Annotated in this window: 100 protein-coding genes and 1 pseudogene (2 of these 101 running past the window's edge); 52 read left to right on the forward strand and 49 right to left on the reverse strand. The window is 60.2% G+C overall.

The genetic code is table 11. The features are described 5' to 3' along the window. The 3 genes in view from H7698_RS26325 to H7698_RS26335 are tightly spaced (at most 6 nt apart) and all read right to left on the reverse strand, a layout consistent with a single transcriptional unit that may run on beyond the window. A protein-coding gene (locus H7698_RS26325) for a LysR substrate-binding domain-containing protein (RefSeq protein ID WP_194693287.1) crosses the window boundary here: on the reverse strand, positions 1-658 show its 5' portion. It extends 239 nt beyond the left edge of the window; the window shows 658 of its 897 coding nt (coding positions 1-658); the start codon lies at positions 656-658; its stop codon lies beyond the left edge, outside the window. 6 nt (positions 659-664) lie between these two features. Next, positions 665-2,869: a xanthine dehydrogenase family protein molybdopterin-binding subunit gene (locus H7698_RS26330; RefSeq protein ID WP_194693288.1), complete on the reverse strand. Its 2,205-nt coding sequence runs from the start codon at positions 2,867-2,869 to the stop codon at positions 665-667. Next, positions 2,869-3,333: a (2Fe-2S)-binding protein gene (locus H7698_RS26335; protein ID WP_162436820.1), complete on the reverse strand. Its 465-nt coding sequence runs from the start codon at positions 3,331-3,333 to the stop codon at positions 2,869-2,871. Before H7698_RS26335 ends, H7698_RS26330 begins: the two co-directional genes overlap by 1 nt. Before the next feature lie 118 nt (positions 3,334-3,451). On the opposite strand from H7698_RS26335, the gene H7698_RS26340 reads away from it, so the two are divergent. From H7698_RS26340 to H7698_RS26375, 8 genes are all read left to right on the forward strand, one after another. Then, positions 3,452-4,342 carry a LysR substrate-binding domain-containing protein gene (locus tag H7698_RS26340; protein WP_194693289.1) on the forward strand — a complete coding sequence of 297 codons (891 nt, stop codon included), beginning with the start codon at positions 3,452-3,454 and terminating at the stop codon, positions 4,340-4,342. 314 nt (positions 4,343-4,656) lie between these two features. Beyond that, positions 4,657-5,586, forward strand: a complete 930-nt coding sequence (locus H7698_RS26345; protein WP_162436822.1) for an amidohydrolase family protein — start codon at positions 4,657-4,659, stop codon at positions 5,584-5,586. A 4-nt stretch (positions 5,587-5,590) separates the two neighbouring features. Next, the gene (locus H7698_RS26350; protein ID WP_053158646.1) at positions 5,591-6,496 is read left to right on the forward strand and encodes an amidohydrolase family protein; all 906 of its coding nucleotides are present in this window, start codon (positions 5,591-5,593) and stop codon (positions 6,494-6,496) included. A 376-nt stretch (positions 6,497-6,872) separates the two neighbouring features. Beyond that, on the forward strand, positions 6,873-8,258 hold the full coding sequence (locus tag H7698_RS26355; protein WP_194693290.1) for a UbiD family decarboxylase: 1,386 nt from the start codon (positions 6,873-6,875) through the stop codon (positions 8,256-8,258). Beyond that, a complete protein-coding gene (locus tag H7698_RS26360) occupies positions 8,255-8,902 on the forward strand; it encodes a UbiX family flavin prenyltransferase (RefSeq protein ID WP_194693291.1) in 648 nt (215 codons plus the stop codon). Before H7698_RS26355 ends, H7698_RS26360 begins: the two co-directional genes overlap by 4 nt. 73 nt (positions 8,903-8,975) lie before the next feature. Then, a complete protein-coding gene (locus H7698_RS26365; protein ID WP_194693292.1) occupies positions 8,976-10,013 on the forward strand; it encodes a CobW family GTP-binding protein in 1,038 nt (345 codons plus the stop codon). Between the two features lie 252 nt (positions 10,014-10,265). Beyond that, positions 10,266-11,621 carry a nucleobase:cation symporter-2 family protein gene (locus H7698_RS26370; protein WP_194693293.1) on the forward strand — a complete coding sequence of 452 codons (1,356 nt, stop codon included), beginning with the start codon at positions 10,266-10,268 and terminating at the stop codon, positions 11,619-11,621. Positions 11,622-11,634: 13 nt separating this feature from the next. Continuing rightward, positions 11,635-13,023, forward strand: a complete 1,389-nt coding sequence (locus tag H7698_RS26375) for an amidohydrolase family protein (protein ID WP_194693294.1) — start codon at positions 11,635-11,637, stop codon at positions 13,021-13,023. Between the two features lie 226 nt (positions 13,024-13,249). On the opposite strand, the gene H7698_RS26380 is transcribed toward H7698_RS26375, so the two are convergent. The 3 genes from H7698_RS26380 to H7698_RS26390 form a co-directional block, all read right to left on the reverse strand. Beyond that, entirely contained in the window at positions 13,250-14,239 is a 990-nt protein-coding gene (locus H7698_RS26380; protein ID WP_194693295.1) for an RHS repeat-associated core domain-containing protein, read from the reverse strand. A 155-nt stretch (positions 14,240-14,394) separates the two neighbouring features. Further along, the gene (locus tag H7698_RS26385) at positions 14,395-15,678 is read right to left on the reverse strand and encodes a Zn-dependent hydrolase (protein WP_162440250.1); all 1,284 of its coding nucleotides are present in this window, start codon (positions 15,676-15,678) and stop codon (positions 14,395-14,397) included. Positions 15,679-15,836: 158 nt separating this feature from the next. Then, entirely contained in the window at positions 15,837-17,321 is a 1,485-nt protein-coding gene (locus H7698_RS26390) for an NCS1 family nucleobase:cation symporter-1 (protein WP_194693296.1), read from the reverse strand. Between the two features lie 551 nt (positions 17,322-17,872). Between H7698_RS26390 and hydA the strand changes: the two genes are divergently transcribed. The 4 genes from hydA to H7698_RS26410 all read left to right on the forward strand — a co-directional run bounded on the left by hydA (position 17,873) and on the right by H7698_RS26410 (position 23,283). Continuing rightward, on the forward strand, positions 17,873-19,312 hold the full coding sequence (gene hydA, locus H7698_RS26395; RefSeq protein ID WP_162440248.1) for a dihydropyrimidinase: 1,440 nt from the start codon (positions 17,873-17,875) through the stop codon (positions 19,310-19,312). 109 nt (positions 19,313-19,421) lie between these two features. Further along, a complete protein-coding gene (locus H7698_RS26400; RefSeq protein WP_194693297.1) occupies positions 19,422-20,789 on the forward strand; it encodes an NAD(P)-dependent oxidoreductase in 1,368 nt (455 codons plus the stop codon). Then, complete coding sequence (gene preA / locus H7698_RS26405) at positions 20,790-22,064, forward strand: NAD-dependent dihydropyrimidine dehydrogenase subunit PreA (RefSeq protein ID WP_194693298.1); 1,275 nt, start codon at positions 20,790-20,792, stop codon at positions 22,062-22,064. A 211-nt stretch (positions 22,065-22,275) separates the two neighbouring features. Then, entirely contained in the window at positions 22,276-23,283 is a 1,008-nt protein-coding gene (locus H7698_RS26410) for an RHS repeat-associated core domain-containing protein (RefSeq protein WP_194693299.1), read from the forward strand. Between the two features lie 43 nt (positions 23,284-23,326). On the opposite strand, the gene H7698_RS26415 is transcribed toward H7698_RS26410, so the two are convergent. Continuing rightward, the gene (locus H7698_RS26415) at positions 23,327-23,947 is read right to left on the reverse strand and encodes a TetR/AcrR family transcriptional regulator (RefSeq protein ID WP_194693300.1); all 621 of its coding nucleotides are present in this window, start codon (positions 23,945-23,947) and stop codon (positions 23,327-23,329) included. A 140-nt stretch (positions 23,948-24,087) separates the two neighbouring features. Between H7698_RS26415 and copC the strand changes: the two genes are divergently transcribed. Further along, positions 24,088-24,453, forward strand: a complete 366-nt coding sequence (copC, locus tag H7698_RS26420) for a copper homeostasis periplasmic binding protein CopC (RefSeq protein ID WP_162440244.1) — start codon at positions 24,088-24,090, stop codon at positions 24,451-24,453. A gap of 3 nt (positions 24,454-24,456) precedes the next feature. After that, entirely contained in the window at positions 24,457-25,317 is an 861-nt protein-coding gene (gene copD, locus H7698_RS26425; protein WP_194693301.1) for a copper homeostasis membrane protein CopD, read from the forward strand. 27 nt (positions 25,318-25,344) lie between these two features. Here copD and H7698_RS26430 read toward each other — a convergent pair whose 3' ends face one another. Further along, a complete protein-coding gene (locus H7698_RS26430) occupies positions 25,345-26,520 on the reverse strand; it encodes an HlyD family secretion protein (RefSeq protein WP_194693302.1) in 1,176 nt (391 codons plus the stop codon). Beyond that, positions 26,517-28,172, reverse strand: coding sequence for an MFS transporter (locus H7698_RS26435; protein ID WP_194693303.1), 1,656 nt, complete (start codon positions 28,170-28,172; stop codon positions 26,517-26,519). The genes H7698_RS26430 and H7698_RS26435 overlap by 4 nt, the downstream gene beginning before the upstream one ends. 231 nt (positions 28,173-28,403) lie before the next feature. On the opposite strand from H7698_RS26435, the gene H7698_RS26440 reads away from it, so the two are divergent. After that, entirely contained in the window at positions 28,404-29,273 is an 870-nt protein-coding gene (locus H7698_RS26440) for an aldose 1-epimerase (RefSeq protein WP_194693304.1), read from the forward strand. Here H7698_RS26440 and H7698_RS26445 read toward each other — a convergent pair whose 3' ends face one another. The 12 genes from H7698_RS26445 to pedF form a co-directional block, all read right to left on the reverse strand. Beyond that, complete coding sequence (locus H7698_RS26445) at positions 29,274-31,001, reverse strand: PAS domain-containing hybrid sensor histidine kinase/response regulator (RefSeq protein WP_162440239.1); 1,728 nt, start codon at positions 30,999-31,001, stop codon at positions 29,274-29,276. Then, the gene (gene ercA, locus H7698_RS26450) at positions 30,985-32,148 is read right to left on the reverse strand and encodes an alcohol dehydrogenase-like regulatory protein ErcA (protein WP_162440238.1); all 1,164 of its coding nucleotides are present in this window, start codon (positions 32,146-32,148) and stop codon (positions 30,985-30,987) included. Before ercA ends, H7698_RS26445 begins: the two co-directional genes overlap by 17 nt. Positions 32,149-32,463: 315 nt before the next feature. Further along, complete coding sequence (gene pqqE, locus H7698_RS26455) at positions 32,464-33,597, reverse strand: pyrroloquinoline quinone biosynthesis protein PqqE (protein WP_194693305.1); 1,134 nt, start codon at positions 33,595-33,597, stop codon at positions 32,464-32,466. Next, positions 33,594-34,346, reverse strand: a complete 753-nt coding sequence (pqqC, locus tag H7698_RS26460; RefSeq protein WP_194693306.1) for a pyrroloquinoline-quinone synthase PqqC — start codon at positions 34,344-34,346, stop codon at positions 33,594-33,596. Before pqqC ends, pqqE begins: the two co-directional genes overlap by 4 nt. 140 nt (positions 34,347-34,486) lie before the next feature. Beyond that, positions 34,487-35,401 carry a pyrroloquinoline quinone biosynthesis protein PqqB gene (gene pqqB, locus H7698_RS26465; protein WP_194693307.1) on the reverse strand — a complete coding sequence of 305 codons (915 nt, stop codon included), beginning with the start codon at positions 35,399-35,401 and terminating at the stop codon, positions 34,487-34,489. A gap of 55 nt (positions 35,402-35,456) precedes the next feature. Further along, positions 35,457-35,528 carry a pyrroloquinoline quinone precursor peptide PqqA gene (gene pqqA, locus H7698_RS26470; RefSeq protein ID WP_010455123.1) on the reverse strand — a complete coding sequence of 24 codons (72 nt, stop codon included), beginning with the start codon at positions 35,526-35,528 and terminating at the stop codon, positions 35,457-35,459. Between the two features lie 256 nt (positions 35,529-35,784). Beyond that, the gene (gene exaC / locus H7698_RS26475; protein ID WP_194693308.1) at positions 35,785-37,305 is read right to left on the reverse strand and encodes an acetaldehyde dehydrogenase ExaC; all 1,521 of its coding nucleotides are present in this window, start codon (positions 37,303-37,305) and stop codon (positions 35,785-35,787) included. Positions 37,306-37,654: 349 nt separating this feature from the next. Further along, a complete protein-coding gene (locus H7698_RS26480) occupies positions 37,655-39,433 on the reverse strand; it encodes a PQQ-dependent methanol/ethanol family dehydrogenase (RefSeq protein WP_194693309.1) in 1,779 nt (592 codons plus the stop codon). A 365-nt stretch (positions 39,434-39,798) separates the two neighbouring features. Then, the gene (locus H7698_RS26485; RefSeq protein WP_194693310.1) at positions 39,799-40,737 is read right to left on the reverse strand and encodes a quinoprotein relay system zinc metallohydrolase 1; all 939 of its coding nucleotides are present in this window, start codon (positions 40,735-40,737) and stop codon (positions 39,799-39,801) included. Positions 40,738-40,752: 15 nt separating this feature from the next. Then, complete coding sequence (locus H7698_RS26490; protein WP_162440231.1) at positions 40,753-41,514, reverse strand: quinoprotein dehydrogenase-associated SoxYZ-like carrier; 762 nt, start codon at positions 41,512-41,514, stop codon at positions 40,753-40,755. Further along, on the reverse strand, positions 41,511-42,389 hold the full coding sequence (locus tag H7698_RS26495) for a substrate-binding periplasmic protein (protein WP_194693311.1): 879 nt from the start codon (positions 42,387-42,389) through the stop codon (positions 41,511-41,513). The genes H7698_RS26490 and H7698_RS26495 overlap by 4 nt, the downstream gene beginning before the upstream one ends. A 3-nt stretch (positions 42,390-42,392) precedes the next feature. Continuing rightward, positions 42,393-42,854: a cytochrome c-550 PedF gene (gene pedF / locus H7698_RS26500; RefSeq protein ID WP_162440229.1), complete on the reverse strand. Its 462-nt coding sequence runs from the start codon at positions 42,852-42,854 to the stop codon at positions 42,393-42,395. Positions 42,855-43,108: 254 nt separating this feature from the next. Between pedF and exaA the strand changes: the two genes are divergently transcribed. Beyond that, positions 43,109-45,001 carry a quinoprotein ethanol dehydrogenase gene (exaA, locus tag H7698_RS26505; protein WP_194693312.1) on the forward strand — a complete coding sequence of 631 codons (1,893 nt, stop codon included), beginning with the start codon at positions 43,109-43,111 and terminating at the stop codon, positions 44,999-45,001. A gap of 92 nt (positions 45,002-45,093) precedes the next feature. Then, positions 45,094-45,741, forward strand: coding sequence for a pentapeptide repeat-containing protein (locus H7698_RS26510; protein ID WP_194693313.1), 648 nt, complete (start codon positions 45,094-45,096; stop codon positions 45,739-45,741). Between the two features lie 169 nt (positions 45,742-45,910). Here H7698_RS26510 and H7698_RS26515 read toward each other — a convergent pair whose 3' ends face one another. The 3 genes from H7698_RS26515 to H7698_RS31680 are packed head-to-tail and all read right to left on the reverse strand — an operon-like array spanning position 45,911 to position 47,933. Further along, a complete protein-coding gene (locus H7698_RS26515) occupies positions 45,911-46,549 on the reverse strand; it encodes a response regulator (protein ID WP_162440226.1) in 639 nt (212 codons plus the stop codon). Further along, positions 46,546-47,808: a HAMP domain-containing sensor histidine kinase gene (locus H7698_RS26520; RefSeq protein WP_194693314.1), complete on the reverse strand. Its 1,263-nt coding sequence runs from the start codon at positions 47,806-47,808 to the stop codon at positions 46,546-46,548. The genes H7698_RS26515 and H7698_RS26520 overlap by 4 nt, the downstream gene beginning before the upstream one ends. 2 nt (positions 47,809-47,810) lie before the next feature. Further along, positions 47,811-47,933 (reverse strand): hypothetical protein, encoded by a 123-nt coding sequence (locus H7698_RS31680; protein ID WP_268932922.1) that lies wholly within the window; start codon positions 47,931-47,933, stop codon positions 47,811-47,813. Between the two features lie 180 nt (positions 47,934-48,113). Between H7698_RS31680 and H7698_RS26525 the strand changes: the two genes are divergently transcribed. The 6 genes from H7698_RS26525 (at position 48,114) to H7698_RS26550 (ending at position 53,375) form a co-directional block, all read left to right on the forward strand. Further along, complete coding sequence (locus tag H7698_RS26525) at positions 48,114-49,298, forward strand: ABC transporter substrate-binding protein (protein ID WP_194693315.1); 1,185 nt, start codon at positions 48,114-48,116, stop codon at positions 49,296-49,298. A gap of 32 nt (positions 49,299-49,330) precedes the next feature. Continuing rightward, on the forward strand, positions 49,331-50,290 hold the full coding sequence (locus H7698_RS26530; RefSeq protein WP_194693316.1) for a YVTN family beta-propeller repeat protein: 960 nt from the start codon (positions 49,331-49,333) through the stop codon (positions 50,288-50,290). After that, positions 50,287-51,030, forward strand: a complete 744-nt coding sequence (locus tag H7698_RS26535) for an ABC transporter ATP-binding protein (RefSeq protein WP_194693317.1) — start codon at positions 50,287-50,289, stop codon at positions 51,028-51,030. Before H7698_RS26530 ends, H7698_RS26535 begins: the two co-directional genes overlap by 4 nt. Continuing rightward, complete coding sequence (locus tag H7698_RS26540; protein WP_194693318.1) at positions 51,027-51,818, forward strand: ABC transporter permease; 792 nt, start codon at positions 51,027-51,029, stop codon at positions 51,816-51,818. Before H7698_RS26535 ends, H7698_RS26540 begins: the two co-directional genes overlap by 4 nt. A 277-nt stretch (positions 51,819-52,095) precedes the next feature. Next, positions 52,096-52,653, forward strand: a complete 558-nt coding sequence (locus H7698_RS26545) for a PQQ-dependent catabolism-associated CXXCW motif protein (protein ID WP_162439986.1) — start codon at positions 52,096-52,098, stop codon at positions 52,651-52,653. Between the two features lie 56 nt (positions 52,654-52,709). Beyond that, positions 52,710-53,375, forward strand: coding sequence for a response regulator (locus H7698_RS26550; protein WP_162439985.1), 666 nt, complete (start codon positions 52,710-52,712; stop codon positions 53,373-53,375). A gap of 167 nt (positions 53,376-53,542) precedes the next feature. Here H7698_RS26550 and nahK read toward each other — a convergent pair whose 3' ends face one another. From nahK to H7698_RS26570, 4 genes are all read right to left on the reverse strand, one after another. Further along, on the reverse strand, positions 53,543-56,179 hold the full coding sequence (nahK, locus tag H7698_RS26555) for a hybrid sensor histidine kinase/response regulator NahK/ErcS' (protein WP_442966330.1): 2,637 nt from the start codon (positions 56,177-56,179) through the stop codon (positions 53,543-53,545). Continuing rightward, a complete protein-coding gene (gene nosP, locus H7698_RS26560) occupies positions 56,109-57,272 on the reverse strand; it encodes a nitric oxide-sensing protein NosP (RefSeq protein ID WP_194693319.1) in 1,164 nt (387 codons plus the stop codon). Before nosP ends, nahK begins: the two co-directional genes overlap by 71 nt. A gap of 181 nt (positions 57,273-57,453) precedes the next feature. Then, complete coding sequence (locus H7698_RS26565; protein ID WP_162439983.1) at positions 57,454-58,638, reverse strand: porin; 1,185 nt, start codon at positions 58,636-58,638, stop codon at positions 57,454-57,456. A gap of 173 nt (positions 58,639-58,811) precedes the next feature. Then, the gene (locus H7698_RS26570; protein WP_194693320.1) at positions 58,812-59,618 is read right to left on the reverse strand and encodes a sulfite exporter TauE/SafE family protein; all 807 of its coding nucleotides are present in this window, start codon (positions 59,616-59,618) and stop codon (positions 58,812-58,814) included. Between the two features lie 159 nt (positions 59,619-59,777). Here H7698_RS26570 and H7698_RS26575 point away from each other — a divergent pair, with 159 nt between their 5' ends. Next, the gene (locus H7698_RS26575; RefSeq protein WP_194693321.1) at positions 59,778-60,641 is read left to right on the forward strand and encodes an MBL fold metallo-hydrolase; all 864 of its coding nucleotides are present in this window, start codon (positions 59,778-59,780) and stop codon (positions 60,639-60,641) included. A 102-nt stretch (positions 60,642-60,743) separates the two neighbouring features. On the opposite strand, the gene bkdR is transcribed toward H7698_RS26575, so the two are convergent. Continuing rightward, the gene (bkdR, locus tag H7698_RS26580) at positions 60,744-61,232 is read right to left on the reverse strand and encodes a Bkd operon transcriptional regulator BkdR (RefSeq protein ID WP_162439980.1); all 489 of its coding nucleotides are present in this window, start codon (positions 61,230-61,232) and stop codon (positions 60,744-60,746) included. Between the two features lie 185 nt (positions 61,233-61,417). Here bkdR and H7698_RS26585 point away from each other — a divergent pair, with 185 nt between their 5' ends. The 5 genes from H7698_RS26585 to H7698_RS26605 all read left to right on the forward strand — a co-directional run bounded on the left by H7698_RS26585 (position 61,418) and on the right by H7698_RS26605 (position 67,646). Further along, positions 61,418-62,653, forward strand: coding sequence for a 3-methyl-2-oxobutanoate dehydrogenase (2-methylpropanoyl-transferring) subunit alpha (locus H7698_RS26585; RefSeq protein ID WP_162439979.1), 1,236 nt, complete (start codon positions 61,418-61,420; stop codon positions 62,651-62,653). 1 nt (position 62,654) lies between these two features. Beyond that, positions 62,655-63,713 carry an alpha-ketoacid dehydrogenase subunit beta gene (locus H7698_RS26590; protein ID WP_162439978.1) on the forward strand — a complete coding sequence of 353 codons (1,059 nt, stop codon included), beginning with the start codon at positions 62,655-62,657 and terminating at the stop codon, positions 63,711-63,713. Next, positions 63,714-64,991: a dihydrolipoamide acetyltransferase family protein gene (locus H7698_RS26595; protein ID WP_194693322.1), complete on the forward strand. Its 1,278-nt coding sequence runs from the start codon at positions 63,714-63,716 to the stop codon at positions 64,989-64,991. A 9-nt stretch (positions 64,992-65,000) separates the two neighbouring features. Continuing rightward, a complete protein-coding gene (gene lpdA, locus H7698_RS26600) occupies positions 65,001-66,383 on the forward strand; it encodes a dihydrolipoyl dehydrogenase (RefSeq protein WP_194693323.1) in 1,383 nt (460 codons plus the stop codon). A 243-nt stretch (positions 66,384-66,626) separates the two neighbouring features. Beyond that, positions 66,627-67,646, forward strand: coding sequence for a branched-chain amino acid aminotransferase (locus tag H7698_RS26605; RefSeq protein ID WP_194693324.1), 1,020 nt, complete (start codon positions 66,627-66,629; stop codon positions 67,644-67,646). Between the two features lie 53 nt (positions 67,647-67,699). Here the strand turns inward: H7698_RS26605 and H7698_RS26610 are convergent, their stop codons facing one another. From H7698_RS26610 to H7698_RS26625, 4 genes are all read right to left on the reverse strand, one after another. Beyond that, the gene (locus tag H7698_RS26610) at positions 67,700-68,542 is read right to left on the reverse strand and encodes a TIGR03915 family putative DNA repair protein (RefSeq protein ID WP_194693325.1); all 843 of its coding nucleotides are present in this window, start codon (positions 68,540-68,542) and stop codon (positions 67,700-67,702) included. Next, on the reverse strand, positions 68,539-69,759 hold the full coding sequence (locus H7698_RS26615; protein WP_162439973.1) for a putative DNA modification/repair radical SAM protein: 1,221 nt from the start codon (positions 69,757-69,759) through the stop codon (positions 68,539-68,541). Before H7698_RS26615 ends, H7698_RS26610 begins: the two co-directional genes overlap by 4 nt. Positions 69,760-69,870: 111 nt before the next feature. Beyond that, a complete protein-coding gene (locus H7698_RS26620; protein ID WP_194693326.1) occupies positions 69,871-72,456 on the reverse strand; it encodes a bifunctional diguanylate cyclase/phosphodiesterase in 2,586 nt (861 codons plus the stop codon). A 77-nt stretch (positions 72,457-72,533) separates the two neighbouring features. Further along, the gene (locus H7698_RS26625) at positions 72,534-73,295 is read right to left on the reverse strand and encodes an ArsR/SmtB family transcription factor (RefSeq protein WP_194693327.1); all 762 of its coding nucleotides are present in this window, start codon (positions 73,293-73,295) and stop codon (positions 72,534-72,536) included. Positions 73,296-73,377: 82 nt separating this feature from the next. Here H7698_RS26625 and H7698_RS26630 point away from each other — a divergent pair, with 82 nt between their 5' ends. Both H7698_RS26630 and H7698_RS26635 read left to right on the forward strand, forming a co-directional pair. Beyond that, on the forward strand, positions 73,378-74,505 hold the full coding sequence (locus H7698_RS26630) for a cytochrome P450 (RefSeq protein WP_194693328.1): 1,128 nt from the start codon (positions 73,378-73,380) through the stop codon (positions 74,503-74,505). Between the two features lie 52 nt (positions 74,506-74,557). After that, positions 74,558-74,893 carry a hypothetical protein gene (locus tag H7698_RS26635; protein WP_328803773.1) on the forward strand — a complete coding sequence of 112 codons (336 nt, stop codon included), beginning with the start codon at positions 74,558-74,560 and terminating at the stop codon, positions 74,891-74,893. A 794-nt stretch (positions 74,894-75,687) separates the two neighbouring features. Here H7698_RS26635 and H7698_RS26640 read toward each other — a convergent pair. Beyond that, the gene (locus H7698_RS26640; protein ID WP_162439991.1) at positions 75,688-76,026 is read right to left on the reverse strand and encodes an FKBP-type peptidyl-prolyl cis-trans isomerase; all 339 of its coding nucleotides are present in this window, start codon (positions 76,024-76,026) and stop codon (positions 75,688-75,690) included. Positions 76,027-76,178: 152 nt separating this feature from the next. On the opposite strand from H7698_RS26640, the gene H7698_RS26645 reads away from it, so the two are divergent. Together H7698_RS26645 and H7698_RS26650 are read left to right on the forward strand one after the other, a co-directional pair. Beyond that, on the forward strand, positions 76,179-77,237 hold the full coding sequence (locus H7698_RS26645; RefSeq protein ID WP_194693329.1) for a M4 family metallopeptidase: 1,059 nt from the start codon (positions 76,179-76,181) through the stop codon (positions 77,235-77,237). A gap of 2 nt (positions 77,238-77,239) precedes the next feature. Next, a complete protein-coding gene (locus H7698_RS26650) occupies positions 77,240-77,563 on the forward strand; it encodes a protealysin inhibitor emfourin (protein WP_162439968.1) in 324 nt (107 codons plus the stop codon). A 204-nt stretch (positions 77,564-77,767) separates the two neighbouring features. Here the strand turns inward: H7698_RS26650 and H7698_RS26655 are convergent, their stop codons facing one another. Further along, complete coding sequence (locus H7698_RS26655) at positions 77,768-78,076, reverse strand: RcnB family protein (RefSeq protein ID WP_194693330.1); 309 nt, start codon at positions 78,074-78,076, stop codon at positions 77,768-77,770. 190 nt (positions 78,077-78,266) lie between these two features. Between H7698_RS26655 and H7698_RS26660 the strand changes: the two genes are divergently transcribed. Both H7698_RS26660 and H7698_RS26665 read left to right on the forward strand, forming a co-directional pair. After that, positions 78,267-80,090, forward strand: coding sequence for a monovalent cation:proton antiporter-2 (CPA2) family protein (locus H7698_RS26660; RefSeq protein WP_194693331.1), 1,824 nt, complete (start codon positions 78,267-78,269; stop codon positions 80,088-80,090). Positions 80,091-80,281: 191 nt separating this feature from the next. Further along, entirely contained in the window at positions 80,282-81,379 is a 1,098-nt protein-coding gene (locus H7698_RS26665; RefSeq protein WP_194693332.1) for a DNA alkylation repair protein, read from the forward strand. Positions 81,380-81,586: 207 nt separating this feature from the next. Here H7698_RS26665 and H7698_RS26670 read toward each other — a convergent pair whose 3' ends face one another. After that, on the reverse strand, positions 81,587-82,501 hold the full coding sequence (locus tag H7698_RS26670) for a LysR family transcriptional regulator (protein WP_194693333.1): 915 nt from the start codon (positions 82,499-82,501) through the stop codon (positions 81,587-81,589). A gap of 121 nt (positions 82,502-82,622) precedes the next feature. Between H7698_RS26670 and H7698_RS26675 the strand changes: the two genes are divergently transcribed. The 3 genes from H7698_RS26675 to lldD all read left to right on the forward strand — a co-directional run bounded on the left by H7698_RS26675 (position 82,623) and on the right by lldD (position 87,514). Then, entirely contained in the window at positions 82,623-84,269 is a 1,647-nt protein-coding gene (locus tag H7698_RS26675; protein ID WP_194693334.1) for a GMC family oxidoreductase, read from the forward strand. Between the two features lie 193 nt (positions 84,270-84,462). After that, the gene (locus tag H7698_RS26680; protein ID WP_194693335.1) at positions 84,463-86,085 is read left to right on the forward strand and encodes an MFS transporter; all 1,623 of its coding nucleotides are present in this window, start codon (positions 84,463-84,465) and stop codon (positions 86,083-86,085) included. A gap of 286 nt (positions 86,086-86,371) precedes the next feature. Continuing rightward, positions 86,372-87,514 carry an FMN-dependent L-lactate dehydrogenase LldD gene (gene lldD / locus H7698_RS26685; RefSeq protein ID WP_194693336.1) on the forward strand — a complete coding sequence of 381 codons (1,143 nt, stop codon included), beginning with the start codon at positions 86,372-86,374 and terminating at the stop codon, positions 87,512-87,514. Between the two features lie 85 nt (positions 87,515-87,599). Here the strand turns inward: lldD and H7698_RS26690 are convergent, their stop codons facing one another. The 4 genes from H7698_RS26690 to H7698_RS26705 form a co-directional block, all read right to left on the reverse strand. Beyond that, positions 87,600-90,074 carry a TonB-dependent siderophore receptor gene (locus H7698_RS26690; protein ID WP_194693337.1) on the reverse strand — a complete coding sequence of 825 codons (2,475 nt, stop codon included), beginning with the start codon at positions 90,072-90,074 and terminating at the stop codon, positions 87,600-87,602. A gap of 132 nt (positions 90,075-90,206) precedes the next feature. Beyond that, positions 90,207-91,151, reverse strand: a complete 945-nt coding sequence (locus H7698_RS26695) for a FecR domain-containing protein (protein ID WP_194693338.1) — start codon at positions 91,149-91,151, stop codon at positions 90,207-90,209. Continuing rightward, positions 91,148-91,669 carry a sigma-70 family RNA polymerase sigma factor gene (locus H7698_RS26700; protein ID WP_194693339.1) on the reverse strand — a complete coding sequence of 174 codons (522 nt, stop codon included), beginning with the start codon at positions 91,667-91,669 and terminating at the stop codon, positions 91,148-91,150. Before H7698_RS26700 ends, H7698_RS26695 begins: the two co-directional genes overlap by 4 nt. A 114-nt stretch (positions 91,670-91,783) precedes the next feature. After that, positions 91,784-92,146, reverse strand: a complete 363-nt coding sequence (locus H7698_RS26705) for a DUF427 domain-containing protein (RefSeq protein WP_162441082.1) — start codon at positions 92,144-92,146, stop codon at positions 91,784-91,786. A gap of 352 nt (positions 92,147-92,498) precedes the next feature. On the opposite strand from H7698_RS26705, the gene H7698_RS26710 reads away from it, so the two are divergent. From H7698_RS26710 to H7698_RS26730, 5 genes are all read left to right on the forward strand, one after another. Then, positions 92,499-94,448: a DNA topoisomerase III gene (locus tag H7698_RS26710; protein ID WP_194693340.1), complete on the forward strand. Its 1,950-nt coding sequence runs from the start codon at positions 92,499-92,501 to the stop codon at positions 94,446-94,448. A gap of 77 nt (positions 94,449-94,525) precedes the next feature. After that, a complete protein-coding gene (locus tag H7698_RS26715; protein ID WP_162441080.1) occupies positions 94,526-95,155 on the forward strand; it encodes a glutathione S-transferase family protein in 630 nt (209 codons plus the stop codon). Positions 95,156-95,180: 25 nt separating this feature from the next. Next, positions 95,181-95,684 carry a GNAT family N-acetyltransferase gene (locus H7698_RS26720; protein WP_194693341.1) on the forward strand — a complete coding sequence of 168 codons (504 nt, stop codon included), beginning with the start codon at positions 95,181-95,183 and terminating at the stop codon, positions 95,682-95,684. Between the two features lie 144 nt (positions 95,685-95,828). Next, the gene (locus tag H7698_RS26725; RefSeq protein WP_007946257.1) at positions 95,829-95,981 is read left to right on the forward strand and encodes a hypothetical protein; all 153 of its coding nucleotides are present in this window, start codon (positions 95,829-95,831) and stop codon (positions 95,979-95,981) included. A 221-nt stretch (positions 95,982-96,202) separates the two neighbouring features. Next, on the forward strand, positions 96,203-96,532 hold the full coding sequence (locus H7698_RS26730) for a hypothetical protein (RefSeq protein ID WP_162441078.1): 330 nt from the start codon (positions 96,203-96,205) through the stop codon (positions 96,530-96,532). Between the two features lie 186 nt (positions 96,533-96,718). Here H7698_RS26730 and cynR read toward each other — a convergent pair whose 3' ends face one another. After that, complete coding sequence (gene cynR / locus H7698_RS26735; protein WP_194693342.1) at positions 96,719-97,600, reverse strand: transcriptional regulator CynR; 882 nt, start codon at positions 97,598-97,600, stop codon at positions 96,719-96,721. A gap of 122 nt (positions 97,601-97,722) precedes the next feature. Here cynR and cynS point away from each other — a divergent pair, with 122 nt between their 5' ends. Both cynS and H7698_RS26745 read left to right on the forward strand, forming a co-directional pair. Then, entirely contained in the window at positions 97,723-98,190 is a 468-nt protein-coding gene (gene cynS, locus H7698_RS26740; RefSeq protein WP_194693343.1) for a cyanase, read from the forward strand. 172 nt (positions 98,191-98,362) lie between these two features. Next, on the forward strand, positions 98,363-99,022 hold the full coding sequence (locus H7698_RS26745; protein WP_194693344.1) for a carbonic anhydrase: 660 nt from the start codon (positions 98,363-98,365) through the stop codon (positions 99,020-99,022). Positions 99,023-99,055: 33 nt separating this feature from the next. Here H7698_RS26745 and H7698_RS26750 read toward each other — a convergent pair whose 3' ends face one another. Further along, complete coding sequence (locus H7698_RS26750) at positions 99,056-100,558, reverse strand: aldehyde dehydrogenase family protein (protein WP_194693345.1); 1,503 nt, start codon at positions 100,556-100,558, stop codon at positions 99,056-99,058. Positions 100,559-100,988: 430 nt separating this feature from the next. Here H7698_RS26750 and H7698_RS26755 point away from each other — a divergent pair, with 430 nt between their 5' ends. The 3 genes from H7698_RS26755 to H7698_RS26765 are packed head-to-tail and all read left to right on the forward strand — an operon-like array spanning position 100,989 to position 102,517. Further along, positions 100,989-101,192 (forward strand): HvfA family oxazolone/thioamide-modified RiPP metallophore, encoded by a 204-nt coding sequence (locus H7698_RS26755; protein ID WP_162440303.1) that lies wholly within the window; start codon positions 100,989-100,991, stop codon positions 101,190-101,192. A gap of 57 nt (positions 101,193-101,249) precedes the next feature. Then, on the forward strand, positions 101,250-101,765 hold the full coding sequence (locus H7698_RS26760; protein ID WP_194693346.1) for an HvfX family Cu-binding RiPP maturation protein: 516 nt from the start codon (positions 101,250-101,252) through the stop codon (positions 101,763-101,765). A 53-nt stretch (positions 101,766-101,818) separates the two neighbouring features. Beyond that, the gene (locus H7698_RS26765) at positions 101,819-102,517 is read left to right on the forward strand and encodes a dienelactone hydrolase family protein (RefSeq protein ID WP_194693347.1); all 699 of its coding nucleotides are present in this window, start codon (positions 101,819-101,821) and stop codon (positions 102,515-102,517) included. Between the two features lie 198 nt (positions 102,518-102,715). On the opposite strand, the gene H7698_RS26770 is transcribed toward H7698_RS26765, so the two are convergent. Beyond that, entirely contained in the window at positions 102,716-103,330 is a 615-nt protein-coding gene (locus H7698_RS26770; RefSeq protein ID WP_194693348.1) for a cell wall hydrolase, read from the reverse strand. Between the two features lie 199 nt (positions 103,331-103,529). Here H7698_RS26770 and H7698_RS26775 point away from each other — a divergent pair, with 199 nt between their 5' ends. The 3 genes from H7698_RS26775 (at position 103,530) to H7698_RS26785 (ending at position 106,706) form a co-directional block, all read left to right on the forward strand. Next, positions 103,530-104,381, forward strand: a complete 852-nt coding sequence (locus H7698_RS26775) for a CAP domain-containing protein (RefSeq protein ID WP_194693349.1) — start codon at positions 103,530-103,532, stop codon at positions 104,379-104,381. Positions 104,382-104,716: 335 nt separating this feature from the next. After that, positions 104,717-105,595 (forward strand): serine hydrolase domain-containing protein, encoded by an 879-nt coding sequence (locus tag H7698_RS26780; protein WP_194693350.1) that lies wholly within the window; start codon positions 104,717-104,719, stop codon positions 105,593-105,595. A gap of 103 nt (positions 105,596-105,698) precedes the next feature. After that, positions 105,699-106,706, forward strand: a complete 1,008-nt coding sequence (locus H7698_RS26785; RefSeq protein ID WP_194693351.1) for a GlxA family transcriptional regulator — start codon at positions 105,699-105,701, stop codon at positions 106,704-106,706. Positions 106,707-106,873: 167 nt separating this feature from the next. Here H7698_RS26785 and H7698_RS26790 read toward each other — a convergent pair. Together H7698_RS26790 and H7698_RS26795 are read right to left on the reverse strand one after the other, a co-directional pair. Next, positions 106,874-107,044: pseudogene (locus tag H7698_RS26790) on the reverse strand (MFS transporter); the annotation flags it as partial. A 294-nt stretch (positions 107,045-107,338) separates the two neighbouring features. Continuing rightward, positions 107,339-108,550, reverse strand: coding sequence for a M24 family metallopeptidase (locus H7698_RS26795; RefSeq protein ID WP_194693352.1), 1,212 nt, complete (start codon positions 108,548-108,550; stop codon positions 107,339-107,341). 361 nt (positions 108,551-108,911) lie between these two features. Between H7698_RS26795 and speF the strand changes: the two genes are divergently transcribed. Further along, positions 108,912-111,095, forward strand: a complete 2,184-nt coding sequence (speF, locus tag H7698_RS26800; protein WP_194693353.1) for an ornithine decarboxylase SpeF — start codon at positions 108,912-108,914, stop codon at positions 111,093-111,095. Positions 111,096-111,121: 26 nt separating this feature from the next. On the opposite strand, the gene H7698_RS26805 is transcribed toward speF, so the two are convergent. The 4 genes from H7698_RS26805 to H7698_RS26820 form a co-directional block, all read right to left on the reverse strand. Then, the gene (locus H7698_RS26805) at positions 111,122-111,790 is read right to left on the reverse strand and encodes an ATPase (RefSeq protein ID WP_194693354.1); all 669 of its coding nucleotides are present in this window, start codon (positions 111,788-111,790) and stop codon (positions 111,122-111,124) included. A gap of 276 nt (positions 111,791-112,066) precedes the next feature. Further along, positions 112,067-112,570 carry a GNAT family N-acetyltransferase gene (locus tag H7698_RS26810; protein WP_194693355.1) on the reverse strand — a complete coding sequence of 168 codons (504 nt, stop codon included), beginning with the start codon at positions 112,568-112,570 and terminating at the stop codon, positions 112,067-112,069. Between the two features lie 196 nt (positions 112,571-112,766). Beyond that, positions 112,767-113,681 (reverse strand): hypothetical protein, encoded by a 915-nt coding sequence (locus tag H7698_RS26815; RefSeq protein WP_194693356.1) that lies wholly within the window; start codon positions 113,679-113,681, stop codon positions 112,767-112,769. A 213-nt stretch (positions 113,682-113,894) separates the two neighbouring features. Beyond that, positions 113,895-115,343: the 3' portion of an MFS transporter gene (locus H7698_RS26820; protein WP_194693357.1), read on the reverse strand. It continues 228 nt past the right edge of the window; only the last 1,449 of its 1,677 coding nucleotides appear in the window; its start codon lies off the right edge, out of view — the gene reads right to left on this strand; it ends in the stop codon at positions 113,895-113,897.

Consider the following 115,343-nt stretch of genomic DNA (forward strand, 5'->3'; position numbering starts at 1 on the left):
GGCGAATCTGCGGGGTGAACCCGGCCTTGATGCAGCACTGATACAGAAAATCCGCAAACCTCGACTGCTTGAGCTCCAATGCCACGAAGGGCTCGGTTGCCAGGTCCAGCGGCGCCAAAACCTCTCGCGCCGCCAAGGGATGTTCAGCGGGCATTACCACGCGAATCGGCTCATAGATCAGCAGTTCATTGCGCAGCAACGGATCGTCGTAACCCACACGAAACACGCAGGCATCAATGCGCTTTTCCTTCAGCGCCTTGACCTGCGCCGCTGGCGTCATCTCATGCAGGCGCCAGTTGACCTGCGGATAGCGCTCGCGAAACAGGTGCAACGCACGAGGCAATACGCCGACCATGACCGAACTGATCATGCCGATTTCCAGCTCACCCAATTGCCCGCGACCGGTCTGACGCGTCAGGTCGAGGGCGCGGTTCAGCTGCTCGAACACCAACGGCGCCTGTTCCTTGAGCATTTGCCCGGCCGCCGTCAACTCGACCCGGTGGTGACTGCGCTCGAATAACGGTGTGCCGAGTTCATCCTCCAACAAACGAATCTGCTGACTCAACGGCGGCTGGCAAATGTGCAACCGCGTGGCCGCCCGACCGAAATGCAGCTCTTCGGCCAGCGCCATGAAATAGCGCAACAGTCGCAGGTCCATGGCGTTTTATCCCAAGGTCAGAGGCGTCGAACGCTGGCGTACGCCGGTCAGGCTGAACAAGGCGTTGGCGATGGCCGGCGCCACCGATGGGCTGCCCAATTCACCGACGCCACCGGGCTTGCTCGGCTCACCGTCCAGCACCAGGATGTCCACCGCCGGCATGTCGGACATGCGCGTCACCCGGTAGTCATGGAAGTTGCTCTGCACCACCCTGCCCTGTTTGATGTCCATGCGGTCGAACAGCGCGTGGCCGAGCCCCCACATCAGACCACCGTAAATTTGCTCTTCGACGCCTCCCGGTGACACTGCCAGGCCGCAATCGACCACGCAGGTCAGCTTCTCCACGCGAGCCACGCCGTCCTTTTTCGACACCTGCGCAACCACGGCAATAAAACTGGTGTAACCCTGGTTGGTGGCGATACCGAGCGCCGTCCCCTCCGGCAACGACTGCCCCCACCCGGCACGTTCGGCGGCACTTTTCAGCACCGCGACATGCCGTGGCCGCTCTTGCATGTGGGCGAGCCTGAAGGTCAGCGGATCCTGCCCGGAACCATGGGCCAGCTCATCCATGAAGCTTTCGACCGCGAAAACATTCGGGATGAAACTCACCGAACGGTACCAGCCGCTGGGCACCTGGCTTTCATGCTTGACCCACACCAGATCGAGATTCGCCGGGCGGTACGCGAAGTCCCACGCGGTGATGGCCTCGGTGGTGCTGTAGTCCATGTGATCGGGACGCTCGAAATAGCCCGGTTCCCACTGTTCCGGCGACGCGGGCGACACCGCCTCAAGTCGCAACGCCGTCAAATGCCCCTGGGCATCCAGCGCGCCTTTGGCTCGATGCAAGGTGGCCGGGTGCATGAACAGCGAGCGCATTTCATCTTCGCGGCTGTTCATCAACTTCACCGGCACCTTGGCCTGTTGCGCCAGGTAAGCCACTTCGAACAACCAGTACTTGGCTTCTCGCGCACCGAAGCTGCCACCGGACACCCTCTCGTTGATCGTGACTTTGTCCTTGTGGATGTTGCACACGGTTTGCGCCGCTTCCAGTGCCGAGGAAGGCACCTGCACGCCACCCCAATAGGTGATCCCGTCGTTCTGAACCTGTGCGGTGATGCACACCGGCTCCAACGGGTTTTGCACTTTGTAGGGCATGCGGTAATCGGCTTCGAGCAGCTTCGTCGCCATAGGCCATTTACCATCGACATCGCCGGCCTTCATGGCAGACACCCGCTGAGCACGCGTGTCATCGAGGGCCAACGCTTGTGCGGCAGCCAGTTCATCACTGTCGAACCTGGCCAGCGGAGAATCGCTCCACTGCACCTTGAGCACCGCACGCCCCTGCTGCGCGGCCCAGTAGTTCTCGGCCAACACCGCAACGCCTTCCTGATTGCCGCCCAGCACGTCCGGCCGCCCTGGAATCGCGATCACTTTACGCACGCCCGGCACCTGCATCGCTGCCGCCGAATCCACCGACACCACCTTCGCGCCGACCACCGGCGTGCGCTCGATCACGGCCACCAGCATCTCGGGCAACACCACATCAATGCTGTACTTGAATCGCCCGCAAACCTTCGCCGCGGCATCACGTTTATGCCGCAGTTTGCCGATGTATTTGAACTGCGCCGGGTCCTTCAGGGTGACGTGGGTCGGGGCGGGCAAATGCGCGGCGACTCCGACCAGTTCGCCGTAACCGAGGCGGCGCTGGCTGGCGCTGTGAACCACGTAACCTTCTTGCGTGGTGCAACTGTCAGGTCTGACCTTCCACTGTTTGGCGGCAGCGCTGATCAGCAACGCCCGAGCCGTGGCGCCGGCCATGCGCAAGCGATCGTACTCCAGGGAAACGCTGGTGCTGCCGCCAGTGGAGAAGACTTTCCAGACCGGGTGAATGTAGGTGTCGAAGAACGGATTTTCCGGGGTGATCACTTGCACGGTCATCGGATTGACGTCCAGTTCCTCCGCCACGCAGGCCGCCAATGCCGTCTGGGTGCCGGTCCCGGAATCGTGCTTGTGCACCACCAGTTTCACCGTGCCATCGGGCAACACCCGAACCCAGGCATTCGGTTCGAATGTGGCGGCAGGCGTTGGCGCTTTCGGGTCGCTGGCGGCCCCACCCGAAGGCAGGTAAAACGCGATGGCCAGACCGGCAGCAACGGTCGCGGTTTGCTTGAGAAAAAGTCTGCGGGGCAACTCAACTTGAGTGAAGCTCATCACGCCTCCTTCGGCGCATTGGCGGCGCGCTTGATGGCTTTGTTGATCCGTCCATAGGTGCCGCAACGGCACAGGTTGCCGGACATCGCGTTGCGAATAGAGTCATCGGTGACCGCCGCCCCGGTGTTGAGCAATGCTGCCGCCGACATGATCTGACCGGATTGACAGTAACCGCATTGCGGGACATCTTCGGCAACCCAGGCCAGTTGCAGCGGATGCTGTTCGGTCGCTGACAAGCCTTCGATGGTGGTGATGCTGTGCCCCGCCACGGCGGCAACCGGCAGTTGGCACGAACGCACTGCGACACCGTCAAGGTGCACGGTGCAGGCGCCGCACAGGCCCATGCCGCAACCGAACTTGGTGCCCGTGAGTTTCAAGTGGTCACGCAATACCCATAACAAGGGCATGGAGGGCGACGTCTCTACCAGCTCGCGTCGTTCGCCGTTTACCGTGAATTCGATCATTGTCAGGCTCCAAGAGAGCGGCCCGTCTTTGTGCAGGCCTGGTGATCGATTATTGGAAGCCTGCGCAATATCGGGCCAGCGACGATTTCTGCCACGTTGTGTAAGTAGGACTAACAGCATGTACAAGCGATACCCGTCGGTGCAGTCCATGAGCGCATTCATTCAGGCCGCCCGCAGCGGCAGTTTCTCCAGCGCTGCGCGCAAGCTCGACCTGACCCACAGCGCCATCAGCCAGCAAATCCGCTCCCTGGAAGACTTCATCGGCCAGCCCCTGTTCGTCCGTGAAGGCGGCGGCAGCAACCTGACCGACGCCGGGCAGCTGTTCGCCAGCGTGTTGTCCGATGGGCTGGCACAAATCGACCGCGCACTGTCCTCGGTAAAAAACCGCAGCGTGGCGCAACGGCTGACCCTGGATGTCGACAGCGAACTGGCCCAGAGCTGGCTCAATCCGCGCCTGCCGCAGCTGCTGGAACTCTTGCCCGACCACGAGGTGGTGCTGCTGTCGATGCCACGCTCGGATCGTAGTTCGTTCGAACGAGTGGACCTGGCGTTGCGCTACGGGTATGGCGATTGGGAAGACTGCGAGATGACGCAGATTTGTGGCGACAGCGTCAGTGCCGTGGCCTCGCCGGCACTGCTTGAGCGGCATGGTTTGCAAGTGCCGATCACGCCAGCGCAGATACTGCAATTGCCATTGCTGGGGTACACGCGCAGGTCGTGGATTCCGTGGCTGGACGCCGCCGGAATGACCCCGACCGAACCGGCGGCGCGAGTGGTATTCGATAATGCGGCAAACCTGATTGCGGCGGCCGAGGCTGGCGTAGGTGCGGGCTTGGTTCGGGGATTATTGGCGGCGGATGCGCTGCGCAGCGGGCGACTGGTGGCGCTGAACGAGGCGCGGATTGCGGCGCATTACAACCTGTATGCAGTGTGGCCGACCGGGCATCGAGAGCGGGTGGCGCCGGTGGTTGAGGCGGTCAAGCAGTTGGCTTTGCGTACGCTGGTGTGACGCCATCGCGAGCAGGCTCGCTCCTACAGTTGGAATGCATTCCCCTGTAGGAGTGAGCCTGCTCGCGATAGGGCCGGCAAAAACACCACAAAACCCTGCCCCATATCGAACAAGTATCAACCCCTCGCCCAATTAATATTGTACGAACCCCTACCCCCCTTCCAATACTCCTCCCCAAGCAGCCAGCGTCCCGAGCCGGATGCGACCAGGCGAGGGAATGTGCAGCCAGCTGCGCATAGAAATGGCCGATTGCCCGGGATGCGACTGCTGTGAACCGCAAGGTTCCCTTCCCCGCTATCAGGAGATCGACTTCAATGATCATCGATATCAGTTGCTATCCCACCGACCTGGTGGACCTCGCCTGGAGGCATGACGGTGACCCGTTCACCGGCGAGCGTCTGCTGGAGATGATGGATGGCCCGTACATGGTCAACGGCAAACCTCGCCGCATCGACAAAGCCTTCATCCAGCCCCCCCAAGGCAACACCATTTACACCTGGACCGACGGTGACCTGACCGGTCGCGAGTCCATCGACGCGTACATGGCCTACACCCTGAAAATGGTCCAGACCTACCCGGACCGGTTCATCGGCTGCTTCGTCTACAACCCGCGTTGCGGTGTCGAGAACGGCGTCGAAGCGATCGAGCGCTACGTCAAGGAACACGGCTTCAAGATGGTCCAGATGCAGGCCAACATGCATGCCTACCGTCCTGACCGGGCGCTGGACTGGGTCCGTCCGTGCTTTGAGAAATGTGCCGAGCTTGGCATCCCGGTCAAGCTGCACACCGGTGACGGGCCCTACAGCATCCCGTCGGAATGGGTGCCGATGATCAAGGAGTTCCCCAACGTCGATTTCATCATGGCCCACTTCGGCGTGCAGACCGGTGGGGTCTATGTATTCGAACCGATGCAATGGGCGATGGAGCTGCCCAACGTCTACTGCGAATCGGGCTGGTGCCTGCAATCGCGGATCGTCGAGTTCGCCAAGGTCCTGCCTACCCACAAGATCCTCTTCGGCACCGACACCCCGCCGAACGAACCGGGCATGTGGCTGCGCCTGCTGGAAGTGCTCTGCCACGAGCCGCCACAGGGTTTGAACCTCGACGAGGACACCCTCGAAGACTACCTGGGCAACAACACCGCCCGGATGATCGGCCTCGAACCGACCCCGCCGCCACGTTCCGTTTCCGAAGCAGAGGCGCAGCTCAAGCGCCCCGTTACCACTCAACTGGCCAGGAGCTGAACCGATGATTATCGACACCCATCTGCACCCCACCAACCTGGTCGACGAGGCCTGGCGCCACACCGGCGAACCGTTCACCGGCGAGCGCATGCTCAAGCTAATGGACGGCCCGTACATGATCAACGGCAAACCCCGGCGCATCGACATGGGCTTCATCCAGCCGCCACCGGGCAACACCGGTTATCGCGACGGCAACCGCCGGGGCCGCGAGGGCGTGCGTGACTACATGTCCTACGTCGCCGAACTGTGCGTGAAGTACCCGGACCGCTTCATCGGCAACTTCAATTTCAACCCGCGCTGGGGACCGGAAAACGGTGCGGCGGAGCTGGAATTCCACATCAAGGAATACGGCTTCAAGATGCTCAAGCTGCACGCCAACATGCACGGTTATCGTCCGGATCGCGCCCTGGACTGGCTGCGCCCGGCGATGAAAGTCTGCGCCAAGTACAACATCGTGGTGTTGATTCACACCGGTGACGGTCCGTACACCATTCCGACGATGTTCTACCCGATCATCCGCGAATTCCCGATGGTCAACTTCATCATCGGTCACTTCGGCATCCAGACCGGTGGCAACTATTCGTTCGAAGCGTTCTGGATGGCCATGGACACGCCGAACGTGTACTGCGAATCCGGCTGGTGCTTCCAGTCACGCATCGTCGAATTCGCCAAGGACCTGCCACGCAACAAGATCGTCTTCGGCACCGACTCACCGCCGAACGAACCGGGAATGTGGCTGCGCGAACTGGAGGTGCTGTGCTCGCCAGCGCCGCAGGGTCTGGGCATCGATGAGGATCACCTCGAGGACTACCTGGGCAACAACATCGCGCGGTTGTGCGGCATCGAACCAACGCCGCCACCCAAGGACCTGATCGAGGCGGACATTCGCCTGACCACGACTTACCTGTAGTTAACTCATAACCTTGGTTAATGAGGGGATGAGGGATGAGGGATGAGGGATGAGGATATGAGCTCATTCTGTGGCGAGGGGATTTATCCCCGTTGGGTCGCAAAGCGACCCCAAAACCAGCAAACGCGTTGTATCAGGCTAACCGCGCTTACCGGTTTTACGACTGCTTCGCAGCCGAACGGGGATGAATCCCCTCGCCACAAAGGCCCTTAGATCCACAGGTCCACAGGTCCACAGGCCCCCAGGTAACAGTGCAACAACACAGCGACTTTACAGGCGCGAAGATGAATCGGCGTTCGATCGACCGGCGGGCCAACGGCTTGTCGATCGAACGTCGCCCTCAACCCTGCGCGCCTGCTTTTTACGAGGTGAAAGCATGACCCTCTCTACGCTCGGCGATACCCAGGACTTTCACGCATTCATCGATGCCTATCGCCGACAGTACCCCGACGATGTGCTGACCCTTTCTGAATCGCTTTCTGCCGATCAGGATGTCACCGCGCTGGTCGATGCCCTGGCTGCACAGGGCCGCGATCCCCTGCTGATCTGCGAAAACGTCGGCGCTCTCGGCGTGCCGGTTGCCACCAACCTGTTCGCCTCCCGCACCCGCATCGCGCGTATTTTCGGCGTGAATCCAGCGCAATTGCACGAGACCTTCCAGGCCCGCGCCAACCATCCGATCCCGCCGCGCTACGTTGAAACCGGCCCGGTGCTGGACGAAATCTTCGAGGGCGAAGCGGTAGACCTGGCGCTGTTGCCGATGCTCAAGCACTTCGACAGCGACCGCGGTCCGTACATCACCAACGCCATCATCATTGCCGAAGACCCGGTCAGCGGCATTGCCAACATGAGCTATCACCGCTCGATGCGCCACGCCCGCCAGGCCCTCGCCACCAGCCTGCATTCCCGTGGCCACCTGTGGCGCATGCTGCAAACCGCCCGGGAACGCGGCGAGGAATTACGCGTTGCCATGGTCGTCGGCGCCCATCCGCTGTTCATGCTGGCCGCTGCTGCGCGGTTGCCCTTTGGCAGCGATGAGCGAGCGGTCGCCGGGGGCCTGTTTGGCGCACCGCTGGAACTGGTCAAGACCCCGCGCTACGGCATTGGTGTGCCGGCCTACGCAGAGTTCGTACTGGAAGGCGCCATCGATCCTGCGGCCTATGCAGAGGAAGGTCCGTTCGGGGAATTCAGCGGCTATTCCTCAGACCGCTCGACCAACAACGTGCTGCGCGTCGACACCCTTATGCGGCGCAAGGATGCCTGGCTGGTGGACGTGGTGGGCGGCCGTTACGCCGAACACCTGACCCTTGCGCGGCTGCCCCGGGAAGCGGAGATGAGCGAAAAACTCAAGGCGCGCTTCCCCGCCGTCACCGCCGTGCACTACCCCAATTCCGGTACCCACTTCCATTGCTATGTCGCACTGGATCAGAGCCGTGACGGCGAGGCCCGGCAGATCATGCTGGCGTTGCTGGGGTGGGACCCTTACCTGAAAACCGTGATCGCGGTGGACAGCGACATCGACATTACCGACGACAGTCAGGTGCTGTGGGCGCTGGCCACACACTTCCAGCCCCACCAGGACATCTTCGTCATCGACGGTCTGCCGGGCAGCCCACTGGACCCTTCCTCTTCGGTCAACGGCACCACCTCGCGCATGGGCCTGGATGCCACGCGCGGTTCCGGGTTCGACGGAATAAAGGCACAACTGGATCAGGACGCGGTTGAACGCGCACGCAACCTGCTCGCGAGCTACCCATCATGAATCGCCAGCGCATCGTCGTCGGCATCAGTGGCGCGTCCGGGTTCATTTACGGCGTGCGCCTGCTGGAGTTGTTGGCGCAGTTGAATGTCGAGAGCCACTTGATCATCAGCCGCGCCGCACTGCTGACCATGGCCCATGAAACCGACTACAAACTGGCGGACGTCACCGCCCTGGCGAGTCATTACCACCGTGCTGACGATGTCGCCGCCGGGATTGCCAGCGGTTCGTTCCGCTGCCTGGGCATGGTCGTGGCGCCGTGTTCGATGCGCACCCTGGCGGAAATTGCCACCGGCACGTCATCGGGCCTGATCGGCCGCGCCGCCGACGTGACGCTGAAGGAACGTCGAACCCTGGTGCTGATGGCCCGGGAAACCCCGTTGACCCTCGCGCACCTGCGCAACATGACGGCCGTTACCGAGATGGGCGGGATCATCGCCCCACCCGTGCCGGCCTTCTACGCCCGCCCGCAAAACCTTGCACAAATGGTCGATCACAGCCTCGGCCGCGTCCTCGACCTGTTCGGCCTCGATGCCGGCACCGCAACGCGCTGGCGAGAACCCGATATCCCTGAAACCACACACAAAACCTGTGGGAGCGGGCTTGCCCGCGATAGCGGTGGGTCAGTCAGCATCAATGCCAGCTGACAGGCCCTCATCGCTAGCAAGCTAGCTCCCACAGTTGATTGCACTCCGACAACACACAGGTAAGGAGCTCTACATGAACACCCCCTTCAACGCCCCAACCCCCAACACCAAAATCCCCGTGACCATCCTCACCGGCTTCCTCGGCGCCGGTAAAACCACCCTGCTCAACTACATCCTCAAGGAAAACCACGGCCGCAAAATTGCCGTGATCGAAAACGAATTCGGCGAAGTCGGCATCGACGGCGACCTGGTGCTCAGCTCCGAAACCGAAGAAATCTACGAGATGGTCAACGGCTGCGTGTGCTGTACCGCCGAGGTGCGAGAGGACCTGGTGCGTATCGTCCGCGAGTTGGTGGCGCGGCCTGTGCGGCTGGACCATATCCTGATCGAAACCAGCGGCCTGGCCGATCCGTACCCGGTGGCGCAAAGCTTCTTCATCAACGACCCGATTGCCGATGAGGTGGAGCTGGATGCGATTGTGACCATGGTCGATGCCAAACACATCGCCCAGCATCTGGAAGACTTGAAGCTCGATGGCGTGGACAACCAGGCCGTGGACCAGATCGTTTGCGCCGACCGGATCGTCATCAACAAAGTCGACCTGGTCAGCGCTGCCGATGTCGCTGCCCTGAGTGAAAAAATCCGTGGTTTGAACGCGACGGCGGAGCTGGTGACCTCCAGCTACGCCGAGATCGACCTGACGAAAATCCTCGGCATTGGTGCCTTCGAATCCACGCAAAAACTCATGGAAATCGGCTCGGAGCATGACCACCACGCCGAAGAACATCATCACGATCTGGATCATGACCACGACCCGAGTGTTTCGTCGGTCGGGATCGCCGTCGACGGGGCCGTGAACCTCGGTGCGTTCCACCGCTGGATCAGCGAACTGCGCACCGAGCAGGCCGACAATCTGTACCGCATGAAAGGTGTGCTGGCGGTCAAGGATCAGGATCAGCGCTATGTGCTGCAAGGCGTGCACAGTCTGGTGGAGTTCCGCGCATCAACCTTGTGGGGCACCGAACCGCGCTCCAGCAAAATCGTATTCATCGGCCGCGACCTGGACCGCGCGGCGTTGAACCAGGGCTTTGCCGCCTGCCTGGCAGGCTGAACAAAGGCATCGGAGCCGGTGGATGGCGGGTCCGAGGCGCATCGAACGAGTGATTGATGCCAGTCAGAAGAACAATGCAAAACCTGTGGGAGCTGGCTTGCCAGCGATAGCTGATTGTCACTGAACAAATTCGGTGGCCGGCCAGCCCTCATCGCTGGCAAGCCAGCTCCCACAAGGATTGCGGCGTCCCTGAACCGGCATCAGAACGAATACCCCTCTCTACAGCATAAAAACAGCAAGAGGTGTTTCTCCATGTCGTCAGCCAACACAACAACCCCCCTCCATCCGGTAGACCAGGTTCTGCCGATCCGACAAATGCTCACCCTCGGCCTGCAGCACATGGCCGTCTCGTACATCGGCGCCATCGCCGTGCCGTTGATCGTCGCCAGCGCCTTGAAAATGTCCCAGGCGGACACCGTGGTCCTGATCAGCACCACGCTGTTTTGCTCGGGCATCGCCACCTTGTTGCAAACCGTGGGTTTCTGGAAATTCGGCGTGCGCCTGCCGATCCTTCAGGGCGTTGCATTCAGCAGCGTTGGCCCGGTCATCGCCATCGGCAGCAACCCGGAGGTGGGATTTGCCGGGGTCTGCGGAGCGGTGATCGGCGCGGGGGTTTTCACCATGCTGGTCGCGCCCTTCGTGGGGCGATTGCGGCGGTATTTTCCGCCGGTGGTCACCGGGTGCATCGTCACCGTAATCGGCTTGCAGCTGTTCCCGATTGCCTATGAGTGGGTCGGTGGCGGGCGACATGCCAGCGATTTCGGCGCGCCGGCGTACCTGGCCGTGGCCGCCGTGGTGCTGCTGACCATTCTGCTGGTCAACCGCTATGGCAGCCCGATGCTGCGCAACATGGCGGTGCTGGTGGGCATGCTGGTGGGGGCCGCGCTGGCCTATGGACTGGGCATGGGCAGTTTCAGCAGCGTGCAGGAATCGCCCTGGCTCACCGTGCCCTACCCCTTCTACTTTGGCCTGCCGACCTTCAGCCTGATCCCGATCGCCACCATGGTGGTGGTGATGATCGTGCAGATGGTCGAATCCATGGGGTTGTTCGTCGCGATCGGCGACATCGTCGACAAACCCGTGGAAGACAAACAGGTGATCAACGGCCTGCGCGCCAATGGCCTGGCGAGCACCATCGCCGGTATGTTCGCGGCGTTCCCGTTCATTGCCTTCATGGAAAACGTCGGCCTGGTGATTCTTACCGGCGTGCGCAGTCGCTGGGTGGTGGCGATCAGCGGGTTGCTGATGTGTTCCGTGGCGCTGGTGCCAAAGGCCGGGGCGATCATCGCTTCAATGCCGACCGCGGCCCTCGGTGGCGCCGGGATCGCGATGTTTGGTGTGGTCGCCGCAGCCGGTATCCAGACCCTGGCCAAGGTCGACTACGAGCGCAATCGCTACAACGTGCTGATTGTCGGTTTCACCATCGCCGCCGCCCTGGTGCCGGTGCTGGCCCCGGCCTTGTTCAAGCAACTGCCTGAGTGGAGCCAGCCGTTCCTGCACAGCAGTGTCGTGATCGCCTGCCTCGTATCGGTGCTGCTCAACGCCTCGCTCAACGGCGTCAGCGTTCCTGACAGCGCCGCCACCAAACCCGCCTCCCACAGCCTTTGACTGGAGAAGCCCCATGACTCAACTGCAAAATATCCTGATCAAAAATCCGCTGGCGGTGATGACCGGCCTGCGGGGCGCCCGTGCCCGGGCCGGCAGCGTCGACATCCGCGTGGTCAACGGGCGCATCGCCGAGATGGCCACCGGACTGGAGGCGCAACCCGGCGAGCGCATCATCGATGCTCGACACTGCCTGGTGTATCCGGGCTGGATCAACACGCACCATCACCTGTTCCAGAATCTGCTGAAAGCCGTGCCTGAAGGCTTGAACGAGGACCTGCAAGGCTGGCTGGCGAGCGTGCCCTACCCGCGTCTCAACCGTTTCACGCCACAGTTGTCACGCATTGCCGCGCGGTTGGGCATGGCCGAATTGTTGCTTTCGGGCGTGACGACCTGCGCCGATCACCATTACCTCTATCACGCCCACGGCACCACCGAGACCGGGGACCTGCTGTTCGACATGGCCGACGAATTCGGCCTGCGATTTGTCCTGTGCCGCGGCGGTGCACTGGAGTCCGCCAGCGCCCACCCGGGGTTCTCGAAAACCGCACTGCAACCGGAGACGCTGGACCAGATGGTCGGCGACATCGAGCGACTCAAGTCGACGTATCACCAGAACATCCCGGACGCAATGCGCCGGGTCGTGGTAGCCCCCACCACGCCGACTTTTTCGCTGCCACCGACCTTGCTGCGGGAACTGGCGCACACCGCACGCGGCCTCGGCCTACGGCTGCACACACACCTGTCAGAGACGCAGAACTACGTGAATTTCTGCCGGGAAAAATACAACTGCCTGCCCGTGGAATTCGTCGCCGAACACGAATGGCTCGGCCCCGACGTCTGGTTCGCCCATGCCGTACATCTGCAACCCGGCGAAATCCGCATGCTCGCGCAAACCGGCACCGGTGTTTCCCACTGCCCGGTGAGCAATGCGCGGTTGGGCAGCGGGATCGCGCCGATCCCCCAGATGGTCGAAGCCGGCGTGCCCGTTTCCCTCGGCGTGGACGGCGTGGCGTCGAACGAGTCCGGGAGCATGGTCGGCGAAGCCAACACCGCATGGCTGATTCATCGGGCGGAACAAGGGGCCTCGGCGACCACGGCAGAAGACGTCATCCACTGGGGCACGGCCGGCGGCGCGCAGGTGCTGGGACTCGGTGCGGTGGGCACGCTGGAGATAGGTCAAGCGGCGGATCTGGTGATCTATGGCCTGGACCACCCACGCTTCTTCGGCTTCCACGACATCGCCGTTGCACCCGTGGTCGCAGGCGAACCGATTGCCGTGCGCTACAGCCTGGTCGGTGGACGCGTCGTGGTGGATGACGGCGTGATCCCGGGCCTGGACCTCGAGCGCATGCGCGCCGAAGCCTGGGAAGGCGTGCAGCAACTTATGTACGTCGACGACTGATCACGGTGCCCCAAGTCTGCACCCTGTAGAAGCTGTCGAGTGAAACGAGGCTGCGATCTTTTGATCTTGCTTTTAAAAGCCAAGTCAAAAAATCGCAGCCTCGTTTCACTCGACAGCTCCTACAGGGAATTTGCGTTTAATCTCAGGAATACCTCCAAAATCACTACCGTTTCGAAAATACTTACAATCCTGTCGGAGGAACAGTCAACGGCCATTGTACTCACCCTCACCGTCGACTTGGATTGCGGACTGAAAGCATTTTATTTTGAAACTCGGCAGCGTCTAGGCGTTCGATCGCGCCCAATAATTCGCTCATTGTCCTGCCCTTGGCATTACGATATTGATACTTGAAGCTCCCCTGAACATCGGGAGTCCAGTTTTGCTGCTTAATTAAACGAGAGTTTTCGCTTTCCAGCATCGCCGTATGTCTTTCTATTTTTAGTTTCACCTTATTCAGCTTTTTATAATCACTGCGATAAAGCAAAATCCCCGGCTTGTAATTTTTACTACCGCTAGGAACATCAGGTATATGTGAAGGTAATTTCATAGCCTGACCGTCCAGACGCACAATATCTGCTTTTCGCATCTGCCTGGCAACAGAACTCGACGACTGCCGACTAGTAAAAATATTTCTCGAGGGTTTCGTAATATAGGAACTAGAAAAGCTAGAAAAAGATTTAAAAAAATGACCATCAGGATCACTTCTCATTACTGGCTCGCCTTCACAATAGGCATACGCATTCAACCCACCCTTGCCAAATGGACTCATATCGTCCGGACTGTGAAACCGCATCAATAACGGGTTGTATTGGCGATAACCATTACCCAGGTGATAACAACCGGTCAGAGGGTCCGCAAGTTCACCGTTGAATCCCGGCGAGCTGAGCAGCCCGTTCCTCTGGTGATGGCCATAAGGTGTGTAGGCCGCGGGATGACGAAGTCCGATAGGGGCGAGAACTTCCAACACTGAACTTTTGAGATCACTCGCCAGCAGTGATATGTCGAGTTCATCAATATGCCTTCGTTGCTGCGCTAGCGGTTGATCCTCGTGACGGAAGATGCTGATTTTTACTGCACCCTGCAGGTGAGTCGCCAAGCGGTTGTCACAGTAAAAACGTAGGAGGAGATCTTGCTCTGCAACGGCACAACCGGTCTGTCGGTCCAGCGGATCGTAACGGTAGCGGCGCAGTTCGTCTTTACGGTGGTTAGAGGACATTGAATAAACTCCATGCACGACTTCACACTAGAGTTCTTAAACTGTTTCATTTTACAGGCGTTGTCTACCTAACAGATCTGATAGTCCCGAACAATCTCCGGGTCTATCTCTCACCGAGTTGAAGTGCGCCGGTCCTTCAGCGCATTTCACCTGTTTCAAGCAGCCAGTTGCCCTTTCGCAATCGCCGCCGACGCCGCCAGCATCGCCCGCAACAACACCGCACACCCGGCTGCCAGATCATCCGGCGCGGCGTTTTCAATTTCGTTGTGGCTGATCCCCCCTTCACACGGCACGAAGATCATTCCCGCCGGACCCAGTTCAGCCAGGAAGATCGCGTCGTGCCCCGCTCCACTGACAATATCCATGTGCGACAAGCCCAGCCCCTGCGCCGCATTGCGTACCGCTTCGACACACCCCTTGTCGAAGTACAGCGGCGGAAAATCCGCCGTCGGTGTGAGTTCGAACGTCAGCCCATGCTGCTCGCACGTGGTCTCGATGATCTCGCGCACTTCGGCAATCATCGAATCCAGACGGGCCGGCTCCAGATGCCGGAAGTCCAGGGTCATGCGCACTTCACCGGGGATCACATTACGCGAGCCGGGATACGCCTGCAGGCACCCGACCGTGCCGCAGGCGTGAGGTTGATGGCCGAGCGCGGCGCGGTTGACGGCGCCGACGATGATCGATGCGCCGACCAGAGCATCCTTGCGCAGGTGCATCGGCGTCGGACCGGCGTGGGCTTCGACGCCACGCAGTTTCAGGTCGAACCATTTTTGCCCGAGGGCCCCCATAACCACGCCGATGGTTTTGCGTTCGTCTTCAAGGATCGGACCTTGCTCGATGTGCGCTTCAAAATAGGCACCCACCGCATGGCCGCTGACCTTGCGTGGGCCGGCGTAGCCGATGGCATTCAGCGCTTCGCCGACCGTGACACCCTCGGCATCGACTTTGGCCAGGGTTTCTTCAAGGGTGAATTTTTCCGCGAACACGCCGGACCCCATCATGCACGGTGCGAAACGCGAGCCTTCTTCATTGGTCCAGACCACCACCTCCAGCGGCGCTTCGGTTTCCACGCCAAGATCGTTGAGTGTGCGCAGCACTTCGACGCCGGCCAATACGCCGAAGCAGCCGTCGAACTTGCCGCCGGTGGGCTGGGTGTCAATGTGACTGCCGGTCATCACCGGGGGAAGGTTGGGGTTACGGCCGGGGCGGCGGGCAAAGATATTGCCGACGGCGTCGATGCTGACGGTGCAGCCAGCCTCTTCGCACCAACGGACGAAAATGTCCCTGGCCTGACGATCCAGGTCGGTCAGGGCCAGGCGACAAACGCCGCCCTTCACCGTGGCGCCGAGCTGGGCCAGTTCCATGAGCGACTGCCACAGGCGGTCGCGGTTGATGTGCTGATGGGTGGACTGCAGAACGTCTACAGCAGCGTTCATGGTGATCTCCTCAGGCTGTTCTTATGAGTATTTGTGTTGTGTCTGTCAGGCCGCCATCGCGGGCAAGCCCGGCTCCCACAGGTATCAATGTCGTACACAAATGCTGTGTACACCTCAGTACCTGTGGGAGCCGAGCTTGCTCGCGATGAGGCCCTCACTTACACCGCAGATTTCGCAATAGACGGACTAGGCCGCATCGAGCACAACCCGTAATAAATCAACCCGCCAAGCGCCGAGCCGGTGAACCAGCCATAGCTGTAGAACCAGCTGAACGCATCACTGCCCAGCGACAGCAGCGTCAACACCACGGGCACGCCAAACGCAATAAAACCGTTCCAGTTCCACGCCGGGTAAACGTCATCGCGGTACAAACCTGCCAGGTCCAGCCGCTGTTTCTTGATCAGGAAATAGTCCACCACCATGATCCCGGCAATCGGTCCCAGCAGGCTGGAATAGCCCAGCAGCCAGTTGGAATACACCGTCTCAAGGCTCACGTCAGACACAATCAAACCGAGCTTTTTCAGCAGCTCATGGGCCATCAGCAACAACCCCACCAGCCCGGTCAGCATGACTGCCTTGGTGCGGTTGATCACCTTCGGCGCGATGTTCTGGAAGTCGTTGGTGGGCGAGACGATGTTAGCTGCGGTGTTGGTAGACAGCGTGGCAATGATGATCAGCGCCATGGCCAGCGCAACCCAGACCGGGCTCTGGATATGACCGATCAACGTCACCGGATCAGAGACCGTGACACCCACCAGCTTCACCGAGGCAGCGGTCATCACCACACCCAATGAGGCGAACAGGAACATGGTCAGTGGCAAGCCGATAATCTGCCCGACGATCTGGTCCTTCTGGCTTTTCGCATAGCGGCTGAAGTCCGGAATATTCAGAGACAGGGTGGCCCAGAAGCCGACCATTGCGGTCAGTCCGGCGGCGAAGTAGCTGACCACGCTCGCGCCTTCCGGACGTTTGGCCGGGATCGCCATCAGCTCGGTCATCGACACGTTCGGCATCGCCCACACCAGCAGCCCTGCGCCCACCAGCACCAACAACGGTGCGGACAGGGTTTCCAGCCACTTGATCGACTCGGCGCCGCGAATCACCACCCACAGGTTCAGCGCCCAGAACACCATGAAGCCGATGACTTCACCGGTGCCACCCAGGGATTTCCAGCCCTCGAACACCGATCCCAGAAACAGGTGGATCGCCAGCCCGCCGAACATTGTCTGGATTCCGAACCAGCCACACGCCACCAGTGCCCGGATCAGGCAGGGAACGTTGGAGCCGAGGATGCCGAAAGAGGATCGCAGTAACACCGGAAACGGGATGCCGTATTTGGTGCCGGGGAACGCGTTAAGCGTCAGGGGGATCAGGACAATGATGTTGGCGAACAGAATCGCCAGCAGCGCCTCACCCACGCTCAACCCGAAATAGGCGGTGAGCACACCACCGAGGGTGTACGTGGGCACGCAGATCGACATGCCGACCCACAACGCGGTGATGTGCCATTTGTTCCAGGTTCGTTCGCGCACCTTGGTCGGTGCCATGTCGTGGTTGTAACGGGGACTGTCGAGGACATCGCTGCCGGCTTCAAGCTCAAACAAGCCGTCGCGCTCGGTCACTTGCGATCTGATCTGTTGCATGGCCGCTCCACTGTTCTTTTGATTATTTTTGCTCATCAGGGGCTGGCGACATCAATAAACATGCCGATTACCCCGCTTGCGCATCGGGCAGATCCATAAAAAAACGGTAACTAACTGAAGTTCATCATTTTTATTTAAACAACTCATGAGTCCTCGGTAACAGGTCTGTTCACTCAGGCCGAATGCCAGGCAAGTTGTCCGATCAGTCAGGACTCAATCTGGTGCATCAAACTTTTTTCGCGTGTTACGCATTAACCATAGACCCTTCTCAAGCAGCTGATTTCACATAGGAAATCTCGTCTATTTTTCGAACCTGTCAAGTGCGTCAAAATGGTGAGAGGCGGTACCATTTTGGTGATTCTCGGTTTTATTCGTTATTTATCAATACCTTAAAACAGTCATAAGCTTATAAAAAATAATCTTGCTCATTTCTTTAACTCAGACTAGCTTCTATTCCTGACAGCGATGACAGGAATACACCTGTTTGCGTCTGCTTCATATAAAACATTTAGAACCGGCACAAGTCGGTCATTGCCTGCGAGGAACTCGGAATGTCTCTGTTGATCCGTGGCGCCACCGTTGTTACCCATGATGAAAGTTATCGCGCCGACGTCTATTGCGCCGACGGCGTGATTAAAGCCATCGGTGAAAACCTTGATGTTCCGGCGGGTGCGCAAGTGCTCGACGGCAGTGGTCAATACCTGATGCCCGGCGGCATCGACCCGCACACCCATATGCAACTGCCCTTCATGGGCACCGTGGCCAGTGAAGATTTTTTCAGCGGCACCGCGGCGGGACTTGCAGGTGGCACCACGTCGATCATCGACTTCGTGATTCCCAACCCGCAGCAGCCCTTGATGGAAGCCTTTCATCAGTGGCGCGGCTGGGCGGAAAAGTCGGCATCGGATTACGGTTTCCACGTCGCCATTACCTGGTGGAGCGAGCAGGTCCGCGAAGAAATGGCCGAGCTGGTCAGCCATCACGGCGTCAACAGCTTCAAGCATTTCATGGCGTACAAAAACGCGATCATGGCGGCCGACGACACGCTGGTCGCGAGTTTCGAACGTTGCCTTGAGCTCGGTGCGGTGCCCACCGTGCACGCCGAGAACGGCGAACTGGTGTATCACCTGCAACGCAAGTTGATGGCACAGGGCATGACCGGGCCGGAAGCGCATCCGCTGTCGCGACCTTCGCAAGTGGAAGGTGAAGCGGCCAGCCGGGCGATCCGCATCGCCGAAACCCTGGGCACGCCGCTGTACCTGGTGCATGTCTCGACCAAGGAAGCCCTCGACGAAATCACCTATGCCCGCAGCAAGGGGCAGCCAGTCTATGGCGAAGTGTTGGCCGGGCATCTGCTGCTGGACGACAGCGTCTATCAACACCCGGACTGGCAGACTGCCGCCGGTTACGTCATGAGCCCACCGTTCCGTCCTCGCGGCCATCAAGAAGCACTGTGGCATGGCCTGCAATCGGGCAACCTGCACACCACCGCCACCGACCATTGCTGCTTCTGCGCCGAGCAAAAAGCCGCTGGCCGTGACGACTTCAGCAAGATCCCCAACGGCACCGCCGGCATCGAAGATCGCATGGCCGTGCTCTGGGATGAAGGGGTCAATACCGGGCGCTTTTCGATGCAACAGTTCGTGGCCCTGACCTCTACCAACACCGCCAAGATTTTCAATCTGTATCCGCGCAAAGGCGCGATCCGCGTTGGCGCCGATGCCGATCTGGTGTTGTGGGACCCGCAGGGCACGCGGACCATTTCGGCAGCGACGCATCACCAGCAGGTCGACTTCAACATCTTCGAAGGCAAGACCGTGCGCGGGGTGCCGAGCCATACCGTGAGCCAGGGCAAGGTTGTCTGGGCGGACGGTGACCTGCGGGCCGAGCGAGGTGCCGGGCGATACGTCGAACGGCCGGCGTATCCGGCGGTGTTTGATTTGTTGAGCAAGCGGGCTGAGCAGAATAAGCCCACTGCGGTGAAACGCTGAACTCCAGGCCTTCGGCCATCGCGGGCAAGCCCGCTCCCACATTTGAAATGCAGGTGATCCAGACACTGCCCATCAGAGGCAGCACCTCAATAACCGTGAGGCAAAAACCGTGATCAAGACCCTCGACCATCTCCCGCATCCCTATGAAAATGCGGCCGCCCTCGCCGGCCACTTCACCGACCTCGCGCCGCCGCTCAACGACCGCCAGGCGCACCTCGAAGCGTCGCGCTGCCTGTATTGCTACGACGCCCCGTGCGTGAATGCCTGCCCGAGCGAGATCGACATCCCCTCGTTCATCCGCAATATTCACGCGGAAAACGTTCAGGGCGCCGCGCACAAAATCCTCTCGGCGAACATCCTCGGTGGCAGTTGCGCTCGCGTCTGCCCCACGGAAATCCTTTGCCAGCAAGCCTGTGTGCGCAACAACGACCATGAATGCGCGCCGGTGCTGATCGGCCTGCTGCAGCGCTACGCCGTGGACAACGCGCACTTCACTGAGCACCCGTTCGCACGCGCCGCCGCCACGGGCAAACGCATTGCCGTGGTGGGCGCCGGTCCGGCAGGGCTTTCCTGCGCTCACCGCAGCGCCATGCACGGCCATGATGTGGTGATTTTCGAGGCGCGCGAAAAGGCCGGTGGCCTCAATGAATACGGAATTGCCAAATACAAACTGGTGGACGATTACGCACAGAAGGAACTGGACTTCCTCCTGCAAATCGGCGGCATCGAGATCCGCCACGGGCAGAAGCTCGGCGAGAACCTGACCCTCAGCGAACTGCACCAGCAATTCGACGCGGTGTTTCTCGGCCTGGGTCTCAACGCCAGCAAGCAACTGGGCCTCAACCACGAAGACGCCCCCGGTTTAGTCGCCGCCACGGATTACATCCGCGAACTGCGCCAGGCCGACGACCTGACCCAACTGCCGCTGGCGGATCGCTGCATTGTCCTCGGTGCCGGCAACACCGCCATCGACATGGCGGTGCAAATGGCCCGCCTCGGTGCTCGCGACGTCAATCTGGTGTACCGCCGTGGCGTCGAAGAAATGGGCGCTACCGGCCATGAGCAGGACATCGCCAAAGCCAATCAGGTGCGTTTGCTGATCTGGGCCCAACCTGAGGAAGTATTACTCGATGCCAACGGCAATGTCCGCGGCATGCGTTTCGCCCGCACCCGGCTGGTGGATGGCTGTCTGCAAACCACCGGTGAAACCTTCGAACTGGCCGCCGACGCCATCTTCAAAGCCATCGGCCAGGCCTTCGACGGCACAGCTCTCAGCGACCCGCTGGCCCGCGAACTCAAGCGCCAGGGCGATCGGATCGAGGTCGATGCACAGCTGCGCACCAGTATCCCCGGCGTGTACGCCGGTGGCGACTGCACCAGCCTCGATCAGGACCTCACCGTGCAGGCCGTGCAACACGGCAAACTGGCCGCCGAGGCCATTCACGCCCAACTCGTGCTCAATGTGGAGGCTGCGTAAATGGCCGATCTATCGATCAACTTCGCCGGTATCAAATCCCCTAACCCATTCTGGCTCGCCTCCGCGCCGCCCACCGACAAGGCTTACAACGTGGTCCGCGCCTTCGAGGCCGGTTGGGGTGGCGTGGTCTGGAAAACCCTGGGTGAAGACCCGGCGGCGGTCAACGTGTCTTCGCGCTACTCGGCGCACTTCGGCGCCAACCGTGAAGTGATGGGGTTCAACAACATCGAGCTGATTACCGACCGCTCACTGGAAATCAACCTGCGGGAAATCACCCAGGTCAAAAAGGACTGGCCGGACCGCGCGCTGATCGTTTCGCTGATGGTGCCCTGCGTCGAAGAGTCGTGGAAATTCATCCTGCCGCTGGTGGAAGCCACCGGTGCCGACGGCATCGAACTGAACTTCGGTTGCCCCCATGGCATGCCCGAACGCGGCATGGGCGCAGCGGTCGGACAGGTCCCGGAGTATGTCGAACAGGTCACCCGTTGGTGCAAGACCTATTGCTCGCTCCCGGTCATCGTCAAGCTCACGCCGAACATCACCGACATCCGCGTCGCCGCCCGCGCGGCCCATCGAGGCGGTGCCGATGCGGTGTCGTTGATCAACACCATCAACTCGATCACCAGTGTCAACCTGGAGCGCATGGTCGCCAACCCTGTCGTCGGCAACCAAAGCACCCACGGCGGTTACTGCGGTTCAGCGGTCAAGCCCATTGCGCTGAACATGGTCGCCGAGATCGCACGGGATCCGCAGACCCGGGGCCTGCCGATCTCCGGCATCGGCGGCATTGGCACGTGGCGCGACGCCGCAGAGTTCATCGCTCTGGGCAGCGGATCGGTTCAGGTGTGCACGGCGGCGATGCTGCACGGTTTCAGGATTGTCGAGGAAATGAAAGACGGACTGTCCCGCTGGATGGAAAGCCAGGGCTACGCCAGCGTGGCGGATTTTTCAGGACGTGCGGTGGCCAACACCACGGACTGGAAGTACCTGGATATCAACTATCAGGTGATCGCCAAGATCGATCAGGAGGCCTGCATCGGCTGCGGTCGTTGCCACATTGCCTGCGAAGACACCTCGCACCAGGCGGTGGCCAGCATCAAGCAGGCGGACGGAACGCATAAATATGAAGTGATCGACGACGAGTGCGTAGGCTGCAACCTGTGCCAGATCACCTGCCCGGTGCAGGACTGCATCGAGATGGTGCCGATGGACAGCGGCAAGCCGTTTCTGGACTGGAATCATGACCCGAGGAACCCGTATCACGTTGCTGTTTGAGTTCAGCGGCGTCTGAATGGACGCCATCGCGGGCAAGCCACGCTCCCACAGGATCTGAGTACAACCGACGTCAGGCCGGTCGACACAGAACCTGTGGGAGCGTGGCTTGCCCGCGATGGCGTCAGCAGCCCCGACTATCAGTTCTGTTAGTAGACAAGGACTCAGGGTTACCCGACTCTAGCAACACTCCACCGGCAATGGACCCACGCCCATGTCCTCGTCTTTGAAAATACTCCGCCGCTTCCGCTACGACCCCTTGGACCGACTCTCGAGCGCAGGCCCTTCAGAGGGTACAAGCACCCAACGGTTTTACCAGGGCGACCATCTGGTGACCGAACGGGAAGAACGCTCACAACGAACAATCATCCGCCATGAAGCTCAACCGCTGGCGCAGCAACATTGTACGGCTGGGGAAACCGAAACCACGCTTCTGGCGACAGATCAGGCTCATTCGCTGCTGCGTACTGTCGAGCAGCAAGTGGCTTATACCGCTTACGGCCATCACCCGGGCGAAAGTGGTTTGAGTCGCTTGATTGGGTTTAACGGTGAGTCTCCCGACTCTATTACCGGTCACTATCTATTGGGACAGGGCACGCGTGCATTCAATCCGGTACTGATGCGCTTCAATAGCCCGGATGAATTGAGTCCTTTTGGTAAGGGAGGCTTTAATCCATATGCTTATTGCGGAAACGACCCCATTAACTTTCGCGACCCAACCGGTAACGTTCGCTTAATGCAATTCCTAAATCAGCATAGACGGTCGGTAATCGTCAACCCATTGCATCGGCTACAACCCTCCTCCCAATCTATAGTCCGGCCCGCTCGTCCGGCATCTGCTCCCACTCCTTTTGTTTATACCGCCACTCCAATTGCAAAAACAGAAGTAATGTTTAAACCGCTGCCGCCCGAGGCAACAAGAAAAGTACGTCCTTACAACGAAGGAAAAATACGGACCAGCCACAACAAGAGAACACACGCAATACACAAAAATCTAAGTGATGTTGCACGTGAATACGACGAACACATGCGCCTTCATCCGAGTACAAATATAACGCCTGACAACGCCTTTCTACAGCCTTTCCTTTTGGCCGAAGAGCAATACAAAAAAAGGCAAATTAGCTCAGGTCAATTTGCCTATAAACGACACCGAGCCAAGCAAAACGCACTAGAGAAAATCAAAAAGGCAAGCCAATCAATTCGAAACGATGACATGGACTGACGACCCGTAAGGTTCGCGAAGGCCAGCAACTTGCCAAAAAAACTCAGGGCTCCAACCCAATCCCCCGCAAGATCACACTCGTCACCGTCTGCACCGCCCTTTCAAACTGCATGTCCGACAACGGCTGATGATCATTGAGGATATTCACCTGATGATCAAAGTCGGCGTAGTGCTGGGTCGAGGCCCAGATCATGTACAGCAGGCTTGAGGGCTCTACCGGCAGGATGCGTTTGTCTTCGACCCATTGGCGGATCTTGGCTTCTTTCATCTTGGCCCAATCGTAGAGGCTCACGTCCAGTGCCTCGCCGAGGGTCGGGGCGCCGTGGATGATCTCGTTGGCCCAGACTTTGGAGCCGTAGGGACGGCTGCGGGAGTGGTTCATTTTGGCGCGGATGTAGCTACTCAGCACCACGCGCGGATCGTCGAACATTTCAAAGCACAGGGCGTCCTGCTTCCAGACTTCCAGCAGATCGAACAGCACGGCGCTGTAGAGTTCGGTCTTGGTGCTGAAGTAGTAATGCAGGTTCGAGCGCGGCAGTTGCACTTCGGCGGCGATGTCGGCCATGGCGGTGCTGCCGAAGCCTTTTTCGGCGAAGACCTTTTCGGCCCCCAGCAGAATCTTTTCGACGTTACTGCGACGAATCTCGATCTTGTGATTGCCCATGAGGGCTCCCTGACGACAGCGTTGGTCAAGACTAGCATCCGCTCTACCTCGCGGCGACAAGGGAAAACGAAACTTCGTACAGGCCGCTTGCGGAAGGTAAACTGACGGCCTCTTCGAACCTGCCCAAGAGGTATTCCACGATGCTGCTCAAGAAAGCCCTGACCACCGCTGCCCTCCTCGGCAGCCTGTTCGCCGCCTCGTCGGTGTTTGCCCACGCCCATCTGAAAAGCCAGACGCCCGCTGCCGACAGTACTGTCAGCGCGCCTGCCGAGTTGCGCCTGGTGTTTTCCGAAGGTGTCGAAGCCACCTTCACCAAGGTCACCCTCAGCAAAGACGGGACTGACGTGCCGGTGAAAAGCCTGACCACCGAAGGCAGCGATAAAAAAACCCTGATCGTGACGCCAGCCGCGCCGTTGACCGCCGGCGCCTATAAAGTCCAATGGCACGCCGTGTCCGTCGACACCCACAAAAGCGAAGGCGCCTACAGCTTCAAGGTGGGTCAGTAATTCATGACGAGCGCGATGGTGCTGTGTCGTTTCCTGCATTTCACCGTGGTGCTGATGCTGTTCGGGGCCTGGGTATTCAGGCCTCTGCTGTTGAACCGTGAATCGCTGGCGCTGGACCGACGATTGGCAAGCGTATGCCGTTGGCTGACGGCAGTGGCGCTGCTCAGCGGCGTGTGCTGGTTGCTGTTGATCACCGCCAGCATGGCTGGCGCCTGGGAAGCGGCGTTCGATCCGGCGACTTTGCAATTAGTGCTGACCAACACGTTTTTCGGCCAGGTCTGGGGCTGGCACCTGCTGATCAACGGGGTGTTGATGGCGCTGCTGCTGACACCCTTGGGCGCTAACCTGCCTATTCGGCTGACCCTGGCCAGTCTGTTGCTGGCGACCCTGGCGCCGGTTGGTCATGGCGCGATGCTCGACGGCCTGAACGGGCAGTTGTTGATCCTCAACCAGATTGTCCACCTGACCTGCGTCGGCATCTGGCTCGGCGGATTGATGTTGCTGGTGATGATCCTGCGGCAACCCACGGGTCATACAGTCAGCGTCATTCTGCAGCGATTCAGTGGCGTGGGTTACGCGTTGGTCGCGGGATTGGTCATCACCGGACTGATCAATGTCCGGGTACTCACCGGGCAATTCTGGCCGACGCCGTTGTGGTCCGGTTTTGCCTTGATCCTGTTGATCAAGGTCTTGCTGGTCGTGGTGATGCTGGGGCTGGCGTTGTTCAACCGACTGCGGATCAAGGATTGCGAACAGCGAATGGGGGCACTTAAAAGCAGCGTGATCATGGAGTGGCTGCTGGGAATTGGCGCCGTGGCGGCAGTGTCGCTGCTGGGCACCATGCCGCCAATGGTTGCGGCCTGAGCACCTCAATCCTGCAGGCCATGCAGTTCACTTAAGTGGTACGCCTACTCTGTGGCGAGGGGATTTATCGTTATCCCCCTCCGCCGCCGTATCGATACTCACCACCACCGACATCCCCGGTCGCAGACGCTCGCTGCCTTCCTGCCCGTCATTCACCGTAATCCGCACCGGCACGCGCTGGGCGATCTTGACGAAGTTGCCGGTGGCGTTGTCCGCCTGCAACAACGCGAACTCCGACCCGGTCCCCGGTGATATTCGCTGCACCTGCCCATGAAATAGTCGGTGATTGAGGGCATCCACGGTAAACGTTACCGGCTGGCCGACCCTCACGTTGTTCATCTGGGTTTCCTTCATGTTGGCGATCACCCACAACTGATGCGGCACCAGCGCCATCAGTTGCGCGCCGGAGTTCACATAGGCGCCGAGGCGCACGCCGATCTGCCCGAGCTGACCGTCGCGCGGCGCAATGATCCGGGTGTTGGACAGGTCGATGCGCGCCAGTTGCACCGCGGCGTCCGCACTGGCGACCGCCGCTTCCAGCGAGCCACGATTGACGATCACCGACTGCAAATCCTGGCGCGCAATTTCCAGATTGGCCTGGGCTTGAGCCACTGCCGCAATGGACTGCGCGTTCGCCGCCAAGGCGACGTCCAACTCGCGCCTGGACACAGAACCGTCACGCACCAGCTCGTTGTTTCGGCGCAGATCCGCTTCACTTTTACGCACCTGAGCCTGGCTGTCAGCGACGGCGGCCTGACGCAGCTTGATGGTCGCCTCGGCGCTGTTGCGTTGCTGTACCACGTTGGCCAGGGCCGCTTTCTGTACCGCCAACTGCGCCAGCGATTGATCGAGACGCTGCTGGTAGATCCGGTCGTCGAGCCGCACCAGCAGATCCCCGGCCTTCACAAACTGAAAGTCCGACACCGGCACTTCATACACATAGCCGCTGAGCTGCGGGCCGATGATCGTCACCTGACCACGCACCAAGGCGTTCTCCGTGGTTTCGACCGCGCTGCTGAACGGCGGCAGTTGCCAGGCGTACAACACGATCAGTACACCCACGATGGCAATGGCCGCAAAGCCCATGGACGAAAGCACCCGCACTCGCAATGAACGTGGTTCTGTGGCGGGCGTGGACGGTGGTTCGACACCTTCAGGCGTCGCTGCGATGGCATTGGTGGTGGTTGTGGTCGGTTCGGTCATGAAGAAGAAACACCGCTAGGGGCTACGGGAGGCGTTGGGGCGACGTTTTTGGTGGTGCTCATCAGCCACAGGGCGCGAAGGGAAATCCAGATCATGGTCAACACGGCAATCATCGCGATCAGCATGAACACATCGTTATAGGCGAGCACATTGGCCTCGTGTGCGGCGGCCGTGGCCAGACTGCGTATGCCTTGCAGATTGCGCAGGCTCGGGTCAGCGATCACTGAACCGAGTGCATTGCCGCCGCTCTGAACACGTGCGGCCACACGCGGATCGGTCATGGTCAGGTGTTCGACAATGTTGCTGGAATGGAATTTCTCGCGAGCGATCTGAAACGTGCCCAGCAGCGCCGCACCAATCAGGCCGCCGAGGTTCTGGCAGATACCGAACAGCACGGAAAAGCTCACCAGGTTGCGCGGGTTGGTCAGGACGTTGCGCGTCCCCAGCACCATCGTCGGGCCCAGGAAAAAGGTCCCGCCAAAGGCTAGCAGGAACTGGCTGAAATACATGTTTTCCGGGCGGGTCAGGTTATTCGAATGGCTGTCGATCACCGAACCGACGGCCATCAGCGCCAGCGACACGATCAGCGGCATGAACAAGTGCTTGGGGTTGATGGTCAGGGCGCTGGTGACCAGCCCGGCGATGCTGCCGATCATCATCACCACATAAAGACTGTGCAGCTGCTGGCTGCTCATGTTGAGGAACTGCATGAACCCGACAGCACCGGTGGATTGCTCCGAGGTCACCATGCGGATAAGGACCACCGCCAGTGCCAGGCGAATCATCACGCCACTGCCGAGCCAACGGGTCATCAGCATCGGGTTGCTGCGGTTGTGTTCGATCGCCAGCCCCCCGAGGATCAATGCGATGGACGCCGCCAACGCCACGCCAATCCACGGCGCTTCCAGCCACCAGTCGATCCTCCCCAGCGACAGCACCGCGCAGAGCAACGCCACACCGCTTGAAAGAATGGCGAAAGTCAGGAAATCGAGTTTTTCGAAGGTCTTGAAGCGGTCGCCCGGTGGCAACTTGAGGAGAAACACGCAACCCAGGGACAGCAGCGCCATGCCCAGTTCAAACAGATAGAGGCCGCGCCATTCGGCGATCTGCAGCAGGTCTTCGGAGAACAGCCGTGCCAGCGGCAAGGCCAGTTGCGAGGTCCCGAGCCCCAGGACCAGCGCCTTCATCCGCCACTTCGCCGGGAACGCCTGGATCATGTAATACAGGCCCAGGGAACTCAACGCCGCCCCCACCATCCCGTGCGCCGCCCGCACCGCGATCGCCGAGTTCAGGTCGTTGACGAACAAGTGGCCGAAAGTGACCAGCGCATAGAGCACCAGAAACACTTCCGTGAACGCCCGCAGACCGAACTGTTGGCGAAATTTCACCAGCAGCAGGTTCATCGACACGTTGGTCATGACATAGGCTGCCGGCAGCCAGGCCATCTCGGCCGTGGTCGCCCCCAACGCGCCTTGCAGGTAAGTCAGATTGGCGATCACCAACGAGTTGCCCAGGCCGCCAGTCAACGCCACCAGCAATCCCACCAGCGCGAAGGCGAACCGCTTTGGCGTGGAGTGCAGCGGCGTTGAGGGGGAACCGGGCAGGCTGGGCCGTTCATGGGGTTGCCAGTCGCGCGGGGCGTAGTGATCCATTCAATAACCTTGTTTGAGAGTGATGACAGTTTGCCGCAAAATCACTGATGAACACACAAGCCATGAACGACCTACATTCCTGTGGGGCTTTTTTAAAAAAAGTTCAAAAGATCGCAGCCTCGTTTCACTCGACAGCGCCTACACAGCTCCTACGGGTTCCTAAGGCTCCTGCACAGGTTCGTACACAGCTCCAACAGGGGTTGAGGTGTATTTTTTATAGGATATACAGACATGGCACCTACGTTGATCGAGCTCGAAGACGAACTCACCCGCCTCACCCTCGCCCCTGAGCTCGGCGGCAGCATCGCCAACTGGACCGTGCGCAGCACCGGGCAGCCGCTGCTTCGACACAGCGACACCCACGCGCTGAACACCGGCCTGCCCGGCAAGCTTGCCTGCTTCCCTTTGGCACCCTGGTCAAACCGAGTATCAGCAGGCGGTTTCGACTGCCCCGATGGCTGGCTCACTTTGACGCCCAACAGCCTCACTGACCCGCTGCCGATTCATGGCAGTGCCTGGCAGCAGCCGTGGCAGGTGGTGGCGCAGTCGCGTAATGACGCCGTGCTGCAACTCGACAGCACCACACCCTTCGCCTATCGCGCCTGGCAACGTTTTCATCTGAACGAGGGTCGACTGAGCATCGAGTTGCACGTCACTCATCTGGCCGAACGCGCCGCTTGGCACGGCCTGGGTTTGCATCCCTACCTGCCACGCACCCCGGATACGCGCCTACAGGCAAAGGCCGGGCACGTGTGGATGTGCGACGCGAGCAAACTGCCCACCCAGCTCAGCGCTGTACCGGCAGACTGGGATTTCCAGTCGCTCAAGGCGTTGCCCGACAGACTGGTCGACAACGGATTCTGCGAATGGGACGGGCATTGCCTGATCCAGCAACGCGACCTCGGTTACGAGCTGCACTGCCAGGCCACTGGCAGCGGTGTTTTTCTGCTCTACTGCCCACCGGGACTGGATTTTTTCTGCATCGAACCGGTCAGCCATCCGGTGGATGCACACCACCTGCCGGGCCGACCTGGCTTGCGCCTGCTGGAGCACGGGCAAACCACCGAACTCGGTTTCAGCCTGCAATACCGCGCATGCTGATCACCCCAGCAACTGGCTCAGCACCGCACGCAACTTGCCGGGTTTCACCGGTTTGTTCAGCAGCGGCGCATTGAGTCGCTGCAGCGAACGCCGGCACTGATCGGTGCGGTCGGCGGTGATGATCACGGCCGGGATGGTTTGACTGAAGTGCTCGCGCAAATGCCTGACCACCTCGCAACCCACCACCCCGTGATCGAGGTGATAGTCCGCCAGAATCAGCTCCGGCGCCTGCCCCTGCAACGCGCTCAACGCTGAAGCCTCGTCCGTGGCCGTCACCACCTCACAGCCCCACTGCCCGAGCAACGCGCTCATGCTTTCAAGGATGCTCACTTCATTGTCGAGCACCAGCAAACGTCGACCCGGCAGCGGATTGCCCGTACCCGGTTGCGGCACCGCCAGGCTGATGGGCAACGGCACCTCGCGGGACATGGGCACCTCGATGGCGAACCGCGAGCCCCGACCCGGCAATGAATGCACCTGGACCCGATAATCAAGAATCTTGGCGATGCGTTCGACGATCGCCAGCCCCAGGCCCACCCCTTTGCGGTCGGCGGCCCGGCCAACGTCCAGCTGATTGAATTCGAGGAAGATCGAGTCGAGGCGATCGGCTGCAATCCCACGCCCGGTGTCCCACACTTCCAGGCTCAACTGCTCGCCCCGGCGACGTGCCGCGAGCAAAATGCAGCCCTGATCGGTGTAGCGACACGCGTTGCTGAGGAAGTTGCGCAGGATGCGCGTCATCAGCCGCAAGTCGGTGCGGATCGCGTAGTCGCCCATGTGCACACGCAAGTTCAAACCGGCCGCCTCGGCCACCGATTGAAACTCCGACACCAACGGCCCGAGCAATTCGTCGAGGCGATAAAGCGCGATGTCCGGCTTCACGGCGGCCTGGTCGAGCCGGGAAATATCCAGCAGATCCGTGAGCAAATCCTCCGCCCCTTCCAGTGCCTGGTGCGTGCGTTCGACCAGTACCTGCTCGATGTCGGGCAGCTTGCGCTCGCGCAGGGTAGAGATCAGCAAACGTGCGGCGTTGAGCGGTTGCAGCAGGTCATGGCTGGCGGCGGCGAGGTACTTGTCCTTGCTGTGATTGGCCGCCTCGGCAGCGTCACGGGCATCGCGCAAGGCTTCGGCGATCTGTTTGCGCTGGGTGATCTGCTGCTGCAGGTTGCGGTTGGCTTCAAGTAGTTCATCGGTGCGCGCAGTGACCCGCTGTTCCAGTTCGTCATTGAGCTGCTGCAGGCGTTCCTGAGCCAGTTTGCGTTCGGTGATGTCGGCGACAAAACCTTCCACCAAACCTTCCTGATCGGGCTTGAGCAACAGGTTCATCAGCACGTCGAGGCTGGTGCCGTCCTTGCGCCGCAGCTGGGTCTCATAGCCGTGCAGGCTGCGTTGTGTTTTCAGCAGCTCGCCGATGTTTTCGAGCTCCTGGGCGCCACCGACAAACAGGTTGCTGGCCAGGTCCGCCAGGGAGAACAACACCTCTTGCGGGTCTTGATAACCCAGCATCCGCGCCAGTGCCGGATTGGCGGCGCGCATGCCTTCGAGCAGGCTGGCCTGGAAGATCCCGTGCACGGCATTTTCGAACAACCATTTGTAGCGATTGCGCTCGGCTTCCAGCTCGTCAAGGCGCGCCGCGAGTTCCGGATAATGGCTCTTGCGTGCCGAATGGCTGCCTAAACCCAGTAACCCGGCCAGCGCCCGTTGTTGCTCGTCAGAGGGCTTCGCCATAGACGACCTCGACATCACGCTGACTGGATTCACGCGGATTGGTGAGGATGCACGGATCGTCCATCGCGTGTTGCGACAGGAATGGAATGTCCGCCGTCCGGACACCGTGCAACCCCAGGGTTTCATGGAACCCGATGGCGTGTTTGAGGGCAATCAGGTGGTCGACCAGGCGCCCGCAGATCTCCCGGTGATTGAGGCCCCGGCAATCGATGCCAAAGGTCTCGGCAATGACTTTGAAGCGGTCCGGTGCCGAGCTGTAGTTGAACGCCACCACGTGTTCTACCAGCACCGCGTTGCACAGGCCATGGGGCAAGTCGAGAAACCCGCCGAGGCTGTGGGACATGGCGTGCACGGCCCCCAGAATCGCGTTGGAAAACGCCAGCCCGGCCTGCATGCTGCCCAGCATGATTTTCTCGCGCAGGGCAATGTCCGTCGGGTTGGCGATCATCTGCACCAGATTGCCATTGATCAGGCGCATGGCCTCCAGCGCATGAGGGTCGGTCAACGGCCCGTGCCCGGTGGACACGAAGGCTTCGATGGCATGCACCAGGGCGTCGATGCCGGTACAGGCCGACAGGAACGGGTCCATGCTGAGGGTGGTTTCCGGGTCGATCAGCGACACGTCTGGCACCACGGCCTTGCTGACGATCGAAAACTTCATGCGTTCTTGCTGGTTGGAAATGATCACGAATTGCGAGACGTCCGCCGACGTGCCGGCGGTGGTCGGGATCAGGATCAGCGGCGGGCTTGGCACGCGGATGGTATCGACGCCTTCGAACTCGAGGATGCTGCGCCCGTGAGCGACGACAATGCCGATGCCTTTGCCGCAATCCATCGGGCTGCCGCCTCCGACCGCCACGATCACGTCGCAGTGGTTTTCCCGGTACAGCTCGGCGCCGAGCATGACTTCTTCGACACGGGGGTTGGGCGACACGTCGCTATACAGAAAGTAGTCGATGCCTTGGGATTGCAGGCTGGCCTCGACGTCGGCGACCCACCCGGCGGCAATTACCCCGGGGTCGCTGACCACCAGGACCTTGCGCGCACCAAAGGTCTTGGCGTAGTTGCCGACGTTATGCCGGCAACCGGCACCGAAGATGATTTCAGGGGAAACGAATTTACGCAGCTGGCTGAGACTCTGGCTCATTGGAAAGCCTGTTTTTTATTGTTTTGAAAGGTACAGCCACACTAACCCATCCGGCGGTTAATGCAATCAGACCAATGGGTAGCGTGTGGCGGTCCGAGCATGGAGCGCTGCTCGATTGTTAATCCATTGGAGATCCAATGTGGGAGCCTCTGTTAGAGCCTCTGTGAGAGCCTCGGTTAGAGCCTTTGTGGCGAGGGGATTTATCCCCGTTCGGCTGCGAAGCAGTCGTAAAGCTTTTGGGGCCGCTTCGCAGCCCAACGGGGATAAATCCCCTCGCCACACAGGTTCACTCCCACAGGGTTCCATGTGCACAAATCACCCGCGGTAGATCAGCCGCGACGCCTTTTCGTTGCGCAAGGTCAGGTGTTCCATGCCCTGCCCCGGTGCATCCGCTTCATCCCGGGCCTTGAGGATGACGCCGTGATGCGCTGACTTGCTGCACACCGGATCGGCATTTTCCGCATCGCCCGTGAGCATGAACGCCTGGCATCGGCACCCGCCCAGGTCCTTGTGTTTTTCATCACAGGAACGGCACGGCTCCTTCATCCACTCATCACCGCGAAAGCGGTTGAAGCCGAAAGACTCGGTCCAGATGTATTCAATGCTGTGCTCGCGCACGTTGGGAAATTCAACCGGCAGTTGTCGGGCGCTGTGGCATGGCAGCGCGGTACCGTCCGGGGTGATGTCGAGAAACAGGTTGGCCCAGCCGTTCATGCAGGTCTTGGGGCGCTCTTCGTAATAGTCCGGGGTGACGAAGATCAGCTTGCACGGGTGACCCTGGGCTTCAAGGCGCTCACGGTACTCGTTGGTGATGCGTTCGGCGCGTTGCAACTGTTCGCGGGTCGGCAGCAGGCCGACGCGATTGAGCTCGGCCCAGCCGTAGAACTGACACGTCGCCAATTCGACGAAATCCGCCCCCAGCTCCAGGCACAGCTCGATGATCTGCGCGATCTGGTCAATGTTGTGCCGATGGGTGACGAAATTCAGCACCATCGGGTAACCCTGGTCTTTCACCGCCCGCGCCATGGCCATCTTCTGCGCGAAGGCCTTGCGCGAGCCGGCCAGCATGTTATTGACCGTTTCGTCCGCGGCCTGAAAGCTGATCTGGATGTGGTCGAGACCGGCGACCTTGAAATCGCGGACTTTCTGCTCGGTCAAGCCGATGCCCGAGGTGATCAGGTTGGTGTAGTAGCCCATGTCCCGCGCGGCTTTGATCAACTCCGCCAGGTCTTGGCGGACCAGTGGTTCGCCGCCGGAGAACCCCAACTGTGCGGCGCCCATTTCCCGTGCTTCACGGAACACGCGAATCCATTCTTCGGTGGTCAATTCGGCACCCTGTTGGGCGAAGTCCAGCGGGTTCGAGCAATACGGGCATTGCAACGGACAGCGATAGGTCAGTTCGGCCAACAGCCACAGCGGTGGTCCTGGCTGCGCTCTGTCCCCGTTCACAAGGCAATCCCCCGGTGCCAGACGTGCTGCGTGGTGACGGTGTGATACGGCGGGCGCTCAAGCTCGTAGGCCATGCTCATGGCGTCAAGCATGCTCCACAGCACATCGAGCTTGAATTGCAGGATCTCCAGCATGCGTTGCTGACCTTCGGCGGTCACGTAATGCGCCAGAGTGATGCGCAATCCGTGCTCGACATCCCGCCGCGCCTGCCCCAGACGTGTCCGAAAATAGTCATAGCCGGCCACATCGATCCACGGGTAATGGGTCGGCCAGGCGTCGAGCCGAGACTGATGGATCTGCGGCGCGAACAACTCGGTCAGGGAGCTGCTGGCCGCTTCCTGCCAACAGGCACGACGGGCGAAGTTGACATAGGCGTCCACGGCGAAACGCACACCTGGCAGCACCAGTTCCTGAGCGAGTATCTGCTCGCGATCGAGTCCTACTGCCTCGCCCAGCCGCAACCAGGCTTCGATGCCGCCCTCGCTGCCGGGAACGCCGTCATGGTCGAGGATGCGTTGCAGCCATTCGCGGCGCACGTCGCGGTCGGGGCAATTGGCGAGAATCGCGGCGTCCTTCAGGGGGATGTTGACCTGGTAATAGAAGCGGTTGGCGACCCAGCCCTGGATCTGCTCGCGGGTCGCGCGGCCGGCGTACATGGCTTGATGGAAGGGGTGGTGGATGTGGTAGTAGGCGCCTTTGGCACGAAGGGCCTGTTCGAATTCGGTGGGGGTCATTGCCGGGGTGGTCATTTTGTTCTCCTTATCGGCATTGCGGCGTCTGGACCGGCCTCATCGCGAGCAGGCTCACTCCTACAGGTTTTGGGTACATCGCAGTGTTGGGTAAACCGAAAATCCCGTGGGAGTGAGCCTGCTCGCGATGGGACCAGCCGCTACAACTCAATACTCATGCCGTCATAGGCCACTTCAATCCCGCGCCGATCCAGGAGCGCGCGCTCCGCCGAGTCTTCATCGAGGATCGGATTGGTGTTGTTGATGTGGATCAGCACCTTGCGTTGGCGCGGGTAAGCCTCCAGCAACTCGAGCATGCCACCCGGTCCGCTCTGCGCCAGATGGCCCATCTCACTGCCGAGGCTCTGCCCGACTTCACACACGCGCATCTCGTCATCGCGCCACAAGGTGCCGTCCAGCAACAGGCAATCGGCTTGCTGCATCCAGCCCAGCACTTCCTCATCGACCTGCCCCAGGCCCGGCGCATAGAACACAGAGGCGCCGCTGCGCAGGTCCTCGATGAACAGACCGATGGTGTCGCCTGGTTGCGGATTGCCGCGATTCGGCGAATACGGTGGTGCGTTGCTGGTCAGTGGAATCGCGCGAAACTGCAAGTGCTTGCAGGCCGCGATACTGAAGGGTTCACGGTCCAGGGCTATGGGGTGCCACTGCAAGCCGCCGTTCCAGTGCTTGAGCATGGTGAACAACGGAAAACCACTGCTCAGGTCTTCATGCACGCGCTCGGTGCAATACACCGAATGCGGGCAGCCTTCGCGCAGGCTCAGCAGGCCGGTGCAATGGTCGATCTGGCTGTCCATCAGCACGATCCCGGCAATCGCCGTATCGCGCAATCGACGAGCCGGTTGCAGCGGCGCGAAGCTTTCAAGCTGCGCGCGAATATCCGGTGAAGCATTGCACAGCACCCAATCCACACCGTTGTCGCTCAGGGCAATGGACGACTGCGTCCTTCGCTGCGCGCGCAGGCTGGCGTTGCGCACGCCGGTGCATTGGCGGCAGTTGCAGTTCCATTGCGGAAAACCACCACCGGCGGCGGAACCAAGAACACGGATGTGCATGAGCAATGCTCCAGAAGGCAGGCCCGGCCAACACAACGGCTGGCCGGGTGGACAATCAACGATTGGCGAAATACATCGTCACTTCGAAGCCAATGCGCAGATCGGTAAACGCGGGTTTATTCCACATGGGTCAATCCTCTTCTTGTTCCGGGCAATTCCGGTAGAGCCATTAATGCACGGCGGGCCAGGCGGCCGAATGCTACTTTCGAACGAAGTCGCGGGTGCGTTGGTAGGGGGTGTTGCACGGTTTTCCAAATACACACAAAACCTTGTGGGAGCGGGCTTGCCCGCGATGGCGGCGTCACATTCAACACACTTGTTGACTGACATTGCGCTATCGCGAGCAAGCTCGCTCCCACAGGTTTTTCAGTGTTCTTGAGGAATCAGAAGAACCCCAACGGATTGATGTCGTAGCTCACCAGCAGGTTTTTGGTCTGCTGATAATGGTCGAGCATCATTTTGTGGTTTTCACGACCGACACCGGATTTCTTGTAGCCACCGAATGCGGCGTGCGCCGGGTACAGGTGATAGCAGTTGGTCCATACCCGTCCGGCCTTGATCGCCCGGCCCATGCGATACGCGCGGTTGATGTCGCGGGTCCAGAGGCCCGCACCCAGGCCGAACTCGCTGTCGTTGGCGATCGCCAGTGCCTCGGCTTCGTCCTTGAACGTGGTCACACCCACCACCGGGCCGAAGATTTCTTCCTGGAACACACGCATCTTGTTGTGCCCCTTGAGCAGGGTCGGCTGGATGTAATAACCCGTCGACAAGTCACCCTCCAGACGCTCGGCCGCGCCGCCGGTCAACAATTCGGCACCCTCCTCCTGAGCGATTTTCAGGTACGAGAGGATCTTGTCGTATTGCTGCTCGGACGCCTGGGCGCCGACCATGGTTTCGGTGTCCAGCGGGTTGCCGCGTTTGATCTTGACGATTTTCTTCATCACCTCGGCCATGAACGGTTCGTAGATCGACTCCTGAACCAGCGCGCGTGACGGGCAGGTGCACACCTCGCCCTGGTTGAAGAACGCCAGCACCAGACCTTCAGCGGCTTTCTCGATGAACTGCGGCTCGGCGTTCATGATGTCTTCGAAGAAGATGTTCGGCGACTTGCCGCCCAGTTCGACGGTGCTTGGAATGATGTTCTCGGCAGCGCAATGCATGATGTGCGCGCCAACCGGAGTGGAGCCGGTGAAGGCAATCTTGGCGATGCGTTTGCTGGTGGCCAACGCCTCGCCGGCTTCGCGACCGAAGCCCTGAACGATGTTCAATACGCCGGCCGGCAGCAAATCGGCGATCAATTCCGCGAAGACCATGATCGACAAAGGCGTCTGCTCGGCAGGCTTGAGCACCACGCAGTTACCGGCAGCCAGGGCCGGCGCGAGTTTCCAGGCGGCCATCAACAACGGGAAGTTCCACGGAATGATTTGCCCGACCACGCCCAGTGGTTCGTGGAAGTGGTAGGCAGTGGTCAGCTCATTGATTTCAGCGGCGCCGCCTTCCTGTGCGCGGATGCACCCGGCGAAATAGCGAAAATGGTCAGCGGCCAGCGGCACGTCGGCATTCAGGGTTTCGCGCACGGCCTTGCCGTTGTCCCAGGTTTCGGTGACGGCGAGGATTTCCAGGTTCTGTTCGATACGGTCGGCGATTTTCAGCAGCACCAGGGAGCGGTCCTGCGCCGAGGTCTTGCCCCAGGCATCCGCAGCGGCGTGGGCGGCATCGAGAGCTTTGTCGATGTCGGCAGCACTGGAACGAGGGAACTCGGCGATCGCCTCACCGGTGACGGGGGACGTGTTGGTGAAATACTCGCCATTGACCGGGGGGACAAACTCGCCGCCGATGAAGTTGCCATAGCGCTGTTTGAAGGAAACGACGGCGCCGGGGGTTCCGGGTTGTGCGTAGATCATGATTAGGCCTCAGTCTGGGTCGATGCCTGTCGGGCAAACAGGCGATGAACCGATAGTAGAGAGCCCCGCGTGCCAGACGAATGCGCCGTTGGCAGGGGGGTTCTCGTTATTTGGTCGTAGAAAACAACTTGGGATGCTTAATGCTTTTCACTTAAGAAGAACTTCAGAGGAGCACAATACTGTGGCGAGGGGATTCATCCCCGCTGGGCTGCGAAGCAGCCCCAAAAACATCACACACGGCTTACCTGATACACCTCGGTTACAGGTATTGGGGCCGCTTCGCAGCCCAACGGGGATGAATCCCCTCGCCACAGGTGGGTGTTCACCTCACAGTTTGTAGTTGTCCGCATCAGTGCTTCGCCACTACCAGATCCTTCGGCAATTTGAACGTCCAAAGCATCCCGCCCTGGTTAAAGTCCTTGATCCGCTTGGCCACTTCGCCACCCCACAGCGGCACCGCGCCACCCCAACCGGACAGCACCGACACATACTGCTCACCGTCCATTTCCCAGGTCACAGGCGAACCGAGGACGCCGGAGCCGGTCTGGAATTCCCAGACTTTCTCGCCCGTCTTGGCGTTGAACGCTTGCAGGAACCCTTCAGGCGTACCGGTGAACACCAGGTTGCCCTTGGTGGTCAGCACCCCGCCCCACAGCGGCGCGAAGTTCTTGTGGCGCCAGACTTCCTTGCCGGTTTTCGGGTCAATGGCCCGCAGCACGCCGATGTAGTCCTCGTTCAATGGCTTGATGGTGAAACCGGCACCAAGGAACGCGGCGCCTTTCTTGTAGGCAATGCCTTCGTTCCAGATGTCCATGCCCCATTCGTTCGACGGCACGTAGAACAACCCGGTGTCTCTGTTGTACGCCATCGGCATCCAGTTCTTCGCACCCAGGAACGCCGGCGCCACGAACACCGAACTGCCTTTGGTTTCAGTACCCGGCGCGCCCGGCCGGCTGGCTTCGTTGTAGATCGGCCGGCCTTCCTTATCCAGCCCGGTGGCCCAGGTGATCTTGTCCACGAACGGGAAGCCGCGGATGAATTTGCCGTTGGTGCGGTCCAGCACGTAGAAGAAACCGTTACGGTCAGCGGTGGCGGCGGCTTTGATTTCCTTGCCACCCTCGGTGTAGTTGAACGAGATCAGCTCGTTGACGCCGTCATAGTCCCAGCCGTCGTGAGGCGTGCTCTGGAAGTGCCATTTGATCGTGCCGTCGTCGGGGTTGAGTGCCAGGCGCGAGGACGAGTAAAGGTTGTCGCCAGGACGCAGGTGCGAGTTCCACGGGGCCGGGTTGCCGGTGCCGAACAACAGCAGATTGGTTTCCGGGTCGTAGTAGCCGCCCAGCCAAGGGGCCGCACCGCCGGTTTTCCATAGGTCGCCGGGCCAGGTCTTGCCTGCTTCGCCACCAGAGATGCCGTTCTCGATCGCTTTGCCATCCTTGTAGACGTACCCCATGTGGCCTTCCACCGTAGGGCGGGACCACAGCAGGTCGCCGTTTTTCGGATCGTAGGCTTCGATCTTGCCAACCACCCCGAACTCGCCACCGGCCACGCCGGTAATCAGCTTGCCGTTGATCACCAGCGGCGCGGCGCTGATCGAGTAGCCCTCTTTGTGATCGGCGACTTTCTTGCTCCAGACGACTTTGCCGGTGTCCTTGTTCAGGGCCACGAGCTTGGCGTCGAGGGTGCCGAAGAACACCAGGTCGCCATACAGCGCGACGCCGCGGTTGATCACGTCGCAGCATGGACGGATGTCATCGGGCAGGCGTGCATCGTATTGCCAGAGTTTTTTGCCGGTGCGCGCATCCACCGCGAACACCCGTGAGTAGGAACCGGTCATGTACATCACGCCGTCCTTGATCATCGGCTGCGCTTGCTGACCGCGCTGCTTCTCGCCGCCGAAGGAAAACGCCCAGACCGGCCGCAGTTCCTTCACGTTATCGACGTTAAGCGTGTCCAGCGGGCTGTAGCGCTGGCCCTGGACGCCCAGACCGTTGGTGACAATCTGGTCCGGGTTTTTAGGGTCCTGGAGGATGTCCTGGTCGGTAACGCCCGCCAGCGCCTGGCCGGACAGCAGCATGGCACTGAACAGAACGCTCAAGATGAAGGGTTGGCGACGTGCGGGTTGGGTCATGACGGCTACCTCTGCGATTTTTGTTATACCCGGGAAATTTTCCCGGTCAGGTGCAGATTCTTGGGCGCCGCCGCCCTGGCAACAATTGCCCGCAGTGCTGAGATTGCTAGTCCCTTAGTACAGGGTCGGATAAGACCAAACCCGGACATACACGTCCCCTGTAGCAGCAGCCGTACACCGCCCCTGTAGCAGCTGATGTACACCGCCCCTGTAGCAGCTGCCGAGCCTGCGAGGCTGCGTTCGAGTGCGCAGCGCTCGCAAAATGGCTGGCGAATGCTTCGCATCCGAACGCAGCCTCGCAGGCTCGGCAGCTGCTACAGGGGACGTGTTGGCAGTGGGGTAAAGGGTTGCGTCGGCAGAGCGGGTTATTTGCCCGCAGTGGAATCGACTCGGCTCATCTGCGCGCGCTCATAGCGCGGATACAGATGGCTGACGCCGCGGATCAGCTCGTAGCGGCTCAGATTGATGCCCGCGAAACGCTCGGGAATGGGGCTGCGGATCATCTCGGACATGTCGCTGCCCTGGGCGGCGCCGTCGCGCAGGAGTTGATCGAGCCAGGACAGGTAATCGCGCATCTGCTCGAAGGGTTTTGCATCCGTGGCCACCGGCCCATGACCGGGCACCACCCGCGTCCAGGGCAACGCCTGCAAGGTCGCGATGTCTGCCAGCCACACCGCCAGCCCCGGAGAGTTTGGCGTGGTCAGCGCCCGTTGATAAAACACCAGATCACCGGCAAACAGCACCCCGGTTTGCTGGTCGAGAATAGCCAGATCCGCGCCCGTGTGCCCACCCAGGCTCAGTACGCGTAAATCGTGATTCCCAAAACTTTTCACACCCGGCTCCAGCGTCCGGTTCGGTAACACCACTTCGGTGCCGCGCATCCAGTCGCCAACGAGTCGATACATGTTCTCGGCCATCGCATCGCCCTGCTGATGCAACAACTCGGTAGTGCCCGCCAACGCGGCAATCGGCACATCACTGAAGGCCTGATTGCCCAGCACATGGTCAGGGTGATGGTGGGTCAGCCACACCTCGATCACCGGCTTGTCGGTGGTCGCGGCAATGACCTTGCGCATGGCTTCGCCGTAGCGCTTCGAGGGCCCGGTATCGATCACCACCACGCCGCGTTCGGTGACAATGAACGCGGTGTTGACGATGTTGCCGCCATTGGCCTTGGCGAAATTGTCGGTGCTGCCTTCCAGCAACCAGGTGTCCGGGGCGATGAGCCTGGGTTTGAGCGAATACTCAAGATCGGCCAGTGCCGGCCAGCTCAAACCGATGAACAACAACAGCATCCAGCGCATCGCGCGCTCCTTGGGTCAGGGTATGGCCGCATCGAACTCATTGCCGCTGTTGTCACGCAGCAACAGGCGCGTCTGCCCTGCCCCTTCGATGTCGAAGGTCAGGTTGGGGTTTTCGCTGACGGCGGGAAACAGCTCGAGACGGGCCAGCACCTGATCGTTCTGGTCCCTCAGCTCGGCGTGATTGATAAAGAATTCCGGGATGCCGCTGACCATGCCGTTGTCCATCGGATGCGCCACCTGCACGCGCACGCGACTGAATTCGCCACGGGGATACCGGCCGCCAAGGACTTCGCCGATGTGCTCCTCCCAACCCGGCTGCGTGCGCACCACACTCGGTGCGGTGCAGCCGCCGCCCGCCGCATCGATCAGGGTCGAACCCACATGCCACAGGCCATCCCGGGTCAGCACCGCCGCGCGCAAAGGCGTGGCCTGCTCAATGCGAATGCGGATCGACAGCCAGGGCAGCACGCCAGTCACAGGCTGGAAATCGACGATTTTGGGCAAGGGATTGAGTTCGGCCCAGGCGAGGATTTTCACCACGTCGCCCTTGAAAGCCCTGGCGTCGATTTCCAGGGGGACTTGCCGCGCGTCCTCGGCGAACGGTGGTGCCAGCAGCTTGACCCGGTCATCGAACACGAACGGCGCATCGCCCAGCATCTGCTTGTGGTAGAACGCCCACATCACGGATGGCACCGGGTCTTTGCCGGGGTCGATGTCCGCCGCGTGTGCCGCGATCGGCAACCAGACGGCTAACAGGCAACTCGCTCGCCAGTTCACTGTTGATACATCTCCGGCACGTCATAACGCAGGCCATAACGGGCATACAGGGACTTGACCGAGCCGTCGCGAATCAGGCCTTCCAGCGCCTCTTCCACGGCATACGCCAGCTGCCGGTTGCTTTCGTGCACCGCCATGCCGATCTCCCAGCGTTGCTTGCCCATGTTCGGGTAGGCGTTTTCCGCCAGCGCCACCTGCGGATCGGCCGCTTCGTGGACTTGCCAGTCAATCTCGCCACGCATCGCCATTACCGCATCGACTTCGCCTGCCTTCATCCCCGCAAAAGCCTGGGGCACACCGGGATAGTGGCGGGTTTTAGCGGCGAGCATGCCGTTGAACACAGAGGTCAGGTAGAACGACGGCACGCTGTCGACTTCGACGCCGATGGGATGCTGTTCAAACACGGCGACACTGCCGACTTTGTCCAGTCGACGACGGTCATAAGCGACTTGCCATTGTTCGGTCTGGTACGGCCCGAACATCACCACGTGAGCGTTTTCCAGTTCGCCCAGATCGTTGCGTTTGCGGGCGTAATCCTGATCGTAAGGCACGCGCATCATCATGTCGGCCAGTTGCAGATCGTGCAGCTGACTGGCGCGCCAGATGTAATCGCGCAGGTCGTCGTCAAGCTTCTCTCCCGCCGGTGCCCAGATCAGTGTCAGGTGCACGCCTAGGGCTTTGGCGAGCGCCTCGGCAAGTTCGACGTCCACGCCTCGCGCCTGGCCGGCGTCTTCGAAACTGTAGGGGGCAAAGTCCTTGTAGACAGCGACTTTCAGCTCCCCGGCGGCGATCATTTCGTCATAGGTTCGCACTTGCGCCTGCGCCGTCTGGCAGCACAGCAACAGCGCACTGATCAATACCGCGAGCAGGCGCATGGATTACTCCTCGACGTGGACCGTGTCCAGGTAAGTGCGCACCGCCCACAAGGCTTCCTGGCTCAGGTAATCCGCCATTTTCGGCATGTACACCCGCCCGTCACGCACCGCGCCGTGGCGCACGCGCTCGACGAACCACTCATCCCCGGCGTCACCGACGTCAAGCATGCGCAAATCCGGAGCGATGCCGCCCGACTTAGCTTCCAGGCCATGGCAAGCGGCGCAGTTCTGGTTGTAGGCTGAAGAGCCGATTTCCACGGCCTTATCGTGCTGCGGGGAGCTGCGATACGGGTTCACCGCTGCCCAGCCATCGGCATCGACCTGTACGCCGGCATCCTTGACCGGGGTCAGGCCCTGGGTTTCCACCGCTTGCGGTACGACGTTGCCGTGCGCCCAGACCGAGCCTGCGCTGATCACGCCAGCCAGTAAGCCGGCAATTAGCAAGGCGTTGTGTTTTGTTGTCATTGTTATGCCCTCAGGATTGCACGCAAAACCTCTTGGCAGAGGCTATGGCAACCATCTTAGGAAGCGCATTGCGCCAGCCCCATGCTGCTTTGGTGGCCGCTTTCTAGTCCCTTGGTAGTAAGGCCTGTGGCGCACACCTAAATCAGGTCCTACCTGGGAAGTTTTCCCGGCAACAGCGGGACTTTTTCCGTATCCGGCAACATGCCGGGAGCACCACCCTGTGCAGGCCAAAACCTCCACTGGGAACTGCAACCATGACAATAAGATCGCTACCCGCCCTTTCCCCTTTGACCCTTGCCGTGCAAACCTTTTTGCTGGTGAGCAGCCTGTCGTTGAGCACTGCCAGTCATGCCGCCACTGCTCCGGCCACCCCCACCCGCAATGTGACGTGGGAAGACATTGCCAACGATCACCTGACCACCAAAGACGTGCTGCAATACGGCATGGGCACCAACGCCCAGCGCTGGAGCCCGCTGGCCCAGGTCAATGACAAGAACGTGTTCAAGCTCACGCCGGCCTGGTCCTATTCGTTCGGCGATGAAAAACAGCGTGGCCAGGAATCCCAGGCCATCGTCAGCGACGGCGTGGTGTATGTCACCGGTTCCTATTCCCGGGTGTTCGCCCTCGACGCGAAGACCGGCAAGCGCCTGTGGACCTACAACCATCGCCTGCCGGACAACATTCGTCCGTGCTGCGATGTGGTCAACCGCGGTGCGGCTATCTATGGCGACAAGATCTACTTCGGCACCCTCGATGCGCGGCTGATCGCGCTGGACAAGAACACCGGCAAAGTCGTCTGGAACAAGAAATTCGGCGACCACGCGGCGGGCTACACCATGACCGGCGCCCCGGTGCTGATCAAAGACAAAACCAGCGGCAAGGTGCTGTTGATCCACGGCAGTTCCGGTGATGAGTTCGGCGTTGTCGGCCAGCTGTTTGCCCGCGACCCGGACACCGGCGAAGAAGTGTGGATGCGGCCTTTCGTCGAGGGTCACATGGGCCGTCTGAACGGCAAGGACAGCACCACCACCGGCGACGTCAAGGCGCCGTCGTGGCCGAACGACCCGACGACCGAAACCGGCAAGGTCGAAGCCTGGAGCCACGGTGGCGGCGCGCCTTGGCAGAGCGCGAGTTTCGATCCGGAAACCAACACCATCATTGTCGGTGCCGGCAACCCTGGCCCGTGGAACACTTGGGCGCGCACGTCCAAGGACGGCAATCCCCACGACTACGACAGCCTCTACACCTCTGGCCAGGTCGGCGTCGACCCGAGCACCGGCGAGGTGAAATGGTTCTACCAGCACACCCCGAACGATGCCTGGGACTTCTCCGGCAACAACGAACTGGTGCTGTTCGACTACAAGGACAAGGACGGCAAAACGGTCAAGGCGACCGGCCACGCGGACCGCAACGGTTTCTTCTATGTGGTCGACCGCAACAACGGCAAATTGCAGAACGCCTTCCCCTTCGTCGACAACATCACCTGGGCCAGCCACATCGACCTGAAGACAGGTAGGCCGGTAGAGAACGAAGGCCAGCGTCCGGCCAAGCCATTGCCGGGCGAAACCAAGGGTAAATCCGTGGAAGTGTCGCCACCGTTCCTCGGTGGCAAGAACTGGAACCCGATGGCGTACAGCCAGGACACCGGGCTGTTCTACATTCCGGGCAACCAGTGGAAGGAGGAATACTGGACCGAAGAGGTCAGCTACAAGAAAGGCTCGGCTTACCTGGGCATGGGTTTCCGCATCAAGCGCATGTACGACGATCACGTCGGCACCCTGCGCGCCATGAACCCGACTACCGGCAAGGTGGTGTGGGAGCACAAGGAGGCATTGCCGTTGTGGGCCGGCGTGCTGGCGACCAAGGGCAACCTGGTGTTCACCGGGACCGGCGACGGTTTCTTCAAGGCCTTCGATGCGAAAACCGGTGAGGAATTGTGGAAGTTCCAGACCGGCAGCGGCATCGTCTCGCCGCCGATCACCTGGGAACAGGATGGTGAGCAGTACGTCGGCGTGACGGTGGGCTACGGCGGCGCGGTGCCGTTATGGGGTGGCGACATGGCCGAGCTGACGAAACCGGTAGCTCAGGGCGGGTCGTTCTGGGTGTTCAAGATCCCGAGTTGGGATAGCAAGACGGCGCAGAAGTAGGCCCTCCCCCTCTGATCATTCCCACGCTGCGCGTGGGAATGCAGCCTCGGACGCTCCGCGTCCACTCGGCTACCCCACTCGAGAACCCCGTCATGAAATACGCACCCCTGTTTCTTCTGCTGACCTGCGTCCTGGCACACGCCAACGACGGCGACGACGCCCCGCTCATCATCAACGGTTGCACCATCGCCGATCATAGCCAGTGCCCTGGCGCCGATCTCAAAGGCGCGAACCTGCGTAATCAGGACTTGCGCAACATGAACCTCAGCGGCGCGGACTTGCGCGGTGCCGATCTGCGCCATGCCCGACTCGACCTCGCCAACCTGGAAAAAGCCCAGCTGCAAGGCGCCAACCTGACGCGCGCCAGCCTGCAACAGAGCAATCTGCGGCTGGCGGATCTCACCGGTGCCACCTTGATGGCGATTCAGGGCTGGGGAATGTTTGCCCAAGGCGCGCAGTTCCAGGACGCCAACCTCAGCGCCGCCTACCTGCAATTCGCCCGCCTCTCCGGCGCCAGACTGCACAACGCCAACCTGCGCGCCGCCGACCTGGAGATGACCTGGCTGAGCAAGGCCGACCTCAAGGGCGCCAACCTGAGCGATGCCAACCTGCAGGAGGCCAAGTTTGGTGAAAGCAATCTGGAGCAGGCCAACCTGACCGGTTCGCGTCAGCATTACGCGAATTTCCAGGATGCGAACATGGAGGGCTGCACCGGTTGCCCGACGACGTGGGATAAGTGAGCCATCTCATCCCTACAACAAATCCCTGTAGCAGCTGCCGAGCCTGCGAGGCTGCGTTCGAGTGCACAGCACTCGCAAAAAGAACGGCGAATGCTGCGCATTCGAACGCAGCCTCGCAGGCTCGACAGCTGCTACAGAATGACCAGGGCGCGATAGAATCGCACAGGGTTCAACCCGCCTTTCTCACCACCCCCATATCAATCCCCAAATGCACCAACTCCGCGTGGGAGCTGACCTGCAATTTGCTCTTCAACAAGGTCAGGTGATTGGAGACGGTCTTGCCGCTGATGCTCAGTTGTTCAGCAATCATCCGTGCCGGCGTGCCTTTGGCGAGCATCACGAAAATCTCCAGCTCGCGCTGGGTCATGCTCTGCAAGCGCGGGTCGCTGGCGTCCTGTTGCGGGTGACACGCGAGTTGAGTGGCCAAGGGCTGTTCGATGTAAGCGTGGCCGGCCAGGATGCGCCGTACCGCCTCGATCAACACGTCGGGTGCCGAGCTTTTCGTCAGGTAGCCCGACGCCCCCGCGTCCAGCGCCTGGCGCACTAACGGCAACTCATCGTGCATGCTGAAAAACAGCACCCGCAGTTGCGGCAGGCGCTGACGCAAGCGCCGGGTAGTTTCCAGTCCGCTGATGCCCGGCAAGCCGAAATCCATGATCACCAGGTTCGGCACGGCTTCCTGCACCCGGATCAATGCGTCCTCCCCCGTCGCCGCTTCGCGCACTTCCATGGCGGGCAGCAAGGCCCGCAACAGACTGGCGTAGCCCTGACGGACCACCGCATGGTCATCGACCAGCAAAATATTCATGACACCTCCAACGGCATGTTCAAAGCCAACGCCCAACCAGCGCCGGGACGACTGAAAACCCGCAACTCGCCGCCCAGGCTGCGGGCGCGCTCCTGCATCGAGTACAAGCCCACACCAGGCTGCGGCGGCTGCTGTGCTCCTCGCCCGTTATCCCGAACCAGCAAGCGCAGACGTCCGCCACGATGTTGCAGGCGAATCCGCACCTGACTGGCGTCGGCGTGGCGTGCGATGTTGGTCAGGGCTTCCTGGAGCAGGCGATAGAGGTGGGTTTTGTCCGATGTGGTCAGCGCTGGCAACTGCAGGCCGACCCGCAACTGGCACTCGATGCCTTGGCGCATCTGCCATTGGTCCACCAGCAAACCAAAGGCCTCGGCCAACGACAAATGCTGCAGCATCACCGGGTACAGGTCATGCACCAGCGCACGAAATCCCTGATGCAGGTGTTCGCAGTTGTGTTCCAGATCGCGCACGGTGCGCTCCACCGTCGCCGGCTGATCCGCCACCAGTCGCAGCAAACAGGCCTGGGCGCGAATACCTGCCAGGTACTGGCCCAGGTCATCGTGCAGGGTTTGCGCCAGATGCGTGCGCTCCTGCTCCTGCACCGCGAGCAGGGTCCGGGTCAAATGAGCGTTATCGGCACGGGCGTGTTCCAGCGCCTGGGTCATGTGGTTGAAATGGCTTGCCAGCTGCCGCGCTTCCGGCACGCCTTCAGCACGCAATCGCACGTTGAGCTGGCCGCCCGAGACCTGCTGCAAGGCACGCAGCAGCTCATCGAGCAGCCCCATTCCCCGGCGTACGGCCCAGCGAATGGTCAACAGGCTCAGCAACAACGCCAGCCCGCACAACGCCAGCAATTGCTGCAGGGAATCCCAGACTTCGTCGATTTCATCACGGGGATCCACGGCAATCTGCACCCGCCGACCGTCCTTCAAATCCAGCACCCGCGCGCTGTGCCGGGCCTCAGCGAAGAGTAACCGCCCAAGCCAGCCATCAATTCCGTTCTGCTCTGACAGACGAGCCGTTTCGCCGGGCGCCAGCCAGCGCACCCGCACATGACGCAAGCTGCGCGTCAGCCTGGGCTGCAGGCTGGCCGGGTCACGCTCGGCGGTTTCACTCAGGTACCCCACCACCGCTTCGGCGGATTGCAACTCGCGCTCCACATCCGCCAACGCCTGATGCACCAGCAAGCCCATGCAGGCCAGCGTGACCAAGGCGAAAAATCCGCACACCCACAGGTTGATCCGCCACAGGGCCGACATCCCTAGCGCCCCTGTATCGCTGGCATGACCGCCACCGGGGCGGGACGCGGGCCGTGGAGCTTGTCGACGCCGATCAGACTCAGGATCAACAGGAACGGCAGGAGCAGCGCTTTGAGAATACGCATGGTCGATCTCCTTTGAGTAATGGCCGTTGTTGACGATGCTGCTGTCCATCCTTCTTTCCATCCTAAGTCGGCGCCGCCCAGGGCAAGTTACTACCTTGGTACTGGCTGACTGGTACTTTCTGCATATTTCCTATCACCCAGCGGGTTCCTATGCTGGCGCTACCCGGAATGGAGTGTCCTATGCGCCAGCTTGCCCCTTACGCCCTGTTCTACCTGCTGGCGATCGCTTGTGCCGCCGGGCTGGCGACCCAAAGTCAGGCGGCCGATGCGCCGTTGCAGGTGCAGATCGGCTACCTGGGTTACCGCCCCGACCCTGGACCGCTGCTGTCGAATGTCATCCCCGAGCCCGCCGATGCCGGACTGCGCGGTGCCGAGCTGGCGATCACCGACAGCAACAGCACCGGACGTTTTCTCAATCAGCATTACAGCCTGCTCAGCGCCAGCGTCGACCATCCCCAGGCCCTGATCGACGCTGCCAGGGTTCAGCACGAACAGGGTGTCAGGCTGTTCGTGGTGAATGCCCCGGTCGACACCCTGCGCCAACTCAGTGCCGCCCTGCCCGACAGCTTGCTGTTCAACGCCGGTAGCGCCGATGACACGTTGCGCACCACCGATTGCCTGCCAAACGTGCTGCACAGCCTGCCGAGCCGGGCGATGCTGGCCGATGCGCTGGCGCAATTGCTCGTGGTGCGCAAATGGCAGCGAGCGCTGCTGATCGTCGGCCCGACCGCCGATGATCAAGCCTACGCCGCCGCCCTGCGACGCGCGGCCAAGCGTTTCGGCCTGAAACTGGTGGCGGAGAAAGCCTGGAGTTTCGATAACGATCAACGCCGCAGCGCCCAGGCCGATATGCCGCTGTTCACCCAGACCGCCGAGTACGACGTAGTGCTGGTGGCCGATGAGCGCGGTGACTTTGGCGAGTACGTGCCCTACCAGACATGGTTTCCGCGCCCGGTCGCCGGCACCCAGGGCTTGACCCCGGTGGGTTGGCACAAGACCGTGGAAACCTATGGCGCCGCGCAGTTGCAGAAACGCTTTGAAGCCCTGGCCGGACGCTGGATGAATGACCGCGATTTCGCCGCCTGGATCGCCGTGCGCAGCATCGCCAGCGCCGTGAGCAAACTGCGTCAGGCCGATCCGATGGCGATCCGTACGTTGGAAATCAGCGATCAACTACCGCTGGACGGCTTCAAGGGTCGCAAGCTCAGTTATCGCCCGTGGAACGGCCAGTTGCGTCAACCGATTCCGATCGTGCAGCCCCGGGCACTGGTCAGCACGTCGCCCCAGGACGGTTTCCTGCACCCCTTCAACGAAATGGACAGCCTCGGCTACGACAAGCCTGAGGTCAGCTGCCGCTTTCCCTGATTCAAACCTCCAAAAACAATAAGGAATCCGCCATGCGCCGCACCCTGCTTTCATGCGCCCTGTTGCTCGCCGCCGGGCACGCCGCGGCCAGCACCGCCTGGGTCTCCAACGAGAAGGACAACAGCCTGAGCCTGATCGACATGCAGACCCTGCAAGTCACCGATACCCTGCCCGTCGGGCAACGACCCCGTGGCCTGTTGCTGTCCCACGACAGCAAGCTGCTGTACATCTGCGCCAGCGACTCGGACCGGGTCCAGGTAATGGACGTGGCCACGCGCAAGATCATCAAGCAGCTGCCTTCCGGCAAAGACCCCGAGCAATTCGCCCTGCACCCCAACAACCGCTGGCTGTACGTCTCCAACGAAGACGATGCACTGGTCACCGTGATCGACACTGAAACCTCCAAGGTGCTGAGCCAGATCAATGTCGGCGTCGAGCCCGAAGGCATGGCAGTCAGCCCGGACGGCAAGTGGGCCGTCAACACCAGCGAAACCACGAACATGCTGCACTGGATCGATACCAGTACGCAGACGCTGGCGGACAGCACCCTGGTGGACCAACGCCCGCGTTTCGTCGAGTTCGCGCCGGACGGCTCACAGTTGTGGGCCTCGGCGGAGATCGGTGGCACGGTCACGGTGCTGGATGTCGCGACCCGCCAGATCCTCAAGACCCTGACCTTCCAGATCAAGGGTGTGCACCCGGACAAGGTGCAACCGGTGGGTATCAAGCTGAGCGCCGACGGCAAGTACGGTTTCGTCGCCCTCGGCCCGGCCAACCATGTGGCCGTCATCGACGCCAAGACCTTCGAGATTCTTGATTACCTGCTGGTGGGCAAGCGCGTCTGGCAGATGGCGTTCACCCCGGATCAGAAGCAATTGCTGGCCACCAATGGCGTCAGCGGCGATGTGTCGGTGATTGATGTCGACAGCCTCAAGGTCACCAAATCGGTCAAGGTCGGGCGTTATCCATGGGGCGTGGTGGTCACGCCATGAACGCGCTGGAGGTCAGCGACCTGAGCTTTGCCTACGGTGCACGGGAGGCGTTGCGCCAGGTGAGTTTCAGTCTGGCGCCGGGGCGTTTCGCGGCACTGCTGGGGCCTAACGGCGCGGGCAAATCGACGCTGATTGCACTGCTCACGCGGCTTTACGATCTGCAACGGGGCGAGATTCTGGTGGGCGGCTGTTCACTGCGCAATACGCCGCGCCCGGCGCTCAAACAGCTGGGCGTGGTGTTTCAGCAAAGCACGCTGGACCTGGACCTCAGCGTTGAACAGAACCTGCGCTATCACGCCGCGCTGCATGGCCTGTCACGGCGCCAGACCGGTCTGCGGGTGGATGCTGAACTGGCGCGACAGGCGTTGACCGACCGTCGTCGCGAACGGGTGCGCGAACTCAATGGCGGCCATCGCCGCCGGGTGGAAATCGCCCGCGCCTTGCTGCATGAGCCGCGTCTGCTGCTGCTCGACGAAGCCAGTGTCGGCCTCGACCCGGCCAGCCGCCTGGCACTCAATCAACACATCCGCAGCCTTTGTTGCGAGCAACGCATCAGCGTGCTCTGGACCACGCACTTGCTCGACGAAGTGCAGCCCAGCGATGACTTGCTGATCCTTCATCAAGGGCGATTGGTCGCCAGCGGCCAGGCCGATGCCTTGAGCCTGGAACATGGCGGCGATCTCGGTTCAGCCTTCGCGCGCCTCACCACATCTTCACCTTCAGGAGCCGCCGTTCGATGAATGCTTACTGGCAGTGTTTCAGCGGCATCGTGCTGCGTGAGTGGTTGCGCTTCGTGCTGCAACGAACGCGGTTCCTCAGTGCATTGGTGCGGCCGTTGCTGTGGTTGCTGGTGTTCGCCGCCGGTTTTCGTGCCGCATTGGGGATCGCGATCATCGAGCCCTACGACACCTACATTCCCTACGAGGTGTACATCATCCCGGGGCTCGCTTGCATGATTCTGCTGTTCAACGGCATGCAGGGTTCGCTGTCGATGGTCTATGACCGGGAAATGGGCAGCATGCGCGTGCTGCTGACCAGCCCCCTGCCCCGGACGTTTTTGCTCTGCAGCAAACTGCTGGCGACGTCGCTGATTTCGCTGCTGCAGGTGTATGCCTTCCTGGCCATCGCCTGGGCGTATGGCGTGCAACCGCCGCCGATGGGCTTGTTGATTGCCTTGCCGGCGCTGTTGCTGGTGGCCCTGATGCTCAGTGCGCTGGGGCTGTTGCTGTCGAACGCCATCCGCCAGCTGGAGAACTTTGCCGGGGTGATGAATTTTGTGATTTTCCCGCTGTTTTTCCTGTCGTCGGCGTTGTACCCGCTGTGGAAAATGCGTGACTCGAGCGAGTGGTTGTACTGGTGGTGTGCGTTGAATCCGTTCACCCATGCGGTGGAGCTGGTGCGATTTGCGTTGTATGAACGGTTCAATCCGCTGGCCTTGGGCGTGTGCGCAGGATTGACCCTGGTGTTCGCCCTGCTCGCGGTCCTCACCTTCAACCCGCAGCATGCGGCCCTGCGCAAAGCCACCTGACCCCACAGATTCACCTGCCTCAAAAAACATTTCCGGTAGGAGCAAAGCTTGCTCGCGATGGCGTCGTATCAGTCGATATCAGTGGTGGCTGGAACTGCCCCATCGCGAGCAAGCTTTGCTCCCACAGAAGACGGCCACCCCCTGTGTTCAAAAAATCGCGTTCACCCATCACTCAACCGGATTTACTACTTTAGTACTGGTTTACCTGTCTATCGTCGCATTCCCAACGCACCGCAACTGGCATGTAATGGGTTCATAACTATAAGGATTGAACCCCATGCTGCGTGCCCGACGTTGCCTTCTGCGTCCCACTCTTGCCGCGCTGTCCCTGAGCCTGCTGCTGGGCGTTGCACACGCCGAAACGGCGCTGTTCTCCTCCGACGGTTATCGCATCGCGCTTTACCGCAGCCCGACACCGAATCAACTGGATGGCGCCGCCATCATTGACACCACGGCCCTGCAAGCATTGCTCAAGCAAACCCCTCGCCCGGTATTGATCGACGTCTACCGCCGCCAATGGCTGCAGGGGCGTTTTATCGAAGATCAGCCCCACGAAAATGTACCCGGTAGCCACTGGCTGGCGAACACCGGCGACGGCGACTTGAGCGCCGAGTGGGCGGGCTATTTCGCGCGCCACCTGACGGCACTGACCGCAGGCGATCTGGCGCAACCGCTGGTCTTCTATTGCCGCTCCGATTGCTGGCTGAGCTGGAACGCGGTAAAACGCGCCGCCGCAATGGGCTATAAGACACTGTATTGGTACCGCGACGGCCTGGATGCCTGGCAAGCGGCGAACCTGCCCGTGATGGCCGCCCAGCCCGAACCCTTTCCCTGACCTTTACGCTTGCGTGTTGTTGCCACACCATAATGAAAATAATGAGGTGAAAGGCCATGTACAAAATTCTGATTGCCGACGATCACCCGCTGTTTCGCGAAGCCATTCATAACGTCATCAGCGACGGATTTCCCGGCAGCGAAGTGATGGAAACTGCCGACCTGGATAGCGCCCTGCTGCTGACCCAGGATCACGATGACCTGGACCTGATCCTGCTCGACCTGAACATGCCCGGCATGCACGGCCTCAACGGCCTGATCAACCTGCGCAACGAGGCACCGACCATTCCCGTGGTGATCGTCTCGGCCGAGCAGGACAAACAGATCGTGCTGCAAGCCATCACCTATGGCGCCGTGGGGTTCATCACCAAATCCTCGCCGCGGGTGCAGATGACCGAAGCCATCCAGCAAATCCTCAATGGCAACGTCTACCTGCCGCCGGACATCATCCGCACGCAGAAAAGCGGTACGCACCGCCGGATGAACGACAACCCGAGCTTTGCGCCGGAACTGCTGCAGGCGTTGACCCGCAAGCAGCTGCTGGTGCTGGAGCGCATGACCAAGGGCGAATCGAACAAACAGATCGCCTACACCCTGGAAATCGCCGAAACCACGGTCAAGGCCCACGTCTCGGCGATCCTGCGCAAACTGAATGTGCACAACCGGGTGCAGGCGATTCTGAGTGCCGGGGATATTGATTTCGGGTCGTATCTGCGGCGTTGAGCGCGTCCTCCGACCCCGATACCAACCCTGTGGCGAGGGGATTTATCCCCGTTGGGTTGCGAAGCGACCCCAGGATTTTCTGCCAGCGCTACGCACTGGAACGGGGTGGTGCGGCATTCCGATAAATCCCCTCGCCACATGTCGCCAGCTGCTACAAGGTGCCTGGCTTATCGGGTCTGGCCGAGCAAATGACTCATCGCCGTCTTCAGCTTCATCGGCCGGACCGGTTTGTGCATCAGCGTATGGCCCAGTTCACGGATCTGCAGTTTCAGCTCGTTGCTGTAGTTGGCGGTGATCATCATTGCCGGTATCGCGCTGGCCCGTCGGGCATTGATTCGGGCCACGGCGTCGACGCCATTCTGGTCGTCATCCAGGTGATAGTCGGCAATCAGCAAATCCGCCTGGGCATGGTAGTTGTCCACCTGGCGTGCCAGGTCCTGTTCCGACAATGCCGTCACCACCACACAGCCCCAGCCCTCCAGTAACGTGCGCATGCCGGCGCAAATGGCCGCGTCGTTATCCAGCACCCACACTCGCGCGCCACGCAGACGCTCCAGCATCGGCTCACTCATCAACAGACTGGGCAGCGCCTTTGGCGCGGTGGCGCTCAGCGGCACCTCGACGGAAAACATCGAGCCCCTGCCCGGCCACGAGCGCACGTGGATGCGATGCCCGAGAATCCCGGCAATTTTTTCCACGATCGCCAGGCCCAAACCCAGGCCACGGTCCTGATCCGGCCGTTGCACGTCACCGCGCTTGAACTCCTGAAAAATCTCTTCCAGCCGATTTTCCGCAATGCCCATCCCGCTGTCCCACACCTCGATCGACAGGCGCTGGTGATGACGCCGGCAGCCCAGCACCACTCGCCCGCTGTAGGTGTAGCGAATGGCGTTGCTCAGCAGGTTGCGCAAGATCCTGGCGAGCAACTGGATGTCACTGCGCACCAGCGCCGAGCAGCCAACGAAATGCAGCTCCAGCCCCTCGCTGAGGGCGACCTGGGTGTATTCGGCGGCCAGGTTTTCCAGCAGCTCGCTGAGGGCGAACGGCGCAATGTCGGCTTTGATCACCCCGGCATCGAGCTTTGAAATGTCCACCAGTGTGCCCAACAGGTTTTCCACGTCCTCAAGCGAGTTGCTGACGTTGCGCACCAGGATTTCGTTGGCCATCGGCTCCCGGCGCTCCAGCAATGCACTGGTAAACAGCCTTGCGGCATTCAGCGGCTGCAGCAGGTCGTGGCTGACGGCGGCGAGAAACTTGGTCTTTGACAGGTTGGCCTGCTCGGCTTCCAGTTTCGCTTCGCGCAAACGCGACTCGACCCGCCGGCGCTCGTCGATTTCCCGCAGCAGCTGGTCGTTGAGGGTGGTCAGTTCCGCCGTGCGTTCCCGCACCCGAAGCTCGAGATTCTGATACGCCTGATGCAATGCCTCGGCGGTGCGACGGCGCTCGGTGATGTCACGGATCAACACGAAAATCCCCACCACCTCTCCGGTGGCCAGGCGATTGGGCACGTAGGAGCGCAGCATGTAGCGCTCCTGATTGTTGATGTTGGTTTCGGCGAATTCGAACGTCACGCTTTCACCCGCCAGCGCCCTGGCGACGTAGGCTTCCAGGCGTTGGTAATGCTGTTCGCTGTGCACTTCGCGCAGGCTCTGGCCGAGCATCACGCCCCGTGGCCAGCAGTACCATTGTTCGTAGACTTTATTGGTGAATTCATAGACCAGGTCGGCATTCAGGTAGGCGATCAAAGCTGGAACGTGGTCGGTAATCAGGCGAATCCAGCGCTCGCTTTCGCTCAGCGCTTCGGCGTGCTGATAGCGCTCGGTGATGTCGGTGAAGGTGTTGACGAAGCCCCCGGTGGGCAATGGATGGGTGCGAATTTCCAGCACCCGGCCATCGTAAAGACGCTGCTCGCACTCCTGCACCGGGCGGCCGTTGATGTCGCGACTGGCCGGTGTCAGCAGGTGCAATTCGCTGTCGGCGATCACCTCGGCAAATGGGCGGTGGGCGGCCACTGGCGCCAGGCCGCTGAGTTCAAGGAACCGCCGGTTCCACAGTTCCAGCACGCCGTCAGCGTTGACCATTGCCACGCCCTGGGACAGGTTGTCGACTGCCCGTTGCAGCAAGTGGGATTTCTGCGCCACGGCTTGTTCGCGACGCATCGTTTCACTGAGTTTGACGTCGGTAATGTCAGTGAACAGGATCACCCGCCCACCCTCCTGGGTCGGCCGTTCACTGACTTGCAGCCAGCGCCCGTCTTGCAGGCGATAGAGCAGGTTTTCGTCGGCATGCCCGCGAGGCTCTTCGGTGAACAAACCGGTGGCACTCATCAAGCGTTTGACTTCGGCCAGACGCATGCCGGCATTGATGCGCACCCGGCTGTTGCCCCAGAACGCCTTAAAGCGGCTGTTGAACAAGACGATTCGCTGATCGGCATCGAACAACACAAACGCGTCGGAAATGCTTTCGATGGCGTCGATCAAATGCTGATGGGCCGTCTCCGCCCGCAGCCGCGCTTCGCTGAGCAGGTGATTGCCGGACTTGAGTTCGGCCATGGCCTGGTTCAACGCATCGGTGCGCTCGCGCACCTGTTCGGCGAGCACCACCGAATGCTGGAACGCCGCGTAGGGGTCATTGCCGCGGGTGGCGCCCGATTCGATGCGCTCGATCAGCGCACTGTTGATGCGCTGGAGTTTGTGATTTTCACGTTGCAGGCTGGCGAGTTGGGCCTGGAGCTCAACGGTGTCCAGGGGATCGGCCCCGGGCAATGGCAACGCCGGTGAAGGTCTGGTTGATGTGCATGCCATTGAACTGTTCTCCGTAGGTGTTGAAACCCATCACCCGCTGGTCGCGCAAAAACGCGCCGACGTGTTCCAGATTGCCGCTGTTTTCCAGCTCCATGCGCCGTAGAAAACAATCGCAACCGAGGGTCAGTAGCAGATCACCGAGTCGCTCGTGCAAGCCTTCGAACAGGTTTTGCAGGTTGGGCAGCATCGGCCCCGGCGCCATGACGGTAAGGACGATGCCGTTTTCCACTGCGCAGTAAAAACTCAGGCTCAGGTCCGGATGAACCTGCTGGATCGCCCGTACGTAGTACTGATCGTTGATCCGCACCGCCAACGGGTGCGCCGCGAATACCCGATGATCCAGTTCGGCAACGGAGACACCGATGTGCCGTGCGTACTCCTCGGCGGCGGGTTCGGCGTTGAGCTCGAAGACCCGACGGGATGCACTGTCGGCCCCTGTCACCACGAGTTTTTCGGCTCGGGGCAAAATGTGGTGGGTGGTGAAGACTTCAAAGTCCAGCCAGGTGTTGACCAGCACCACCACCGCCGCACCGCTGTGAAATTCGCCCCCGAAGTAGACGTGGGTGTGGGTCAGGTAGTTGTCGTCACCGGCCGAACCACCGAAATGCGGGATGTCACCCAACGCTGCACTCAGGGCGCCGAGGACCATTTCTTCGCGGCTGGACAAGCCGTCGAGCAAGGTCAGGGCGAAGCTGTTGCCCTTGATCGGCGCCAGGGTGTTGCTGCGACAGCCGCTGACCAGCCGTTCGACCATCTGCTGAGCGTCGATCAGGCTGAAGTGCTCCATCTCGTCGATCAGTTCGGCGTCGATGGAAAAATGCCGGTGATCGAAACCCACCGCCGTGACGCAATTGCGCCCGTAGCCCAGCGGCGTGATTTCCCCGGCACTGGTGCAGCCCACCAGGCGAATGCCGCCGAAGCTCTGTTGCAATGCTTGCCCCAGCGCCTGGAGGTCGTACTCGGCGGAACAGAAAAACAGCACGAAGCCCAAATGCGGGTGCAACAGCTGTCGCGCCAGCTCCTGGGCAACCTGTTGCGCATCGGTGGCCTGGGACATCGCACTGACCACACCTTCATTCCCGACCTGCTGCATTGTCGCCTCCCGCAGGTGCGCGTGTATGAGGTTCGAGTGTACGAAGGCCGGGTAGCGCGACCTATGCTACTTGGGTAGCGGGTAGGCACTTCGATGGGATGAGAGCGACCTGAACGCTATCGCAACTTGTAGCAGCTGCCGAGCCTGCGAGGCTGCTACAGGGGCCTGTGTTGTTTGGGCGTTACCAGGTCAGCACCGCCCCCACCGCGAACGTATCGGTGTCTTCATTCTGCGCATCGGTGTCGTGGCCGTTGATTTCGAACTGGTTGTACTCGGCGACCAGTTTGAGGTTGTCGTTGACGTCATGAAACAGCGCGACGCCCCGGGTTTCGTAGTCTGCGCCGCTACCGACCGCGCCGTTGCCATCGTCCTTGGTCTTGCCATAGGACAAGGCCAGGCGGTTCTTGCCCAGCTTGTACGAGCCCTGCAGCAAATAGCCGTCGCTGTCGATGTTGCGCAACGTCGGTTCGCCGGCGTTGTTGGTGTAGAACGGGTTGATGCCCTTCGCCTGGAAGCCCGAGCCGGTGAGCGACAAACCGCCCATCTTCGCCTGCACGCCGTAACCGACACCTTTGGAGGTCACGGACTCAACGCTTGCATCGGTATTGTCCGAGGTCTGGTAGCTACCGTTGACCCAGCTATAAATCTTCGCCCCGGCGAGGTCGAACTGGTAGGTGATCTCGCTCTCGGTGCGCGGGTTTTCCTGGTAGGCCTTGCCGGTCGGGCTGCTATCGTTGGTGTCGACCGGGTCCATGATCCCTACCGCCACCCGCAAGCCTTCCATCACCGGCGTGCGGTAGGTGATCTGTGAGGTGGGAAACGGGTACGGATAACCGGTGCCGATGTTGCCGAACGACACGCCGCCGCCATCCACCAGGCCCAGCGTATCGCTGACCTGGCCATAACCGGCGAGCAGTTCATCCAGCAGAATGTTGGAGCGCGCAAACAGACCGAAGTCCTTGCCGATCAGCACTTCGCCCCACTCGGGGTTGGCCACCGTGCCGTAGAACTGCCGCACGTCGATGGCGGTGTCGGTGCCGTTGGTCTCGCTGTCGTTGATGGTCACCCAGAATGAAGCACGCGCGCCGAGCTTCAAATCATCGACCTGCTTGCCCATGTTGAAGCCCAGGTAGTTGGGCAGGAACCCCATCTTCACGCGCGACTGTCGACGGTCGTATTGGTCGCCGGCGCGGTCGACGTCACTGTTCACGTAGAAGGCGTTGATGTAGCCGTCCGTGGAAAAGGTCGTCTGGTCCTTGTCGTACAGCATGATCTCGGCCTCGGCCATCGGGGCCAAACCCAGGGTCGACAGGCTGGCAATCAAGGCAGGCAAGTAACGATGCTTGAAATTCTTATTGTTGTGCATGACGCGCTCCGCAACGTGGACTGGATGTCGGAGGCGATTATCGAAAGCTGACCGGCGGCGTCATACGCTGCCTTGGAGGCGTTTATGAAGTGCTTTGGGTTGGCGGGTGCGGCGCGGCAAGTTCGGTGTAAGACCGGGCCGCGACAGGGCCCGGGACCAAGGGTGTAAGACTGTCAGACGCTCGCCCGGTACAACATGCAGGCCGCAATCAGTACACACAGACTGGCGAAACCGACCTGCAAGGCTCTGGCCGGGACTCGCGCGCAGAGGCGTCGACCGATGATCATGCCGACAATGCTGGCGGCAATGAATGCTCCGCCGCTGGCGTCGATCCGGACGCCGGCGTGGAATGCGCCAATCACCCCGATGGCCGAGATCAGGCTGATCACCATCAAGGAGGTCGCGACGATTCCGCGCATCTGCACGTCGGTCAATTGCTTGAACGCCGGGACTATCAGAAACCCGCCCCCGACGCCGAGCAGCCCGGAGACGACACCCGTCACCGCGCCCAACGCCGCCAGGGTCGCGGTGCATTTGGCGGTCCAGGAGAAACGCCCGGTCTGCTGATCGAGCATGCAGTTTTTCTGGCCCCAGTTGGCGTGGCCGTGGTCGCTCGGTCCTTCTTGGTGGCGCTCGCGGCGCAGCATGCGCCAGGCGACCATGATCATCAGCAGGCTGAACAGGATCATCAGGATTTTTTCCGGCAACTGATGGGCGAAGAAGATGCCGAGTGGCGAAAACAGTGCGCCCAGCAATGCAATCAACAGCGCCGCGCGATAGCGCACCAGTCCATGACGCAGACCGTCGATGGCGCCCACTGCCGCTGCGCTGCCCACTGCGAACAACGCAACGGGGGCGGCTTGCGTCATCGTCAGACCCATGCCCAGCACGAGCGCGGGCACCGCAAGAATCCCGCCTCCGGCCCCGGTCAATCCAAGCACCAGCCCCATCACCACACCAAAGAAACTAGCCAGCAACATAAAAACCCGAGACCCATGAAAAGCCGGGAACGCCCGGTATCGATTGGTTTACAGGATAGAGCCCCCACGGCTTTTTTCCTTCACTGAATTGACCAGGGCTGGTCAAGCCGGTGCAAATGACTCTACGCTCAACAGCTGTCCCACGAAGAACCGGCCATCATGCCTGCCCAGATTGAAGCTTTTCTAGACCCCGCCTCATCGACCTACAGCTACGTGATTTACGAACACGATGGCAGTGCCTGCGCCATTGTCGACCCCGTGCTGGATTATGACGCGGCGGCCGGTCGGACCCGTACCGTGCAGGCCGACCGGATCGTGGCTTTTGTGCGCGAGCATCAGCTGCAGGTGCAGTGGTTGCTGGAGACCCATGCTCACGCCGATCACCTGTCTGCCGCGTTCTATTTGCGTCGGGAACTGGGCGGCAAGATCGCCATCGGGCAGACCATCAGCAAGGTTCAGGACGTATTCAAAAGCCTGTTCAATCTGGAGCCGGAGTTTCGTGTCGATGGTTCGCAGTTCGACCATCTGTTCGCGGCGGACGAATCCTTCATGATCGGCAATCTCAAGGCCAAGGCCTTGCATGTGCCCGGGCATACTCCAGCGGACATGGCCTACCTGGTCGATAGCACGATGATTCTGGTGGGCGACACGCTGTTCATGCCGGATGTCGGCACTGCCCGCTGCGACTTTCCCGGTGGCGATGCCCATCAGATGTTTACCTCGATCCGCAAACTGCTGGCATTCCCGGCCAGCGTCAGCCTGTACGTGTGCCACGACTACCCGCCCGAGGGCCGCGAGCCCCAGTGCATGACCACGGTCGGCGAGCAGCGCAAAAGCAATATCCATGTGCGTGACGGTATCGATGAAGCCGCTTTTGTTGCCATGCGCAACCAGCGGGATGCGGGTTTGGGCATGCCGAACCTGTTGCTGCCGGCGATTCAGGTGAATGTGCGGGCGGGGAATTTGCCGCCGGCGGAAAGTAATGGCGTGACTTACTTGAAGATCCCGATCAACAAGCTTTGAGATCATTAGATCGCAGGCTCGACAGGGTACCGTTTACTTAAGAAATCCTGACTGAATGATCACCTGTGGCGAGGGAGCTCGCTCCCTCGCCACAGGTTGTGTTCAGCTCGTCAGGGTCAAGCCGTTGGCCGGCAATGGCAGCGCCGTCTTGTAGCGCACCTGCTTGAGCGCAAAGCTCGAGCGGATGTTCGCCACCCCAGGCACCTTGGTCAAAAAATCCATCATGAAGCGTTCCAGCGACTGAATGGTCGGCACCAGCACCCGAATCAGATAATCCGGATCGCCCGCCATCAAGTAACACTCCATCACCTCCGGGCGATCCGAAATCGCCTCTTCGAAATGCTGCAGTGCCTCTTCCACCTGTTTCTCCAGGCTGACGTGGATGAACACGTTGACGTGCAACCCCAGCAGCTCGGCATCCAGCAGCGTCACTTGCTCGCGAATGAGCCCCAATTCCTCCATGGCCTTGACCCGATTGAAGCACGGCGTCGGTGACAGGTTGACCGAGCGGGCGAGGTCGGCGTTGGTGATGCGTGCATTCTCCTGAAGGCTGTTGAGAATGCCAATATCGGTACGGTCCAGTTTGCGCATGAGACAAAATCACCTGTTTTTTTTGTTTATGCAGATTTTTTATCCTCAAATGATCTCGAGCGCAACGAAACAGAGAGAAATATTCTTCTTGCGCCGGCCTATGATTGTTGTAGGACAAGATTTCTTCCACAGAAGAAAGACGGTCAGCTCACTACAAGAAATTCACAAGATCGAGCGTAGAAGCCATGAACCAAGCGTATGAACCGCTGCGCCTGCACGTTCCCGAACCTTCGGGCCGTCCAGGGTGCAAAACCGACTTCTCCTACCTGCGTCTGACCGACGCCGGTACGGTGCGCAAACCCCCTATTGACGTAGAACCTGCCGACACGGCCGACCTGGCCAAGGGCTTGATTCGCGTACTCGATGACGAAGGCAACGCCCTCGGCCCATGGGCTGAAGGGGTTCCGGTCGAGATCCTGCGCAAAGGCATGCGTGCCATGCTCAAGACGCGCATCTTCGACAACCGCATGGTGGTCGCCCAGCGTCAGAAAAAAATGTCGTTCTACATGCAAAGCCTTGGCGAAGAAGCCATCGGCAGCGCCCAGGCCCTGGCCTTGAACATTGACGACATGTGCTTCCCGACCTATCGCCAGCAGAGCATTCTGATGGCGCGGGAAGTGCCTCTGGTAGACCTGATCTGCCAACTGCTCTCCAACGAACGCGATCCCCTCAAGGGCCGCCAGCTGCCGATCATGTATTCGGTACGCGATCACGGGTTCTTCACCATTTCCGGCAACCTCGCCACTCAATTCGTACAGGGCGTGGGCTGGGGCATGGCCTCGGCGATCAAGGGCGACACCAAAATCGCCTCGGCCTGGATCGGCGACGGCGCCACCGCCGAATCCGACTTCCACACCGCCCTCACCTTCGCCCACGTTTACCGCGCGCCAGTGATCCTGAACGTGGTCAACAACCAATGGGCCATTTCCACCTTCCAGGCCATTGCCGGGGGTGAAGCCACTACCTTCGCCGGTCGTGGCGTTGGCTGCGGGATTGCCTCCCTGCGGGTCGATGGCAACGACTTCGTCGCGGTCTACGCCGCTTCTGCCTGGGCCGCCGAACGTGCGCGCCGCAACCTCGGTCCGACCATGCTCGAGTGGGTCACCTACCGTGCGGGTCCGCACTCCACCTCCGATGATCCTTCCAAATACCGTCCTGCCGACGACTGGAGCTACTTCCCGTTAGGCGACCCGATTGCGCGCCTCAAGCAGCACCTGGTGAAAATCGGTCAGTGGTCCGAAGAGGAGCACGTCGCTGTCAGCGCCGAACTGGAAGCCGAAGTGATCGCCGCGCAGAAAGAAGCCGAAAAATTCGGCACCCTGGCCGGTGGCCAGATTCCAAGCGCCGCGACCATGTTCGAAGATGTCTATAAAGAGATGCCGGAGCACTTGAAGCGCCAGCGTCAAGAGTTGGGGATCTGACATGAACGATCACAACACTACTATCGAGCTGGAAACCGCCATGACCACGACCACCATGACCATGATCCAGGCCCTGCGCTCGGCCATGGATGTGATGCTTGAACGTGATGACAACGTTGTGGTCTTCGGCCAGGACGTCGGCTACTTCGGCGGCGTGTTCCGTTGCACCGAGGGCCTGCAGACCAAGTACGGCACCTCCCGGGTGTTCGACGCACCGATATCCGAAAGCGGAATCGTCGGCGTCGCGGTGGGCATGGGTGCCTACGGTCTGCGGCCAGTGGCTGAGATCCAGTTCGCCGATTACGTTTACCCGGCTTCGGACCAGATCATTTCCGAAGCCGCCCGCTTGCGCTACCGCTCGGCGGGCGAATTCACCGCACCGATGACCCTGCGCATGCCTTGTGGCGGCGGCATCTACGGCGGCCAGACCCACAGCCAGAGCATCGAAGCGATGTTTACTCAGGTCTGCGGCTTGCGCACCGTCATGCCCTCCAACCCTTATGACGCCAAGGGCCTGCTGATCGCCTCCATCGAAAACGATGACCCGGTGATCTTCCTCGAGCCGAAACGCCTGTACAACGGCCCGTTCGACGGTCACCACGACCGCCCGGTAACCCCGTGGTCGAAACACCCTTCGGCACAAGTGCCTGACGGCTATTACACCGTGCCGCTGGACGTCGCAGCCATTGCCCGTCCGGGCAAAGACGTGACCATCCTGACTTACGGCACCACGGTGTATGTGTCGCAAGTGGCCGCCGAAGAAACCGGGATCGACGCTGAAGTCATCGACCTGCGCAGCCTGTGGCCGCTGGACCTGGAAACCATCGTCAAGTCCGTGAAGAAAACCGGCCGTTGCGTCATCGTTCACGAAGCGACCCGTACCTGCGGTTTCGGCGCTGAACTGGCTGCGTTGGTGCAAGAGCATTGCTTCCATTACCTGGAAGCGCCTATCGAACGCGTCACCGGTTGGGACACCCCTTACCCGCACGCGCAAGAGTGGGCGTATTTCCCTGGCCCGACCCGTGTGGGCGCGGCTTTGCATCGGGTTATGGAGGTCTGAATGGGCACGCACGTTATCAAAATGCCGGACATTGGCGAAGGCATTGCAGAAGTTGAGTTGTCGGTGTGGCACGTCAAGGTCGGTGACCTGGTCGTTGAAGATCAGGTACTGGCGGATGTCATGACGGATAAGGCGATGGTCGATATTCCATCGCCGGTTCACGGCAAAGTGATTGCGCTGGGCGGTGTGCCGGGCGAAGTCATGGCCGTTGGCAGCATCCTGATCAGCATTGAAGTCGAAGGCGCGGGCAACGTTAAAGAGTCTGCCCAGCCTGCGGCTGCTGTCGTTAAAGAAGCCCCTGTCGCGGCACCCAAAGTCGAAGCCGTGGTAGCGAGCAAACCGGTCGCGGCTGCAGCGCCGCGCCCTGCTGTCAGCCAAGGACCTATGGTTGCTCGCGAGGCCGATGAGCGCCCGCTGGCCTCCCCGGCGGTCCGCAAACACGCACTGGACCTCGGCATTCAACTGCGCCTTGTACGCGGCACCGGCCCTGCGGGTCGGGTACTGCACGACGACCTGGAGGCCTATCTGGCTCAGGGTCAGTCGAACGCCTCTACCGTTTCTACCGCGTACGCCCAGCGTAACGACGAAGAGCAGATTCCGGTCATCGGTATGCGCCGCAAGATTGCCCAACGCATGCAGGACGCCACTCAGCGCGCCGCTCATTTCAGTTATGTCGAGGAAATCGACGTCACTGCAGTGGAAGAGCTGCGCGCCCATTTGAACGAGAAGCACGGTGCAACCCGCGGCAAGCTGACCTTGCTGCCGTTCCTGGTCCGCGCCCTGGTTGTCGCCCTTCGGGATTTCCCGCAAATCAACGCCCGTTACGACGACGAAGCCCAGATCATCACCCGCCTCGGCGCCGTGCATGTCGGCATCGCCACCCAAGCCGACATCGGCTTGATGGTTCCGGTGGTGCGTCATGCGGAAGCCCGCAGCTTGTGGGACAACGCCACGGAGATCTCACGCCTGGCGACCGCCGCGCGCACCGGCAAGGCCAACCGGGACGAACTGTCCGGTTCGAGCATTACCTTGACCAGCCTGGGTGCATTGGGCGGCATTGTCAGCACTCCGGTGCTGAACCTGCCGGAGGTGGCCATCGTCGGCGTGAACAAGATCGTCGAGCGCCCGATGGTGATCAAAGGCCAGATCGTGATTCGCAAGATGATGAACGTCTCCAGCTCCTTCGATCATCGCGTGGTCGATGGCATGGACGCGGCGCAATTCATCCAGGCCGTTCGTGGCCTGCTCGAACAACCCGCCACCCTGTTCGTGGAGTAAGGAACTGCAATGCAAACTCTAAACACAACACTGCTGATCATTGGTGGCGGTCCCGGCGGCTATGTCACGGCGATTCGTGCTGGCCAACTGGGCATTCCGACCCTTCTGGTGGAAGGCCAATCGCTGGGCGGTACTTGCCTGAACATCGGCTGCATTCCGTCCAAGGCGTTGATCCATGTGGCCGAACAGTTTCACCAGACCCGGCACCACAGTCAGCATTCAGCGCTGGGGATCAGCGTTTCGGCACCAAGCCTGGACATCGGCAAGAGTGTCGAATGGAAAGACGGCATCGTTGATCGCCTCACCACCGGCGTTGCCGCCCTGCTGAAAAAGAACAAGGTGCAGGTCATTGAAGGTTGGGCCCGCATCATCGACGGCAAGACTGTCGAAGTGGGCGATACGCGGATCCATTGCGAGCACCTGGTGCTGGCCACGGGTTCGAAAAGCATGAACCTGCCAATGCTGCCGATTGGCGGGCCGGTCATTTCTTCCACTGAAGCCTTGGCGCCGACGTCCGTGCCCAAGCGTCTGATCGTCGTGGGTGGCGGTTACATCGGTCTGGAACTGGGTATTGCCTATCGCAAACTGGGCGCCGATGTCAGTGTGGTCGAGGCGCAGGATCGTATCTTGCCGGCCTACGACGCGGAACTGACCCAACCGGTTCATGAAGAACTGAAGAAGCTTGGGTTAAAGCTTTACTTGAAGCACAGCGTTGAAGCCTTTGATTCAAAAGATAATTTGCTTAGGGTTCGTGACCCGGACGGCGGCACTGTCAGCCTTGAAACCGATCAGGTACTGGTCGCAGTCGGGCGCAAACCCAATACCCAAGGTTTCAACCTGGAAGCGCTGAATCTGGACATGAACGGCTCCGCGATCAAGATCGACAATCGTTGCCAGACCAGCATGCGCAACGTGTACGCCATTGGTGACTTGAGTGGCGAACCGATGCTGGCCCACCGGGCAATGGCTCAAGGCGAGATGGTTGCCGAACTGATCAGCGGCAAATCCCGCGAGTTCAACCCGACCGCTATCGCCGCCGTGTGTTTTACCGACCCGGAGCTGGTGGTGGTTGGCAAGACACCGGATGACGCCAAGGCTGCTGGCCTGGATTGCATCGTTTCCAGCTTCCCGTTCGCCGCCAATGGCCGGGCGATGACACTGGAATCGAAAAGCGGCTTCGTCCGGGTCGTGGCGCGGCGTGACAACCATGTGATTGTCGGCTGGCAGGCGGTGGGTGTTGGTGTATCGGAGTTGTCGACCGCGTTCGGCCAGAGCCTGGAAATGGGTGCGCGACTGGAAGACATCGCCGGCACTATCCATGCGCATCCAACCTTGGGTGAAGCGGTGCAGGAAGCCGCGCTGCGTGCCCTTGGCCACGCGCTGCATCTGTGATTCAAAACAATGGATGTTGGCAGAGATGGCCTCATCGCTAGCAGGCTAGCTCCCACAATTGGAATGCGTTCTCCTGTGGGAGCTAGCCTGCTGGCGATTTCTTGAGGTCCACTGGATTTATCTGTCTGTCATCCGATAGTCCGGGCTGCGAAACAGGCCCGGAATGAAGTATTGTTGTCCCCATCCAAAAAAACGTCAGAAGCCTTGAACCGCTTTGGCGGTTGTTCAGTGATAGAGGGTGTCATGGGTAACGAAAGCATCAATTGGGACAAGCTGGGTTTTGACTACATCAAGACAGACAAGCGTTTCTTGTCGTACTGGCGTGACGGTTCCTGGGACAAAGGCACCCTGACCGAAGATAACGTGCTGCACATCAGCGAAGGCTCCACTGCGCTTCACTATGGTCAGCAATGCTTCGAGGGCATGAAGGCCTATCGTTGCAAGGACGGCTCGATCAACCTGTTCCGCCCGGACCAGAACGCCCTGCGCATGCAACGCAGCTGCGCACGTCTGCTGATGCCGTTCGTGGAAACCGAGCAGTTCATCGAAGCCTGCAAGGAAGTGGTTCGCGCCAACGAGCGTTTCATTCCGCCTTACGGCACCGGCGGCGCGCTGTACTTGCGTCCGTTCGTGATCGGCGTGGGTGACAACATCGGCGTGCGTACCGCCCCCGAGTTCATCTTCTCGATTTTCTGCATCCCGGTCGGCGCCTACTTCAAGGGCGGCCTGACCCCGCACAACTTCCTGATCTCCAGCTTCGACCGTGCAGCCCCTCAAGGCACTGGCGCGGCGAAGGTCGGTGGCAACTACGCCGCCAGCCTGATGCCAGGTTCCCAGGCCAAGAAGGCGCACTTCGCCGACTGCATCTACCTGGACCCGATGACCCATTCGAAAATCGAAGAAGTCGGTTCGGCCAACTTCTTCGGTATCACCCACGACAACAAGTTCGTCACGCCGAAGTCGCCTTCCGTGTTGCCGGGCATCACCCGTCTGTCGTTGATCGAACTGGCAAAATCGCGCCTGGGCATGGAAGTGATCGAAGGTGATGTGTTCATCGACAAGCTGTCCGACTTCAAGGAAGCCGGCGCTTGCGGTACCGCTGCGGTGATCACGCCAATCGGCGGCATCAACTACAACGACAAGCTGCACGTGTTCCATAGCGAAACCGAAGTTGGCCCGGTCACCCAGAAGCTCTACAAAGAGCTGACCGGCGTGCAAACCGGCGACATCGAAGCGCCAGCCGGCTGGATCGTCAAAGTCTGACCTGACACCCGCGCCATCGAAACCCTCCATCTGCCTCGGCAGTGGAGGGTTTTTTATGAGCCCTGATCTTGCTTGTGGGCGCTCGCCCCGATGCGTTTACCCGCCCTGCCCTTGATTCCGCTGGCCTGGCCGTCTTGCTGCTTGCCGGTTCTCGCCTGGGAAATCAACCCGGGGATCAATGCCCCCTCAGGCAGGTTCTTCCAGAATCGTGCCGGCAGATGCCCTTGCATGACAGTCGGGTTCAACCGCGCCGGGTTGAAAATGTGGCTGTAGTACGTCAGCCACATGTCGCTGTGCGGGTCTTCGACGTTTTGCGCCAGCTGCTGCCATTCCACCGGACACTGGCGCTGGTGGATCAACTGCTGGCCATCGTAGTAAACACCGTCCCTGGGTGTTGCGATCATCCAGCGGTCGCGCCCCATACGCCCAATGAAATGTTCACTGGCGCTGTGCAGGATGTCATGGGCCGGCTCATGCCAGGCCACGTACTGCGGGCCTTCGTTTTCAGGCAACGCAACGAACCTCACAAATGCATGTAGATGATGAGATTCACGCTGTATCTGCTTGATTCTTCTCTGTAATTCACTGCCGAGCTTATCGCCTGCCATCATGGCGGTACGGTCACCATGGCTGACTCGCCACAGCACTTCATACAGCAGACTCCAACGCTGATCGCCGCGATAACGCGCCGCGCGCTCAAGCGTGTCGAGCAGCGTTCGCGGGATCCGAGCCAGAAACGGACCCTGGGTCTTGGGCAGCACATCGTCGCTGCCAAACAAATCCGATACGCCCTCACTGGCCCAACTCACCTGGCTCGGATCAACTTCATGACTCAGCAGCCAGCGCGCCTGCCCGCGCCAGGTATCGAACAGGTCGTCGCAATCCAGATGGATCATCCCCACAACCCCATTTGCTGTGGCTGCGGCCGGTCGCGCAGTTGTTGATAGAGCAGATGACTGGTGACTTCGGCCTGCTGCGGATGGTAATCGCTGGTGATGAAGAAGGGTTTGGCTTTGGTCAGCACACAGCGCATGCGCGCCAGGTCTTCATAGCGGATGCGGCGCTGACGGCGCAGTTCCACCAGCCGTTCGGCGGTGCGCAGGCCGATCCCGGGGATGCGCGCGATCAACGAGGGCTCGGCACTGTTGAGGTCCAGCGGGAAAACGCCGCGATTCTCCAGCGCCCAGGCCAGCTTGGGATCAATGTCCAAGGCCAGGTGCCCGGGCCCTTTGAACAGCTCACCGGCGGTAAAACCGTAGCTGCGCAACAGAAAATCGGCCTGGTACAGACGATGCTCGCGCATCAGGGGCGGCGCGGCCAGCGGCACGCTTTTGGGGCTGTTGGGGATCGGACTGAATGCCGAGTAATACACACGGCGCAGACGGAAGTTGCCGTAAAGCGCCTGGGCACTGTGAAGAATGGTGCTGTCATCGGTGTCATCGGCGCCGACAATCATTTGGGTGCTTTGCCCGGCCGGGGCGAACTTCGGCGATCTGGGCTCGTTTAACACGGTCTGGACACCGGTATAGATGGTTTGCATCGCCTGCTTGATCGAGCCCAGCTGTTTTTCCGGGGCCAGTGTTTGCAGGCTGGCATCCGTGGGCAGCTCGATGTTGACGCTCAGCCGGTCGGCATAGCGCCCGGCCTGCTCGATCAGCGCCGGGTCGGCTTCGGGAATCGTCTTGAGGTGGATGTAACCGCGAAACTCATGGTCTTCACGGAGCGACTTCGCCACGCGAATCAGTTGCTCCATGGTGTAATCCGCCGAACGAATGATCCCCGAGCTGAGAAACAACCCGCTGACGCAATTGCGTCGATAGAAATCCAGGGTCAGCGTGACCACTTCTTCTGGCGTGAACCGCGCCCTCGGCACGTCGCTGGACCGGCGGTTGACGCAGTACTGACAGTCATAGAGGCAGAAATTGGTCAGCAGGATTTTCAGCAGGGACACGCAGCGCCCATCGGGCGTATAGCTGTGGCAGATACCCATCCCGTTGGTCGAGCCCACACCGCTTTTGCCTTCGGAACTGCGCTTCGGCGCCCCACTGCTGGCGCAGGACGCGTCGTATTTGGCGGCGTCGGCGAGGATGCTGAGTTTGTCGATGAGTTCCATGGGGGCACGCCAATTACTGTTTGGATATACAGTATAGGTTCGATACTCCAGGAACAAGCCATCAAATTGCCCTTGGTCTGATTGTGGGTTCGTTGAAGTCAGAAATGCGCGTTACACGCTGTTCTCGACATCGGCACTGGCAGCAATGCCAACCAGTGCATTGAACTTACGGTCATCCAGAGGGCAACTCAGGTAATACCCCTGACCTTCGTCACACGAGACTGTTTTGAGCAAGTTCAGGTGTTCGGCCGTTTCAATGCCCTCCGCCGTGACCGTAAGTGATAATGCGCGCCCCAGCCCTACGATTGCCTGGATAATAGCCTTGTCATCGTCGCTTTCGTCGAGCCTGCTCAGGAAGCTGCGGTCTATTTTCAACCCGTCAAACGGGAAGGCCCGCAGATAGCTCAACGATGAATAACCGGTTCCGAAATCGTCCATGGCGATCCGCAAGCCGAGGCGTTTCAGTGTGTGCATCACCTCAAGAGCGCCCTCGGTGTCTTCAAGCATGACGCTCTCAGTGATCTCAAGCTCAACTCGGGCAGGGTTGACTCCAGAATTGTGCAGCGCTTTCTGAACCCGCTCCACCAGATTGCCGCGCTTGAATTCGGTCGGTGACAGGTTGACTGACACGAACAGATTTTTTGGCCAGCGTGCAGCGCTACGGCACGCAGCATCAAGCACCCAGTTACTCAGGGAAAGGATCAGCCCGGACTCCTCGGCAATAGGGATAAACACGTCAGGTGGTATCAAACCTCGCACAGGATGCTGCCAGCGCACCAACGCTTCGGCGCCCATCATCTGACCGTCAGCGATTCGATAGCGGGGCTGGAAATGCAGCCGCAGTTCACCGTGCTTGATGGCATATCGCAGATCGTTTTCCAGACCACGACGTTCGATGATCCGAATATTCATGTCGCCCGCGTAGAATCGCCAGGTGTTACGTCCTCCGGTCTTGGCCTCGTACAGTGCAATATCCGCATAGCGAAGCAGTTCAGCAGCCTCGCAGGCGTCATTGGGTGCCATCGCGATACCCATGCTGGCACTGACGAACACTTCTTGATCGTCAATCCTTATAGGACCTTCGATAGAGTCTATGAGGCGCTGACAGAGTGCCTCGACCTCCTCCTGGGAGCTCATGTCGGTGAGGATCAGCACGAACTCATCGCCGCCAACGCGAGCAACCAGATCCCCATGACGCACACAGTCTGCCAGGCGGCTCGACACTTCGTTGAGTACCAGGTCCCCTGCCGCATGCCCGAGCAAGTCGTTCACCGGCTTGAATCTATCCAGATCCAGGCTGAGCATCACCAAAGGTTGCTCGACGGACGGCATCGCCTTGAGCTTACCGTCCAGAAACTCCCGTAGACGTGTTCGGTTGGGTAATCCGGTCAGGGCATCGTGCTGAGAGAGAAACTCGATTCGCCTACGGGCTTCGACTTCTTCGGTCACGTCAGTCGCCGTGCCGCGGAACCCTTTATTCGGCATACCTCGCGCTGAAAGCCGCGTGATGCGCTCCCGCCCCTTGGTATCAACGTATTGACACAGAAGGCTGATATCAGGGCGTCGATTCGGGATAGCGAGCCACTGGGACAACGACCCCAGTTCAGTGCTCAACAGATCGTTGATCGCCTGACCGATCCAGGCGGCCCTGGAGAGCCCGGTGACGACTTCGAATCGTTCGGACAAATAGGTGAAACGCCAGTCCTCGTCAATTTCCCACACCCAGTCTGAACTGGCTTCAACCACGTCGCGAAACCGTGCTTCGCTGATGGCGAGTGAGTCCTGGCTGTTCTGCAGAGAGGCGTAGCTCGCGTCCAGCGCGAGTGCCCCTGCGGTCGTGCGACGCAAAATGACGAAAGTCATAAAGCACACCAGAAGTGCACCGAGACCGATAAATGGCAATCCTGTCCCCAGTAATCGCCGCCCGGGCTTATCCGGCGTCCAGCGCAAACTGCCGGCGGAACCGTCTGCGCCCAATGGAACGGCTGGCGCCCCGCCGATTTCATCGTCAGTGGCGACGTGCAAGTCTTCCACGCCGAAATCACTGCCTATCGACTCGAGCTTGGCGCGGTCCAGAAAGTCTACGAAGATCAGCACCGAGGGCAGCCGGTCATCACGCGTCACTGTCGGGTCGGTGCCCGGTGTGATCGCGGCGGCTGCGACCAGGGCTGGCACCCCTCCCACGTTTATAAAAGTTGTGATCGTCGTTTCAGTTTCGGCCCCTGCGCGGGCCTTATCGAGAATGTCCGACACGGACTGCTGGAGCCAGTCTTCGACTGCTACAGCCTCAAGCTCACCGTTAACGACTGAATAGACCGTGCGATTGGCATCGTTGACAACGAACAGCCCCCGAAATCCGAAATCCGTATAAAGCGTCGGTCCCACATTTTGCCGCGTGAAAGCCCAGTCGGTGTCCACTTCGACATGCAGATGTCGGTAAGTGTCGCCCCAAAATGCGTAATCCTTAAGGGTCGAGCGCGATGTTTTTTCCAGCGCCTGCACGGCTTTCTGCGTGTAGAAAGCATTTTCCCGTTGTTCCGTCCGGTCCAGGTCGCGGGCCAGATAAAACAGTGAGAAGCCGGCGAGCAAAAACACCCCGGCCAATAAACCCACAAATTTGAGCAGCGAGGTTCGCGCCAGCGACAAGCTCGTGGTATCGGCGCGGGTGACATCGCTTGAGGCGTGTTTCGGCGTCATGGCTGCCTTCTGATTGATGTAGCAATTCGGTGACATAAGAGGCTATCGACCGGGTAGCCAAAATGATGAGAAAACGCCTAAGACGCCGGGCTGACGATCACGGGCCGTTTCTCGTCGGGCGACACCTGACCGGCTCTCGCTTGAGAGGGCAATTCAACCTCAAACCGGCTGCTGATTGCCTTGCGCCCCACCTCCGTCAACGCCAATGCCCGACTGTCCAGATCTTGCGTCACCCATTTGCGCTTGATCGCCGTTTGCAGCAGGGCCGCACCCAGCGCGCCGCCCAGATGCGGGCGCCGCATGCTCCAGTCCAGGCAGGGACAAGCAAATCGGCGGCGCAACAGAGCCAGTGCCTTGACCTCAATGCCCAAGCCCTCGAACGCCCCTTCGCCCTGCTCGCTCAACTGATAGTCCTCATCGTCGGTTGCCACCAGCCAACCCGCCTCGAGCATCCGGTCATGCATCAGCACCGCCAGCGTACCGGCCATGTGGTCGTAACAGGTGCGGGCAAATTGCAGGCGATCCGGCGTACGCGGACTGAAGGTTGGCGCGGCGTTCTGGCTGATCACCATCAACGCTTCCAACGCCTGGGCCACACGCTTGTCGGCCAGGCTGTAATAACGATGCCGCCCCTGAACGTGCAACCGCACCAGCGCCAGCTCCTTGAGCCTGGCCAGATGCGCACTGGCCGTGGACGCACTGACCTCGGCAATCGTCGCCAGCTCGGTGCTGGTCCGCGCATGGCCATCCATCAATGAACAGAGGATTTTCGTGCGTGCCGGCTCCGCAATGGCAGCAGCGACGTGGGAGATGCCGATGTCTTGGTGTTCTACGTTCATATTTCGCTCCCGGACGAATCAAGGCCGCTCCGAACTGAAGATAGTAGCAACACTTTTCAACCTCAGAACAAGGCTGCGACCCATGGACGCGATCATCGCTGCGACTCATCCCGATCTTTATCCCTATTACGCGCAACTGCGCGCCGAAGGCGGACTGGTTTTCCATCAAGGGCTCAACCTGTGGTTGGCCAGCAGCGCCCGGGCGGTGGCTGCAGTGTTGGCGCATCCTGATTGTCATGTTCGCCCGTCCAATGAACCCGTGCCCAAGGCACTCGTCGGCGGGATGGCCGGGACCGTCTTCGGTGAATTGATGCGCATGAACGACGGCGAACGCCAGCGCTGTCCGAGGTCATCGATTCAACCCGGATTGGCACTGGTCGATTTGGACGAAGTAAAAACACTGATAGCCGCTCGATTGATCACGCCTGACGCTGAGGGCCTGCATAACGCCATGTTCCGTGGACCGGTCTGCGTGGTCGCGGCGCTCCTGGGCTTCTCCCCTGCTCAAGGGCGGGCCATCAGCGCACTGACAGCCGACTTCGTGGCCTGCCTGTCGCCCCTCAGCGATCAAGCGCAACTGGCAGCGGCACATTCCGCAGCCGAACAGCTCAACGGATACTTCATAGAACTGCTGGATGACCCGCACAACCGAAGCACCCTGCTAGCCGGCATCCGCCAACGCTTCGCCGCGACAGAGGCCACCCCGCAAACGCTGATCGCCAACTTGATTGGATTGTTTTCACAAACCTATGACGCCACTGCAGGCTTGATCGGCAACACCTTGCTGGCGCTCATTAGAGATCCCACGTTGCCACGTGATTCTATACACATCGACGACTTGATCGCCGAAACCCAACGATTCGATCCACCGGTACAAAACACCCGCCGCTTCGTCGCCGCACCCTGTGAAATCGATGGCGTCAGCATGAACACCGGGGATGTGATCCTGGTGCTGCTGGCGTCAGCCAATCGGGATCCGCAGCTGAATGACAACCCTGATGTATTCACGCTTGATCGCCCGGGTCGCCGAAGCTTTACCTTTGGCACGGGTGGACATCACTGTCCGGGGCAGGTGCTGGCGATGGAAATTTCCGCCGCGACGGTGAGGGAGGTTTTGGCGGTGAAGCTTGATCTGATGGGGTTGTGCTGGGAGTATCGCCGTTCGGTTAATGGGCGTGTTCCATTGTTCAAGGAGTGGCCGGACAACTGAGCGTATAGGTCTGCCCTCCGTTCGACAGGGGCAATATTCTGGATAAAAAAAAGTGAGCTTTATCTATAAAAATCCATCGATGAGTCACGAAGAAGCCACAACTTTTCTCATGAGTGACGTGGAGACGGATGTTGCCGAGGCTTTGGTTTCAATAGGGTTAAACGAACAGGATGAAGCCTGGGCTCAAAATACTTGCCTGGAATACATGAGTAGAGAAAGCCAGACAATCGTTTCGGCCGCCGTGTGTGCAGTGGGCCATTTAGCTCGCAGGCAGGTCGAATTGGACTTAGAGGCGGTGGACTCTGCACTTAGCAAAGTGAAGAAGAAATTTCCGGCCCTTGAGGGGATTGTCGCTGACGCTCTCGAGGATATTGCGCTTTTTACATGAGCTCTCAGGTCTTTGCGCGACAGCGCGGCGTCGAAGACGTGGCGGCACCTCCGACAGGGATAACGTTGAGCGGAGCACGCCCGCAAAGTCAGGTCGGCTGTCAGGCCGCCTCGCTTTGGCTTTTGATCTGCTTTTGATTTTCTTGCCCCATCGGAAGGCCGAGCGCAGGTTCTGCGCAGAGGGTAACCCGGCATGGATGCCGGGTTAGCCGCGCACGGCCATGGATGGCCGATCGCGGCGGGCCCACGGAGCAGGACCGGAGTGAGGGTATGCCGAGCCCAGGCGAGGCACCGGACGAAAGGGGCAAGAGCGTTTGGTTACTTTGCGCTTTTCAAAGTGACTCGCTGTAAAAGCGAAACCGATAGAAGCCGTGACCGCAGGAATGGATATGTACACCTGCAAAAATCTCACCGCCAATCAGACCGCCATCGTCGGAACGCCGCCCGGACCAAGCTCGGCTCCCACAGTTTGAGCCGGGTACATCAGGGGAATACCCGTCGGCTAAGAAACCGCCATCGCCGGCAGGCCAGCTCCCACAGTTCGATCCGGGAACATCAGGAAAATATCGATCGGCTGTAAGGCCGTCATCGCGAGCAACCTTTTATAGCCAAACGTTAGCCATTGATTTTAATAATGAGTTTTTTACTCATCTTTAGATATTTTTCAATGCGGCGAGCACCCAGTTCTTTGCGCGAAAGCGCCGCATCGAAGACGTGGCCGCAGCTCCTACAGGGGTATGCGTAGGCTTCGGCGGAGTGGGCAACCCGGCATGGATGCCGGGTCAACCCCGACAATCAATCATCCCGCGTCAACACTTCCAGCAACTCGATCTCAAAAATCAGATTCGAATTCGGCGTAATCAACCCCATGGTTCGCTCGCCATAAGCCAGGTGCGCCGGCACCAGCAATTTGCGCTTGCCGCCCACCTGCATCCCCATGATTCCTTGATCCCAGCCCTTGATCACGCGACCTGTCCCGATCACACACTGGAAAGGCTTTCCTCGGCTGTAGGAAGAATCGAACTCGGTTCCATCTTCGAGCCAGCCACGGTATTGAGTTGTGATCAAAGCGCCCTTCACAGCCGCTTTGCCATCACCCGGTTCCAAATCGATAATCTGCAATTGGTCATTCATACGGCTTACTCGTCCACTGTCTGTCGCCCGGTTCAAAACGGGAATGGACGCAGGTTTTCGCAGAATCGAACGCCGTTGGCAATCCATGGAACCGAATCCTCAAACGCTCGCTCACATAAGTATCGACTTCGCACTCAGGAAAGGATGCTCTGATGACCGACTCACGATCACTGTGCAGCTTCATTCCGCCCTACATTCTCCACCGCATTATTGCTCATGGCTCCGAGCGCCAACGCGCCAGTGCGCGGGTCACGTTGACCCATGTGCGCACCCTGCGCCACGCACCCTTCCCACCGGTACGCGCTCCCGTCGCGACAATGCTGCCACCCTCCAACCAGCCCGGCGAGGTGCAACGCAGCGTCCATGATGCTCAGGGGAAGATGCTCCTGCCCGGGATGCCGGTGCGTGTCGAAAGCCAGCCACCGACGGGAGATCCGGCGGTCGATGAAGCCTATGACGCGTTGGGCGCCAGCTATGATTTCTTCTGGAAGGTGCTCGAACGCGATTCGATCGACAACCAGGGCATGGCGCTGATTGGCAGCGTGCACTACGGCCAGGACTATGAAAATGCGTTCTGGAACGGTGCGCAAATGGTGTTCGGTGATGGCGACGGCGAGATTTTCGAACGTTTTACGCGCTCGCTGGATGTGATCGGCCACGAGCTGTCCCACGGTGTGATTGAAAGTGAAGCGGGCCTGATCTACGCCAACCAGTCCGGGGCGTTGAATGAATCGATATCGGATGTTTTTGGGGTACTGATCAAGCAGCATGTGCTGGGCCAGACCGCCGAAGAGGCAGACTGGTTGATCGGCGCGGACTTGCTGACCCCTCAGATAAAAGGCGTCGGCTTGCGCTCGGTGGCAAATCCCGGGACGGCCTATGACGACCCGCTACTCGGCAAGGACCCGCAACCGGCGCACATGAGCAAATTTGTCATCACCCAGGAGGACAACGGAGGTGTGCACATCAACTCCGGCATTCCCAATCGGGCGTTTTATCTGGCCGCCCAGGCGTTGGGCGGCTTCGCCTGGCAAAAAACCGGTCATATCTGGTACGACGCGTTGTGCGACAAGCGCCTGAGCAGCGAAGCCTCATTCAGCGCATTTGCCGCGCTGACCATTGACCATGCCTTGCAGCGGTTTGGCACGGATGAAAGGCAGGCTGTGGCGCAGGCCTGGTCTGATGTCGGTGTTGAACTCAACCGGGAGTAACCATGAAAACCCTGCCTGCATTGGGTGACGATGCGGTTATCCACCTGTCCCGTCAGGGCGGTGTGGCCGCGATCCACGCCTTGACGCGTCCGCGCAGTATCGATTTCGCACAGTGCGACATCAGCCAGCGCACGCGCATCTGTTCATTGCTCGAAGGCTGTCTGCCCATCGCTGATTCGACTTCCGGTCGCAGCGATCAGCGCTTCTATGAAATTGAAGTGCACTACCGCAGCGGCGAGCAAGCTGACCTTATGGTGCTGAAAGTACCGGAGGACCGGGCACCGGGTGACCTGGTTCACCTGTGGGACAAAGGCGAAGTGTTGTGAGGCTGAAGTTTTACGGCGGGCTCGTGGCGAGGGAGCTTGCTCCAGCTGGAGGGCGAAGCCATCCTCTCAGAGTCGATGCGCGACTCTATAGACGGGGCCGCTTCGCGCCCCAGCGGGAGCGAGCTCCCTCGCCACAGGAACGATCCATGGCCCCTGGATAGTTTTCAGGGGCTCACGCAAGCGAACCTATCTTTAGTTTCAGCGTTATTTCTCTACCGGCGTGACGTCGATGATCGTGCCGTTGGTGATCATTACCATCATGTATTTGTCATTGATCTGCACCCATTGCGCCTGCTCTTTCGGCGCAGCCAGGCCTTTTGCTTTCCAGTTTTTCAGGGCTTTGTCGCTGCGCTGATAAACGTCCGGCGCGCGGTCGCCGACGACCAGCTCGCGGCTGTTGTTAACGCCGGGCTGTACGGTTTTCTGCGGTGGGTCATCCGCTTGAACGATAGGGCTGATACCGGCAACGCCTGCGGCAATGGCCAGGGCGGCGATCAAGGTTTGGCTGTTCATGGGTGATCCTCCAAGGATATGTGGTACGTGAACTCCGACTGCGTGCGGATGAAATCATTCACTAACGTCGCGTTGATTTAACGCCGCACTCAAACAACGCGCCATTCGTACAATCATTGCGGCCAAAGCTGACGCATGCCGTTACAGCCTTTATCCTTGTCGCCCGCCGTACCGAGTTCTGGAGTTCGTCATGCCCCACGAAGGCAACCTGTTGCAAGCCGCTGTTGTGTTTCTGTGCGCGGCGGTGCTCATCGTCCCCCTGGCCAAGCGCCTGCAACTGGGGGCTGTGCTGGGTTATCTGTTTGCCGGGGTGATCATCGGCCCATCAGTGTTGGGCCTGATCGGCAATCCGCAAAGCGTCAGCCACATTTCCGAACTCGGGGTGGTGTTGCTGCTGTTCATCATCGGCCTGGAACTGTCCCCGCGACGGTTGTGGGTGATGCGCAGATCAGTGTTTGGCGTCGGTCTGGCGCAGGTGCTGCTGACGGGTTCGGCGATTGGCCTGACGGCGTTGTTCGTGTTCGGCCAGCCCTTGAACAGCGCGATCGTGCTGGGCCTGGGCCTGGCGTTGTCCTCCACTGCGTTTGGCCTGCAAAGCCTGGCCGAACGCAAAGAGTTGACCAGCCCCCATGGGCGGTTGGCGTTTGCGATTCTGTTGTTCCAGGACATTGCCGCGATCCCGCTGATTGCCATGGTGCCGCTGCTGGCGGGCGGCGATCACGTCACCACCGCTGCCGAGAACCTGAACCTGGGGTTGCGCGTATTGGGCAGTATCGCTGTGGTGGTGATCGGCGGGCGGTATCTGCTGCGCCCGGTGTTCCGCGTGGTGGCCAAAGCCGGTTTGCCGGAAGTGTCCACCGCCACTGCGCTGCTGGTGGTCATCGGCACGGCGTGGTTGATGGACCTGGTGGGTATATCCATGGCGCTGGGAGCGTTTCTCGCGGGGCTGCTGCTGGCGGACTCCGAATACCGCCATGAACTTGAAGCGCAGATTGAACCCTTCAAGGGGTTGTTGTTGGGGTTGTTCTTCATGAGCGTCGGCATGGGCGCGAACCTGAGCCTGCTGCTGAGCGCGCCGATCACGGTACTGGGCCTGACCCTGCTGCTGATCGCCATCAAGCTGCCGTTGTTGTTCCTCGTCGGTCAACTGGCCGGTGGCCTGAACAAGGTCAGTGCGATCCGCCTCGGTATCGTGCTGGCAGCGGGCGGTGAGTTTGCGTTTGTGGTGTTCAAGATTGGGCGTGACAAGGGTCTGTTCGAACCGCATCTGTACGACATGCTGGTCCTGACCATCACCCTCTCGATGGCCGTGACGCCGCTCCTGTTGCTGATTTGCGCACGACTGGTCAGCCCCAAGGTGCAGCCGGTGGAAGTGCCGGAGAAATTTCGTGAAATCGATACCGACACGCCACGGGTGGTGATCGCCGGCATGGGCCGCATGGGGCAGATCGTCGCGCGTATTTTGCGGGCGCAGAACATCAAGTTCGTGGCGCTCGACACCTCGGTGGAAACCATCGAACTGTCGCGCAGCTTTGGCGGTGTGCCGGTGTTCTACGGCGACCCGATGCGCCCGGAAATCCTCAGTGCAGCCAAGGTGGAGCAGGCAGAATACTTCGTCATTGCCACAGACGACCCGGACACCAACATCAAGACCGCCGAGTTGGTGCACAAGCTGTATCCGCATATCAAGATCATCGCCCGGGCACGTAACCGCCAGCACGTTCACCGGCTGGTAGACCTCGGGGCCGAGGCCATTCGGGAAACCTACTATTCGAGCCTGGAAATGAGCCGGCGTACGCTGGTCGGTTTGGGCCTGACCCAGGCTCAGGCCGATGCACGGATCAAGCGCTTCAAGCACCACGATGAGCAGGTGCTGGAAGCTCAGCACGCGATTTATGACGACGAGGCGAAAGTGCAGCAGTCGGCGCAGGAGGCTCGGGCGGAATTGGCGAAATTGTTCGAATCCGATCAGTTGGAGGAGCAGGAAGCGGGCAAGGCCAAACTGTTGCGGTGAAAAGTCCGGACCCATCGCGAGCAGGCTCGCTCCTACATTTGATTAGCGGTGAACACTGGATCTGCGCCCAACACACATCCCCTGTGGGAGCTGGCTTGCCAGCGATGGCGGTGTGTCAGACGATGATGATGTCGAAGGTGCGGGAACCATAACGCGGTACTTCAGGTAAACCCCATTCCAAGGAACGCACAATGACCGATCAACCCTCGCAGGCCCTCAAGGAAATCTTCAACGCCGAGCGCCTGCAGCACATCGCCGTCGAAATGACCGCTGTGTACCCGGCGTTCAACGCCGAGGCGTTTCTGGAAATGGCCAATGAAGGCCTTGCCGAACTGTCTATCATGCAGCGCATGGCCAGGGTCAGTGAGTGTCTGCATGCGGTGTTGCCACTCAACTACGAAGATTCCCTGACCGTCCTGCGCAACCTGGCGCCACGCTTGAACAGCGGTTTCGTCAGCATTTCTTTGCCGCATTACGTCGCCACGTACGGGAGCCACGCCTTCGATACGTCCATGGAGGCATTGAAGTATTTCACCGCGTTTGGATCGTCCGAGTTCGCGGTCCGGCATTTTCTGCGCAGCGATATCGAGCGTTCTCTTGCGGTCATGCACCAATGGTCACTGGATGACAACGAACACGTCCGGCGTCTGGCCAGCGAAGGCAGCCGACCGCGCCTGCCCTGGTCGTTCCGCCTGGAACAGATCCAGTCGAACCCGGCGCTGGCCGCCGCGATCCTCGACAACCTCAAGGCCGACGACAGCCTTTACGTGCGCAAGTCGGTGGCCAACCACCTCAATGACATCACCAAGGATCACCCCGAGTGGGTGCTGGACCTGATCGAAGGCTGGCCGCTGGACAACAAGCACACCGCCTGGATCGCCAAACATGCGTTGCGCAGCCTGATCAAACAGGGCAATCAACGGGCGCTGGCGATCATTGGCGCGGGCGGCAAACCCGAGGTCGAAATCACCCAGGTAAAGGTCGAACCACCCGTGATCGGGCTCGGGGAGAAAATCACGCTGTCCTTTGCCGTGAAATCCACGGTCGAGACCAGCCAGCGATTGGTAATCGACTATGCCATCGACTACGTCAAAGCCAACGGCAGCACGTCGGCGAAGGTGTTCAAGCTCAAGGCGCTGACGCTGCCCGGCGCATCGACGGTAAACGTCAGCCGCGGACAGCAGATCAAGGAACTCACCACCCGCCGGCATTACGCTGGCAGGCACGCGGTGCACATCCTGGTGAATGGCGAACGCCTGGCCAGCACCTCATTCGAGATCCTGCCTTGAAAACCCGCCCTCGCCGACGCCGCGCACGCGCCATGTAGCAGCTGGCGAAGCCTGCGTCCGGCTGCCATGTGGCAAGGGGATTTAGCGAACCGTCGCACCGCCCCGTTCGGCTGCGCAGCAGTCGTAAAGTTTTTAGGGGCCGCTGCGCGAACCAACGGGGATAAATCCCCTCGCCACAAGGCAGCCGGACACGGGTTTCGCCAGCTGCTACAAAGTGGGTGGCGTTATGGAGTGTGAGGTATCCAGCAACAGCGCCTGCTCACGCTCACACAGCTCCACCACGTAATCCCACAACACCCGCAGCCGCACCGATTTGTGCAACTCGCGGCGGGTGCTGATCCAGTAGCTGCGCAGAATGCTTTCCTCAGGCAGTAACGGCACCAATCCCGAGTCGGCGCTGGCCATGTAGCACGGCAGCACGGCGATCCCCAGTCCCGAGCGCGCCGCCTGTTGCTGGGCGATGACGCTGGTGCTGTGGAAGACCACCTGCGGATTGCGGCAGAAGCTGTTGAGGAACATCAATTCCTGGCTGAACAACAGGTCATCGACGTAGCCGATCCAGGCGTGGCGCCCAAGATCTTCACGGCTGCGCAAGGGCGGCGCACGGTCGAGGTAGTCCTGGCTGGCATACAGCGCCAGGCGATAGTCAGTGAGTTTGCGGGTGACCAGCATGTCCGCCGCCGGGCGTTCGAGGTGGATACTGATTTCGGCTTCGCGATTGAGGATGCTGACGAATCGCGGCACCGCGACCAATTCCACTTCCAGCCCCGGATAACGCTCGAACAACCCGTTCATGCGACTGGCGAGAAACATGATGCCCAGCCCTTCGGTCACGCCAACCCGAATCTTGCCCAGCGGCGCCGTGGACTGGGTGATTTCCTCCTGGGCCAGCAACGCGACGTTTTCCATCGCTTCGGCATGTTTAAGCAGCGCTTCGCCGGCCGGAGTCAACTCGTAACCTTGGGCGTGCTGCACGAACAAGGCGGTGCCCAGGCTTTTTTCGATGGCTTCAATGTGCCGGGCCACCGTGGCGTGGGTGGTGTTCAAGCGCCGGGCCGCCGTCAGCAACCGTCCGCTGCGCTGCAACTCAAGAAAAAACCGCAGGTCATTCCAATCAAACATGAATCGTCCTTAGGGCTACGCTGTTTAAAAACGCACAGCGGCTGCGCAAAAACTAACATTCTTTAAACGAAAGCTAACAACTAGGATGACCGACAACAAGAACAACAAGACGAGGTCAGGGATGCAGACTTCCCTAGATGAATACGACTACATCGTGGTCGGCGCCGGTCCGGCGGGGTGTTTGCTGGCCAATCGACTGTCGGCCAACGCGCAACACCGGGTACTGCTGCTCGAAGCCGGCGGCCGCGATAACTACGCCTGGATTCATATCCCGGTGGGTTACCTGTTCTGCATCGGCAACCCGCGCACCGACTGGTGCTTCAAGACCGAGGCGCAAGCCGGTCTGCAAGGCCGGGCCTTGAGTTATCCGCGGGGCAAGGTGCTCGGCGGTTGTTCTTCCATCAACGGCATGATCTACATGCGCGGCCAGGCCGGCGATTACGACGGCTGGGCCGCCGATGGCAATCCGGGCTGGCGCTGGAACGACGTACTGCCGATGTTCAAGAAAAGCGAAGACCATTTTGCCGGTGACTCCGAATTTCATGGCGCGACCGGGGAATGGCGGATCGAGCGCCAGCGCCTTTCATGGCCGATTCTGGATGCCTTCCGGCACGCGGCCGAGCAAACCGGCATCGCCAGCATCGATGACTTCAACCAGGGCGACAATGAAGGCTGCGGCTATTTCCAGGTCAATCAGAAAGGCGGCGTCCGCTGGAACGCGGCCAAGGCGTTCCTCAAACCGGTCCGCCATCGACCCAACCTCACCGTACTGACCGACGTCGACGTCGACCGCGTGCAGCTGGAAAACGGCCGCGCCTCGGCGGTCATCACTCGCTGCAACGGCCAGCCGAAGACGTTCAAGGCTCGCAAGGAGATCATCCTGTGCGCTGGCGCCGTCGGCTCGCCGAGTATCCTGCAACGCTCCGGCATCGGCCCTCGCCCGCTGCTGGAAAAACTCGGGATCGGCGTCGTGCATGAGCTCCCCGGCGTGGGCGGCAATCTGCAGGATCACCTGCAACTGCGGCTGATCTACAAACTGGAAAACGCCCGCACCCTGAACCAGATCGCCGGCAGCGTGTGGGGCAAAATGGGCATGGGCCTGCGTTACCTGTACGACCGCAGCGGGCCGCTGTCCATGGCGCCGAGCCAATTGGGCGCCTTCGCGCGTTCCGGTCCGGAACAGACGTCGGCCAATCTCGAATACCACGTGCAACCGCTGTCGCTGGAGCGCTTCGGCGAGCCGTTGCACGCTTTCCCCGCCTTTACCGCGTCGGTGTGTGATCTGCGACCGCAAAGCCGGGGCCGCATAGAAATCCGCAGCGCCAACCCTCAAGACGCGCCACTGATTCAGCCCAACTATTTGAGTCATCCAGAGGATTTGCGTGTCGCCGCAGACGCCATTCGCTTGACCCGTCGCATCGTTTCCGCACCGGCGCTGCAAGGGTTCAAACCGGTGGAGTACCTGCCCGGCGACCGCTTGCAAAGTGAAGAAGAACTGCACGAGGCAGCGGCACGGATCGGAACGACCATCTTCCACCCGGTCGGCACCTGCAGGATGGGCAATGACGCGGACGCGGTGGTCGATGCTCAACTCAACGTCCACGGCATCCCCGGCCTGCGCATCGCCGACGCCTCGATCATGCCGAGAATCACCTCGGGCAACACCTGTTCGCCTACGCTGATGATTGCCGAGAAAGCGGCACACATGATCCTCAACCCCGCCACAAGGAGCATCACAGGGCCGAAGGAACTGGCCACACACCCCTGAACGGCATACACCTTTGTAAGAGCAAAGCCTGCTGGCGATGGCTTTAAATCTGGTACACCGCGTTATCGTTCATCGCGAGCGAGCTTTGCTCCTAGAGGAAGTACACACCCGATACATCGAAGTAGCGGCGCCAACCCACAAGGCCGGCGCCGACAGTGGAACAACAAAAACAATCACTGTGAGGGATACCCATATGTCAGAACATGTTCAGCCTCTGGAGTCCGTGGGCCGCGCCGAGATCGGTCACGACACCCGCAAAGTCATTTTCGCGTCGTCACTCGGGACGGTGTTCGAGTGGTACGACTTTTTCCTCTACGGCGCCTTGGCGGCGGTGATCAGCAAGCAGTTCTTCGCGGGGGTCAACGACACCACGGCGTTCATCTTTGCCTTGATGGCCTTTGCTGCCGGTTTCATCGTGCGGCCTTTCGGCGCGCTGGTCTTCGGGCGTCTTGGGGACATGATCGGGCGCAAGTACACCTTCCTCGCCACCATCGTCCTGATGGGGTTGGCCACCTTCTGCGTCGGACTGCTGCCGACCTACGCCAGCATCGGCATCGCGGCGCCGATCATCCTTGTGGTCTTGCGCATGCTCCAGGGCCTGGCCCTGGGTGGCGAGTACGGCGGCGCTGCCACCTACGTCGCAGAACACGCACCGATGGGCAAACGCGGCTTTCACACCAGCTGGATTCAATCCACCGCGACCCTCGGTTTGTTGCTGTCGCTGCTGGTGGTGCTCGGTTGCCGCTACTTTACCGGTGACCAGTTCGAAGTCTGGGGCTGGCGCATTCCGTTCCTGTTTTCCATCGTGCTGCTGGGCATTTCGACCTGGATTCGACTGAGCCTGCACGAGTCACCGGCCTTCGTGAAAATGAAAGAGGAAGGCAAGCTCTGCAAGCAGCCGATCCGCGATTCATTCGGCAAATGGGAAAACCTCAAGGTCGTGTTGATCGCCCTGTTCAGCATCAACGCCGGTCAGGCCGTGACCTTCTATGCGGCGCAGTTCTACGTGTTGTTCTTCCTCACGCAGTTCCTGAAAATGGACCCTGCCCTGGCCAACAGCCTGCTGATTGTCAGCGTCATCATCGGTGCACCGTTCTTCATTTTCTTCGGCTGGCTCTCGGACAAGGTCGGACGCAAACCCGTGTTGATGGTGGGCCTGCTGCTGGCGACCGCGCTGTACTTCCCGATCTTCAAGACCCTGGCCCATTACGCCAACCCGGCCATCGACCAGGCCAGCCAACAGGCCCCCATCACCGTACTGGCCGACCCGGCCACCTGCACGTTCCAGTTCGACCCGGTGGGCAAGGCGAAATTTGACAGCCCGTGCGACAAGGTCAAGACCTTCCTGGTCAAGCAAGGCCTGCCGTACACCAGCGCGGCAGCACCCGCCGGCAGTGCGGTGCAGGTCAGCGTCGGTGACGTGAAAATCGACGGCTATGACGAAGCAGCCTTGCGCGGTGCGATCACCCTGGCCGGTTACCCGTCACAGGCGGACGCTCAGTTGATCAACAAACCAATGATCGTGGCGCTGATTGTCGCGCTGATCATCATCTCCGCCATGTGCTACGGCCCGCTGGCGGCGCTGATGGTCGAACTGTTCCCGACGCGCATCCGCTACACCTCGATGTCCCTGCCCTATCACATCGGCAACGGCTGGTTTGGCGGATTCTTGCCGACCGTATCGTTCGCCCTGGTGGTGTACACCGGGGATATTTTCTACGGGCTCTGGTACCCGGTGTTGATCACCGGGGTGAGCCTGGTGGTGGGGATGATCTTTTTGCGTGAGACGAAGAACGTGGATTTGGACACTAACTGAAGCCAGCGCGAGTGCGGGTGATACTGTTCACTGAAGCAGTACACCTACACTTGTGGCGAGGGGATTCAGCGAAACGTCGCACCGCCCCGTTGGGCTGCGAAGCAGCCCCAAACCAGCTTACGGGGTGTAGCTGATACGCCTCGGTTGCGGCTTTTATGGCTGCTTCGCAACCCAACGGGGCGGTGCGACGTTTCGCTGAATCCCCTCGCCACAGGGTTTTCGGTAACCTGCACTCAGCATTGCGCAACACAGCCCCGCCACTCACCCGATCGAGGCACCTGTATTCATGATCATTTCATCTGCATCCGACTATCGCGAAGCGGCACGTCGCAAACTTCCCCGGTTTTTGTTCGATTACATCGACGGGGGAGCTTATGCAGAGCACACGCTGAGGGCCAATAGCGCCGACCTGACCGGTATCAGCCTGCGTCAGCGCATTCTTAAAAACGTTGAAACCCTGAGCCTGGAGACCACCCTCTTCGAGCAAAAACTGGCCATGCCGATCATCCTCGCGCCAGTAGGCCTGACCGGCATGTTCGCCCGCCGGGGTGAGGTGCAAGCGGTCAAGGCAGCGGAAAACAAAGGCATTCCTCTGTGCCTGTCGACGGTGTCGGTGTGTTCGATCGAAGAGGTCGTCGCCCAAAGCCAACAACCCATCTGGTTTCAGCTGTACGTGTTGAAGGATCGGGGCTTCATGAAAAACGCCCTGGAACGGGCGAAGGCCGCCGGCGTGAAGAACCTGATGTTTACGGTCGACATGCCGACCCCCGGTGCCCGCTATCGGGATGCTCACTCGGGCATGTCCGGTCCGTTCGCTTCGTCAAGGCGCATGCTGCAAGCCATGACCCGCCCTGACTGGGCCTTCAACGTCGGGCTGATGGGGCGGCCACACGATCTGGGGAACATCTCCAGGTACCTTGGCAAAGCGGTGACGCTCGAAGACTACATGGGCTGGCTGGCGAATAACTTCGATCCGTCAATCAGCTGGAGCGACCTGGAATGGATTCGTGATTTCTGGAAAGGCCCGATGATCATCAAAGGCATTCTTGACCCTCAGGATGCCAAGGACGCGGTTACTTTCGGCGCGGACGGCATCGTCGTGTCCAACCATGGTGGCCGGCAGCTGGACGGTGTGCTCTCCACCGCGTGGGCATTGCCACCGATTGCCCAGGCGGTCGGCAACGACCTGACGGTGCTGGTGGATTCTGGAATCCGCTCGGGGCTGGACGTGGTCCGCATGCTGGCGCTGGGCGCGAAAGGCGTATTGCTGGGACGGTCGATGGCCTATGCGCTGGCTGCGGACGGTCAACGCGGCGTGGAGAACATGCTGGATATCTTCGCCAAAGAGATGCGCGTGGCGATGACGTTGACCGGGGTCACGTCGATTGGTCAGATCGACGAAACCACGTTGGTGCACACCATCGCATAAACACCACGAATCCCTGTAGCAGCTGCCGAGCCTGCGAGGCTGCATTGGCTCCGGGGTCTGCGGCGTGCTGCGCGGTCAGGACCGATCAGAAACTCGCTTTGACCGACATCATGAAATTACGCGGATCACCGTAATAATTCCCGAATGTCTCGGTCCCGATGGTGGCGTAGTAGCGCTTGTCGAACAGGTTGTTGCCGTTGAGGGCGACTGACCAGGTGTCGTCGATGCGGTAGCCGATTCGTCCGTTCCAGATCGCGTAACCCGATTGGCTAAGTTTCTCCCCCGTCGCCGGTGACAACCGGAAGTTATCGCTCTGCGCGTTCACGCCCGCACCGATACTGAACCGCTCCAGCGCGCCGCCCAAAGCGTAGTCACCCCACATGCGCAACACATGCCGCGGCACGTAGCTGTTGAACGCCGCACCGTTCAGGCTGCTGTCGATGTCGTCGAGGGTCTTGGTCTGGGTGTAGGTGTAGCCCGCGAGCAATTGCAGGCGCTCGATGACTTCGCCGCTGATCTCGGCTTCGAAACCCTGTGCGCGAACCTTCCCCGCGTTGACGTAGCAATAGCCGTCCGATGACGGGCAGGAGGAGTTGTAGTCGGTCTGTGCCTGGTCTTTCTGGATCGTGCGGAACAGGTTGAACGAGCTGTTCAGGCGACCGTCGAACCAGGCGCCCTTGATCCCTAGTTCATAGCTCTGGCCCACCAACGGCTTGAGGGTCGAACCATCCTCGGAGCGGAAGTTACCTTGCGGGGTAAAAATATCCGAATAGCTGGCGTAGGCCGTGAGGTTCTCGTTGAGGTCCAGCAGCACGCCGGCAAAGGGTGTGACCTGGCCGGTTTCGGTGGTGCTGGAGTGCTCAGAGGTGCCTGAGTTGATGAACACCGAATCCGTGTCGGAGTTGTACCAGCTCACCCGTCCGCCCATGACCAGCGTCAGCGGATCTGCCAGCTTCAAACGCAAGGTCGAGTAAACGCCCTTCTGTTTGGTCACGGAATTGACCGGTCCGCCGCGGGACGAATTGTCGGTGAAGTAGCTGTCGTCCGGCTCAGGGATATGCTTGTCCGGGTTGAATACATTCTGCCGCTGCGGCAGGAAGGCCACGGAGTAGAAGTCATCCTTTTTTGAACGACTGGCGTTGAAGCCCACCACCAGCTCGTGTTGCTGGCCGAAGGCGCCAAACTTGCCATCCACGTAGGCGTCGAGGCCGTAATCCACCTGATCGTAATCGTACAGGCTGCCCAGCATGCCGGTGGTGCCCACACCAGGCGTTACGGACCCCGAGGCGAAGGCGTACTTGATGTCCTGGGTGTTCTTTGTATAAACGCTGGCGACCTTCAATGCCCAATCGTCGTTGATCTGGTGTTTCACATCGCTGAACACGGTGGTGCGCTTGCTGCGCCAGGTGTTCCAGGACGGATCAAGGCAGGTTGAGCGACTGAGTTTCAGGTCGCTGCCGTCCTTGTAACGTGGCAGCCCGCCCCAGCAAGGACTGGCGTCGACATCTTCATAGGCCACGCCCAGACCCAGCGTTGTGTCGGGGCTCAGATCGAAGTCGAGCGCGCCGTAATAGACCTGGTCCTTGCGATTCGCGTCATCAACGAAGTAGTGCCGACTCTGCTCGGCGACCACGGCCCGGCCGCGCAAGGTGCCCGAGTCATTCAACGGGCCGCTGGTATCCACCTGACCGCGATAATTGTCATAGCTGCCACCGGACAGCGTCACCTCGGTGTGCGGCGTGGCTGTACCGCGTTTGCGCACGAAGTTCACCCCGCCGGCGGTGCCTCCAGATCCCTTCATCATCCCGGCCGCACCACGGAGCACTTCGACCCGGTCGTAATAGGCCATGTCACCGCTGAAACTGTCGGCCTGGACATACAGGTTGCCCATGTCCAGCGGCACACCGTCGTACTGATACTGGCCCGACATCCGAAAGCCCCGGGAGTAGAAATACTTACCGCCCATGGTCGAGTCATACACCGTAATGCCCGGCGTTTTTTCCATGACCTGATCGATGGTATTGAGGTTCTGGTCATCGAGCATCTTGCGGGTCATCACCGTGACCGATTGCGGTGTTTCCTTGAGGGAATGTTCGCCCTTGCCGATGGTCACCGCGCCGGTGGTGTATGAGCCACTGTCCTCGGTGGTCGCGCCGAGCACCTGCCCATTGATGTTGGTCGCCCCCAGCTCCAGAGCCGAACCGATTGCCGGCGCGGGGCGCAGGATATAGGTGCCATTGGATTGAGGTTCGGCTTGCAGGCCACTGCCGCCCAGCAGCCGGGCGAATCCTTCATTGACAGCGAAAGCCCCTTTGAGCCCGGGCGATCTCATGCCTTCGGTCTGCCGCGCATCAAACGAAATAGCGGCGCCTGCGGCACTGGCGAAATGGCTGAGTACTTCGGCCAGCGGGCCTGCGGCGATGTCGAACGATTGAACCGAATTCTGCTGTTGTGCCGGTGCTGCGATGGCTACAGTCGGCCACGGCCCCATCGTCGTAGCTGCGAACAAACCGACCTTAATTGCGATCGCCAGTCGACCTGGCGCGTACACCCGAGACATGCTTACCCTCCCCCAAGAACCTTCAATAAGTGCTTACTGAGGGATGAGCCGAACGATGTGGTTGAAAAGTGCAAATGAACTGAAAGTTTTTTGCCGGGCTCACTCACAATCCTGTGGGAGCAAAGCGTGCTCTTACAGCGAGACCGTCACCCAGTACCGGCTGTAGCGACTCACGTGCAGCGAAAAACCACTTTCCAGCGCCGCTAGCGCAAGGTCCGTGTTATCGATGGGGAACGCGCCGGACACTTTCAGATCGGCGATGCGCGGATCACAGCGCAACACCCCAGTGCGATAGCGGGAAAGGTCGGCCAGCAGCTCACCCAGAGGACGATCGATGGCGATAATGCTGCCCTGTTGCCAGGCACCCGTCGACGCATCGTTGTGCCCGACCGGCCCCAGCACGCGGGTATTGAAGTTCAGGCGTTGACCGGCCTCCAGGCGTACCTTCCTGTCTGCCCCATGGGCACTGACTTCAACCGCTTTTTCCAGCACCGCCACCTCGGCGCCCTGGGTTTTGGACTGAACAATAAAGCGCGTCCCTAACGCCAGGACGTCACCATGTGCCGTGACCACCCTGAACGGTCGCTGCGAACGGTCAACGGCCGTCGTGATCAGAATTTCCCCCCGCAACAGTTCCAGCACCCGTTGCCGACCGTCGAAACGCAGGTTGACCGAGGTGTCGGTGTTCAGCAGCAACGAACTGCCATCCGCCAGCCGGAACTCACGACGCTCACCCACCGCAGTGCGTAAATCGGCAAACAGGTTTTGCGTCGATTCACTGCGCCAGCCCAGCCAACCGAGCGACCCGACAGACGCCAGCATCACCACGCTGCGCAGCACTTGCCGTCGGGATCGATCCGCGCCGCGCAAGGCCGGCGACGCAAGGGCCCCTGGCACGCTCGCCATCTGTTCGCCCACCGCCGTCATCCGTTGCCAGGCATGACGATGCGCGGGGTCCGCATTCAGCCATGTGTTCCATGCCGCTCGATCCACGTCGGTGGCGATACCTGATTGAAGTCTTGCGTACCACCTGGCCGCCGCGCCAATCGCCGCCAATTCCGCTGCCGAAAGGCTCATGCCAGCTGCAACTGAATGTGCATCAGGCAACAATGCTCCATGGCTTTGGCCATGTGGTTATTCACCGTACGTACGCTGATACCCAGACGTTCGGCGATCTGCGGGTAAGTGAGGCCGTCGAACTGGGAGAGGATGAACGTCTGCTTGACCTTGGCTCCCAGGCCTTGCAGCAGTCGATCGATTTCCATCAGGGCCTGGAGCAGGATCGCCTGATCTTCCAGCGAAGGGTGTTGCCACTCCGGCATCGCAGCCAGGGCTTCCAGATAAGACTGCTCCAGCGAGCGTCGCCGGAACAGATCGATCAACAGGCCCTTGGCGATCATCGACAGATAAGGTCGCGGCTCGCGGATTTCCAGCGCGTTACGCGCCTTGATCACCCGAACGAAGGTGTCCTGCGCAAGGTCGGCGGCATCGAACGAGTTGTTCAGGCGCTTGCGCAGCCAGCCACTGAGCCAGCCGTGGTGGTCGCAATACAGATCATTGACGGCGCTGCGCAGGGACAATTCGTTGGCGGACATGACGATGGAATAATTCGCGACTGATAATGACTCGCATTGTCATAGTTGTAACCGGTTGTTGGCAATAGCCATTATCAGTTGCTGATCCAAGCCCCTTTCGACCAGACATGCCTATCAGACTTCGGACTCCAGAAGCTCAAACTTCACTTGATCAGGGTAGAACGCCACATAACCTCTGATCTGCTCGACCGATACCTTGGGGTCTTCATAACTCCACACCGCATTGGCGCCTTCGTGCCCCGGTATCTGCAGACTGAAATAGCTGGCGTCGCCCTTGTAAGGGCAATAACTGGTGTGGTCGGTGCGGGCGAAATACTGTTCGGCAATGTCCTCACGCGGGACGTAATACACCGGAGGATAGTTGGCCTCCAGCAGCACCAGCGCACGTGCGGACGCGGCCACCTGAATACCGTGGAACTTCACCAGCAGGCAGCCCGGTTGTTCTGCGATGGTAATGACGGCGGGGGGAGTAGGCATGGAATGCATTCCTCTTTGAAGGACTGGAATCACTGATGGCCGAGGCGTTGACCTGATTGAAGAGCTTGCCAGTGGCGACTGAGCTCGCTCTCCTCGGGTCGCCAGGCAACCCGAACGCCGAAACGGCCGATCCTTCAGGTATAACCCATCTTTTCCCCTCGCGATGGCTCCACAGCCGAACGGAAGCAAGTTCGCCTTTCTGCATCGACTGCAAGGGCGAACGGCAGCACATCGTCATGCCTGTAATGACCGGAAACGGGGCACCTGTACATCCATACAGATAAAGGTTGCTCCATCGTTCGTCACCCGCCATTCTGTGCGCCTCTGACACACTTGTAGAACGATGGTGGTTATGCGGCTGTATCTCTGTGAAAAACCCTCCCAGGCCAAAGACATTGCGGCCGTGCTTGGCGCGAAACGTCGCGGCGACGGCTGCTGGCTGGGAACGGACGTCACTGTGACCTGGTGCATCGGCCATCTGCTGGAAACCGCGCCGCCGGATGCCTATGACGCTCGATACAAGCGCTGGGTGCTGGCCGACCTGCCGATCATTCCGGAAAAATGGAAGATGACCGTCAAACCCCGCACAGCCAGCCAGTACAAGGCAGTCAAGCGATTGCTGGGCGAGGCCGATGAGTTGGTGATTGCCACGGACGCCGACCGCGAGGGCGAAATGATCGCCCGGGAACTGGTCGAGCATTGTCGATACCGCGGCCCGATTCGACGCCTTTGGTTGTCCGCCCTGGACGACGCGTCGATCCGCAAGGCCCTGGCAGCGCTCAAGCCGGGTGCCGAGACCTTCAGCCTGTACCATTCGGCACTGGGCCGCTCACGGGCTGACTGGCTGATCGGGATGAACATGAGTCGGCTGTTCACGCTACTGGGACGCCAGTCCGGTTATCAAGGCGTGTTGCCGGTGGGTCGGGTGCAAACCCCTACCCTGCGTCTGGTGGTGGATCGTGACCGCAGCATCGCCGATTTCGTCCCGGTCGCGTACTGGGCCATCGATGTGCACCTGCGGCACGACGGCACTGTATTTACGGCGCAATGGCGGGCGGCCTCCGAGGTTTGCGATGATCAGGATCGCTGCCTGAATCAGGCGCTGGCGCAGCAGGCGGCGAGCGCCATTGCCAGTGCAGCCAGTGCCCGTGTCATCAAACTGCGCACCGAGCGCATGCGCGAAGTGGCGCCATTGCCCTTCGACCTGGGCACCTTGCAGGAAGTCTGCTCGAAAAAACTCGGGCTTGGCGCGCAGGAAACCCTCGACATCGCCCAGGCGCTCTACGAAACCCACAAAGTCATTACCTACCCACGCAGCGATTGCGGCTACCTGCCGGTCAGCCAGCACAGTGAAGCGCCGTCCATTCTGGCGGCACTAAAACAGGCCGATCCGACCCTCAACGCCTTGAATGATTACCTTGAACCTCAGCGTCGCTCCCGGGCCTGGAACGATGCCAAGGTCAGCGCCCACCACGGCATCATTCCGACGGCGGCGGCAAAAAACCTCGACAGACTGGTGGGCAAGCAGCGAGCGGTGTACACGCTGATTCGCGCCCGTTACCTGGCGCAGTTCCTGCCCAACCATGAATACGACCGCACCCAGGCCGACTTCGATTGTGCCGGCGAGGCGTTGCGAGCCGTCGGCAAACAGATCGTCGAACCCGGCTGGAAACGCGCCTTGCCCGAGGCCCTGGCGCCGGCGAAAGGACGCGAGGCACCCGCACCGCAGACGTTACCGGCGCTTGCTGAAGGGCGTGACTGCGCGATCGCCGACGTCAAGCTCAAGGACCTCTGGACACAACCGCCCAAACCTTTCACCGAAGGCGACCTGATCAAGGCGATGAAAAACGTCGCCAAACTGGTGGAAGACCCGCTGCTCAAGCAAAAACTCAAGGACACCACGGGCATTGGCACCGAGGCGACACGCGCGTCGATCATTCAGGGCCTGCTCGACCGTGGTTACCTGATCAAGAACGGCAAGGCGCTGGCGGCAACCCCGGCGGCGTTCAGCCTGATCGATGCGGTACCACGCGCCATCGCCGACCCCGGTACCACGGCGATCTGGGAGCAGGCGCTGGATATGGTGCAAAGCGGCGAAATGAGCCTGGAAGAATTCGTCACCAAACAGGCGGCGTGGATGAGCAAGCAAGTCGCCCGGTGCGCTGGACTGAGCCTGACCATCAGCGGTCCTGCCAGCCCCGGCGGTCGCGCTACAACACCGTGGAAGAACAAACGCAAACCCGCCAAGCGAAAAACCGCGACCGCCGCCAAGCGCACGACCAAACCGGCCAGCAAAGCGTAAGGGCACTTCGCGCTGACCGTGATGGTCTAGTGTTCTTCAAGCCCGGCGACAGCCCCAACCCTGAAAAGGCATCGAACATGATCATTGTCCATCACCTGAACAACTCTCGCTCCCAGCGAATTCTCTGGCTGCTGGAAGAACTGGCCATTCCCTACGAGCTGAAGCGCTACCAGCGCGACCCGAAAACCAACCTCGCACCGCCGGAACTCAAGGCGGTGAACGCCCTGGGTAAATCCCCGGTGATCGAGGATGGCGCACAGAAGCTGATCGAGTCCGCAGCGATCATCGATTACCTGATTCGACGTCACGGCGAAGGCCGCTTGCAGCCTGATCCGGCCACCCCTGCCTATGATGAGTATGTGCAATGGCTGCACTTCGCCGAAGGCTCGGCGATGTTGCCATTGATGTTGAACCTGTACGTAGGTCGCCTCGGCGAGGCCGGTGCGCCGTTACACCCACGGATCAATTCGGAAGTGGCCAACTACCTCGGCTACCTCGACACAGCGCTGAGCAAATCCGATTATCTGCTCGGCAACGAATTCAGCGCTGCAGATATCCAGATGAGTTTTATCGGCGAGATCGCCAGAGCCCAAGGCAAGCTGGGTCAGTACCCGCATGTTGCAGCCTGGGTCGAGCGCTTCCAGAAGCGCCCCGCGTATGCGGCCGCACTGAAGACAGGCGGCCAGTACGACTTCGCCCCGCACTGATACCGCCCGACAGGAGCCGCCCACTATGCCCTCGGTAGAACTGCACGCCGCCCGGCGCGACGAATTGGAAACCATTGAGAATCTGATGCAGTTCTACACCTACGACCTCAGCGAGTGGCTGCCGCTGAAGCTGGGTGGGCATGGCTTCTTCAACATCCAGCCGATGCCGGATTACTGGCGTAAACCGACCACCCAACCCTTTCTGATTACCGTCGATGGCGAGCTCGCCGGCTTCGTGACCCTGGATGACGACACTCATCTGGAGGGCGCGGTGCACAACATCGGTTATTTGTTCGTCGCTCGGCGCTTTCGCGGTCAAGGTGTCGCACAGTTTGTCGTCTCTGCCCTCTTGAGCCGTCACCCCGGTGAATGGCAAATTTTCCATCTGGATAAGAACCAGCCGGCACGGCTGTTTTGGGCCAAATTCATGCCGGTGCTCACCGGCGGTGATTTCACCCTGCATCAACGACTTATCGACGAATACTCCTGCACTTTTTACCGTTTTCAGGCTTTTTCTCCATCGCCCTGAATGACAGGGCCCCGCCTTTTTTTTAATTCCAATCTGCTTTGTCCGACAATATGTAGTGACTGAAAATAATCACTACAAAACCGTTGACGCGTCCGATTTGCCCTTGCATGATGCAGACATCTCCCCGATCGGGAGTACGGCAACATGTTTGAGCAAGCTCGTCTGACCGCCGAGCTGTTTTTCCCGGATACACGCTGCCCACAAGGCAGATTGAAGAAGCTGACCTGGCCCGAACGTCCAGTACAAGGACGAGAAGCGCTGGCGATCAATCCTCATGAAGCTTGTGGCCGACCCTGAAAAGTCGGCAGTGGCCTCCAGGTTTTCGCTGCTTCTCTTCGTTGTGACGCTATTGCGTAGCAGTTATTCAACACGACTACATGCAACAGACGCGGGACCTCGCCACTGTCGGCGACTGAACGCTGACGTCCTGGTTTCGGTGCCAGGGATCAACTAACCGATGGGCTACCTGTATTAGCGAACCAACTTTGAAAGATCACCAAATGGTCAAGGGGCAAATTATGAATCTGAACAATCAACCAACTATCGAAGAACTGGCTCGTATGTTCGCGGCGCAAAAAGACAGCCAGGACAGCCATATTCTGTGGATCAGCAAATCGGGCCAGGTTCATATCGACTGCCTGTCGACACATGCCGATGAAGCAGAATTCGATAAGAATAATCAGAACCTGCTTGCCCGACTGAAGATGTACCGTCGCGGCCAGGGCTACGTCGGCAAGAAAGCCGCCGCTGATAAAGACTTCATTGGCAATGTTCTGCAAACGCTGAAACAGGCGTGGGCATCGATGCAGAACCAGAATGAAGTTCGGGTGATTGACCGGTTCTGCTAATACTGAATAAAACCAAAGGCCCCGTTCGTGTTTGCGAACGGGGCCTTTTGTATTTCTGCCACTTGGCCTCCTCCATCCAACTGTAGGAGTGAGCCTGCTCGCGATAACGACTTATCATTCGATACAAATGCTGCCTGATGAATTGCCATCGCGAGCAGGCTCGCTCCTACAGGTGTTCTGTGGTGATCAAGTGTTTCTGGTTGCCAGAACAAGCTCCATAAAGGCCACCGACGCCGCACTGTGATAATTGTTTTTCCTGCGCAACAACGCCGCCCCACGTTTGGGCGGCTCCCCCTGCAACGGGATCTTGCGCAACGCGCGCTCCTCACTCGCAATCGATTCTGGAAGGACGGTCGCCATGGTCGTGTGCCGAATGACCTCCAGCAACGTGCTCACCGAATTGACCTCGATGCCCACCTTCGGCGTAATCCTTTCCTGGGCGAAGTACTCGTCAATTCGCGTGCGTGTCACGAAGTCTGTGGCCAACAGTGCGAAGTTCATCTGCGCGACTTCTTCGCAAGACAACGCCTCCTCACGCTCGAACAGCGGATGATCCTGCCCAACCATCACTCCCAGCGTCTCGGTAAATGCCAGGATCGATTCGATGTCTGTATTCCTGACCTGGTCAAAAGCGATGGCGATGTCCAGGGAGTCATCCATCAGCCCGGCCTCGATATCGTCCATCGACAACTCGAAAATCTGCAGCTTGATATTCGGGAAGCGCGCCGCGTAATCGCGCACCAACGGTCCCACCAGATACGCCATGAATGTCGGGGTCATGGCCAGCCGCAAGTTGCCGCGCGTCAGGTCCTTCACGTCATGCAGCGCACGCTTCCCCGCCTCCAGCTCCAGCAGCACACGGCGTGCGGACTCGATATAGGCCTCACCCGCATCGGTAGGTTTGACCACCCGCGAAGTGCGGTCGAACAGGCTCACGCCCAAGGCTTCTTCCAGTTGCCGGATTTGCTGGGACAACGTCGGTTGAGAAACGTGTAGCGCTTCGGCGGCACGGGTGAAACCGCCGTGGTCGGCGACCGCGAGCAGATAGCGCAGATGTCGGAGCAGCATTGGGACCCACCTTCTATAGGCTGTGCTTATGCTTGGCATTGTATATGGGTCTTGGACGCTATGGATCGATCGGCAGAAGATGGCTTCACACCCAAGCAGTCATCTACGACAGGAGCACCACCATGCAACAGTCCTACGCCTACAACGATCCAAGCCTGGCCCTCACCACGAAAATCCTGGAGGCCAAGGCGCAAAAAGACCTGTCCTGGCAGGATCTCACCGATGGCACCGGCCTTGGCCTGGCCTACGTCACCGCAGCCCTGCTCGGTCAGCATCCGCTGCCGGAATCTGCTGCCAAAGTCATCGGCGAGAAACTCGAACTGGACGCTGACGCAGTGGCCCGCCTGCAGATCATCCCGCTGCGCGGCAGCCTCTGCGGTGTCCCGACAGATCCGACCATTTACCGCTTTTACGAAATGATCCAGATCTACGGCACCACGTTGAAGGCGCTGGTTCACGAACAGTTCGGCGACGGCATCATCAGCGCGATCAACTTCAAACTCGACATCAAAAAAGTCGAAGACCCGGAAGGCGGTTCCCGCGCCGTGATTACCCTGGACGGCAAATTCCTGCCATTGCGTCCTTTCTAAACGAACCGCGCACGTAATACCGCGAAACCTGTAGCAGCTGCCGAGCCCGCGAGGCTGCGTTCGAGGACGAAGTCCTCGCCGCCCAACCCCACGACTCCTGCGAAGTCGAACGCAGCCTCGCAGGCTCGGCAGCTGCTACAGGAATCTGGTCAACTCATCAGAGGAAGCAACCATGAAAGCGCTGATTGAAGGTTTCTTGAAGTTCCAGAACGACGCGTTTCCGCAACGTACTGATTTGTTCAAACACCTGGCGACCACCCAGCACCCCGGCACCTTGTTCATTACCTGTTCCGACAGCCGTGTAGTACCGGAACTGTTGACTCAGCAAGAGCCGGGTGAACTGTTCGTGATCCGTAACGCAGGCAACATCGTCCCCTCCTACAGCCCACACCCGGGCGGTGTTTCGGCCACCGTGGAGTATGCGGTCGCGGTACTGGGCGTGACGGATATCGTGATCTGCGGCCATTCGGACTGTGGCGCCATGACGGCGGTTGCCCACTGCAAATGCATGGACCACCTGCCTGCCGTCAGCGGCTGGCTGCAACACGCCGAGTCGGCAAAAGTCATCAATGAATCCCGCGTGCACGCCAATGACGCCGCGAAGGTGAGCTCGATGGTTCGCGAGAATGTGATCGCCCAACTGGCCAATATCCAGACCCACCCAAGCGTGCGCCTGGCCCAGGAAAAAGGCCTGTTGAACCTGCATGGCTGGGTCTACGACATCGAGACCGGCTCGATCGATGCCCTGGATGCCGACAGCCGCGGCTTTGTGTCACTGATGGACCACCCGACAGTCTGCGCGGCTTATGGCAAAGCGGTCGCCGCCGCCTGATCAGACGACAGCGACCGCCATTGCAGCGGTCGCTTAGCGTTTGACGCTTAGATCGGTCTGCGTCATGCGACTGCGGATCGTGAACACACCGTCTCCCGAAAGAATCGCACTGCGCGCAAACAGACGGCCACTTTCCCAGTTCGAAAGTCCCAACTCCGGCTTGTTCAAGGCGTATTGGCCGTCAACCCAACGGGTTATCCCGTTGCCCACGAACGGCGCATTGACCGCGTTATAGAAGCGCGCTTGAGCGGCGGCATCTTCGCTGATCAACGAGACCGTGAATTGTGGGCTGTAGCGATTGAACAAGGCGATGGACTGGTCCAGGTCATCAACGATTTTCAGGCTGACTTCCGGCGTCTCCTCCCATTCCCACTCGCGCCCCAATTGCGCTTCGGGCAAAGGTTCGGCCAGCGATTCGGTGCGATAGCCTTGCGCGCGATACACCTCGACGCTCGCGGTTTGCCAGTCCGCCGGCAAGCACAGCTCGCTGCCTTCGACGATGTGCAACTTGCAGCCCTGCCCCCGAGCAGCGCCCGCCTGTTGCAATGCATCGAGAAACAGCGGCACCAGTTCTGCCGCACGGTCGCGGTGTATCAGGCAAACGTTGAGGGTGTTGCAGACTTTACGGTCGAGGGAATTGCGCACCACGCTGGCAAAGCGCCGGGCATCGGCGTCCTTGTCCGCGATGAGCCAGGCGCCGCCGGTGCCGTGCAGGCTGACCGCGGTGCCGGACTGCTGGGCGATACTGCCGAGCTGACTGACCGCTCGACCCGAACCGCGGGCCACCGCCAGCGACAGGCGTCGGTCGGCGAACATGGCCCAGCCCGCAGCGTGATTGACGCTTTCCACCAGCGACACGGCGCCGGCGGGCAATCCCGCATCGGCCAGTGCGGGGTTCAGTGCATGGGTGACGATGGCTTGAGCGGTGCCCAATGCATCGCTGCCAATGCGCAGCACGGCGGTGTTACCGGTACGCAGTACGCCAGCGGCGTCCGCGAAGACATTCGGCCGGCCTTCGAACACAAACGCGACGATGCCCAGCGGCGAGACCACTTGCTCGACTTTCCAGCCGTCATGCTCGACACAGCTGATCACTTTGCCGCGAGTCGCCGACGCATCGCGCCAGGCCCTGAGGCCGGCGATCATGTCCCGGCGCATGGGTTCATTGGCCAGCAACCGCGTAGTAGAACGTCCGCGCGACCTGGCTCGTTCGATATCGGCCAGGTTAGCGGCCTCGATCAACGCCCAGGTTTCCTGGCTTTCCAGACGCTGGGCGAAACGGTCGAAAAACTCGCTGATCGCCTGATCCGATACGTTGGACATAGCCTTGAACGCCGCCTCAGCACGCTCGATCGCCACCGCTGCCGCTTGCTGGTCGGACACGGGGATCAGCAACAGTTCGCCGCTGACCTGTTCCACCAGCAGATGGTCACCAGGCTGGAATCGCGCGGCCAGTTCGGGGCTGACGACAGAGACACGGTTACCAGCGAAAGGGATCGGCGTGCCAGCGACTAGACGTTCGAGCGCAAGAGACATGAAGCGGATTCACCATGCAATGGGCGGGCGGAAAAGGTACCGGAAAACCGTTGGGGCGTCATCATCACCCGCCCTCTCTCCCTGTCCTCCCTCGCCCTGTAGCAGCTGCCGAGCCTGCGAGGCTGCGTTCGACTGCGTAGCAGTCGCCAGATCCGATGAACAGGTCATTCAGGTGCATCGCATGTATCGGGATTACGACTGCTTCGCAGCCGAACGCAGCCTCGCAGGCTCGGCAGCTGCTACAGAGATCGTGGGGGCATTAATATTTCGCATACACGTATCACTCTGTATCCGACCCGTGTCCCGACACACTATCCCCCAAACCCCCACCTCCACGACACATCACCGATACACCCGCCTGTTGAAATTTGCCTGTCGATTGGCCAAGCCGATCAAAGCGCATCACTCAACTCAGCAACGGAGTATCACCATGTTCAAACTCTCGACGTCCTCCCTGACCCTCGGCCTGCTCTTCGCGGGTGGCCTGGCCCTGTCCAGCGCCGCTTCGGCCTCCGAATCCGAAGCGTTCAGCATGAAGCAGCTGGCCCACGGCTACAGCCAGGCCCAGGCCGACACGGCGGAAAAACCCGCTGAAGGCAAATGCGGCGAAGGCAAGTGCGGCGCCGGCGAGTAACCCATTGCGGGGGGCACGCCGTTGCCCCACCTCCCTGACTGAACGGAAACAATGCCCATGAGCACCTCAATTTCTTCGGCCGTCAAAGGCCTGCACCTGAACCTCGACCGTGCCGGAAGCTGGATCGCGCCGCTGACCTTGCGGGTGTTCCTCGCCTGGGAGTTCTTCGAGTCCGGGCTGGAAAAATGGAATGGCCAGAACTGGTTCGCCGACATCCAGGAGCGCTTTCCGTTTCCGTTCAACCATGTGCCAGCGACCTTCAACTGGGAGCTGTCGATGTGGGCCGAACTGATCTGCGCCCTCGCCCTTCTGGTGGGCCTGGGAACACGGGTTTCAGCCGTCATTCTGATCGTGGTCACCATCGTCGCGACCGCTGCCGTTCACTGGCCGGCCGATTGGTCTACATTAAGTGAGCTTGCACAGGGTTATGCCATCAGCAACAAGGGCCACGGCAACTTCAAGCTGCCGCTGATCTACCTCGTTGCCCTCATGCCGTTGTTGTTCACGGGCGCTGGCAAACTCAGCCTCGATGGACTGCTGTCGCGAATTTTCTGGCGTCGCAACAATCATTGAAATGTTAACGTGGCAGCCTTCACCCCACCTTACTCGAGTAGACAGGAGCCACCATGAGCGTGACCACCCAATGGATCGAAATCGACAGCGCCGACGGTAAATTCGGCGCGTACCTGGCCATTCCCCACACTCAGAAAGGCCCGGGGATCGTGCTGATCCAGGAAATCTTCGGCGTCAACGAACACATTCGCTCCGTCGCCGAGCAGTACGCTGCCGATGGCTACCTGGTCATCGCGCCGGACCTGTTCTGGCGCAGCGGCCCGCGCATCGAGCTGAATTACGACGAAGCCGGCTGGAAACGTGCCGTCGAGTTGATGAACGCCACGGACGTCGGCAAAGCCCAGGACGACATCAAGCTGACCATTGAAGCGCTCAAGTCCCAGCCTGGCCTGGACGGCGGTGTCGCCTCCATCGGTTACTGCTTCGGCGGCCTGCTCTCCTACCACACCGCCGCCAACGGCCTGGTTGACGTGGCGATCGCTTATTACGGGGGAGGCATTCAGAACCAGCTGGACCGTGCCGATGAAATCACCGTCCCGTTCCTGATGCACTTCGGTGAAGAGGACAGCCACATTCCATTGGACGCCGTGGAACAAATCGCCGAGCGTTTCGAAAACAACGATTACGTCGAAATCGTCGTGTACCCGCAGGCTGAACATGGTTTCAACTGCTCCCATCGCGACAGCTACAACCAGCGTGCAGCGGCTGAGTCCCATGGCAATACCCTGATCTTCCTGGGCCAGGAACTGTAAAACCGGCGCCCACTGAAAAGGCCCCTTCATCGATTGATGTTGGGGCCTTTTTTTCAGCAGTGTCTGGCGAAAATCCATTGTGGGAGCAAGCCTGCTCGCGATGGCGGTCATGCATTCACTATTGATTTCGCCTGACACGGCCCCATCGAGCAAGCCCGGTTCCTACCGGGCCGTGACTAACCCGCCTGAGGTTCGTGCTTATTTCGCATCGCCCCCACGCGGCTTGTAAAACCGAAACCGGCCGATATCCGCCGTCTTGATGTACTTGCCCGCCCAATCCGGTCTCACGGTCTTGTCGTGAAAATACATCGCGCCCAACGTCCGGTCATTGAGGGTCTTGTTCAGTGCCTTGCGCGCGATTTCCTTGGCGACGGCATATTCCGCGTCCTCCTTGACCTGATCCGAACGCCCGTCACACCACCAGGAGAACTGGCAGTTTTTGATTTCCGAACCTTGCTTGACCACTGCGCACACCGTGTCCGGAAAACCTTCATGACCCAGGCGATTCATCACCACGCTGGCAACCGCTTCCATTTCATTGGTTTTGCGCCCTTTGGCCTCCCAATAGATGGAGCGTGCAAGGCAGGTGATAGCATCATCCAGTGGCGCCTTACCGGCAGGATCGACGGCCTGAACTTCGGAGGTGGTGATGGCCTCGGCTTTGGGTACCGGGACATCGGCGCTCTTCTCTGCGGCTTTTTGTTCCAGTACCTCGGCCTTGTCCTCGGCCTTTTTCTGTTCCTGGTCAGTGGCCGACACGTGGCTGCTGAAAAGGGATATTGCCAGGCAGGTTGCTATCCACATCAATCGCATGATCGACCCTTCTGAGGGAACGGATTCGGGCAACGCATTTGCGACGCTATCACCCGATTCAAGGGTGACCTGGCTTGATTGTAGTAGCCAGAATCCATTTCAACAGGCACGCAACAAACTGTATTTCGGCGCAAAAAGACATTGCGCTTGCGGGGGTGAAATCGCGCATCATGGGCGCAGTCAGTTCAAGGGGACTTCCATGCGTTTCATACCATCTGCCATGCGTCTTGCCGCGTTGTCGTTGAGCCTGTCGTTCGCCACCCAGGCACTGGCCGCGGAAGAAAAACAACTCATCGACTCGATCAACGCCTACCGCAGCCAGCCCCAACGCTGCGCCGATCAGGTAGCACCGGAGCTACCCCCACTGGCGGGTGATCCGCGACTGGCGCTGTCCGATGCCAGCGCCCGCAACCTGCAACAGGCCATGGCCACCGCGGGTTATCCAATGGTCAACGTGCAAGTCATCACCCTGTCCGGGCCACGCGATGCGCCGTCGGCCATGAAAGCCATTCAGGAAAGCTTCTGCCACGTAGTGCTCGACCCGCAGTTCGTTGACATCGGTGTCCGCCACGAAGACCGGGACTGGCGCATCGTGCTGGCACGACCGCTGCTGACCGGCCGTTTGGGTGACTGGCAGGCGGAAGGACAAAAACTGCTGACCCAGCTCAACAACGCCCGCAGCCAACCCCGCCAGTGCGGCTCGCAATCCTTTGCTGCCACCACGCCGCTGGCCTGGAATGCATCGTTGGCAACCGCCGCCGAGGCGCACTCGCGTTCCATGGCCAACAACAACTTCTTCGATCACAAGGATCGCGACGGCCGCACCCCCGGTGACCGGGCAGAACTGTCGGGCTATAACGCTCAGCAGATCGGCGAAAACATCGCTGCCGGGCAAGACACCACTGGAAAGGTCGTCGATGGCTGGATCTCCAGTCCCGGCCACTGCGCCAACCTGATGAACCCGCAATACAAGGAACTGGGTGCGGCGTACGCGGTGGACCCGAAAAGCGATGCCGGCATCTACTGGACAGCGATGTTCGGCACGCAGTGAGGACCGTCAGCTATCAATTTCCATGATCTTTCAAATCATGCAGCCGAATTTTTTATTTCTTCCAGAGATGGTCAAAATGGCCGCACTTTTAAAATCTATGGAAGACATCTTCATGAATCTCAATTTTGCGTTCGCGTGCATGATCGTTGTGTCGTTTGCGATTGCACTGGGGCACGCCTGATCAACCTGAAGTCCACGGCGATGGCTTTAGCGCCTTGCAAGCGCGGGGATCGTCGTGGTGCTGAAGGATCCAGTCGCTTTCTCGTTCAATCATTTCGTCGCACGCCTGGCATTCTGGCAAACTCTCCCCGCGCCCCCACTTAGAGCAGTCAGCGATGCTTTTCTCCCTTGTCTCGAACGGTTCTCCACTCACGCCTGATCGACCGGATGCCACGGTTGCGTGGTGGAGCTTCACCAAAACCGTGCTCGCGACGGCGGCACTGTCACTTGTCCGCGACGGCCTGATCGCACTGGATGACGAATTGCCCGAAGGCCCCTTCACCCTGCGCCAGCTGTTGCGCCACGAGGCCGGGCTGGCGGATTACAGTGAACTTGCCGACTACCATGCCGCCGTTGCCCGCCATGAAACACCGTGGCCGGCCGAGGAAATGCTGCAACGACTCGAGGCAACCCGCCTGCGCTATGCACCGGGAAGTGGCTGGCGCTACTCGAATGTGGGCTATTGGTATGTGGCTCGACTCATCGAGCGAGTCTCCGGGCTCGAACTCGGTGAGGCGCTGACGCAACGCGTGTTCGCCCCTTTGGGTTTATCGCGCATTCGCCTCGCCCGTACCGAAATCGACCTGCACGGCGTGAACATGGGCACGGCCACCCACTACAACCCAGGGTGGGTCTATCACGGCCTGCTCGTCGGACCGCTGGTGGAAGCGGCGCTGTGCCTTGACCGACTGCTCACCGGCGAGCTCCTGGCGCACGCCTTGCTCGCTCAAATGCAAACAACCCGAACGCTTGGCGGACCGATCCCCCGACGTCCCTGGGTTGCGCCCGGCTACGGGCTCGGCCTGATGCACGGCCCGGTCGACGGCGGACGGATTCTGAGCGGCCACACCGGCGGCGGACCTGGCAGTGTGGTGGCGATCTACAACAGTGTGTGCGGTCATGAGCGCACCACCTGCGCCGTCTTTTCCGACGGCGCCGACGAAGGGGCCGTGGAGGCCGAAGCCGTGCGTCTGTTGAGCGAGCACTGGGTGTAAGATTCAATGACCCGACCGCAGGGTCACCCTCATAAAAAAGAGATGACGCTGCGCCCGCCCAGTGCTTGCGCAGAACGCGTCACAGGTAAAGCGGAGCGTATTGATGAAGGCGAAAATCCACCCTGCAGAACGTGTGGCCAATGAACAACGGCCCGTGAAAACCGTGGGCTTTCTCGTCATACCCAACTTCACCACCATCGGCTTCGCCTCCTCGGTGGAAACCTTGCGCATGGCCAACATGGCGGCGCGCCAGCCGATGTTTCGCACGGTGGTCATCGGCGCCACGCTGGACCCGGTCACGGCCAGCAACGGCATGCGCATCCTCCCGGATTATTCGATTGAAGATGCGCCCAAACTCGACATTCTGTTCGTGGTCGGCTCCAACCCGATCGTGTCCAACCACAGCAGTCGGCCGCTGCTCAACTGGCTGCGCAAACTCGCCCATCAACAGGTCACGCTGGGGGGCATCTGCACCGGCAGTCATCTGCTGGCCCGCGCCGACCTGCTCAAGGGCTATCGCTGCACCATTCACTGGGAAGACATCGAGGCCCTGAAAGAGCGTTTCCCCGGCATCATCATTTCCAATCAGCTGTTCGAGCTCGATCGCGACCGTTTCACCTGTTCCGGCGGTGTGGCGTCCATGGACATGACCTTGCAGCTGATTGCCCGTGAACCGGGTGGACGAGACATCGCCGCCCATGCCGCCGAGTTACTGCTGTGTGATCGGGTGCGCGGGGCGCAGGAACAACAGCGCGTGCCGTTGCGACAGAAACTCGGTACCTCCCAGCCCAAGCTCAGCCAGATGGTGGCGATCATGGAGGCCAATCTTGAAGAGCCGGTGAGTCTCGAAGAACTGGCACGCTTGAACGAGGTGTCGGTGCGTCAACTGGAGCGGCTGTTTCACAAACACCTGCAACGCACACCGAGCCAGTACTACCTGGAACTGCGCCTGTCGCGGGCACGACAGCTGTTGCTGCGAAGCGAATCGCAGGTCCGCGACATCGCCCTCGCCTGCGGCTTTGTTTCGCCGGCGCATTTTTCCAAATGCTATAGCCGGTTTTTTGGTGTATCGCCGATTGGTGAGCGTCGGCAGGTGGCGGCGGTGCATTGATGGGTTGGCGTCGGGATTGAAATGGAGGGTGTTCCTGATGGCCCCCTCGCGGGCAAGCCCGCTCCCACATTAGACCGAGTTATCTAGACGGACGCGGTCACTGTGGGAGCGGGCTTGCCCGCGATGGCGCCCTCAAAATCACCAACAACGACTCAGGGCAACCCGGATCAATCCTGCAACGCCTTATGCGCCGTCTCCCGGGCCGCCAGCATCGCAACCAACGCCACCGCTGCCGCGGCCAACAAATACCAGGCCGGTGCCATCTTGTTCCCGGTCATTTGAATCAACCACGTCGCAATAAACGGGGCCGTCCCGCCAAACACCGCATTCGGCTCATTGCGCACCTCCGGTGGTAGCGGTGCGGTAATCGGGTTGGACCGTCGAGATGTGGAACATGACAAATACCCTCTATTGTTTTACTTGGCAGGGTTAAGGGTCAGTAAGTGCCGTGGCGAGGGGATTTAGCGAAACGTCGCACCGCCCCGTTGGGCTGCGAAGCAGCCCCAAAAACTGCGACCGAGGTGTGTCAGGTACACCGAGTGCGCTGGTTTTACGACTGCTGCGCAGCCGAACGGGGCGGTGCGACGTTTCGCTAAATCCCCTCGCCACAAAAGCTCAATGCACCAGCGCTTTTACTTCTTGATGATGTTGTGCTCTGGCCCGTACGGGAACCTGGTGATGTTTTCCCCGCCCTGCTCGTTGACGATCAGGATGTCGTGCTCACGATACCCGCCTGCACCCGGCAGGCCTTCCGGCAGCATGATCATCGGCTCGATGGACACCACCATCCCCGGCTCAAGCACCGTGTCGATGTCTTCGCGCAACTCCAGCCCGGCTTCGCGACCGTAGTAATGGCTCAGCGTGCCGAACGAGTGCCCGTAACCGAAGGTGCGGTATTGCAGCAGGTCGTGCTCCAGGAAAATTTCGTTGAGTTGCAGGGCGATATCGCAGCAGCGCATGCCTGGCTTGATCAGTTTCAGGCCGGCCTCATGCACCTTGACGTTGACCTCCCACAAACGCAGGTGCTCGTCGGAGCAGTGATCCAGGAACAACGTACGTTCCAGTGCGGTGTAGTAACCGGCGATCATCGGGAAGCAATTGAGGCTGAGAATGTCGCCCTTGTTGACCTTGCGCGAGGTGACCGGGTTATGCGCACCATCCGTGTTGATACCGGACTGGAACCAGGTCCAGGTGTCCATCAATTCCGAGTCCGGGAAGGTGCGCGCAATCTCGCGCACCATCGCCTGGGTGGCGTGCAGTGCCACTTCATATTCCGGAACCTGGTCGCGCAGTGCTTCGACGATGGCCGCGCCACCGATGTCCGCGACGCGAGCACCGTGACGGATGATCGCGTGCTCTTCAGCGGACTTGATCATGCGCATGCGCATGCACGGCGCGGCGATGTCCACCAGCTCGGCCTGCGGATAGCGGCTGGCGAGCTTGTCGCGGTTGAGCAGGTTCAGGTGATCGAACTCGATGCCGATGCGACCGGCCTCGGGCAGCGCTTGCTGAATGGCGACGAAGTAGTTGTCGCGCTGCCAGTCGGTGTAAACGATGTTCTCGGTGCCGACGGTCCGGCGCCATGGCTGGCCACCGTCGATGTTGGCGCTGATGGTCACCGCGCTGTCCTGGGTCACCACCAGCGCGTATTGACGGCCAAACGAGCAGTACAGGAAATCGCTGTAATAGTTGATGTTGTGGTACGAAGTGAAGACCGCCGCGTCAATATTATTTTGCGCCAGGTAAGCTCGCAGTTTGGTCTGACGGTTGGCGTATTCCTGAGCCGAGAACGTCGGGCTCGCTTTCTCGCCGTTCTTGATCTGGATGGTTTTCGGCATTTGCATGTCATAGATCCTTGTCAGTGATTGAGCGACAGAGGGCGCCACTCTGGTGGGCCGCTGGAGATCATTCGAACAGATGCAAGGACTGGTTTTTTGCGCGAATCCGACCTGTAGTTGGTCAGATCCGCTGTAGTCGTGCGCACATGTTCAAGGGGGTGCGCGCGCCCCGCGTCAATCAGAGGCCGGTTTTCAATCCGTCGTCAGTCGTCGACTCCCGGTTGTCCGCACCCACCTTCCAATCCGACCAATCACGTCTATAACCAGTGTTGGCATGATTTGGATCAGGGTGTTTTCATCGATCCCTGAGTAAATTGATCGCTTGAAAAACAGCGGACAAGTGACTGTCCGCCAGGAGAATTTGCGCATGAAAATCTTGAAGATAGCTGCCAGTGATACCGCCATCGATTGTTTTCAGACCTACAGGGAGGTGGTACCCATCAGTCAGACCGACTACACCGACATCGCGGTTGCGGTGTTCTCGGTCGAAGACGTGATGGCAGGCGCTCTGGAATCGCTCCAGCGCACGGGTTTCGATATTCCGATTTTCCTTGCGACCTCCCCCGGCACCGGCAACCGCGCACGCGACGTCTATAAGCACCTGGAAAACGTACTGCTGCAGGTGAACGGCATTTTTGACCGCTCGCGCAACAACGTCGAATACCATGGCCACCAGCTCGAGACCGCCGCGAAGGCCTACGAAGAGAGCCTGCTGCCGCCGTTCTTCGACGCCGTCAAGCGCTACACCGAATCGGCGAACGTGACGTTCGCTTGCCCTGGCCACCAGGGCGGTCAGTTTTTCCGCAAACACCCGGCGGGTCGGCAGTTCTTCGACTTCTTTGGCGAAACGCTGTTTCGCGCCGACATGTGCAACGCTGACGTCAAGCTGGGCGATCTGTTGATCCATGAAGGCCCGGCGCTGCTGGCGCAAAAACATGCCGCCAAAGTATTCAACGCGGACAAGACCTACTTCGTACTCAACGGCACCTCGGCCTCCAACAAGGTGGTTACCAACGCACTGCTGACGCCTGGCGACCTGGTGCTGTTCGACCGCAACAACCACAAGTCCAACCACCAGGGTGCCTTGATCCAGGCAGGCGCTACGCCGGTGTACCTGGAAACCGCGCGCAACCCCTATGGCTTCATCGGCGGCATCGACGCCCACTGTTTTGAAGAAGAATACCTGCGCGAATTGATCGCTGAAGTGGCGCCGGACAAGGCCCAACAGCCGCGCCCGTTCCGCCTGGCGATCATTCAACTCGGCACCTATGACGGTACTGTCTATAACGCCCGTCAGGTGGTCGATCGCATTGGCAAGTTGTGCGATTACATCCTGTTTGACTCGGCGTGGGTGGGCTACGAACAGTTCATCCCGATGATGAAAGACTGCTCGCCACTGCTGCTGGACCTGCACGCGGACGACCCGGGCATCTTCGTGACCCAATCGGTGCACAAGCAGCAGGCGGGGTTCTCCCAGGCTTCGCAGGTACACAAAAAAGACCGTCACATCAAAGGACAAGCCCGCTACTGCAGCCATGCGCAATTGAACAATGCGTTCATGTCCCAGGCGTCCACCAGTCCGTTCTATCCGATTTTTGCCTCACTGGACGTGAACGCGCGAATCCACTCGGGCCGCAGTGGCCTGAAGCTGTGGGATGACTGCGTGAAATTCGGCATCGACGCACGCAAATTGATCCTGGAAGCCTGCACCATGGTCCGCCCATTTGTGCCCGCTACCATCGAAGGCCGTGCGTGGGAGGATTACCCCACTGAAGAAATCGCCAACGACCTGCGGTTCTTCGAGTTCCATCCCAAAGATCGCTGGCATGCCTTCCAGGGCTACGGGGAAAAGCAGTACTTCATTGACCCGTGCAAATTGCTGTTCACCACCCCCGGCATCGATCCGGTTGATGGCAGTTACACCGATTTCGGCATTCATGCCGGCATTCTCGCCAACTTCCTGCGCGAGAACGGCATCGTTCCGGAAAAGTGCGACCTGAACTCGATTCTGTTCCTGCTGACCCCGGCTGAAGACTGGGCAAAAATGACCCACCTCGCCGCGCAAATCGCGCGTTTCGAACGCTTCGTCAATGACAACGCTCCGATGAGCCGCGTGTTGCCGGCCATCTATGCGCGTTACGAAGCGCGCTATCGCAACTACACCATTCGCCAGCTCTGCCAGGAGATGCACGACCTCTACCGCAGTCACAACGTGCAGCAACTGCAGAAACAGATGTTCCGCAAGGAACACTTCCCGAAAAAGGCCATGAACCCCCAGGCTGCGCAGTTCGAATTCATTAGGGGCAACATCGAGTTGGTGGCGCTGGCCGATGCCGATGGTCGCATCGCCGCCGAAGGTGCGCTGCCCTACCCGCCGGGCGTGCTCTGCGTCGTGCCGGGGGAAATCTGGGGCGGTGCGGTGCTCAAGTACTTCCTGGCGCTGGAAGAAGGAATTAACGCGTTGCCAGGTTTTACCCCGGAACTGCAAGGCGTTTACTTGAAGGAAGTTGAAGGGCGTATCCGTGCGTATGGGTACGTGATCAAGAACTGACGCGAGTTAATGTGTGGCCAGGTCGCCTATTTAGTCGCGACCTGAGCCACATCACCCGCGCTCACCAACGCCTTGAGCGAGGTATCGAACTGCTTCAAGGCGTTCACTTGCAACTCGGTTTGCTGATCGATTTGCGCTGCAATCTCCGGCGCCGCTTTGCCGTGAACCCAAAGCGAAGGCATCTGCTTTTCCCGTGAGCCTTCGGCCTGGCCGATGTACTGCAGGTTCGAGTCATAGAACTTCGCCAGGAATCGCGCTTGCACCTGTGGATTGCGCTTGGACACCAGGCGGCTATACGAATCCAGCATCACCACCACGTCCGGATGAGCTTGCACGACCGCGTCCAGGCTGTCGTAGACCTTGACCGATGCGAACTCCTTCTGCAACGACCCCATCAACCAGTCAATCGCCATGGTCGGCTCGGAGCTTCTGACGAACGCGCTGCTGATACGCGAGTCGAGCTGAGGGTTCCTCGCGCCATTCACCGCGACCGCGTGGTACTGCTCCAGGTATTCGATCGTGTTGAGGGTGTTTTCGCTGTAGATCACCCCGACCGACCGGGCATGACGCAGATCGGCTGAGCTGTTCGCAACAGGGAGAAAGTGGCAGGACGGGGCGGCGGCGTAGGCAGGCGCAGTGGCAGCGAGGCTGCCCGTGAGAACGGCGGCAATGGCCAGCAGGGAAGAGAGTCTCATCGCACAGGTTCCTTCAAAGGCGAGTTCGGTATGTGGTTATCTTCCTCTCTTGATGGAAATACTGAAGATGCATTTCTTGATGGTGGTTATCGATTAAACGAATGGTTGGGTGTCTGTGTATCAGCCAGGACCCTGTAGCAGCTGGCGAAGCCCATGGTGAGGAGATTTAGCGAAACGTCGCACCGTCCCGTTGGGTCGCGGAGCGGCCCTGAAATCTCTACGACTGCTGCGCAGCCGAACGGGGATAAATCCCCTCACCACGGGCTTCGCCAGATTCTATAAAGTCGGGTTAACCGCTCGGGTCGAGGGGAGATCGAAAAGCCTCTTCACCATCGGCACGCACGCCAGTTGCAGCCCCGACGGTGACTGGTAAATCGCAACCTGCTCTCCCACGTAGCCGCATCGCCGGTAGAAGTCAGCCGCGTTCAACGTAGCGTCCAGGATGACTTCATCCAGCCCTAACTCCCGAGCCAGGGACTCCAGGAAATCAAGCATCCGCTTGCCAATGCCCTGCTGCATGAACCCCGGAAGCACAAAGATCGCGCCGATTTCCTTGTTCTTCAGGTCTAGCATTCCCGTTGCTACCGGCTCGCCCTCGATGCACCCCAGATAAAAGTGCTTTTCCATCAGGTCGCAATAGCCGTCCTCGGCCTTCCCGGCTGTCCAGGCCTGCATTTGTTCCGGGGTATACGCGCCGATGCATTGATGCCGTATCGCTTTGAGGCGAATGTCGAAGGCTGTCCCGCAGTCGTCGTACCGGGCTCGTTTGATGTCCAACATTTCGATCTCCATCAGCCAGTGGCGGACGGCGCATTAAAAAGCCCCGTCCATTTCTGGCGGGGCCTTTGGGTTACTACGTCAGGTAACAAGCACGCGTGAACTCATGGTCCGCCAGAGGCAGTCATGGAAGTGCACATCATGTTCATGCTGAGTGTGTCGTTCATGGTTCGATAGTGTTGTTTGGCGCCCTGGATTGTCAATCCTGCAACACCGGGACAGGCTCGGCGCGGTTTGACGCCGCGTCATCCAGAATCGCGTCCAGGGTGGCGAGGAACAGGTCGTGGCTCAGAATCCCGGTGCAGACTGTCGACAGCACTTCATTCCCGGCCTCGTCCTTGATCACCACCAATTCACTCCACGCACTCAAATCCACGGTGCGCAAACTCGACATCGGCACCTTGCGACCCTGCACCTCCAGAAACTCGCGCGTCATCAAGATAGGCTGCGTTTCCACATCGAGGAAATTGCCTTTCATGCGCTTGCCCCATACCGCACTGCTCGGTACGTACTTGAAAGTCACCACCCCGCCGCCTTCCAGGGTCTGCATGACGGCAGGGAGGCGTTCGCGCACATGCAGCTCACGCACCCGCCGCTGGAAGTCATGAAACCCCTTGAGGGAATGAATGACCCGGTGAAACGGCTCGTTTGCATTGCGCCGGTACGCCAGGTTGGTGATCAGGCCGCTGATTGCCGCCTGCCCGGAGCTGAACAGATAAAGGTCTTCGATCTGGACAAAGGGAACGTATTCCTTCTTCGCGCCGATGATGTGCGCGATGCCCTGTTCGTAGACTTCATAGCTGCCCTGACGTAAGCGCTTTTGCCAGACAAACAGGCCAAAAAGGCCCGCGGCGATCACCGCCAGGAATGCGCTGGCGAAGTACATCATCATTTGCGGGCTGGAAAAATCCAGGTGGGTGCCGCGGCTGGTGTTCACACTCACAGGTCCCGAGCTGCCTGCGGGCAGAATCGTGCTCAGGTACAGCACGAAACAGGCCATGCCCAGCATGACAAGACCGACGATCAGGATGAAAATCGGGAAACCCTTGCCATGGCGGAAGGACGCGATTAACGCACCGGTGACCGGTGTAGACGCAGATGAGGATTGCTGCATGAGGTTCTTGCTTCCTTGTAAGAGAGAGTCGAGACGCGCCGCCATCCAGGCTGGCTTCGCCGATGAACGCGGCGTCGATTGGGGTGTTATCTGACTGAAGTCCAGTCATGCCGGGGTGGGCACTGTTTTGAGTGGGGTGGACCGTATTCGTTCATAACGGGGCACCGATCGACGCAGCAGAGGCCCTCTCCCTCGCGAGAGAGGGCCCGGCCGTCAGTCGTTAAGGATGTCCCGGTCCTTGGTTTCCGGCAGGAAGAACGTGCCCAGAATGGCCGTCATCACGGCGATGACAATCGGGTACCACAACCCGTAGTAGATATCCCCCGTCGCCGCGACCATGGCAAACGCCACCGTGGGCAGGAAGCCGCCGAACCAGCCATTGCCGATATGATACGGCAGCGACATCGAGGTGTAACGGATGCGCGTCGGGAACAGCTCCACCAGCCAGGCGGCGATCGGGCCGTACACCATTGTCACGTAGATCACCAGGATGGTCAGGAGCAGCAGCACCATCGGGTAGTTGGTTTTCGCCGGATCGGCTTTCTCTGGATAACCGGCTTCCTTGAGTGCCGCGCCTAACGTGGCCGTGAACGCATCGTTGCGGGTCTTGAAGTCCGCAGCCGGCATGCTGGCGCCATCGAAGCTGGGGATCACCTTGTCGCCGATGCGCACTTGCGCGACTGTCCCTGGCTCAGCCTTCTCGTTTTTGTACGGGATGGCTCGTTTCGCCAGCAAGGTCTTGGCGAGGTCGCAGGAGCTGGTGAATTTGGCCTTGCCCACCGGGTCGAACTGGAATGAGCATTGGTCGGGGTCGGCGATCACCGTGACGGGGTTTCTTTCCTGCGCGACGAACACGTCGGGGTTACCGTATTGGGTCAACGCATGGAAGATCGGGAAATAGGTCAACGCCGCCAGAATACAGCCAGCCATGATGATCCCCTTGCGGCCGATGCGGTCGGACAGGCTGCCGAAGATCACGAAGAACGGCGTGCCAATCAACAGCGAACCCGCGATCAACAGGTTAGCGGTCTGCGCATCGATTTTCAGCGTCTGCAGCAGGAAGAACAGCGCATAGAACTGCCCGGTGTACCAGACCACTGCCTGCCCCGCCGTGCCACCGAGCAATGCCATGATCACGATCTTGAGGTTATCCCAGCGTGCGAAGGACTCGGTCAGCGGTGCCTTGGAGGCTTTGCCTTCGGCCTTCATTTTCAGGAACACCGGCGACTCGCTGAGTTGCAGGCGGATGTACACCGAGACGATCAACAGCAGGATCGACAGCAGGAACGGAATCCGCCAGCCCCAGGCCTCGAACGCTTCGTTGCCGAGTACGGTCCGGCAGGCGAGGATCACCAGCAGCGACAGAAACAGGCCAAGCGTCGCGGTGGTTTGAATCCAGGAAGTGAAATAGCCTCGTTTACCTTTCGGTGCATGTTCGGCCACATACGTCGCCGCACCGCCGTATTCCCCGCCCAACGCCAGGCCTTGCAGCAGCCGCAAGGTGATCAGGATGATTGGCGCCGCGACCCCGATGGTCGCGTATCCCGGCAGGAAACCGACGATGGCCGTGGAGATACCCATGATCACGATCGTGATCAGAAAGGTGTGTTTGCGCCCGATCATGTCCCCCAGCCGACCGAACACGATCGCACCGAAGGGCCT

Origin of the sequence: Pseudomonas sp. p50(2008), assembly GCF_015351605.1 — a bacterium.
Classification (GTDB): Bacteria; Pseudomonadota; Gammaproteobacteria; order Pseudomonadales; family Pseudomonadaceae; genus Aquipseudomonas.

Excerpts from the sequence above, each read along its gene's own strand:
- H7698_RS26355 (WP_194693290.1), top strand. The coding sequence starts at position 6,873 with ATGACCCTCTCTACGCTCGGCGATACCCAGGACTTTCACGCATTCATC.
- H7698_RS26715 (WP_162441080.1), top strand. The coding sequence starts at position 94,526 with ATGATCATTGTCCATCACCTGAACAACTCTCGCTCCCAGCGAATTCTC.
- H7698_RS26665 (WP_194693332.1), top strand. The coding sequence starts at position 80,282 with ATGACCGATCAACCCTCGCAGGCCCTCAAGGAAATCTTCAACGCCGAG.
- H7698_RS26780 (WP_194693350.1), top strand. The coding sequence starts at position 104,717 with ATGCTTTTCTCCCTTGTCTCGAACGGTTCTCCACTCACGCCTGATCGA.
- nahK (WP_442966330.1), bottom strand. The coding sequence starts at position 56,179 with ATGGCATGCACATCAACCAGACCTTCACCGGCGTTGCCATTGCCCGGG.
- lldD (WP_194693336.1), top strand. The coding sequence starts at position 86,372 with ATGATCATTTCATCTGCATCCGACTATCGCGAAGCGGCACGTCGCAAA.
- H7698_RS26655 (WP_194693330.1), bottom strand. The coding sequence starts at position 78,076 with ATGAACAGCCAAACCTTGATCGCCGCCCTGGCCATTGCCGCAGGCGTT.
- H7698_RS26495 (WP_194693311.1), bottom strand. The coding sequence starts at position 42,389 with ATGCGCCTGCTCGCGGTATTGATCAGTGCGCTGTTGCTGTGCTGCCAG.
- H7698_RS26775 (WP_194693349.1), top strand. The coding sequence starts at position 103,530 with ATGCGTTTCATACCATCTGCCATGCGTCTTGCCGCGTTGTCGTTGAGC.
- H7698_RS26745 (WP_194693344.1), top strand. The coding sequence starts at position 98,363 with ATGAAAGCGCTGATTGAAGGTTTCTTGAAGTTCCAGAACGACGCGTTT.
- H7698_RS26730 (WP_162441078.1), top strand. The coding sequence starts at position 96,203 with ATGAATCTGAACAATCAACCAACTATCGAAGAACTGGCTCGTATGTTC.
- H7698_RS26765 (WP_194693347.1), top strand. The coding sequence starts at position 101,819 with ATGAGCGTGACCACCCAATGGATCGAAATCGACAGCGCCGACGGTAAA.
- H7698_RS26575 (WP_194693321.1), top strand. The coding sequence starts at position 59,778 with ATGCCTGCCCAGATTGAAGCTTTTCTAGACCCCGCCTCATCGACCTAC.
- H7698_RS26565 (WP_162439983.1), bottom strand. The coding sequence starts at position 58,638 with ATGCACAACAATAAGAATTTCAAGCATCGTTACTTGCCTGCCTTGATT.
- pedF (WP_162440229.1), bottom strand. The coding sequence starts at position 42,854 with ATGACAACAAAACACAACGCCTTGCTAATTGCCGGCTTACTGGCTGGC.
- H7698_RS26335 (WP_162436820.1), bottom strand. The coding sequence starts at position 3,333 with ATGATCGAATTCACGGTAAACGGCGAACGACGCGAGCTGGTAGAGACG.
- H7698_RS26435 (WP_194693303.1), bottom strand. The coding sequence starts at position 28,172 with ATGGATCACTACGCCCCGCGCGACTGGCAACCCCATGAACGGCCCAGC.
- H7698_RS26725 (WP_007946257.1), top strand. The coding sequence starts at position 95,829 with ATGTTTGAGCAAGCTCGTCTGACCGCCGAGCTGTTTTTCCCGGATACA.
- H7698_RS26620 (WP_194693326.1), bottom strand. The coding sequence starts at position 72,456 with ATGACGCCGAAACACGCCTCAAGCGATGTCACCCGCGCCGATACCACG.
- H7698_RS26710 (WP_194693340.1), top strand. The coding sequence starts at position 92,499 with ATGCGGCTGTATCTCTGTGAAAAACCCTCCCAGGCCAAAGACATTGCG.
- H7698_RS26590 (WP_162439978.1), top strand. The coding sequence starts at position 62,655 with ATGAACGATCACAACACTACTATCGAGCTGGAAACCGCCATGACCACG.
- H7698_RS26550 (WP_162439985.1), top strand. The coding sequence starts at position 52,710 with ATGTACAAAATTCTGATTGCCGACGATCACCCGCTGTTTCGCGAAGCC.
- ercA (WP_162440238.1), bottom strand. The coding sequence starts at position 32,148 with ATGAGCCAGAGTCTCAGCCAGCTGCGTAAATTCGTTTCCCCTGAAATC.
- hydA (WP_162440248.1), top strand. The coding sequence starts at position 17,873 with ATGTCTCTGTTGATCCGTGGCGCCACCGTTGTTACCCATGATGAAAGT.
- H7698_RS26810 (WP_194693355.1), bottom strand. The coding sequence starts at position 112,570 with ATGTTGGACATCAAACGAGCCCGGTACGACGACTGCGGGACAGCCTTC.
- H7698_RS26675 (WP_194693334.1), top strand. The coding sequence starts at position 82,623 with ATGCAGACTTCCCTAGATGAATACGACTACATCGTGGTCGGCGCCGGT.
- H7698_RS26370 (WP_194693293.1), top strand. The coding sequence starts at position 10,266 with ATGTCGTCAGCCAACACAACAACCCCCCTCCATCCGGTAGACCAGGTT.
- H7698_RS26650 (WP_162439968.1), top strand. The coding sequence starts at position 77,240 with ATGAAAACCCTGCCTGCATTGGGTGACGATGCGGTTATCCACCTGTCC.
- cynS (WP_194693343.1), top strand. The coding sequence starts at position 97,723 with ATGCAACAGTCCTACGCCTACAACGATCCAAGCCTGGCCCTCACCACG.
- H7698_RS26345 (WP_162436822.1), top strand. The coding sequence starts at position 4,657 with ATGATCATCGATATCAGTTGCTATCCCACCGACCTGGTGGACCTCGCC.
- H7698_RS26770 (WP_194693348.1), bottom strand. The coding sequence starts at position 103,330 with ATGCGATTGATGTGGATAGCAACCTGCCTGGCAATATCCCTTTTCAGC.
- H7698_RS26605 (WP_194693324.1), top strand. The coding sequence starts at position 66,627 with ATGGGTAACGAAAGCATCAATTGGGACAAGCTGGGTTTTGACTACATC.
- H7698_RS26755 (WP_162440303.1), top strand. The coding sequence starts at position 100,989 with ATGTTCAAACTCTCGACGTCCTCCCTGACCCTCGGCCTGCTCTTCGCG.
- H7698_RS26380 (WP_194693295.1), bottom strand. The coding sequence starts at position 14,239 with ATGTCCTCTAACCACCGTAAAGACGAACTGCGCCGCTACCGTTACGAT.
- bkdR (WP_162439980.1), bottom strand. The coding sequence starts at position 61,232 with ATGCGCAAACTGGACCGTACCGATATTGGCATTCTCAACAGCCTTCAG.
- H7698_RS26415 (WP_194693300.1), bottom strand. The coding sequence starts at position 23,947 with ATGGGCAATCACAAGATCGAGATTCGTCGCAGTAACGTCGAAAAGATT.
- H7698_RS26520 (WP_194693314.1), bottom strand. The coding sequence starts at position 47,808 with ATGTCGGCCCTGTGGCGGATCAACCTGTGGGTGTGCGGATTTTTCGCC.
- H7698_RS26445 (WP_162440239.1), bottom strand. The coding sequence starts at position 31,001 with ATGGCGAAGCCCTCTGACGAGCAACAACGGGCGCTGGCCGGGTTACTG.
- H7698_RS26670 (WP_194693333.1), bottom strand. The coding sequence starts at position 82,501 with ATGTTTGATTGGAATGACCTGCGGTTTTTTCTTGAGTTGCAGCGCAGC.
- pqqB (WP_194693307.1), bottom strand. The coding sequence starts at position 35,401 with ATGCACATCCGTGTTCTTGGTTCCGCCGCCGGTGGTGGTTTTCCGCAA.
- H7698_RS26480 (WP_194693309.1), bottom strand. The coding sequence starts at position 39,433 with ATGACCCAACCCGCACGTCGCCAACCCTTCATCTTGAGCGTTCTGTTC.
- H7698_RS26510 (WP_194693313.1), top strand. The coding sequence starts at position 45,094 with ATGAAATACGCACCCCTGTTTCTTCTGCTGACCTGCGTCCTGGCACAC.
- H7698_RS26705 (WP_162441082.1), bottom strand. The coding sequence starts at position 92,146 with ATGCCTACTCCCCCCGCCGTCATTACCATCGCAGAACAACCGGGCTGC.
- H7698_RS26700 (WP_194693339.1), bottom strand. The coding sequence starts at position 91,669 with ATGTCCGCCAACGAATTGTCCCTGCGCAGCGCCGTCAATGATCTGTAT.
- exaA (WP_194693312.1), top strand. The coding sequence starts at position 43,109 with ATGACAATAAGATCGCTACCCGCCCTTTCCCCTTTGACCCTTGCCGTG.
- H7698_RS26585 (WP_162439979.1), top strand. The coding sequence starts at position 61,418 with ATGAACCAAGCGTATGAACCGCTGCGCCTGCACGTTCCCGAACCTTCG.
- H7698_RS26410 (WP_194693299.1), top strand. The coding sequence starts at position 22,276 with ATGTCCTCGTCTTTGAAAATACTCCGCCGCTTCCGCTACGACCCCTTG.
- H7698_RS26760 (WP_194693346.1), top strand. The coding sequence starts at position 101,250 with ATGAGCACCTCAATTTCTTCGGCCGTCAAAGGCCTGCACCTGAACCTC.
- H7698_RS26330 (WP_194693288.1), bottom strand. The coding sequence starts at position 2,869 with ATGAGCTTCACTCAAGTTGAGTTGCCCCGCAGACTTTTTCTCAAGCAA.
- H7698_RS26515 (WP_162440226.1), bottom strand. The coding sequence starts at position 46,549 with ATGAATATTTTGCTGGTCGATGACCATGCGGTGGTCCGTCAGGGCTAC.
- H7698_RS26540 (WP_194693318.1), top strand. The coding sequence starts at position 51,027 with ATGAATGCTTACTGGCAGTGTTTCAGCGGCATCGTGCTGCGTGAGTGG.
- H7698_RS26375 (WP_194693294.1), top strand. The coding sequence starts at position 11,635 with ATGACTCAACTGCAAAATATCCTGATCAAAAATCCGCTGGCGGTGATG.
- H7698_RS26360 (WP_194693291.1), top strand. The coding sequence starts at position 8,255 with ATGAATCGCCAGCGCATCGTCGTCGGCATCAGTGGCGCGTCCGGGTTC.
- H7698_RS26815 (WP_194693356.1), bottom strand. The coding sequence starts at position 113,681 with ATGCAGCAATCCTCATCTGCGTCTACACCGGTCACCGGTGCGTTAATC.
- H7698_RS26390 (WP_194693296.1), bottom strand. The coding sequence starts at position 17,321 with ATGCAACAGATCAGATCGCAAGTGACCGAGCGCGACGGCTTGTTTGAG.
- H7698_RS26365 (WP_194693292.1), top strand. The coding sequence starts at position 8,976 with ATGAACACCCCCTTCAACGCCCCAACCCCCAACACCAAAATCCCCGTG.
- H7698_RS26610 (WP_194693325.1), bottom strand. The coding sequence starts at position 68,542 with ATGATCCATCTGGATTGCGACGACCTGTTCGATACCTGGCGCGGGCAG.
- H7698_RS26680 (WP_194693335.1), top strand. The coding sequence starts at position 84,463 with ATGTCAGAACATGTTCAGCCTCTGGAGTCCGTGGGCCGCGCCGAGATC.
- H7698_RS26785 (WP_194693351.1), top strand. The coding sequence starts at position 105,699 with ATGAAGGCGAAAATCCACCCTGCAGAACGTGTGGCCAATGAACAACGG.
- H7698_RS26570 (WP_194693320.1), bottom strand. The coding sequence starts at position 59,618 with ATGTTGCTGGCTAGTTTCTTTGGTGTGGTGATGGGGCTGGTGCTTGGA.
- H7698_RS26795 (WP_194693352.1), bottom strand. The coding sequence starts at position 108,550 with ATGCAAATGCCGAAAACCATCCAGATCAAGAACGGCGAGAAAGCGAGC.
- H7698_RS26430 (WP_194693302.1), bottom strand. The coding sequence starts at position 26,520 with ATGACCGAACCGACCACAACCACCACCAATGCCATCGCAGCGACGCCT.
- cynR (WP_194693342.1), bottom strand. The coding sequence starts at position 97,600 with ATGCTGCTCCGACATCTGCGCTATCTGCTCGCGGTCGCCGACCACGGC.
- H7698_RS26340 (WP_194693289.1), top strand. The coding sequence starts at position 3,452 with ATGTACAAGCGATACCCGTCGGTGCAGTCCATGAGCGCATTCATTCAG.
- H7698_RS26645 (WP_194693329.1), top strand. The coding sequence starts at position 76,179 with ATGACCGACTCACGATCACTGTGCAGCTTCATTCCGCCCTACATTCTC.
- H7698_RS26690 (WP_194693337.1), bottom strand. The coding sequence starts at position 90,074 with ATGTCTCGGGTGTACGCGCCAGGTCGACTGGCGATCGCAATTAAGGTC.
- H7698_RS26440 (WP_194693304.1), top strand. The coding sequence starts at position 28,404 with ATGGCACCTACGTTGATCGAGCTCGAAGACGAACTCACCCGCCTCACC.
- H7698_RS26630 (WP_194693328.1), top strand. The coding sequence starts at position 73,378 with ATGGACGCGATCATCGCTGCGACTCATCCCGATCTTTATCCCTATTAC.
- H7698_RS26525 (WP_194693315.1), top strand. The coding sequence starts at position 48,114 with ATGCGCCAGCTTGCCCCTTACGCCCTGTTCTACCTGCTGGCGATCGCT.
- H7698_RS26385 (WP_162440250.1), bottom strand. The coding sequence starts at position 15,678 with ATGAACGCTGCTGTAGACGTTCTGCAGTCCACCCATCAGCACATCAAC.
- H7698_RS26615 (WP_162439973.1), bottom strand. The coding sequence starts at position 69,759 with ATGGAACTCATCGACAAACTCAGCATCCTCGCCGACGCCGCCAAATAC.
- H7698_RS26625 (WP_194693327.1), bottom strand. The coding sequence starts at position 73,295 with ATGAACGTAGAACACCAAGACATCGGCATCTCCCACGTCGCTGCTGCC.
- speF (WP_194693353.1), top strand. The coding sequence starts at position 108,912 with ATGAAAATCTTGAAGATAGCTGCCAGTGATACCGCCATCGATTGTTTT.
- H7698_RS26750 (WP_194693345.1), bottom strand. The coding sequence starts at position 100,558 with ATGTCTCTTGCGCTCGAACGTCTAGTCGCTGGCACGCCGATCCCTTTC.
- H7698_RS31680 (WP_268932922.1), bottom strand. The coding sequence starts at position 47,933 with ATGCGTATTCTCAAAGCGCTGCTCCTGCCGTTCCTGTTGATCCTGAGT.
- preA (WP_194693298.1), top strand. The coding sequence starts at position 20,790 with ATGGCCGATCTATCGATCAACTTCGCCGGTATCAAATCCCCTAACCCA.
- lpdA (WP_194693323.1), top strand. The coding sequence starts at position 65,001 with ATGCAAACTCTAAACACAACACTGCTGATCATTGGTGGCGGTCCCGGC.
- nosP (WP_194693319.1), bottom strand. The coding sequence starts at position 57,272 with ATGCAGCAGGTCGGGAATGAAGGTGTGGTCAGTGCGATGTCCCAGGCC.
- H7698_RS26545 (WP_162439986.1), top strand. The coding sequence starts at position 52,096 with ATGCTGCGTGCCCGACGTTGCCTTCTGCGTCCCACTCTTGCCGCGCTG.
- H7698_RS26485 (WP_194693310.1), bottom strand. The coding sequence starts at position 40,737 with ATGCGCTGGATGCTGTTGTTGTTCATCGGTTTGAGCTGGCCGGCACTG.
- exaC (WP_194693308.1), bottom strand. The coding sequence starts at position 37,305 with ATGATCTACGCACAACCCGGAACCCCCGGCGCCGTCGTTTCCTTCAAA.
- copD (WP_194693301.1), top strand. The coding sequence starts at position 24,457 with ATGACGAGCGCGATGGTGCTGTGTCGTTTCCTGCATTTCACCGTGGTG.
- H7698_RS26595 (WP_194693322.1), top strand. The coding sequence starts at position 63,714 with ATGGGCACGCACGTTATCAAAATGCCGGACATTGGCGAAGGCATTGCA.
- copC (WP_162440244.1), top strand. The coding sequence starts at position 24,088 with ATGCTGCTCAAGAAAGCCCTGACCACCGCTGCCCTCCTCGGCAGCCTG.
- pqqC (WP_194693306.1), bottom strand. The coding sequence starts at position 34,346 with ATGACCACCCCGGCAATGACCCCCACCGAATTCGAACAGGCCCTTCGT.
- H7698_RS26695 (WP_194693338.1), bottom strand. The coding sequence starts at position 91,151 with ATGAGCCTTTCGGCAGCGGAATTGGCGGCGATTGGCGCGGCGGCCAGG.
- H7698_RS26805 (WP_194693354.1), bottom strand. The coding sequence starts at position 111,790 with ATGAGACTCTCTTCCCTGCTGGCCATTGCCGCCGTTCTCACGGGCAGC.
- H7698_RS26535 (WP_194693317.1), top strand. The coding sequence starts at position 50,287 with ATGAACGCGCTGGAGGTCAGCGACCTGAGCTTTGCCTACGGTGCACGG.
- H7698_RS26530 (WP_194693316.1), top strand. The coding sequence starts at position 49,331 with ATGCGCCGCACCCTGCTTTCATGCGCCCTGTTGCTCGCCGCCGGGCAC.
- H7698_RS26640 (WP_162439991.1), bottom strand. The coding sequence starts at position 76,026 with ATGAATGACCAATTGCAGATTATCGATTTGGAACCGGGTGATGGCAAA.
- H7698_RS26350 (WP_053158646.1), top strand. The coding sequence starts at position 5,591 with ATGATTATCGACACCCATCTGCACCCCACCAACCTGGTCGACGAGGCC.
- H7698_RS26660 (WP_194693331.1), top strand. The coding sequence starts at position 78,267 with ATGCCCCACGAAGGCAACCTGTTGCAAGCCGCTGTTGTGTTTCTGTGC.
- H7698_RS26720 (WP_194693341.1), top strand. The coding sequence starts at position 95,181 with ATGCCCTCGGTAGAACTGCACGCCGCCCGGCGCGACGAATTGGAAACC.